Raw genomic sequence first — 113,027 nt, forward strand, 5'->3', positions numbered from 1 at the left:
GCTCCTGACCAACACGATCTTCACAGGACCTTAGGCCCTTTGGCAGCCCTGCTCCCTGGTTTCATCCTGATTCTAAACAGTGGGGAGGAACATGGGCAGCATCGTGCGCCGGACAGCCCTGGTGGTGCTTGCACTCGCCGCCCTGCTGGTTGCCACAGCGGTGCCCGGCACCGCGGTGGCACCTGTGGCTGTCATCGTGGAGGACACCGCAGGGGTGCTTGACCAAAACACGCTGGTGCCCGCCGTCGAACGCATCCAGTTCTACGAGCCCACCCGCGTTGCCGTCTTCACCTACAACGGCACGGCGGCGGACAACCTCAATGAGCAAGTCCTGAAATTCGCGCGGTCCACGCATCCGGAGTGGATCAGCCCGGACGGCCAAAAATGGGCCGACGGACTGTTCATCTTCGCCATTGACCCCGTGGGCCGGCATGTGGGGACGTACATGGGCGAGGACCGGAAAGTGTCGCTCGAGCAGCGCAGCGACATCCAGGACGCGTCCAAGGAACTGTTTCGCGACGCCCAGTGGACTGACGGCACCGTCGCCGGCATCCGCCGCGGGGCAGAGCTCATCAACCAGCCCTGGTACCGCTCGGCAGCGTTCCTGGTCACCGCCTGGGTCCTCGCCGGAACGGTCGTCCTGGGGGCAGCGGCATGGCTGATTGTGCGTGCCGTGACCAGGAACCAGTGCCGCAAGCAGATCGAACGCGGGGACCGCAGCTACTCCAACGTCAGCATGGACCTGGAGGTTACGGAACTGAATGCCGCCACCATCCCGGAATCATCCCGCTACGGCAGCCAGGTCCTGGAGAAACACAGGACGTTCCTTAGCAAATATGCGGCTGCAACAGAGCTCTCCAACCAGGTGCACGCATTGGGTAAGCGGGCTTTGAGCAGCAGGAAAAACCTTAAACTGGCCCGCCGGTTCGCTGACAGTGCCGCGGAGCTGGATGCCCTGGATGACGTCATCTCGGACAGCAATGCCCTGCTGAACCGTGCCGATACCTGGCCTACGGCCTGGGACCGGCAGTTGGCTCCCTTCCGCAAAGACCTTGCGGGGCTGGAGCAGCTCCTGTCCAAACGCCACGGCCAGGGGGACTCGGCCACCGCCACGGCGCTCCGTTCCTTCCGTGACGAAAGCCTCCGGGACATCGAGGGCTGGACGGCCGGCCTGGCTGAGCGGCGGATCAGTCCGGAGGAGGCCCTGGACCGGCTGTACAGCGCGCGATCCCGTCTCTCGGAGCTGCTGGAGAACCACGCCGAAACCGTGATCCAGGGCTTCGCCCGGACAGACCGCGAGGCACAGCTGATGCGTGAACAGATGGAAACTGCCCACGGCGGCACGGACCACCGCAGGCAGCGGACTTACGAACCGAGCATCCTGGGCACGGTGTACCCGTCCTATACCTTCTTCTCCGTTGCCACCTTCAACTCCGGCTTCAACACCGGGGTCAGCAGCGTCAATTCGGCCAGGGGCGGTGGCGGAACCACCGGATACGGCAGCAGCGGCGGCAGCTTCTCCGGATCCGGCAGTTCCTCAAGCTTCTGACGGCGGACTCGGGCATTTGGGGTCGAGCCGCGCCGTAGGACCTACGCCTCCCAGCCTCAGGCGGCACCGAGGTTGTTGAGCCTCCGGGGTGCACGGTGGACGGCATACCGCGGGTGCTGCGGGGACGTGCGGACGACACCGGAACGTGGAGCTACCACGTCCTTGATGAGGCCCGTACCCGCGCACTCGCGGACCTCCTCGATGGCGGCGGCCGCCGCCTGCTTGTCCGTGAATTGTCCGGAAACCGCCAGCACGTGTCCGTCGGGCATCACAAGCCGGAACCGAATCTGCGCATCATCATCGACAAACAGTTCGAACGTACCTGCCATAAGCCTTGTTCTCCTCAAACTCATGCCCCCTGTGGAGTGGGGCTGCACGCCATACCCGGTTCCGGCACGGCCACCAAACGGTGCACAACCTCAGCGTCGCGCACCTTTTCGACCTAACCACCCTCTCAAAGGGCCAGTCCCTGCTTTAGGGACCAAGGTCCTTGACCGGGATGCCGGAGCTCAGGTGCGCCGGAGATGCAGGGCGGCAGGGCGCGACAGGCGGATCAACGCAATGCCCGTGGCGACGAACCACACCCACAGCAATATTCCGTAGCCCCAGTAGAAGCTGGGGGCCGCGTAGCGAAGAACCTCGCTGGCCACCCCCAGGGCCCCGGTGGCGATGCCGGTCCACGCCAGGTAGCGGGGGAAAACTGCCTGTCCGGACCTGAGCATGGCCAGGCCCATCAGCAGGATCCCGAGGGCGGAGAGCACACCGGCGATTGCCGGGGTGTTGTTCTCGGCGATGATGGCTTCAGCGGCGGTCGCGTAGGTCCGCCGTTCGTCTTCCGACCCGGCAGCCATGAAGCGGTCGCTGAGGTAGACCAGGTTCAGGGAGCCCCGGCTGCTGACCGGTACCGCAAGCAGGAGTGCCCAGGGCAGCGCACCGAAGATCAGTGCTATCAGGGGCAGGCTTCTTCGCACCGCCACCAAGGCCACGAAGAGGGCTGTGAACACCAGCACAGGTAAGACATTCGGCAGGATCCACAGGATCTGCTCCGCAATATAGCCGGCCTTGTTCGATGCGATGAACCCAAGCGTGGCGGCCCCGCCGTGCACGGGCGGAGGTGCCAGGAAGTCGAGCACCAGTGCAGCAATCAACAGGAACACTAAAAGGATCGACGACGCCCCTGCCACGAGGTAGAGGAACGCCCAGTCGTGCCGGTCCCCGGCGCCGGCAACGGCAGTCCCACGCCGAAGGCCCGGACGGTTACTGGCCATGGTGCCCTCCTGGGGACAGGCTTGCCCGAGCTTCAGGCGATCGGCCAAACCACCCTGGTCTGCCAGGTGGCCGGATCCGGCTGCTGTTCGGGATCGGTCAGATAGTACTCCCACATGGAGTCCGCCGGGGTGGCTCCGTCCGCTTCCATGCTCTGCCGGATGGCGTCGTACGTGGTTCCCAAGGTGTCGTAGGGGCCCATATGGATGGCTTCAAAGGCATCTGCATCGGGAAGCACACCGCTGGCCACCTCGCCGGTGCCGTGGAAGTCCCCGGCGACAGGGAAACCGGCTTCGACGTCCACCGATTCCCCCGGCATTCCGTGGTACCTCGCGAACGGCGGACCCGCCGGGCTGGCACCCTGCACCTGGACCGCGGCCATCACGGCACCGAAGGCCCGGCCAAAGAAACTGGTAAGCGCGTCCATGGGCACCCGTTCGCGGACCACTGCCACGTGCTGTTCGTCGATGTGGACCTTTTGCGGCTGCGGGCCATTTTCAGTCATGGCACCAGCCTCGCTGTCCTGGCCCTGGCATGACAGGGCCTTAGGACTCTAAAGGCCGTTGGTGGTCCCGGGCGCCAAAGATAGGCGTAGCCGCGGCGACGCCGGAAGGAGACCTGGCTCCTGCCGACCCGGACCTCGTGCGGGCCCAGTTGGGCTGCCATCCGCTCCGCTGCCTGGTACAGCCGCAGGGCGTCCGGAGCGCCGGCGAAGAACCCTTCCACCGTCCCAGGTACTGATTCCATGGCCAACTCCGGGTGCGTACGGCATCGTTGCCCTTCATCCTTTCCTGCGGATTGGCACTGTTGCAGGGCGGAAAGTCATGCACGGCTGCCGGGGCCAAATGCCCTAGCCCGGCCGTCGGCAGCAGGGTAGGTTCGGTTCCATGCGTGATGAGCGTAACCAGCAGCTGCAGAAGAGTGCTGGATGAGGAAGCCGGCTGCCACGCCTGCGACCACCGGCGGGAGCCCCGGCAACGTCGACCCCGACGGATCCGCCGCGTCGCCCGTCGAAAGGGCCTGGGGCTTCATGGGGCGGTATCCCGTCGTCGCGCTGACCTGTGTGATGCTCGCAGCAGTGCTGGTGCTGCTCCAATTCGGCCTGGAACTGCAGGTCCGCGTCCTCGCCTCAGCCTATGCTGCCGTCATCGTGGTGGCTCGTTCTGCCGGCATGGTCCGGTCGTTGCGGGAGGGACGCTGGGGAATCGACCTGCTGGCACTGATGGCGATTGCCAGCACGGTGGTGGTGGGCGAATACCTCGCTGCACTGGTGGTCATCCTGATGCTGACCGGCGGCGAGGCGCTGGAAGATTTTGCCCAAGGACGTGCCGCGCGCGAACTGCGGTCCCTGCTGGACCGGGCGCCGCGTTTTGCCCACCGCGAAGGAGCCGGTGCGGTCCTCGAGGACACCCCAATCGGTGACGTGGCCCAGGGGGACGTCCTGGTGGTCCGTCCCTCCGAACTGGTACCCGTGGACGGCGAACTCCTGTCCGACTCTGCCAGCCTTGACGAATCATCACTGACCGGGGAAAGCCTCCCGGTGGAGCGCACGCGGGGGGAAACCCTGCTCAGCGGTTCCGTCAACGGGGTGGCGGCCATCCGCATGCGCGCGTCAGCCACCGCCGCGGACTCCCAATACAGCCGGATCATCGCCTTGGTGGAAGAGGCGTCCAACAGCCGCGCACCGGTGGTGCGCCTTGCCGACCGCTACGCCGTTCCCTTCACCATCCTGGCCCTGGCCATGGCCGGCACAGCATGGTTCCTGTCCGGCGATCCCCTCCGCTTCGCCCAGGTCCTGGTTGTTGCCACGCCCTGTCCGCTCCTCATCGCCGCGCCGGTGGCTTTCCTTGCCGGCACCAGCCAGGCCGCCCACAAGGGCATCATCATCAAGAACACCCGGACCCTCGAGCAGCTGGCGAAAGCGCAGACGGCGGTCTTCGATAAGACCGGAACCCTCACGTCAGGCCGCCCCGTCCTGGACGGCATCCAGGTGGCCCCGGGCCAGGGCGAGGCATTGGGCAGCGAAAAGATCCTGCAACTGGCTGCCTCCGCCGAGCAGTACTCCTCGCACGTCCTGGCAGGCTCCGTCATTGATGCCGCCGCGGCCGCCGGACTGGCACTCCTTCCCGTGCAGCAGGCCACCGAGAACGCCACCCACGGCGTGGAAGCCGTCTGCGACGGCCGGACGGTGGTGGTGGGCAAGGCCGGCCTGGTGCGGAGTTCCTCCACCGGATTCCGCGAGGCCACCGTCCACAGCGGGCAACTCGCGGTCCATGTGGCCGTGGACGGCGGGTACGCCGGTGCACTGATCATGAAGGATCCGCTGCGCCGCAACGCGGTGGATACGCTGGCCCGGCTGAACGGCCTGGGCGTGCGGAACACCATGCTTTTGACCGGTGATGCCCACGCAACCGCCGCGCATATTGCCGAGGAAGCGGGGATCGGCCGCGTCCAGGCGGACTGCCTCCCGGAGGACAAGGTCAACACGGTGGCGGGAATCCTGGAACGGCCTGTCCTGATGGTGGGCGACGGCGTCAACGATGCCCCTGTCCTTGCCGTGGCCGATGTGGGCATCGCCATGGGCGCCAAGGGCGCCACGGCAGCGAGTGAGTCCGCTGACGTGGTGGTCATGCTCGACGACGTCTCGAAAGTTGCGCAGGCCGTGGCCATTGGAAAGCGGACGGTGTCCGTGGCGTTGGTCAGTATCTGGACAGGAATAGCACTCAGCCTGGTATTGATGGCCATAGCCATGACGGGATACATTCCCGCGGTCGCCGGTGCCCTCCTGCAGGAGTTCGTGGACCTTGCCACCATCCTGAACGGCCTGCGTGCGCTGCACGGTGCAGACCGGAAGCTGGCTGCGCCGCGGGCGTGACCTTTGGCCCTTCCCACGGCATTCGCCGGCCGGGATCGTGGTTCCCATGAATGCAGACACAGGGGCCAAGCCCGTCATCGTGGGCGTGGACGGTTCTGAATACTCCTCCGCCGCGCTCCGCTACGCGGGCACGCTGGCAGCCCGATTGGGCACCCGCCTCGAAGTCATCTCCTGCGTCGGGATGCCCGACTACCTGGTGATGTCACGCCTGGAAGGGGCGGACCGGCAGTTCACCGCCAGGCTGGAGGATGCGGCAGGGCGCCTGGTCGAGGACGCCCTGGGCCGGGCCTTCTCCGGGGACCGGCCCGAAAACATCGACGTCACCATCAAGTTCGGGCCACCGGCAAAGGTGCTGGTGGAGGAGAGCGGGCGGGCGCAGATGCTGGTGGTGGGGCGGCACGGCGAGGGCGGCCTGCTGAAGGCAGCCATGGGCTCGGTCAGCAAGGCCTGCGCAGCCCATTCCGTTTGTCCGGTCCTGCTGGTAGGGCAGGAGGCGGACGCCGTGTGAGGGCCGCGGAGGGCCTGAGCTCCGCGGAGGCGGCGCAACTCCTGAAGCAGGCGGGCCCCAACCAGCTCCCTACGGAGAAACCCGTATCCCAGTGGCGGAAGCTCTGGGGGGAAATGACGCACTTCTTCGCCCTCATGCTGTGGTGCGCCGCCGCACTGGCCTTCATCGCGGACATGCCGCAACTGGCAGTGGCGATCATCGTGGTGGTCATAGTCAACGGGGTGTTCGCGCACATCCAGCAGGAACGCGCCCAGCACGCCGCCGCGAAGCTACGCGGACTGCTGCCGGCGGACGTGTTGGTCAGGCGGGACGGGAAGATCCGGAAGGTCCACGCCGGAGAACTGGTGGTGGGGGACGTGGTGCTGCTGGCGGCCGGCGACCGGGTCCCGGCAGACATGGCGCTCCTCGCTGCCTCCGCCTGCGCGGTGGACGAATCGATGCTGACCGGCGAAAGCGACCCGGTGCCCAAAGCCGCAGGGGACCAGGCCTGGGGCGGCACCTTCCTGGTCAACGGTTATGGGGAGGCGACCGTCACCGCAACTGGCGCCAAGACCAGGCTGGCGGGGATAGCGGCCCTCACCAGCGCCGCGGTTCCGCCACCAACGCCACTGTCCATGGAGCTGCGGCGGATAGTCCGGGTCACTGCGGGCATGGCACTGGGCATTGCGGCCGTCTTCTTCCTGGCCTCGCTGCTGGTGGGTTTCCAGTGGCGGGATTCCTTCCTGTTTTCCATCGGCGTTGCCGTGGCGCTGGTCCCCGAAGGGCTCCTGCCCACCGTCACACTGTCCCTGGCCATGGGCGCCCAGCGCATGGCCGCCCGCCAAGGACTGGTCCGCAACCTTGAAGCAGTGGAAACCCTGGGCTCCACCACCTTTATCTGCACGGACAAAACCGGGACCCTGACGCAGAACCGGATGAACGCCGTCGAAGTCTTCACGCCCGAGGGCGCCATCCACGTGGCTGGGGACGGGTATGCCCCCGAGGCGCAGATTGAGGGCCGTGGCGTCGAGAAAGCTGCCCAGGCCGCGCTCGCCGCCCGCGCCGCTTCCCAGGGCCGTGCCGAGCTCCACGACGGACAATGGCGTGCCCAGGGTGATCCAATGGAGGCGGCCATGGACGTCCTGGCACGCAGGCTGACGGGCCCGGGGTCCGGGCCCGCTCCGCTCCGGCGGTTCCCCTTCGATCCTGTCCGGCGCAGGGAGTCAGCGATCGTGGGGCAGGACCTTTTCTGTAAAGGTGCCCCCGAAACCGTCCTTCCCGTCTGTGAGTCCGTGCCCGACCCGGTCAGGGATCACGTGGACGTCATGGCGAACCGGGGCCTGCGCGTCATCGCGGTGGCCCGCCGGCGGCTCGGAGGCGCCCCCGGCACCTGGCAGTCCGCTTCACCAGCGGAGCTCGAAACAGGAATGGAACTCCTGGGCCTGATCGGGCTGCAGGATCCGCCGCGACCGGACGTTGGGGACGTGATCCGCACAGCCCGGCAGGCAGGTCTGAGGGTGGCCATGATCACCGGCGACCACCCCGCCACCGCCGCCGCGATCGCCCGGCAGATTGGCTTGACGGGAACGCCCGAACACGTCCTGGAAGGCGCAGCACTTCCGGACGACGACCAGGTGCTCGGAGCGCTCCTGGACCGGGACGGAGTGGTGGTCAGCAGGGTCTCACCCGAGCAAAAGCTTCGCGTCGCAAAGGCCCTGCAGTCCCGCGGGCACGTGGTGGCCATGACCGGGGACGGCGTCAATGACGGCCCGGCGCTGCGCGAAGCCGACATCGGGGTGGCCATGGGCCTGAGCGGAACCGACGTGGCGCGCGAAGCCGCGGACCTGGTCCTCCTTGATGACCATTTCGGCACCATTGTGGCCGCCATTGAACAGGGCCGGGCAACTTACGCCAACATCCACCGTTTCCTCACCTACCACCTCACCGACAACGTGGCCGAACTGACCCCCTTCGTCATCTGGGCGCTCTCCGGCGGCCATTTCCCGCTGGCCCTGGGTGTCCTCCAGATCCTTGCCCTGGACATCGGCACCGACCTGCTGCCGGCACTTGCCCTGGGTGCCGAGCCGCCGGGGAAGCGCGTGCTGTCCCGTCCGCCCGAACGCCGGCACCTCATGGACCGTCGCCTGATCATCAGGGTGTTCTGCATCCTGGGCCCGGTTGAAGCAGCCGTCGAAATGGCCGTGTTCTCCGCCGTCCTGGCAGACGGTGGCTGGACCCGTGGACAGGCTCCGCAGGTGCCCCTGCTGATGGCCGCCTCCGGTGCGGCCTTCACCGCCGTCGTCCTGGGACAACTCGCCAACGCGTTTGCCTGCCGGAGCGCAACGGTGCCCCCGTGGAAGCTGGGCTGGGGAACCAACCGGCTCCTGGTGTGGGCCGTGCTCGCAGAAGCGGCCATCCTGGGGGCGTGCCTGTACCTGCCGTCCCTCGCCGCGCTGCTGGGCCAGTCCCCGCCATCCCCCGAAGGGCTACTCCTCGCACTCCTGGCAGCCCCCGCCGTCCTGCTGGCGGACTGGATCCACAAATCCGTCCGGGTGCGCCTGCGCCGCACCTGAGCATTGGGCGCCGGGACCAAAGACTCTGACTGCCCCTGCGGCCCGGGGCAAGAATCGAGCCATGAGTGCCACCGCAGAATCCTCCGTTACTGCCACGAACGTCGTCTGGATCGAGGACACCGGGATCGCGGACATCCCATCCGTGGGAGGAAAGAACGCGTCCCTCGGGGAGCTCAGCAGGGCACTGCAATCAGCAGGGGTCCGCGTTCCTGAGGGATTCGCCACCACGGCCTCCGCCTACCGCGCTTTCCTGGCCGCGAACAACCTGGAACCCCGGATCCGTCAACACATCGAGGACCAGCGCGCCGGGCAATCGACCCTTCGCCAGGCCGGGGCGGCAATCCGCGAGTTGTTCCTGCAGTCCACGTTCCCGGCGGATATTGCGGCCGGCATCCAGGAACACTACCGGGCCCTGTGCCAGCGTGCCGGGCAGGCCCAGGCGGCCGTAGCGGTCCGCAGCAGTGCCACCGCCGAGGACCTGCCGGACGCCAGCTTCGCGGGCCAGCAGGAAACTTTCCTGAACGTGGCAGGGGAGCGCGGCGTCCTTGAGGCCTGCCGGCGCTGCTACGCGTCCCTGTTCACGGACCGGGCCATCAGTTACCGCGAGATGAAGGGCTACGACCACCTGGATGTCGCCCTGTCCGTCGGGGTGCAACGGATGGTCCGTTCGGACCTTGGCGCCTCCGGTGTGATGTTCTCCATCGACACCGAATCGGGCTTCCCGGGGGTCGTGGTCATCAGCGCTGCGTGGGGCCTTGGCGAAACCGTCGTCCAGGGCACCATCAACCCGGACAAGTACCAGGTCTTCAAGCCGCTCCTGGCGGACCAGCGCTTCACCCCGGTCATCGAGCGCGAATGTGGTGCCAAGGAGCGGAAGATGGTTTACAGCCAGGGAGGGGACGCACGGACCCGGACCGTGGAAACCACTGAACGGGAGCAGCGCTCGTTGGTGCTTGCCGACCCGGAGGTTGTCCTGCTGGCCCGCTGGGCGGTGGCGGTTGAGGACCACTACGGGCGGCCTATGGACATGGAATGGGCCAAGGACGGGATCACCGGCGAGCTCTTCATGGTCCAAGCCCGGCCGGAGACGGTCCAGGCACGCCGCAGCACCTCCATCCTCCGCACCTACCACCTGGCCCAGCCGGGCAAGGTCCTCGCCACCGGCGCGGCGATCGGCGATTCGATTGCCCAGGGGATGACGTGCGTGGTGCGCGACGCGAAGGACATCGAGTCCTTTGTCGACGGCGCCGTGCTGGTCACCCGGATGACTGACCCGGACTGGGTGCCCGTGATGAAGCGGGCCGCGGGCATCATCACCGACCACGGCGGCCCCACCAGCCACGCAGCGATCGTCAGCCGGGAGCTGGGAGTGCCCGCCGTCGTGGGAACGCGCAACGCAACGGAGGTACTGCCCGACGGCGTCCCGGTCACCTTGTCCTGCGCGGAAGGGGAAGAGGGCCGCGTCTACGAGGGGCTGCTGGATTACGCCGTGGAGGAAGCGGACATGCAGGCCCTCCCGGCCACCCGCACCGACGTGATGATCAACATCGCCAGCCCCGCCGCCGCCTTCGCATGGTGGCGGCTTCCGGCGGCCGGCGTAGGCCTGGCCCGGATGGAGTTCATCATCAACAACCTGGTCCGCATCCACCCGATGGCCCTGGTCCACCCCGGGAAGGTGGCGGACCCGGAGGAGTCAGCGCTGATCCGCCAGCTCACCAGCGGCTACCAGGACCCGCAGGAGTACTTCATCGACGTACTGGCCACGGGAATCGCCAAGATCGCCGCGCCCTTCCACCCCAAGCCCGTGATCGTCCGGCTCAGCGACTTCAAGAGCAACGAGTACGGCCACCTGATCGGAGGCAGCGCCTTCGAGCGGCCGGAGGAGAACCCCATGCTGGGGTTCCGCGGCGCGTCCCGCTACTACAGCAGCCACTACCGGGAGGGTTTCGCCCTGGAGTGCAGGGCACTGAAACGGGTCCGGGAACAAGCGGGGTTCGCCAACGTCATTGTCATGGTTCCCTTCTGCCGCACGGTGCGCGAAGCTGACCAGGTCATCCAGGCGATGGCGGAGCAGGGGCTGGTGCGAGGCGAGGATGGCCTGCAGCTCTACATGATGTGCGAGATCCCCTCCAACGTGGTCCTGGCGGAGGAATTCGCCAAGCGCTTCGACGGCTTCTCCATCGGGTCCAACGACCTCACCCAGCTGGTATTGGGCGTGGACCGCGACTCGGAAGAGCTTTCGGGACTGTTCGATGAACGGGACCCGGCAGTGATGTCAATGATTGCCGAGGCCATCAGCAAGGCCCACGCCGCCGGCATCAAGATCGGGATCTGCGGGCAGGGACCCAGCAACCATCCGGACCTGGCAGAGTTCCTGGTCAGCCAGGGAATCGACTCCGTGTCGCTGAACCCGGACACCTACGTCAGGACCGTACCCGTTATTGCTGCGGCAGAGGCTGCGGCTGCCCGGGACCGCCGCTGACCGCCCGTGCACCGAAAGTGCCTGGCTCCCAAGGGGGACGGAACCCGTGGGAGCCAGGCACCGGCGTCGTACCCTGACTGTGCTCAGCCCCTGCTGACGGGGATCTTCGACGCCCCGGCTCCCCGTTCCTGCTCCGGCATGGGAGCGCGGACTTCCAGGACGCCGTCCTTGTAGGACGCGGTGACGTCGCCCTGCTGGACGCCGCTGGGGAGGGGAATGCGGCGGACGAAAGATCCGTACCTGAACTCGGACCGGTAGCTGTCCTTGTCCTTGTGCTCCTTCTTCTCCTGCCGCTCCGCCTTGATGGACAGCACGCCGTCGGAAACCGTGACGTCGACGTCATTCTCCGGATCGATGCCCGGAAGTTCGGCGCGAACCACCAGTGTGTTGCCGTCCACCATTTCCTCCACCCGGATGGCGGAGGAACCAACGTCGCCTTCGAAGAGCCTCTCGATGACGTCCATGGGGGAGCGGCGGTTATCGAACCATTTCATCAGGTCAGTCATTCTTGCCTCCTGCTCATGTGCGTGCCGGACCATCGCGGTGCCCGGCATTTCCACCATCCGCTTCACGTGGCACCGGTTCCAGAGGCAAAGGTCCCAGCACCGGCCTGCCGGCAGCCGTGGACGGGCGGCGGGTTAGCCGGCCGATGAATTCAATGGCCAGGCATCCCGCGGCGGCCACTGCTGCCGCGGGCACCAGCAGGCCGGCAGGCGGCACGTCCACGCGGAAGAAGTCCTGCGTCAACGGCACCGTGAACAGCAGGACCAGCCCGGCGTACATTCCGGCAAGGATCAGGGCCTTGGTCCAGTTCAGCGGCCGGGAGGCCAGCACCAGGATCCACGCCGCCACCAGGCCCAGGGTCACCGTTGCCGCCGACTGGGCATCTTCCTGGCTGTAGCCTTCCCAAGACTGGGCGTAGACACTGACGGCCAGGACGCAGAGGGCCGCGCAGGCGCCGGCCGGCAGGGCGAAGGCCAGCGAGCGCCGCAGGAATCCAGGGGCGTAGCGCTGCCCGCCGGGCTGCAGGGCCAGGAAGAATGACGGCAGGCCAATGGTCAGGCCGTCCAGCGCCGACAATTGCCGGGGCAGGAACGGAAAAGCGAGCAGCATAATGCCGGTTACCACGGAGATGACCGTGGCGTAGACGGTCTTGCTGAGGAAGACCAGGGAGACGCGCTCGATATTGCTGATGGCCCGGCGCCCCTCGTCCACCACCGCCGGCAGCCGCTCGAAGCGCCCGTCCAGGAGCACCAGCCGCGCCACGGCCTTTGTCGCCGGTGACGCCGAGTCCATGGCGATGCCCAGGTCCGCCTCCTTGAGGGCCAGGACGTCATTCACTCCGTCCCCGGTCATCGCCACGGTGTGCCCGCGCCGTTTCAGCGCCTGGATCAGGTCCCGCTTCTGCGACGGCGTCACGCTGCCAAAGAGGTCGCAGCCCTCTACTGTCTCCTCAAGCCGGAGGGAGTCCTCGGGGAGGCCGCGCGCATCAAAGGCAACGCCGGTTCCAAATCCGACGGCCCGCGCCAGCGCAGCAACGGTCCGGGGGTCGTCACCGGAGATGATCTTGACCGAAACCCCTTGGCGCCGGAAATAGTCGAGGGTGGCGGCGGCATCACGGCGGATGCTCTCACGGAACGTCAGCAGCAGCACGGGCACCAGGTCCAGCGGAAGGCCATCCTCCGCGGCCCCCTGCGGCAGCGGTCCAGGCAGATGCGCCAGGGCCAAGGTCCTGAGGCCGGTGGCGGCAAGGGCGGCGGCCTGGGCGTGCGCCGCAGCGCTGCCGGGAGAGCCAAGCACCGCGTCGGGTGCTCCCAGGATCCAGGTGCCCGCGGCCGCTGACTCCGGCCCGAAGGTGACCGAGCTCCACTTCCGTGCTGAAGAGAACGGCACCGAATCCTGCTCGGGAAGCGGCTGCAGGGCGGGGAAAGCTGTCCCGATAGCGGCAGCGGTGCTGCTGGCTTCGGCGTTGCCGCCGAACCATTCCAGGGCCGCCTGCCAACCGGGGGCCCGGGGCCTCCCGGCGTCATGGAGGGCGTCGAATTCGATGGACCCGGAGGACAAGGTCCCGGTCTTGTCGAGGCACAGGACGTCCACCCGGGCCAGGACCTCCACCGCGGCAAGTTCCTGGATCAAGACCTTTTGGCGGGCAAGCCGGAGCCCGCCCACGGCAAACGCCACGCTGGTCATCAGGAGCAGGCCCAGGGGAATCATGGCCATGATGCCCGCTATGGCGCCGACGGCGGCCGGGACCCACCGTCCCGATCCCATGGCCCCGGCCCAGCCGCCCTGCTCCAGCATTTGGGCATTCGTCAGCAGCAGGGCGGTGGGGAGAAGCAGCCACGTGATGACGGCGAAAACCTTTTCCAGCCCCCTCCGGATCTCCGACGTGACCAGGGAGAACCTGCGTGCTTCGGCCGCCAGCCGGTAGGCGAACGTCTCCGGCCCCACGCGGAGCACGGTTGCCCTGCCGCTGCCTGCCAGGATCAGCGAACCCGACAGCAGCACCGCGCCGCCGGCCTTGGGCACGGGTTCGGATTCGCCGGTCAGGAGGGATTCATCCAGCTCGAGCGGGGCTCCGGCCAGGAGCAACAGATCAGCGGTGACCTGGTCCCCGGCGTTGAGGACCACGAGGTCGTCGGGGACAAGTTCTTCCGAGGAGATGGTTTGCCGGGCGCCATTGCGGACCACCGTGTTCCGGGCAGCCTGCAGGATGGCCAGTTGGTCGAGGGACCGCTTGGCCCGGTACTCCTGGATGATGCCGATCAGCGAGTTGCTGATTGCCGACAGTCCGAAGAGCGCATCCCGCCACTGGCCCAGGACCAGCAGCAGGATGAAACACCCTCCCACCACCGCGTTGAAGAGGGTGAACACATTCGCCTGGACGATCTCGCGGACACTCCTGCTGGTTGCCGTCGGCACGCTGTTGACGCGCCCTGCAGTGGTCCGTTCGAGTACTTCGGCGGTGGAGAGCCCGTCCCGGGAATGGCGGATGTCCACTCCCGGGCCCGGTACGCCGTGGTCCCCAGTTATCGGCATCTCGCGGCCAGGGGGCAGGCCCGGTCAGCCGTCGTGCTGCTTGTGCATCCGGGTGATCACGGTCGGGCACGGTGGCTGGCTCAGCACGGCGTGCGCCGTGGACCCCAGGACGAACCTCCCGAAGCCACCTTTTCCGCGGCTTCCCAGGACCAGCAGCCGGGCGCCGGCGGCAGCGCGCAGCAGGGCGTCGGCCGGTTCCAGCACCGTTTCCATCACGGTGTGCACCACCAGGTCCGGGTAGTCCTGCCGGAGGCCGGCCTCTGTTTCGGACAACACGATCCGTTCCTCCTCGACCACGTGGGTGGCAAAGCTGCTCTGCGGAAGTCCTGCAGCGATCCAACGGTTGGGGCCGGTGAAGGCGTAAAGAATGGTCAGTTCCTCGCCGAGCCCATCAGCTTCGGCGGCCGCGAACGCCACCGCCTGGGTCGCCTCCCGCGACCCGTCCACGCCGACCAGGACGCCACGGCCCTCCGCCTGGCCGTCGCCGATGACGGCCACGGGGCACTCCGCGGTCGCTGCTGCCTGGAGTGCCCGGTCCGTCAGGGCACCGCGGTTGTGCCCGCTGGTCCCGAGGACAAGCATGGAGGCATTCTTGGAATAATCACCCAGTGCCGCCCCAACGCCGCCTTCGAGGAGCTGCAGCGAGACCTCCAGGCCTGGTTCTGCGGCGGTGGCCTTTTCGCCGGCCTCCTTCAGCAGCCCCAGGCCGGATTCACGCAGCACTTCCAGGTAGGGCAGGACTTCTGCTGCCATCCACCGGTCGTCAACAACGTTCACGACGGCGAGCGGGCAGTGGAGCCTGTTGGCCCGGGCAGCAGCCCACATCAGGGCCGCAGTGGCCGCGGAAGTATCTGAGATGCCGACGGCGATTGGCTTGGCAGGTGCCATGGGGACCATCCTTTGCTGGTTCTTCGTGAGTGGTGTCGGGTGCGGCTGCACGGCCTAGTCTGCGGTGGGCTCCCGGGGCGGCCACCAATGGGTTGGGGCGGCAATGACGAACCTGCGGCCGCTGATGTCCTCCGGCGTGATCCGGAGCAGGACGTTTTTCTGGCCCGGCTGCCACGGGGACAGGCCCGCCTCCATGGCATCCCTGATCTCCTCGTCGTCGGACACCACCATGGCATGGCCCTTCAGGACGACGCTCCAGGCTATGGTGCCGTACTGGTTCATTCCGTCGGCTTCGACGGCCACCGCCTTCCGGTCCGGAAGGGAGGCCAGCTTGGTTCCTTCGCCGGTACGGATGAGCAGCGTGCCATTGGTGGGGACAAAGTTCACCGGGTAGTTTTCCACCCCGGGCCCGTCGGTGAAGGCGATCCTGCAAAGGGATGTCGATCGGAGGTACCGCCAGCAGTCGTGGACGCCGAGTTCCTTGATTTCCGGTTCTGTCGCTGCGCTGTTCATGGCCGTAGCCTAGGGGCGGGAGGGCCGCCGCGGCTAGGGAAGAAGGTCCCGCCCACCGGCCCGGGCCCGATAGCAAGACTACTGAGGGTATTTTTCACCGTGCTCTCCTAACATTGGAGGAGAAGCGTCTTCATGCTCATGTGAAGGCGGAATTGGGGGCGGAGGCCGGCACTTCCGTTTCGGGCACTTAGACCGCGCCAGGGATCCGCAGCGCCGCAGGTTCCTTCCGCAGGAGGTGGGACGTGAGCACTGAGCAGCCGTGGCGGTCCCCGACGAGGGAAACGGTGGAGGACCTGCTCCGGGACTTCGCTGTCCGGGGAGACGAACCGCCGGACAATCAGGAACGGATCAACGGCCTGTTGGCGGCCGTCGTTGCCCTGGCCCAGGACCTCAGCCTGGAAGCCGTCCTGGACCGCCTGGTCCGGTCGGCCTGCGCCCTGGTGGGGGCGAGGTACGGCGCGCTGGGGGTCATTGGTGAAGACCGGAGGCTGAGCCACTTCATAACCGTGGGAATCGATGAGCAGGGCATCCGCGCCATTGGCGAGCTGCCTACCGGCCATGGGGTCCTGGGCCTGCTGATCCGCGAGCCGAAGCCCCTGCGCCTCCACGACCTGGGCCGGCACCCCATTACCTCCGGGTTCCCGCCGAACCACCCGCCCATGAAGACCTTCCTTGGCGTTCCTGTCCGCGTCCGCGACGAAGTCTTCGGAAACCTCTACCTGACCGAGAAACAGGGCGGCCAGGACTTTACCGCGGAGGACGAAGATCTCGCCGTTGCCTTGGCGGCCGCGGCCGGAGTGGCAATCCAGAATGCCCGCCTCTTTGAAAACAGCAGCCGCCGGCAGCGATGGCTGGAGGCGGGGATGGAACTGAGCAGCCGCCTGATCATGGCCTCCCAACCGGGGGATCCGGACAACCTTGACCTTGTTGCCGGCACCGCTTTGAAGGTCTCCGACTCGGTGCTCGCGGTTATTGCCGTTCCTGCCGGTGACGGGGCGCTGCGGTGCCGGTCATGCCTTGGGGTCCAGGGACTTCAATCCGGCGAGGAGCTGATGGCCTCCAGTGCGGTGTCCAGCGTTATCCAGGACGGCGGCTCATTCGTGGCACGGGACCCCCGGCAGGTGTTCGACGACGGAATGGCAGGAAAACTGGGGTCCGTCCTGGTGTGCTCCCTGGGGCACAGCTCCATCGACAACGGGGTGCTCCTGCTGGCCCGCGCCCATGGGTCCCCCGTGTTCACCCAGGCGGAGGCGGAGTCCAGTGCCATGTTTGGGAGCCGCGTAGGCCTGGCGCTGGACCTGGCCCGCGTCAACGCACTGCGCGAACAGAACCTCCTTTTCACCGACCGGGAACGGATTGCCCGGGACCTGCACGACCTGGTGATCCAGCGCCTGTTTGCCGCCGGGCTCAGCATCCAGAGCCTGCGCCGCTACACCCTTGACCCGGTAGCGCACGAACGGATTGCCGCCGTGACCACCGAACTGGATGACACCATCCGCAAGCTGAGGGACACGATCTACTCGCTCAGGACCGCCGACGAGGAACGCGAACCCCTGACCGGCCGGATCCTGCGCGTAATCAGGGAAAGTTCCCGCAGCTACGCGGTGACGCCCAAGGTGTCCCTGGATGGTCCGGTGGATTCGGTAGGGGAAGACGTCGCCGTCCACCTGCTGTCCGTGGCGTCGGAGGGACTCAGCAATGCCCTGCGGCACTCAGGGGCGGAGGACATCCAGGTCTCGGTGGCCGTGGGCCCGGACCAGGTGCAGCTCCTCATCAGCGACAACGGCCGGGGCTTCACCGAACCGGACCACGAAAGCGGCCTGGCGAACATGCGCCAACGTGCAGCCCAACTGAAGGGCAGTTGCAGCATCGACAGCTCCTCCGGCAGGGGCACCACTGTGAAGTGGTCGGTCCCGCTGGCGTAGCCCGCGGCTTGTTGCCGCGTCAGGCAGGGTCTGTGGAACTCTTGGTGACGAAGACGGCTGCCTGCGTCCGGCGCTCGAAGCCCAGCTTGGCCAGGATGGACGAAACGTAGTTCTTGACGGTTTTTTCGGCCAGGAACAGGTCATCGCCGATCTGCCGGTTGGTCAGCCCCTGGCCGATCAAGGCCAGTACCTTCTTCTCCTGCGCGCTCAAGCCGTCCAGCCGCGGGTCGGTAGGCGCCGTGGACAGGCCCGCAATAATCTGCTGCTCAACTCCGGGATCAAAGAGGGACTCGCCGGCAGCAGCCCGCCGGATTCCGGCCAGGAGGTCATCACTCCTGATCTGCTTCAGGATGTACCCCGACGCGCCGGCCAGGACCGCGCCCCGGAGGGCCTGTTCGTCGTCGTAGCTGGTGAGGATCAGGCAGCGCAGTCGCGGATCAAGCGAGCGCACATCCCGGCAGACCTCGATCCCGGTGCCGTCCGGAAGCCGGCCGTCGAGGATGGCGATGTCAGGGCGCAGGGCCGGGATGCGCCGGGTGGCTTCGGCCGCGGAGCCGGTCTCGCCCACCACCAGGAACCCTTCGCCCTCCAACAGGTCCTTCAGGCCCTGCCGGACAAGTTCGTGGTCATCAAGGATGAACACGCGGACCTGCCCGGGAGATCCCGCCGCTTCATCAGCCCCAGTCTCATGCATCTGCACCGAACGCTCCCAAAATCTCCACGATTCAACCCGCCTGCGCGGGCGGCCCCCGGGAAGGGCCTGGTCCCATTGTTACCTGTGCAGCGGTGCGCGGGAAGGGACCAAAGTCCGGCCGGCCCGGCATGTCGCCACCGCGACTGCTGCCGGCACCGCCGCGCTGTTCCCGCCGTAATGACCTTTGGCCCTGTTCGCCGCGTCGCTTCCGGTCCAGGCTGGGGGAGAAAACAGGAGGCAACGTGGCAGAACAAGGGAACGGGGCGGCGGTGCCCGGCTCCGGCCAGCGTCCCAGGATTATTGTGGGAGTGGACGGCTCCGAGGCATCCATCTCAGCGCTCCGGGTGGCCCGGGCCCTGGCTGAGCCGCTCTCGGCGCCGGTGGAAGCCTGGGCATGCTGGGACGTTCCGGCCGGCTACGGGGTCTACCTCGCCGTGGGGATCGAAGGCTTCAAATATGCCGCCGACCAGGTACTCCAACAAACGCTTGCGGATGCTTTCGGTGAGGTCCCGGCCTTCGTACACCCCCGCCTGGTGCGCGGCAGGCCCGGCCCCGCGCTGATTGATGCGAGCCGCAACGCCTCACTGCTGATAGTCGGGAGGCGGGGGCATGGAAACTTCGTGCCGGGGTCGGTCAGTTCCGCCTGCGTGAGCCATGCCTACTGCCCGGTGCTGGTGGTGCACGCCCCGGAAGCCGGAGCCAAGGCTGAGGCCGGCGCAACCCACTCCGCTGCTGCGCCGTGACGGGCCGCGCCCTGGCGCGCCCTTGTGCTGCACCCTGGCGGCGCCGTCGTCGTCGTACGGGCTACTGAAGGTCCTGGTGCCTGGGCTGGTCCTGGCCGTGGTGGTGGGCCGCCTCTTCGCCCACCAGTTCGTGGAGCCCTTCGATGGCGCGGGCGAGTGACAGGCCGGGGGCGTCGACGATGAAGGGCATCAGGAGCCGGTTCTCCTTGTCCAGGTGCAGGGCAAAGATCCGCTGGATGGCGCCGGCTGCCACGGCGGCCGCAACGCCCCCGGCCGTCCTGAGCTCGTCCACCAGTCCCACGATGACCTGGTGCTCGGCCAGCATGCCGTCCACCAGCAGCTTGCCCTCAGGCGTGCCGTGGGGGCCGCTGTAAAGGGGACCCTCCTCCGCCAGCGCATGCGGCACCAGTTCTTTGTCGCACCAATCCAGCAGGGCAGCCTGCGCCCCCTCAGCAGCGCCGGAACCGTCCGCCTCCACCGCTTCGGTGAGCAGGCCCACCAGCCCGTTCAGGTGCCGCAGCATGTCTGCATGGTGCGCCTCCACCTGCTGCAGTGCACGCGCCTCGGCGGAGGTGTCTTTTGGGGTTCCGGGTCCGGCATTCATTCGCTGTTGCCTTCCAGTTGGGTGGCATGGCGGTGGGTGGTGCGCAGGGACCAGCGGAGGTCCTTGATGGCCCAGTAGGCCGCCGCGTTCATGACCGCGAAACCTGCGATGCCCAGCAGCGGGACCCGGACCACCAGCCCGAGGACCAGGACGGCGGCGCCCGCGGCGACCAGTGCGAGTCCCCGGCGGAAGCGGGTACGCAGCGAAACGGCAAAGGCGTCCTTGTTGAGCAGGGCTGCCAGCCTTGGGTCTTCCGACTCAAGGGCAGAGCTGATCAGGTCGAGTTCGCGTTTCTCGAATTCAGAGAGTGGCATGGCTGCTGCCCACTGTCCTTTGCCTCCGGGAGCCACGGTCTCAGGTGCCCCGGTGGCCGCGCAGGACGGCCAGCCTGTCCTGGTATTCGGCTGCGTCGATCTCGCCACGGGCGAAGCGCTCGGCCAGTACGTCCTCGGCCACCCGTGGTGGCTGCGGGTGGGTGCCGTACGGGGAGGGTGCCCGCAGGGAACGGGCCAGCAGCACAATGCCGGTAATGATGGCGCCCCAGACCACCACCATGCTGATGCTCATCAGGACATAGCCCCACAGGCCCATGCCATCGTTCCAGCCGTACACTTCCCCGACCCCCGGTCCCATGGAGACGGACGCCAGCCGTCCGCTTTCCGTTCCAGTATTGGTCCCCGCAGCGTGCCGGGGGAGAGCCATTGGTCCCGTTTCGGCCCTGGACCGGCCCGCCTGACCCGGCGGGAGAGGCTGCTAGAAACCGCGGCGGCGCAGCCTCTTGTCCACGGCGACGGCCAGGGACGCGAGCAACGCCAAGCCCAGGATCCGCAGCCACGCGTCTGCTCCAATGGGTGCGGTGTGGAAAAGCCCGTTCATCAGTGGGGTGTAGGTGAGGGCCAGCTGGCCGCCGGCCTGCAGCACTACGCCGAGGAGGAGCCACCGGTTGCCAAACGGTCCGATGCGCCACACCGGACGGGTCAGGGAGCGGCAGCTGAAGAGGTAGAAGACCTCCACTGCCACGAACAGGTTCACGGCGGACGTCCGGGCCTGGACCGTGGCGCGTTCCACGGCGTCCGGAAACTGGCCGGGCGGGATGGTGTCCAGGTCCGCGCCGGTCAGGGCTGTGCCGGCGCCGCTGTCGGCTTCCAGCCCGCAGCCCGCGGCGGGTCATGCATGGCCTGGAGGCCGGTGAGGGTCATCCTGCCGCGCAACCCGGTGGCGGAGAGGGTGCGGGATCCCGCGGGAAGGGGCAGCATGGCCGTGGCAAGGACCCGGAGTCCGTTGTCCGCCAGTGTGTGGGCCGCAGCAAGCACGGCGCGACGGCGGACCGGCCGGCCGGTGCCGTAGCGGTCCATTTCGTGGGAGCAAAGCTCCAGGACGCGTTCCACCGCGCCCTTCACGAATACCGTGCCGGGGCCTTCCGGGAGCGCGGAGGCATGCAGCGTGGCCATGAACTGGCGCTCCGAGGTGAACGGCAGCTCGGCTTGCCGCGGGTTGGCCGCCATGAAGTCCTGCACCTTGATGCCGCCTTTCCCGGCTGCCACCAGCATCGCTGCCTCGGTCGGATCGCCGCGGACCTGCCAGCCGGCCCCCTCCCTGCGGAGGCCGGCGTCGTTGCAGGCTGCTCCGCCCAGCAGGGACCACCGCAGCGCAGCGTCCGCGGGCAGTGACCCCGAAGGCAGGCCGTGCGGTTGCCGTGGGCCGGAGGGGGTGATCCGTCCTTCCGGACCGTAGCCGGAACCCGTCACGTCATAGGTGGCGGCCGGGGTCCAGACCGCGCGGACCGGTCATCTGGTTCTCGGTGAAGGTGCCTGTCTTGTCTGAACAGATCACCGTGGTGCTGCCGAGCGTTTCCACTACCGGCAGTCGGCGTACCACGGCGCGTCGACGGGCCATGCGCCGGACACCGATGGCAAGGGTGACCGTTACGGCGGCGGGAAGACCCTCCGGGATGGCCCCAACGGCCAGGGCGACGGCGGCGGTGAACATTTGCCCGGGCTGATCGCCGTGAGCCAGGCCGGCAAGGAACGCCACGGCGGCGAGGCCAAGGATGGCGACGGTGAGCGTTGTGCTGAATTGTGCCAGTTTTCGGGTCAGCGGGGTGGACACGGGCCGGACGGCACCCATGAGCCGGTGGATTTCCCCGAGTTCGGTTTCGCCGCCGGTGGCCACGACGATTCCCGCGCCGGTGCCGCCGGTCACCAGGGTGCCGCTGTACAACATGTTCCTCCGGTCCACCACGGGTGTGAGCCGGGGCAACACCACCTCGTCCTTGGCCACCGGGTCGGATTCACCGGTCAGTGCGGATTCGTCCACCCGGAGGCCGGACAGGCGTACCAGGCGGAGGTCCGCCGGAACTTTGTCGCCGGCTTCCAGCAGGACGAGGTCGCCGGGGACCAGGTCCTCGGACGGGATGTGCTGCCGTTCGCCGCCGCGCATCACGGCGGCATGCGTACGGACCAGTGAATGGAGGGCATCCAGGGCCGCTTCTGCCCGTACCTCCTGGATGAAACCGATCAGCGTGTTGACCAGAACCACTGCGAGGATCACGGCGGAGTCAAGGAATTCTCCCAGGAAGACGGTGACTGCGGCGGCGGCCAACAGGACATAGACCAGCGGGTTGTTGAACTGGCGTCCGAGCTTGCGGAGGATGCTCCCGCGCCGTGCCCGGGGCAGCTCGTTGGCGCCGAACTGGGCCCGTCGGCGGGCCACCTCCTTTTGGGCCAGGCCCTTCACTGCATCCGTCTCAAGCAACAGCACCACCTGGTGGACGGGCAGTCCGTGGTGGGCCGGATCCCCGGTGTATCCGGGGCCGTTGCCACTGCCGGTCGGGTCCGGCTGCCTCGCATTCGCGTGGCCGTTCCGGGAGGGCCTGGCCGTCGCCATGGTGCCGGGCCTCAAAGCCCCAGCAGGGCGTCGAGGGTGGCGAAACCGTACCCTGCGGCCGTGACGCGGTCGATGACCTGGGGGAGGGCGTCGGCGTCGAGCGTGGTCCCGTCGTCGGGGTTGGACCCGATATGCATGAGGACGATTTCGCCGGGCTGCAGGCCCGCCTGGACGCGGTCTGCCACCGTTTGGACGCCCACGCCGCCGCTGGTCCCCTTCCAGCCCAGGGTGTCCACGGTCCACCTCACTGCCACGTACCCCAGCGTGTTGACCGCCGCGATGGTGCGGGCGTCGCGTTCGCCGTAGGGGAAGCGGAACAGCGGCCTGGGGTCGGCGCCGGCGGCCAGGATGGCCTGCTCTGCGCCGCGCACCTGCTGGGCGATCTGGTCATCGCCCAGGCCGGTGAACTCCGGATGGGTCATGGAATGGTTGGCCACCCGGTGCCCGGCGGCCGTGATCTGCGCCACGGCCTGCGGGTTGTTCGCTGCCCAATTACCGGTCAGGAAGAAGGTCCCGGGAACGCCGCGGGCGGCAAGGGCGGACAGGATTTTCGGCAGTCCGGCCGCGTTGGCTCCTGCGTCGAAGGTGAGGGCCACTACGCGGCCCGCGCCGGGAATTACGGTCAGGTCCTGCCCTCGGAGGGACTCCGGGAACGGCGCCGGCGGCGCGGGGGTCGCTGGTGCCGCCGGTGGCGGTGGCGGCACGGTGACGGGGGGTTCCACGGGACTCTGGCCGGCCTCGGGTGTGTCGGATTCCTGCGGCGCCTGCGGAGACGGGGAAGCTCCCGGGTTGGGCAAGCCCGGCGTTGTGGGCGGAACCGTCGCTGACGGGGACGGACCGGCCGACGGCGGACCGGCCGTGGGTGCCGGAAGCAACAGGGCCAGGACGATGGCGAGGCCCGCAAGACCGGCGACGAGCGCTATGGCCGGCGCCCGCCGTCGTGCTTCACTGGCCTGCACCGCCCCCACCTGACCGGGAAGTGGATTTTCCCTGCGCCGTTTTTCCCGTCAGGAATCCCCGGACCCGCCGGGTTCGCTCTCCGGAGTGTGCACTACCAGTACTGGGCAATGCGCGTGCGCCACGATGGCGGAACTGACCGAGCCCAGGAGCAGCCCGCCGAACCCGCCGTGCCCCCGCCGGCCCACCACCACCATGTCGGCCTCGCGGCTGGCGTCGATCAGCGCTTCGCGGGGATGGCTGCGGACGAGGGTTGACGTGACGTTGTCCGGCGTCTGGCCGCCGAAGGCCTGGGCCACTGCGTTGTCCAGGACTTTCCTGGCCCCCTCCTCGAAGCCCTCGACGCCCATCATCACGTAGCCGCTGTACATTTGCGGGTATTCCCAGCAGGCGATGGCCTGGACCTTGGCGCCGAGGGGGGTGGCCATCCGTTGGGCCTGCCGAAGCGCCTCCACGGACGCTTCCGACCCGTCGACGCCCACTACGATCCTGGCTATTGGTGCCCCGGCAATGCTCATGTTTGCTCCCTCATCGGACCCGCGTTGTCACGCCCATCATGCCTGCGGACGCGTGGTCGGGCTAGGGCCGAAGGTCATGGCGCACCGGCAGGCGGCGGCGCGGCCGGGGGAAGGGGCGCCGGGGGCCACCCGGGTTCGGCGGCGCCCTGGTCCAGCCGGAAGGGCGGATATTCGTCCCGCATGAGCGCGGTGTACACCAGGACGCGGTAGATCCAACGGTTGATGCCGAGGATGAAATCGAAGAGCGGGCGCTGGTACCGGCCGGTGAACAGCAGGATCACGGCCGCGACGAGGACCAGCAGGCCCAGCAGGGACAGGCCGGATCCCCGTTCGTAGGTGCTGCCGATGACGTTGTCCTCGCCCTGCCACCGCCAGACAGCTCCCGTGGTCCCCGCGAAGGCGCCCACCAGGAGCAGATGCGGGATGGCGAGGAGCCACCACTTCACCAGGACCAGTCCGCGCGAGAGCCGCTGCGGGTAGTCCACCTCGAAGTCGGCGGGGTAATCGGCCCGCTTGAGCGTGAACGGCGGGTATAGGTCGGTGCCCACGGCGGCGTAGGCGTAGAAGGCCACTCGCCAGTTCCACCGCAGGACCCCCACGTTGAAATCGAAGAGTGCCCGCGGGTAGCGGCCGGTGAACAGGATGGCGAACCCCGCCACGATGGTGGTGATGACGAATGCGAACCAGAGGAAGAAGAGCAGGATGAAGTGCGGTATCGCCAGGAACCACTTCACCAGCCACATCCACCGGGTGAGGGCCGGGTCAATTTCGCCGAAGAGCCGTGCGGGGTAGCCGGGGCGCCCTCCCGCCGTGACTGTATCCACGGTGGATGGGGGTGGGGGAACTGCGCGGCGGCCCAGTCCGGCGGCCCCGATAATAAGGAGCGGAACGCCGATCAGCAGGGCGATGATGCCGCCCACCAGCAGTCCCATGGCGGCCGGCCGGATCAGGTCGGAGCGGAAGCCGGCCTGCGCCTGCACATCGATCCCGGCGGAGGCGTCAGCGTTCATTACCACCACTTCCCAGGTGCCGGGCGTGATGTTCCAGGTGAGCTCCTGCGCTCCTGTTCCCGACGCCGAAGCGGTCCAGATGCGCTGGTCCGCGGGCGATGAAGCCGGGCCGCCGCCCGGTACGTCGCGGTATTCGGCGCGGAACGGCCGCTGGCGGATGTTGAGCAGTTCCGAGTGGTGAACCCCGGAGAGGTATTGTTCGGCGTCGGCCTGCGGAGCGATGCCGATGAAGACCGGTTTGTCCGCGGCCACCGGTTCAACGCGAAGCCGCAGGGTGCCGACGTCGAACGGCAGCCTGCCCGGAACGTCGTCTCCGATGGCGTCCGCGCGCGGAGAGGTCAGGGCGTAGCTGCTGACCGAGAAACGCGACGTGCCGGAGTTGAGGAAGCCATCTCCCTGGATGGTACCCACAGCTGACGCCACGGCCCCGCCTGCCAACGCGGCCAGGCCCGGGAGTGTCAACAGGATCCCGAGGATCAGCATGATGATGGCCGCGGGTTTCTTCATGGCATTGGACCTTCCGCGTGGCAGGGCGGCCGGGGCTGCGGCCTAGATGGGGTTCTTGGCGGTCTGCGTCCGGGTGATGATGGTGGGGCAAGGCAGGTGCTTCAGCACACCGTGGGCGGTGGAACCGAGCAGGAGCCGCTTGAAGGCGCCGCGGCCCCGGCTGCCGACCACCAGGAGCCGGGCTCCGGCCGCCGCGTCGACAAGTGCGTCCACCGGGCCCCGGTCGGTTTCCAGCCGCTGGTGCACGGTCAGGTCGGGGTAGTCCTCCTTCAGCCCGGCGACGGTTTCGGAGAGAACCACCCTGTCCTCATCCACAATGAGGTCGGCAAGGGCGGCCGGCGTCAGGCCGGCATCGACAATGGGGTTGGGCACGCTGACCGCATAAACTACCGTGAGCTCGTCTCCTTCCCGGTCCGCCTCGGCGGCGGCGAAGGCAACGGCCTGTGTGGCCTCGGGGGATCCGTCGACGCCCACCACTACCCCTGACCTGCCCTCGAGGTCCTGGGTTCCGACGACCGCGACCGGGACCTTGGCGGCGGTGGCGACCTGGAGCGCGCGGTCGGCGAGGGATCCGCCGAGGTGCGCGCTGCCGGAACCGACCACCATCATCGAGGTCTTCTTGGAGTACTTGGCCAGGGACCCGCCCACGCTTCCGGTGAGTAGTTCAGTTGCCGGGGTGAGGGCGACGGCTCCTTGGAGGCGTCCCGCGGCGGTCTTGAGGAGTTCCTCACCCGCCTGCTGGAGCGTCCCGAACCATGGATAGGGCTCGGCTACCCAGCGGTCGTCCACCACGTGGAGGACCACCAACGGCAGGCCGGCGCGGTGGGCGCGGCGGGCTGCCCACAGGACGGCGGCCTGGCTTTGGGCTGAGTCGTTGGTGCCCACAGCGATGGGTTTCTGGGATGTCATGGCCGCACTTCCTGCTCGTCGTGAACTGGGTTCCTGCCTTTCAAGACTGTCCCCGGTGTGCGCCGGGCTGTAGGGCCAAAGGTCACCGAAGCGCTGGTCAGGACCCTTGAGGGCCGGGGCCGCCAGGGGTCCCGGGTTCGCCGGGGGTAACGGCCTCCGGGCCGGGCGCATCGCTTTCCGCCAGGGTCTTATAGATCGTCCAGCCGACGGCGGTGAGCGGCACCGCCAGCAGTGCACCGATGACACCTGCCAGGGTGGCTCCTGCCGCCAGGGCCAGGATGATCACCAGTCCGTGGATCCGCAGGACCCGGCCCATGAATAGGGGCTGCAGGATGTGGTGTTCAAACTGGTTTGCGGCCACCAGGAGAATCAGGACGATCAGCGCGGGAACGGGCCCATTCTCGACCAGCGCCACCAGCACGGCGAGGCTGCCTGCGGTGGTTGCGCCAATAATGGGAATGAAGCCGCCCAGGAAGACCACCGCCGCCAGGGGCACTGCCAGCGGAACCCTTAGCACCAGGAGCCCGACCAGCACGATGACGGCGTCAAGGGCGGCTATGACGAGGGTTCCCCGCACATATCCACCGAGCACCACAATGCTGCGGTCGGCAGCGAGATGGGCCTTTCCCTGGCGTCTTCCGGGCAGGAACCCAATCAGGAAGGCCCGGATCTTCTCGCCGTCCTTGAGGAAGAAGAACAGGATGACTGCCGTCAGGACCGTGCCCGCTGCAATCTCGCCGGCTGTCCTCAACCCGGTCAGTGCGTCAGCGCCCAGGGTGCCGCCGGCCAGGAATTTCTGGAACTCGGCGCGGGCTGCGTCGATCTGGTCCTTTGTCAGGGCGATGGGGCCGGTGGTGATGAACTGCTGCAACTGGCCGATTCCTGCTTCTGCCCGGGCCGCCAGCACGGAGGCTTCCTGGCGGACGAGGGCAATGATTCCTCCCACCACTCCAGCGGCAATGGCCAGGATCAGCAGGAAGGACGACAGGACCGCCAGTGCGCGGGGCCAACCGCGCGCCGCGAGCCAACGAACCGCCGGAGCCATCGCCGATGCCAGGATCAGCGCCACCAGGACCGGGATGGTGACCAGCGGAACCCGGACAGCCGCCGTCACCGCCGTCCAGGCGAGCGCGAGAACGGCGAGCACCTGGACGGCCCGTATGCTTGCCCGTCCCAGGGCATCGGTCCACAGCACCGACATCCTGCCGGGGGCGGACTGCGGACGGGACGGGTTTGCCGCGTCCCCGTTGGGGGGAACAATCCGTTCCATGGGCTTTCTCCTTGCCTGCCGTATGCACCCGAGGTTCCATCAGCATTTGTTGGTCAGTATGCTTACTATTGTCTGCTCAACAGTCAACCAGAAAGGCATCATCATGGCTGAACAGAACGTCCCCGACGATGGACTGGAAGTTGTGGAGGAAGAGGACGTCCTTCTGGATGCGAGCCCGGGCGCGGCGTCGTCCCTTGAGCTGGACCCAGTAGCGGGGGAGCCGGACAACTATCCCGGCGCTGCCGAAAACAACCCTGACCGCTGGCAGGAGGACCCGCTTCTCCAGGACGAGGCCCGCACGGGTGAGGAGGAGGACTTCCTGAGTGAGCAGGCGCTGCGGGATGAAAGCGCCCAGGCGCGGTACCGCTCCGGCGATGAGCAGGTGCCGCCGGACGCACCCACCCTCGGTGAGGCAGCCGCCGATGTCGATTTTGGCGAAGTCCCGACTGGCCTTGAGGCTGATGCCAGCGACGACGAGGAGAATTTCGGAGGCTCGCCCCTCAGCGAGTTCGAGCCCGACGACCTGGAACGCTAGCAACCCGGCGGGCCGGGTATCAGGCCCGGCCAGGAAGGGAAGGAGAACCATGCAATCCAAGGAAGTGCTCCAGGAAGCCTTTGGCCGGCTCCCTGGCCTGGTCCGGCAGGCCCTCGACGGCCTTGAGGCGGCGGAGTTGCAGCACCGTCCGGGCGGCCACGGGAACTCCATTGCCTGGCTGATCTGGCACACGGCCCGGGTTGAGGATGCGCAGGTAGCCTCCGCCGCGGGCCTGGAGCAGGTCTGGAAGGCGGAGGGATTCGTGGGCCGCTTTGGCCTTCCGCTCGGGGACCGTGACACAGGCTATGGGCACTCCAGTGAGCAGGTGGGTACCGTCAAGGCGCCCCGGGAACTGCTCCAGGAATATTACGATGCGGTGCACCGGCAGACCGCCCGTGTGCTCGACGGCATCGTTGATTCCGACTTGGACCGAGTGGTTGACCGGCACTGGGATCCGCCGGTGACCCTCGGGGTGCGGCTCGTCAGCATCCTGGGGGACTGCCTCCAGCACGTTGGCCAGGCAGCATATGCCCGGGGCTTGCACCCGGGGACGGCGGACGCCCGCGGTGCGTGAACTGGTCGTCTTGGGCACCGCCTCCCAGGTCCCCACCCGGACCCGGAACCACAACGGCTACTTCCTGCGCTGGGACGGCGAAGGGCTGCTTTTCGACCCCGGTGAGGGGACCCAGCGCCAGATGATCCATGCCGGCGTCGCGGCCGGCCACATCACCAGGATCTGCCTCACGCACGTGCACGGGGACCACTGCTACGGGTTGCCGGGGGTCCTGTCGCGGATGGCCCTCGACGGCGTGCCGCACCCTGTCCACCTGCACTACCCGGCGTCCGGGGACCCGGTGGTCCGGGCACTGGTGTCGATCAGTACAACCGGCATCGACCTCCGGCTCCACCCGCACCCGGGCCCCGGACCCGTAGCGGAAGGTTTGGAGGCCAGACCCCTGAAGCACCGCATCGAGACGTACGGCTACCTCCTCCAGGAGGCTGACGGACGAACCCTGTTGCCCGGGCGGCTGCGGGCGGCAGGGATCACCGGCCCCGACGTGGGCCTGCTCCAGCGCGATGGCCACTTCGGGGCGGTCAGGCTGGAACAGATGAGTATTCCCAGGCCGGGCCAGCGGTTCGCCTTCATCATGGATACGGCGCCGTGCCCCGGCGCCGAAGAGTTGGCAGACGGGGCAGACCTGTTGGTCGCCGAGTCGACATTCAGTGACGACGACGGCCCCCTGGCGGGTCGGTACCTCCACCTCACCGCCGGGCAGGCCGGGCAGCTGGCAGTGTCCGCGGGGGCCCGCACCCTGGTGCTCACCCACTTCTCGGCTCGGTACGGTGACGATGTTTCCGTGCTTGCAGGACAGGCGGGTGCACGGGCCCCCGGGGTTGACGTGATCGCCGCCAGGGACCTTGACCGCATCCCCGTTCCGCGACGGCGGCAGCCGGCGGTAGAGGCTGCCGGCCCACCAACGGCGATAGGGTTAAACCATGACGGCAGCAGCTGAATCCACGGTCACGTTCGATGGCCGTTTCGCCCGGGAACTGGCGGAACTTGCCGTGCCCTGGCAGGCCGAGGAAGCGCCCAGCCCGGAGCTCCTGGTCCTGAACGAGAAACTGGCAACGGATCTGGGCCTTGACCCGCAGTACCTGCGCAGCCCCGAGGGTGTGCGGCTTCTGGTGGGAAACCACGTTCCAGCGGGGGCCACGCCCGTGGCACAGGCATACGCCGGACATCAATTTGGCGGGTACTCGCCGCTGCTCGGTGACGGACGGGCCCTGCTGCTGGGCGAGGTCATGGACCGGAAGGGCCGCCTCCTGGACGTCCACCTCAAGGGCTCGGGGCGTACGCCCTTCGCCCGTGCAGGGGACGGCCGTGCCGCCGTCGGGCCAATGCTGCGGGAATACGTCGTCAGTGAGGCCATGCACGCACTGCACATTCCCACCACCCGTTCGCTCGCCGTTGTGGCCACCGGGCGGCAGGTCCGGCGCGATGGCATGCTGCCCGGCGCCGTCCTGGCCCGGGTTGCGGGCAGTCACCTGCGCGTAGGCAGCTTCCAGTACGCGCGTGCCACCGAAAACATGGACCTCCTGAAGCGGCTGGCAGACCATGCCATCAGCAGGCACTACCCGCAGGCGGCCGATGCCGCGAACCCTTACCTTGCGCTGTTCGCTGCGGTCGTCACCGCCCAGGCAGAGCTCGTCGCCCGGTGGATGCTCGTCGGCTTCGTGCACGGGGTCATGAACACGGACAACATGACCATTTCGGGGGAGACCATCGATTACGGGCCCTGCGCGTTCATGGACGCCTTCAACCCGGCCGCCGTCTACAGTTCCATCGACGTCGGCGGACGCTATGCCTACGCCAACCAGCCGGTCCTGGCCGAATGGAACCTGGCCCGGCTCGCCGAGGCCATGCTGCCGCTGATTGACCAGGACCAGGAAAAAGCCGTGGCCCCGGCAGTGGAGGTCCTGGGTGGTTTCCGCGGCCGGTACAGCACTGCGTGGACCCGCGGGATGACGGCCAAGCTGGGCCTGGACAGCGCCAATGAAAGCCGCGCCGGGACGCTGGTGGATGATGTCCTGGACATCCTGAAGGACGGACCCGTGGACTACACCCTGTTCTTCCGCAACCTGGGTAAAGCCGCGCGGGGGGACCACCGCGCCGTGCGCGGCATGGTCCTTGACCTTGCCGCCCTCGATGCCTGGCTGGTGCGGTGGCAGGAACTTGAACCGGACGCCGGCCTGATGGACAGCGTCAACCCGGCCTACATTCCCAGGAACCACCTGGTGGAGGAGGCGTTGGCCGCCGCCACGGGCGGAAACCTGGCACCCTTGCAGCTGCTGCTCGAGGCAGTCAGCGACCCCTTCACCGAACGGCCCGGCCTGGAACGCTACGCGGAAGGCGCCCCTGAAGACTTCGGCGCGTACATGACCTTCTGCGGGACCTGACGGCCGCGGATGCGGAGGGCGGATGCGCCAGGAGGGCGGCAGCCGGTGTACCGGCTGCCGCCCTCCTGATTTAAAGCCTGCGCGGTTGCGCGCCTGCGGTTGCGCGAAGACTAGGCCACGCGCACAGCGGAGTAACCGCCGAGCCAGCTGATGGAGTGCACCTGGGTGTCGTAGCCGTTGACGCCGCCGCTGACCACCTGGCCGTTGCCTGCGTAAACACCCACGTGGCCGGAGGTGATGATCAGGTCACCGGGGGCGGGAGAGCCTACCACCGTGCCGTACTGGAAGAACTGGGTGGGGGCCAGGTCGCCCACGGACTTGCCAACGGAGCGCAGTGCCTTTTCAACCATGGCAGTGCAGTCCTGCTGGACGCCCAGCTGGCTGTAGGCCGAGGCGAGGATCGCTGCGCCGGTGCCGCTGCCGGTAGTGGACGCCACGGGCGTGGCGGAGGCGTAGGACATGTTCATGCCGGTGTTGGCCGGTGCGGTGGCGGCTGCCGCCTGCACGGGTGCTGCAACCGGGGCCGGTGCCGGTGCCGCGGTGTAGCCGGCGCCGGGAATCTGGATCTGGTCGCCCGGGTAAATGACCGAGGACAGGCCCAGACCGTTGGCGGACAGGACGTCATTGAGGCTGACGCCGTACGCTGCGGCGATGGCGCCGAGGGTATCGCCGGACACCACGGTGTGGACGTTCCCTGCTGCCGCGGCAGGGGCTGCTGCCGGGGCGGCCGGTGCTGAAGCGGTGGCCTGCACGCTGGTCTGCTCAGTGGTGTCCGGGGCGGTTACGCCAGCATGGGCCGGGGCGCCGACGCCGAACGCAATGCCGGACGCTGCTGCCACGGCCAGCGCCGGGCGGCCCAGTGAGCGGGCCTGCGACCTGGCTGTTACAGCGAGGCCCTCGAGCACAATGGAGCGGGCCGGAGTCGCGCGGTGACGGGCTGAAATGGAATTTTTTGACACGGTTGATCGCCTCTCCCATGCCTGCGGGGTGAGCTGTCGGGTTCGGGCTGGAGATACCCGGCCGGAAGCGGACCCGCAATGGAGGGCGGCGCTGGCGACTTAACCCCTAGGCCACATGTGGCCGTGGAAACTTGGTTCCCCCGTCCCTGCCAACTGGAGCGGTTGGATCCCATGGTCAGCGGCAGGGCTCGGCATACTGACGGGAATGTCCCGTCTGGGAGGGACACCTGACGACCCTAACCCACGCGCACGCCAATTGTCACATTTAGGTAACATACGAGGCTGCCCTCTCGAATTGCGCAAACGTGTGGACAATAAGCTTGCTTCCGGGGTGACCTCGGCTGATGCCCGGGCTCCCTGCTGACGGTAACAATCTGGAAACGGGTTCCTGTATGACCTTCGAATCCGGCGGTAAGCTTCGGGACTATGCCCCTGTTCGTAACCAGCCCCAGGTTTCCTTTGCTCGGGGGCCTGGCGGCTGTTGCCCTGGCCGCCACCGCTGTCCTGGCGGCCGCCGCCGACGACCCGCCTCCGCCCGGCGGGTACCCCTCCTGGGCAGACGTGCAGGCAGCCCAGTCCTCGGAAGCGTCGAAGGCGGCGGAGATCGCCACCATCAACGGGCTGCTGTCTGGCCTCCAGGCGGAGTCGGAGGCGGCTGGGGACGCGGCTGTCCGCTCGGCCGCGGAGTACGCTGCCGCCGACGCCGGGCTGCAGGCTGCTGCTGCCCGCCTGGAAACCCTTTCCGGCCGGACCGCCCACGCCAACGCGGAGTTGGCACAGTACCGGAAAGCCCTTGGCGCCCTGGCGGTCGAGTCCTACAAGACCGGGGGAACCAACGCAGGGTTCTTCGTGGCCCTGGATGCCCTTGGAACCAACAGCGTCCAGGGACTGAACCTGGTAAAGCTCGTGGGGGACAAGACTGCGGCCCTGGTTGCCAAGGCATCGGCTGCGGAAAAGGCAGCCGCAGCCCTTGCCGACCAGGAGAAGGTTGCCAGGAGCGAGCGGGAGCGGCTTTCCGAGGAGGCGAAGGCCACGTTGGACTCGGCCCGCGCGGCCCAGGATGCGCTGGCCCGGCAGGTTGCGGAGGAACAGCGCCACGGCGGCGAGCTGACCGCCCAGCTCGCGGCCCTGAAAGGCACGACGGCGGCCCTTGAGAATGAGTACCGCCAGGGCCAGGCAGCCCAGGCTGCCTACGAGGCGGCCCAGGCGGCCAAGCGCGCCGCCGCGGAGGAGCAGGCCCGGCGGCAGGCGGAGGCCGCGGCCCAGGCAGCTGCCGCGGTGGCGCAGCAGCCGAAGGCACCGGCGCCCGCGGCGAACCCGGTCCCGGCAGGTCCTGTCCAGCCCGGCAGTGTCCAGCCCGGCGGTGTCCAACCCGTTCCCGCTCCGCCTCCCGTCGCCGATCCCGGGCCGGCCGCCACGGAGGCGCCGGCCCCGCCGGGTCCGCCTGCCGTCGTCGTTCCTTCCGTTCCCGGCGGTGCGGTGAACGATCCCGGCGGAGCCAAAAGCTACGCATCCGGTCGCTTGGGCGCCTTCGGGTGGGGCCAGGACCAGTTCCTGTGCCTGGCCCAGCTGTGGACCAAGGAGTCCAGCTGGCTGACCACAGCCACCAACGCCTACTCCGGTGCCTATGGAATAGCCCAGGCGCTGCCGCCGGGCAAATACGCCAGTGCCGGCAGCGACTGGCTCACCAGCTACCGCACTCAGGTCGACTGGGGCCTCGGCTACATCAGGGACCGCTACGGGTCCCCGTGCGCGGCGTGGAACCACTCTGTAGCCCTGAACTGGTACTGATTGACGCGCTAGGCTGTCCCCATGCCTGATTTCGAACGGTTCCGCGCGCTGCTCGAGGAGGAGCGGGCCCGGCGCGTGGCCCTGTTGCCGGCGCTGCGGGCGGATATCGAGGCCGCAAATTCGGCGCGCCAGGGCTCAAATGTGGATGACGAGCACGATCCCGAGGGTGCCACCATCGCCTTTGAACTCTCGCAGGCTTCAGCGCTCCTGAAACAAAGCTCAGCCGGCCTTGAGCACATCGAAGCGGCGCTGGCCCGGCTGGCCGCGGGAACCTACGGAACCTGCGCGGTGTGCGGGGAACCCATTGCCGAGGGGCGCCTGGAGGCCAGGCCATGGACTCCGTTCTGCATCCTGCACGCCTCGGCCGGCCGCGGGCGATGACGGAGGCCGCGGAGGTTGTGTCGGCGGCGGCCGATTTCGTCGACCGGACGCTGCAGAATGAGGGCTCCTGGTATCGCGCCGACGACGTCGGGAACCGGCTGGGCGGGCAGCTGGCCTCCTACGGGTCGTCGGTGGGGGCCGTCCGCGGGACTGTCCGTGACGCGCTGCGGAAATTCAAGGACCTGGACCACGACGGCACGGTGCTGCTGGCCTCGGCCCTGTGGGGGCAGCCGCGGCCCGGTTCGCGGCCGGTGTTCGAGCGACGCCTGGCCGCCGTCGTGTTGCTGCAGTCCCGGGTGCGGCTGCTCCGGCATTCCGACCTGACCCGGCTGGAGGGGTTCCTCCGTTCCGCCCAGGCAGAAGACCTGGCTGCGCCCCTGCTCTCCGATGTCCTGGTCCCCTTGCTGGCTGGGCTCGCCGGGCGTGAACGGCAACGGGCCGGCGTCGTCCTGGCTCGTTGGCGGGAAGATCCGGACCCCGGGCTGCGGGCGGCAGCCGAGGCCCTTGAAGAAGACTTGTCCACGTAGAACGCACCGAGGAGATCCACATGAATGAACCGTTTGACCTTGAGCGTTTTGTTGCCGCCCAAAACACCGGCGGGACCTATGAGCAGGCGCTGGGCGAGCTGCAGGTCGGCAGGAAGTCCGGGCACTGGATGTGGTTTGTCTTCCCGCAGATTGCCGGGCTGGGACAGAGCGACATGTCCCGCAAGTACGCCATTTCCTCCCTGGCTGAGGCGCGCGCGTACCTGGACCACGAGGTGCTGGGTCCGCGGCTCCTGGAGTGCGCGCTGGTCCTGGCAAACCACGCCGACCAGTCGGCCGAAGACATTTTCGGCGGAATCGACGCCAGGAAACTCCGCTCCAGCATGACACTGTTCCTCCGGGCGGCACCCGGAGAAACAGTGTTCAAGACCGTCCTGGCCCAGTTCTTCGACGGCGAACCGGACCCGGCCACCGACGAACTCCTCGCCGGCCTGGACGCGGCGGACTGATTCCGGCGGCGGTGCGGCGGGACCTTTGGGCGCCGCACCGCCCGGCGGCATGGCGCTATGGCGTCGGGCTGCCGCCGTTGACGTTGAGTGTTTCGCCCACCACGTAGCTCGATTCGGGCGAGGCCAGGAACACATAGGCAGGGGCGAGTTCAGCGGGCTGGCCCGCCCGGCCCAGGGGAGTGGACTGCCCGAATTCAGGCAGTGCCTCCTTGGGCTGGCCGCTGCTGACCTGCAGCGGGGTCCAGATCGGGCCCGGCGCCACAGCGTTCACCCGGATGCCCTTGGGTGCCAGCTGCTGGGCCAGGCCCTTGGTGAAGTTGTTGATGCTGGCCTTGGTGGTGGCGTAGTCCACGAGGGTCGGGGACGGGTTGTAGGCCTGGATGGACGTGGTGTTGATGATCGTCGAACCGGCCGGCATGTGCGGCACCGCGGCCTTGGTCACCCAGAACATGGCGTAGACGTTGGTCTTCAGGGTGTGGTCGAACTGCTCGTCGCTGATGTCTTCCAGGTCCTCCTGGGCAACCTGCTTTCCGGCGTTGTTGACCAGGATGTCAACTCCGCCCAGCACGGCCACCGCCGTGTCTACGAGTTCCCGGCAAGCGGCGGAGTCCTTGAGGTCACCGGGCACCTTGACGGCCTTGCGGCCGGCGGCCTCAATGATCCCGGCAATACGTGCGGCATCCTCCTCTTCCTGGGGCAAATAGGAAAGCACGACGTCGGCGCCCTCCCTGGCGAAGGCAATCGCCGTTGCTGCCCCGATGCCTGAATCCGCCCCGGTCACGATGGCCCGGCGGCCCTCGAGGCGCCCGGTGCCGCGGTAGGTTTCCTCGCCGAGGTCGGCCTTGGGCGCCAGTTCCGCATCAAGTCCCGGCTCCGGCTGGTGCTGCTTGGGCGGGGAGATCTTTTCGTAGGCAGTCACGGGATTACGGAAGGTGTACTGGTCGGTCATGGTGGTACTCCTGTTCGTGCGGGACGCGGGCTGGTTCGTCGCCCGGGATGGTGAAGCAGCAAGGCCGCACAAGGCAGCCGTAAAAAACTAAGCATGCTTACGGTTCCCAGCCTAGGCAAAAGCTCCCGCCCTGCCAAGCGGCCCCGCGGTCAGTCCCGCTGGACTTCCACCAGCCTGACCTCCGCCAGGCGGCCGCCTTCCACCACGGCCTCCATATAGGTGCAGGCCGGCTGGCGGCGCCGGTCGGTGGGCGAACCGGGATTCAGCAGCCGCAGCCCGCCAGGCGACACCGTGTCCCAGGGAATGTGGCTGTGCCCGAACACCAGGACGTCCGCGTCCGGATACAGGGCCTCGCACCGCTGTTCGCGGCCCTTTGCCGGGCCGGTCTCGTGGACCATCGCAAAACGCACCCCGCCCAGGAGCGCGGCGGCGGTAGCAGGCAACCGCCGGCGAAGGTCGGGTCCGTCATTGTTGCCGTAAACGCCCAGCAGGCGCCGGCTCCGGTGCTCGAACTCGTCGAGCACCGCCGCCTCCACCCAGTCGCCTGCGTGGAACACCACGTCGGCCTGCTCCACGGCGTGCCACACCTGCGCGGGCAGGCTCCTGGCCCGCTTCGGCACATGCGTATCTGCTATCAGGACCAGGTTCAAGGGCATATCCGAATCCTGCCATGACGCCCTGTTGCCGTGCTGCCCGGCGTCGTAATCTGGGGGCTGGGAGGTGATTGCCATGGAGGCAGCCCAAGGCGACCGCATCGTGGTGCACGGGAGGACCGTAGGGTCCACGGACCGGCACGGAGTGATCCTTGAGGTGCGGGGAGAGGGTGGGCACCCGCCCTACCTTGTCCGCTTTGATGACGGGCACGAAACCGTCATGTATCCCGGCGGTGATTTCGCCGTCGACCACGGACACGGCACCTGACGGTCCTGCGGGACTGCAGGCCCCCGCTACACCTGTCAGACTGGACCAATGGATCATTTCCCGTCCGCCGGCATGTCCGCCACCCCACCGCAGCGCACCGGTCCGCGTGATCCGGGCGACGCCTGGGTAGAAGGGGACCGCGGCCGATACTGGGGCCGGTTCGGCGCGGCCGGCGTCCTCGCCTGGGACCCCGCCAAGGGTGTGCTCCTCCAGCACCGTGCCGTCTGGAGCCACAACGGCGGTACCTGGGGCCTGCCCGGCGGAGCTTTGCACCAGGGTGAAGAACCCGTTGACGGCGCCCTTCGCGAAGCCCATGAGGAAGCTGCCGTCCCGTCGGAGAGCGTGGAGGTGCTGTTCACCTCCGTGCTGGACCACGGTTACTGGTCCTACACCACGGTGGTGGTGCGGGTGCGGGAATCCTTTGAACCGGTGATCAACGACCCCGAAAGCATCGCCCTGCTCTGGATTCCGGTGGCGGAGGTGGACGGCCTGGACCTGCACCCCGGTTTCGCCGCGGCGTGGCCGGACCTTCTGGCGCGGCTGGACGCCGACTAACCCTGGGCCGACTAACCCTTGGCCGGTGGATGCCGCGCAATGAACGCTGATAGGCCTGCGCCGGGATCCGGCGCTAGTACCCTTCGCCGTACTCCGCCGTGACCAGGATGGGCAGGTGGTCGGAATTTCCGCGCGGCAGTGTTTCCACGCTGGCAATGTCCAGGCCCAGCGACGTGGCAAAGTCAAAATGGCCCTTGAACACTTTGTACCGGGTGTAGGTCCGCCGGTTGCTTAGGGACAGGGCGTACCCGGAGTTCTTCATATGCATGTCCAGGTTCTTGGTGAAGAACGGGTAGTTGAAGTCGCCCACCATCAGGGTCATCAGGCCCCTTCCCATGCTCAGCAGTTCCGCATGGGCGGCGTGGATCTGCTTCCGCCGCAGCGAGTTCGACGCCGTCAATGGGGCCGCGTGGAAGGAGCCGATCACCAGCTCATGCTGCGTTTCGGTGTCCATCACCCGGGTGCCGATCAGCCGCTCATGGGCCGGCGCGAGCACCCTGTCATGCATGGATTTCTTCAGCGCGAAGGACTGCGTGTCCAGGGCGGTGAAACGGCTGGTGCGGTAGTAGATGGCCAGCCCCAGCCTGTTGCCCTTCGTGGCATCCGCGAGGTGCAGGGGTCCAAGGGTCTCCGGGAGGTCGCTGGCGTCCACTTCCTGGAGGCACAGCGCATCGATGTCATGGTTCCGGGCCAGGGCGAGGAGCTCGCCGCTGGCCTTGTGCTTGCGGAGGTTGTAGCTGATGACGCGCATGAAACACCTCTTTTGAGGGTTGCTGACAGGACCAGTTCCTTACTCTAGTCCGATTGCCACGCCCACCCTCCAACATTTCGCTGCCTGCGCCGCCGTGCCGTGCCATGCCCGGGGAGATAGAGTTAGTGGCAATTCACTGACTTTCCGTAAGGGGCCAGCCTTGACCGCAGACCTGCCTGAACTCGCCGACGGCAATTTCTACTACCAGGACCTGGGCGGGGCCCGGTTCCGGTCCACCATCCATGCCCAGGGCGCCTGGAACGCCCATGAACAGCACATGGCGCCGGCATCGGGCCTCATGGCGGACGTCCTTGAACGGCACCAGCCGCGGGACGGCATGCGGATGGCCCGCATCAGCTACGAGATCCTGGGGCTCATCCCCGGCGGGGAGTTCCGGATCGACACCTCCACGCTGCGGCCCGGCAGGACCATCGAACTGGTGCAGGCGGAACTGGTGGCCGGCGGGCGCACCGCCATCCGCGCCACCGGGTGGCGGATGATCACCAGCGACACCACCGGCGTTGCAGCCGTCGAGGACGCCGCCATCCCCGGCCCGGACGAATGCAAACCGTACGACGGCGCAGCCATCTGGCCAGGAGGCTACATCCGCTCCCTCGAAATGAGGGTGGCCGAGGGCCATCGCCCCGGCGCCGGCAAAGTGTGGCTCCGCACCGACCACCCGCTGACCAGCGCCGCCGACAGCGGCGACCTGGCCCGGCTCATGGGCCTGGTTGATACAGCCAACGGCATCGCCGCCAGGGTTCCGCCGGGAGAGGGCAGCTACGCGTTCCCCAACCTGGATTTGCAGATCCACATGTACCGCCGCCCCCGGGGGGAATGGCTGGGACTGGACAACGCCGTCTCCTTCGGCAGCGACGGGATCGGGCTGACATCCACCGTGCTCCACGACCTGCAGGGCCCGTTCGGCCGTGCCGAACAGATCCTCACACTGCGCAAATCCTGACCCTTGCCAGCTATGGTGCACGCATGTATCGCTGAGTATCGTTGTATATCGTTCGATCGGCTAAGGAGTTCATTATGCGTGCTTCACACCCTGCAGGCGGATTCGGCGGGAACAACTTCGATGGCATGTGGCAGGCCGTCGAGGAGCTGCGTGCCCGGTTTGATAAGCGGGCCGGAACCCGGGCCGGGAAAGGCGAAGTGCGGGCCGCTGTCCTGGCACTGCTCGCCGAGCAGCCCATGCACGGGTACCAGATCATCCGGGAGATCGAGGAGCGCAGCGGCGGCAGCTGGAAGCCGAGCGCAGGTTCGGTCTACCCGACGCTGCAGCTTCTGGCGGACGAAGGATCGATCAGCGCCGAGGAAGCGATCGGCCGCAAAATCTATTCGCTGACTGAAGCCGGCCGGGAGGAAGCGGCGGCAAACCATGGGTCGGCGCCCTGGGATCCGGCCGGCCAAATGTCCGGCGGCGTTGCTTCCCTCCCCAAGGCCGGGATCGAACTGGCCCAGGCCGCTGCGCAGGTGGGACGTACCGGGTCCCAGGACCAGGTGCACCAAGCTGTGGCGGTACTGGATGAGGCCCGCCGCCGCCTGTACGCGATCCTCGCCCAGGACTGAACCGGGTGGCGTCCACGGTCCAGGGCCGGGCCAACCCTTCGCCACCCCTGCGGGAGCACCGCGGGCGCTACCGGCGGATCCTGCGCTTCGCGGCATGGAACCTTGCCTCCACCTGGTGGTTCGAACTGTTCCTGCCGCGGGTGGGACTCGGCCGGATGGCTGCGCGGAGCCGGTCACGGCGGATGCGGCGCTTCGCCCAGCGGTTCCACGACCTCGCCGTGGAACTTGGGGGGCTCATGATCAAGGTGGGCCAGTTCCTGTCCTCCCGGCTTGATGTCCTGCCGCCGGAAATCACCAAAGAGCTGGAGGGGCTGCAGGACGAGGTGCCCCCGGTGGAATTCCCCGCCATCTCCGCCCTCGCAGCGCAGGAACTGGGGACGCCGCTGGAGCGCGTCTTTGCGTCCGTCGATCCAGCCCCCATCGCGGCCGCCTCCCTGGGCCAGGCGCACCGGGCGCGCCTGGATTCCCTCGATGCCGGGGACACCGGACTCGATGCCGTGGTCCTGAAGGTGCAGCGGCCGGGCATCGGCGCGATTGTCGACGTCGACCTCGCCGCCCTGCGCAGGGTTGCCGGCTGGCTCAGCCACATCCGGCTCGTTTCCCGACGGGCGGACATGCCCGCCCTGGTGGAGGAATTCGCCCAGACGAGCCTGCTGGAAATCGATTACCTGCACGAAGCCGTCAATGCCGAGCGCTTTGCAGCGGACTTCGCCGGTGATGGCCGGGTGGAGGTTCCGGGCGTGGTGTGGGAGCGGACCACCCGCAGGGTACTCACCCTGGAAGACGTCACGGCCATCAAGATCACGGACGTCCAGGCCCTCCGTTCCGCCGGCATCGATCCGGCAACCGTGGCGCCGGTGTTCGCGTCCATCATGTTCGACCAGTTGTTCACCAACGGCTTCTTCCATGCCGACCCGCATCCGGGGAACATTTTCGTCACCCCGGTTCGGCCGGGGGAAGGTGAACTGCCCTGGAAACTGACGTTCATCGACTTCGGCATGATGGGCGAGGTGACGGCCTCCACGCGCAGCGGCCTGCGGAAGCTGCTGATCGCGGCCGCCGCCCGGGACGGGAAAGGCCTGGTGGCGGCCATCAACGACGTGGGCGTCCTGATGCCGTCCGCGGACAGCGTTGGCCTGGAGCGCGCCATGACCCAGCTCTTTGCCCGTTTCGGCGGCATGGGCTTCGCTGAACTCCGTGAAGTGGACCCGCGCGAGTTCCGTGACTTTGCGGTGGAGTTCGGTGACGTGGTCCGTTCACTGCCGTTCCAGCTGCCGGAGAACTTCCTGCTGATCATTCGGGCCATGTCCCTTACCTCCGGAGTGTGCAGTGCCCTGGACGAACGTTTCAACCTCTGGGATTCGGTGGAGCCGTACGCCGCCCGGCTGCTGCGCAATGAGCGCGGCAACGTAGTGCAGGACGCGGCCCGGCAGGCCATCGACGCCGCCGCTGTTGCCTTCCGCCTCCCTGGCCGGCTGGACGCCCTGGCAGGCCTGCTGGAGGAAGGATTGCTGCAGGTTGCCGTCCCACGCCTGGAACGCCAGGCTGCCGGGCTGGACCGGGCTGTGCGTCGCTCGGCGTCTGCCCTGGTCTTCGGGGCACTGCTGCTGGCCGGGGCAGTGGTCCGGCCTGACGACCTTGTCCTGGGCAATGTGCTGATGACCGCATCGGCCGTTCCGCTGCTGCACGCCCTGTGGGTGGGGCGGCGGGGGCGTTAAGGCCGCCGCCGCCGTCGGGCGTAACCTAGGGATGGCCTGCCCATCCGCAGGCCTCGAACCCGTCGCCGCCGAAGCTGTCGACGCTGAATGCCTGGGAGCCCCGCACTATGCACCACACCGGTACCGGATCCAGCACGCTTACCGTGGTGCGGCAGGATGTGTCGCTCGGCGCGGGCCGTGACCTTGAATTCGGGCTGGAGCTGCTGGCGAGGGCACGAAGCGGCGGAATCGGTCCCACTTTGCGGCTGTACCGGCCCGCGCCCACGGTGGCGTTCGGGCAGCGGGACACCCGGCTGCCCGGGTTCGAGGCAGCTGCCCAGGCCTGCCGCGACAACGGTTTCGAACCCCTGGTCCGGAGGGCCGGCGGACGCGCGGCCGCCTACCACCGGGGCTCCCTGGTGGTGGACCACATCGAACCGGACGCGGATGCCGTTGCCGGCTCCAAGGCCCGGTTCGGGTACTTCGGCGGGCTGTTCGCGGAGGCACTGCGGAACGTCGGCGTCAAGGCGGCGGTGGGGGAGATCCCCGGCGAGTACTGTCCCGGCGAATTCAGCGTCCACGGAACCGATGCCATGGACAGCTCCCACAGGGTGAAACTGGTGGGCACCGCCCAAAGGGTGGTCTCCGGGGCATGGCTTTTCAGCTCGGTGATCGTGGTGGAGGACTCGGCCCCGATCCGGAAGGTGCTGACCGACAGTTACGCGGCACTGGGCCTGGACTGGGATCCTGCTACCGCCGGCGCCGCCAACGACCTTGTGCCGGGACTGGACGTGGCCGCCGTTGAGCAGGCCCTCCTGGAAACGTATGCGGGCCATGCCGCCCTGGAAACTGCTTCGTTCAGCAGCCTGGGGGCATGACCCGCATCACTTGGTGCGTAGCGGCCGGTCAGGCAGCCAGGCGGCTCTTGACCTCGGCGGCGGACGGGTTGGTGGCCGCGCTGCCGTCCGGGAAGAGGACCGTGGGGACGGTGCGGTTGCCGCCGTTCAGCTGCTCCACGAGTTCGGCAGTGCCGTCAACCTCTTCGATGTTGATTTCGGTGTAGCCGATCCCCTGGGCGTCCAGTTGCTTCTTGAGCCGGTTGCAGTAGCCGCACCACGTGGTGGAAAACATGGTGATGGTGCCGGATTCGGGAGTGAAGTCCACAGGGATCTCCTAAACGTCGCTTGAAAGGTTTCCTTACTGTCAACCGTAGCGCGGCGGCCGGTATTCCCTGGTGCCGAACGGCTGCCCCGGCCTCCGGATGACAGTTTGTGGCGGGCGGTGGCAAGCTGGTGCCATGTGTGGACGCTACGTAATGGCACGGGCCGTGGGGGACCTCCTGGCCGAGTTCGACGCCGAACTCGAAGAGGAGGTGAGCATCCCGCCGTCGTGGAATGTTGCACCCACCGATGCCGTCCCGATCGTGCTGGAGCGCGTGAAGGAGGACAGCGCCGGACCACGGCAGGTACGCCAGCTGCACGTGGCGCGCTGGGGCCTGGTCCCGTCCTGGGCCAAGGACCCGAAAATTGGTTCGGGCATGATCAACGCCCGCAGCGAAACAGTCCTGGAAAAACCGGCGTTCCGCAAGGCTGTTCAGTCCCGCCGGTGTGCCGTCCCGGCCGACGGCTACTACGAGTGGAAGCAGGGCCCCGGGAAGTCCAAGCAGCCGTACTACGTACATCCGGGGCAGGACCATGGACTGGTTTTCGCCGGCCTGTATGAGTGGTGGAAGGACCCCTCCGTGCCGGAAGGAGAGCCTGGGCGCTGGCTGTTGTCCACCTCCATCCTCACAGCGGACACGCCTCCGCCCGGGACGGAATCCACCATTTTCGGGAAACTGACCGAACTCCACGACAGGGTGCCGCTGCCCATGGATAAGTCCACCATGGAGGCCTGGCTGGACCCGCAGGCGGATGATGCCGCCGCGCTGGTGGACCTGGTGCGGTCAGGGGTCAAGGACGCCGCTGCGGACTGGCACGTGGAATCCGTCGGCAAGGAAGTGGGCAACGTCCGGAACAACGGCCCGGAACTCATCCGCCCGGTGGAAGCTCTGTTCTAGCAGCCCGGCGCGGGGTGTACTGCCCTCAAACGGTGACCGTACCGGCGTCGTCCACTGCCCAGGTGGGGTTGTACGCCACTTCCCAGCGGAAACCGTCGGGATCGGCAAAGTACCCGGTATAGCCGCCCCAGGCCTTGGTGACGGGCTCCGCAATGATGGCGGCCCCGGCGGCAGCGGCCTGTTCCATGACGCTGTCCACCTCTTCAGGGCTTCCAAGGTTGTGGCTCAAGGTAATGCAGGGGATCCCGTCCGGGCGGCCGGTCATAGCTTCGGCCTGCATCTGGCGGGCATCCCAGAGCGAGAGCACCAGGCCGTGGTTCACCTGGATGAACAGCACTTCCCCGGCGACTTCGCGGTGGACCGGCCACCCGAGGCCGTCAACATAGAAGGCGCGGGACTCCTGGACGCTGCGCACACCGAGGGAAATAAAGTCGACTCTGGGCTCCATGCTTCGATAGTGTCAGATGATGGCGACAATTCAAGGAAACGACCGGGATGCCCGCGCCGACAAGGAACAGCTCGCTGCTGTCCGGGTTGCCGTTGACGAGGTCGATGACCAGATCGTCACCCTCATCGCCCGCCGCGAGCGGCTGATCAGGATCGCCGGTACGCTGAAGGGCGACGACGCGGAAGTACGTGCCCCGGGCCGCGTGGAGCGGATCATCGAACATGTGCGTTCCGCGGCGGAGAAAAAAGACATCGACCCGGACATCGTTGAAGCAACCTACCGGGCCATGATCTCCGCGTTCATTGAACTTGAACTGCGGATCCACAAAGAAAACAGCTGAGGAAGCCTAAGGGGCTTCCTCCACCGGCACGCCGTGCTGGAATTCCCGGCCGTCCGCCTCGCTGAAGGCTGACAGGACATGTCCCTTTCCGAGCCCGTTCAAGGCCGTCATGGGAAAGCTGCCGGTGATGCTGTTCTCCGAATGGGACACTCCGGACAGGTCGAAATCCTCCTCGATGCCCTGGTCCCTGTTGAACGAGTAGCAGGCGATTGCCTCCCCGTTCATGAACTCGATGCACAGCCGGCGCTGCGCTGAATAATCGGGCGAGGCTCCCATCAGCCCCACCACGTAGGCACCCGATACCGGAATGGTGCCGTCGATATCGAACGTCGCAACCAGGGCGGAGTCCTGGGTCTTGATGCTGGCCTGCTTCAGGAGTGCGTCATCGGTACTCATGCCAACATCCTGCTCCCTGCCGCACGCCCCGTCCACCCCCGCCTATGTTTTGGTGCGAACCGGGCGTAGACTGGTGATATTCGAATACATGTTCGAATAATAGTCGTGATGGGGTCAGGTCCGGGAGGTGTGCATGGGCATGTTCAGCGAATCCGTTGACGTGGTGTGTGCCGTCACCGGAGCGCCGGAATCACTGATGTGGGCAGGTGTGTCCTACACCGTCTGCGCCGAACCTGTCCGCTGGTACGAACGCCGGCAGTGGTGGGCTGAGGACAGCAGGGCTCCGCTGGGCAGCGGGCAAGGAGTAGTGGATCACGAAATCTGGCGCGTCCAGGTGCTGCCCGCCCGGGGCGACTCCCGTCCCGCCGCAGCACAGGAACAGTCAGGGGCAGAAACCCTGACCCTCGACCTCTCCCGCCATCTCCGCAGCAACCGGTGGCGGCTGGTGCGTGTCCATGACGCCCTTCGCCCCAGAACTGCCTGATCCGGAACAACATGAGCTTCACCCATCTTCACGTTTCCACGGCATTCAGCGCCCATTACGGAGTTTCCTGGCCTGAGGAGCTGGCCATGGCTGCCGCCGCCGATGGTGCCACGGCCCTTGCCTGCACCGACCGGGATGGCCTGTACGGCACCATCAAGCACCTCAAAGCCTGCATGGCGGCAGGCATCGACCCCATTGTGGGGGTGGACCTTGCAGTATTTGACGACGACGGCGACCAACGCACCCAGGTAGCCGGCAGGGTGGTGGTGCTGGCCAGGGGGCAGAACAACGGCGCCGGCTACCGCGCCCTGTGCCGGCTGGTTTCCGATGCCCACGCGAGGACCACAGGGAAAGCCGGGGGAGTGGTACCGGCAGCAGTAACCCGCGCCGAGCTTGCCTCCCGAACCCTTGACCCCCACACCCTCAAACCCGTGCTGACGGTCCTGCTCGGCCCGGACTCGGACGTCGGCCGGGCCATGGGGGGCCGGCGCTACCTGCGTCCCAGGACACTGTTCAAGCAATGGCTCGACGCAATGCCCGCTGGAACGGTGGTGGCGGAAATCGTCTCCCAACTCAGCGCGCCGGGAAGCCCCCTCAGCACGGCGCACGCTGTGCGCATGCTACGGCTCGCCGAAGAACACCATGTTCCAGCGGTCCTCACCAACGCCGTCCGGTATTGCGCAGCGGACGGCGCACCAACCGCAGATGTCCTGGACTCGGCACGGACTTTGAAGTCCCTCCCGGAACTGGCAGGGGAACCACTCCTGCAACCCACGGGACAGGGCTGGTTGAAATCAGCGGATCAGATGCTTGGCCTGGGCAAGGAAGTCATCTCCGCCGCCGGTTATGGTGCCGCGGACCTCAACCAGTTGATGGCGCAGACTGAGGCGCTCGCCGACCTCTGCAGGATCGACCCCGCCACGGACATGGGATGGAAACAGCCTGTGGTGCCGGAAGCTGCCGTCATCGGCATCAGCCAGGATCCCCACACCGAACTCCTCCAGCGCTGCCACGCTGGTATCGGCAGGCGGTTCCCCGGCATCGGAGGTACAGCGGAACGGGACATGCTGGCGCGTTTGAACCATGAACTGGGCATCATCAACAACCTGGGCTTTTCCTCCTACTTCCTCACAGTTGCCGAGGTTTCCCGGATGATCCAGGACATGGGCGTCAGGGCCGCCGCCAGGGGATCGGGAGCATCCAGCCTGGTCAACTACCTGATCGACGTCAGCCACGTGAACCCGCTCCAGCATGACCTGATCTTTGAACGCTTCCTTTCCAACGACCGCGCCACCCTCCCGGACATCGACATCGACGTCGAAAGTGCCGAGCGCCACAACGTCTACCACAGGATCTTCGAGCGCTTCGGCTCCGAGCGGGTGACCCTGATGAGCATGCAGAACGGATACCGGGCCCGTGGGGCAGTCCGCGACGCCGGGCTGGCGCTGGGCATGGATGATGGCGAGGTGGGGGAGATCGCCAAGCAGTTGTGGCGGTTCTCCGCGCGGAAATTCCGTGAAGCCCTCCAGGAAAAACCCGAACTGCGGGAATTTGCCGGAAGGGTGGAGCAACCCGATGCCCAGGGAAACCAGCAACTCGACCTGCTGGTTGACCTGACCGAACGCCTCGACCGGCTGCCCCGCCACATATCCATGCACCCCTGCGGGGTGATCCTGGGCGATGCGACGCTCCTGGACCGCACGCCGGTCCAGCCAAGCGGGCTTGGCCTGCCCATGAGCCAGTTCGACAAACATGACATGGACCCCATGGGCATGCTCAAACTCGATGTCCTGGGTGTCCGCATGCAAAGCGCCATGGCTTTCGCCGTACGGGAAATCATCAGGATCCACCCCTCCAAGGAAGAAGTGGTGGAGGCCGGGAACCACCCGAAGGGACCTGTCGGATCGGGGCCGGATTACATTGCCGCTAACGGCCGGATCGACCTGAATGCCGTCCCCCTCGATGACGAAGCCACCTATGAGCTGATCAGGAGCACGCACACCCTTGGCTGCTTCCAGATCGAATCCCCCGGACAGCGCGAACTGATCGGCAAGATGGCGCCACGGGAGTTCAACGACCTCATCATCGATATTTCCCTGTTCCGCCCGGGTCCCATGAAATCGGACATGGTGCGGCCTTTCCTGGAACACCGGCACGGGTTTGCCCCCGAGGTCTACCCGCACCCTGACCTCAAGCCAGTGCTGCAGGAAACCCACGGGGTCACGGTATTCCACGAACAGATCCTGAAGACCCTGGATGTCATGACCGGCTGCGGGCTGGCCAAAGCCGATGAATTCCGCAGGGCGTTGAGCAATGAAGCTGGTGAAGCCAGGGTGGAGGAGTACTTCCGGCGCCATGCCAAAGCGAAGGGATATGCCCCTGAAGTGGTGGACAAGGTGTGGGGGACCTTGAAGTCCTTTGCCAGCTTCGGTTTTTGCAAGGCCCACGGTGCTGCCTTCGCCGTACCCACCTACCAGTCCGCCTGGCTGAAAACACACCACCCCGAAGCTTTCCTGGCAGGCTTGTGGGAACACGACCCCGGCATGTATCCCAAACGGCTGCTGGTGGCCGAAGCCCGCCGGCTGGGTATCCCCATCCTTCCCCTGGACATCAACCGGAGCAAAGCCGAATACCGGGTGGAGCGGATTGGGTCAGGCGCGGATGCCGGCCGGCTCGGAATCCGGCTCAGCCTGAACGGGATCTATGGGCTGTCTGCTGCAGAACTGAAGCGCATCGTTGCCGGCCAGCCCTACGACTCGCTGGCGGATCTTCGGGCGCGCTCGCGGCTGAGCAAGCCCAGCATTAGGCGCCTTGCGCAGTTGGGGGCTTTTGATTCCCTGCACCGGGAAGCAGGAGGCCCTGCCAACCGCGCGGACCTGGTGCTCCACCTGCAGCAGCTCCAAACAGCAAAGACTGGAAAGAAGGGCGTTGAAGTATTGGAAGGGCAGTTGTCCCTTCCCCTGGGCGACATCGAACTGCGCAATATCAAACCCGGGCTTCCGGCCCCCACCGTGGTGGAAAACGTCCGGGCGGAACTTGACCTCATGGCCGTGGATGTCAGCACCCACCTGATGGACAGCCACCGGCCCCTGCTGGAGAGGCTGGGTGTCACCACGGCAGACCAGCTCCTCAGCCTGCGCAACGGCACCGAAGTGCTGGTGGCGGGGGTGCGGGTGGCCACTCAGACGCCGCCGATGCGCGGCGGAAGGCGGGTGGTGTTCATCAGTATCGACGACGGCACCGGCTGCGTGGATTCGGTGTTCTTCCACGAGGCGCAGGAAAGCGCCGGTCCGCTTCTGTTTGGTACCCGCCTGCTGCTGATCCGTGGAACCACCCGAAGGACAGGGCCCAGGGGCATCAGCATCAGCGCGAGCATGGCCTGGGACCTGAGCCGAACGGAGAGCCTGCCCTTCCCGGAATCCGTCACGGAGCCCACACCTTCGTCCAACCATGGTTTCGCCGCAGACGGGCCGCATCCGCTGGACGGCATCTCCCGGACCTTGGCGATCACCGGGTTCAACGGGTGAGAGCTGCGTCGCAGCCCCCGTGTGCCGCGTTGGTCGGCCCTTACCGGAACCGATAGCATTGACGGTGGCTGGCTGTGGTCCCCGTATGCCACAAGCTATGAAGCCTTAACTTTGAATAGGAGACACCCGTGTCAGATGCCCAGCAGATCACCCTTCTCGTCGATGGCGAAGAGACCAAGGTGACTACCGGGACAACCGGTGCGGAACTCTTCTTTGAGCGCCGTGACGTTGTGGTTGCCCGCGTCAACGGCGAGCTTAAGGACCTTGACCAGGAACTTCCCGAAGGCGCCGAGGTGGAGGGTGTCACCATTGATTCGCCCGACGGGCTGAACGTCCTGCGCCACTCCACCGCCCACGTCATGGCCCAGGCCGTGCAGCAGCTGCGCCCCGACGCCAAGCTCGGTATCGGCCCGTACATCACCGACGGCTTCTACTTCGATTTCGATGTTGCCGAGCCGTTCACTCCTGAGGACCTCAAGACCCTCGAAAAGATGATGCTGAAAATCATCAACCAGAACCAGAAGTTCGTCCGCCGCGTGGTCAGCGAGGATGAAGCCCGCGAAGCCATGAAGAATGAGCCATACAAGCTTGAACTCCTGGGCAAGAAAAACGAGGCCGCCGAAGCCGGGGAAGGCGTGAACGTCGAAGTCGGCGCCGGTGACATCACCATCTACGACAACGTCGAGCGCAAGGAAGGCACCACCGTCTGGTGCGACCTCTGCCGCGGTCCGCACCTGCCCAACACCAAGCTCATCTCCAACGCCTTCGCCCTGACCCGTTCGTCGTCGGCCTACTGGCTGGGCAACCAAAAGAACCAGCAGCTCCAGCGCATCTACGGCACCGCCTGGCCCACCAAGGAGGCCCTGAAGGCCTACCAGGAGCGCATCGCCGAGGCCGAGCGCCGCGACCACCGCAAGCTCGGCTCCGAACTGGACCTGTTCTCCTTCCCTGACGAACTGGGCTCCGGCCTTCCCGTCTTCCACCCCAAGGGCGGCATCATCCGCAAGGAGATGGAGGATTACTCACGGCAGCGCCACGTCGAGGCCGGCTATGAGTTCGTCTACACCCCGCACATCACCAAGGGGCACCTGTACGAGGTGTCGGGCCACCTGGACTGGTACCGGGACGGCATGTTCCCCCCGATGCACGTGGACGCCGAACTCAACGAGGACGGCACCGTCCGCAAGCCCGGCCAGGACTACTACCTGAAGCCGATGAACTGCCCCATGCACAACCTCATTTTCCGCTCCCGCGGGCGGTCCTACCGCGAACTGCCGCTGCGGCTGTTCGAGTTCGGTTCGGTGTACCGGTACGAGAAGTCCGGCGTGGTGCACGGCCTCACCCGTGTCCGGGGCATGACACAGGACGACGCCCACATCTACTGCACCCGCGGGCAGATGAAGGATGAACTCACCAAGACCCTGACTTTCGTCCTGGACCTGCTCAAGGACTACGGGCTGAATGACTTCTACCTCGAGCTGTCTACAAAGGACCCCGAGAAGTACGTCGGCGACGACGCTGCCTGGGAGGAAGCCACCGCCACCCTCGCCGAGGTGGCACAGGAGTCCGGGCTGGAGCTGGTGCCCGATCCGGGTGGAGCCGCCTTCTACGGTCCCAAGATTTCCGTGCAGGCCAAGGATGCCCTGGGCCGCACCTGGCAGATGTCCACCATCCAGCTGGACTTCAACCTGCCCGAGCGCTTCGAACTCGAGTACCAGGCTGCCGATGGCAGCCGCCAGCGCCCGGTGATGATCCACCGTGCCCTCTTCGGATCGGTGGAGCGTTTCATGGGCGTCCTCACCGAGCACTACGCCGGGGCCTTCCCCGCGTGGCTGGCCCCGGTCCAGGTCGTGGGCATCCCCGTGGCGGAGGCATTCAACGACTACATGTTCGACGTCGTTGGCCAGCTTAAGGCGGCGGGTATCCGTGCCGAGGTGGACACGACCTCGGACCGCTTCCCCAAGAAGATCCGTACCGCCAGCAAGGACAAGATCCCGTTCGTGCTGATCGCGGGCGGGGACGACGCCGAGGCGGGTGCCGTGTCGTTCCGCTTCCGCGACGGAAGCCAGGACAACGGCGTGCCTGTTGCGGAGGCAGTCAAGCGCATCACTGAAGCCGTCCGCAACCGGACCAGCTAGCCGAACGGAAGCAGCACAGTGCAGGAGAACACAGGCGCAGGATATCCAGGCGATGCCGGCGTTACCGACGACTTTGCCCTCGCCGGTGTCCCGGACGCCTTCCAGCGCCTGTGGACTCCGCACCGCATGGCCTACATCAAGGGCGGCCAGCACCAGTTCAAGAATGAGGACGACTGCCCGTTCTGCGTCGGCCCCGCCCGCACGGACGAGGAAGCGCTCATCGTCTACCGCGGCCGGACCTGCTATGTGGTGCTGAACCTGTTTCCCTATAACCCGGGCCACCTGCTGGTTTGCCCCTACCGGCATATCCCTGACTACACGGACCTCACGGTTGAGGAGACAGCGGAGTTCGCCGAACTCACCCAGACCGCCATGCGGGTGCTCCGGAAGGTGTCCAATCCCGGCGGCTTCAACCTGGGCATGAACCAGGGCGTGGTTGGTGGTGCGGGGATCTCCGCGCACCTGCACCAGCACATCGTGCCGCGCTGGGGCGGAGACGGGAACTTCTTCCCCATCATCGCCCAGACCAAAGCCATCACCCAGACCCTCGACGAGGTCCGGCAGCAAGTGGCTGACGCCTGGCCCGGGGAGTCGGATGCTGAATAGGCATGCCCGCGGGTTCTTCACCGCGCTCTTCACCCCGCTGGCCCGCTGGCTCCTGAAGATCGGTGTGTCCCCGGACGCGGTAACCATTCTCGGAACCGCAGGGGTGGCGGCCGGTGCCCTGGTCTTCTACCCGCTGGGCCAGCTGTTCTGGGGAACAGTCTTCATCACCGCCTTCATCTTTTCCGATGTCCTGGACGGCATCATGGCCAGGATGCAGGACGTTAAGAGCCGCTGGGGAAACTTCCTAGACTCCACCCTTGACCGCATCGCCGACGGCGCACTCTTTGCCGGGGTGTCCGTCTGGTTCTTCACCGGCGGCAACAATGCGGCCATCGCCGTTTGCGCCCTGCTGTGCCTGGTGCTGGGCATGGTTGTCTCGTACGCCCGTGCCAAGGCAGAATCGCTGGGGTTTACCGCCAACGTCGGCATCGCTGAGCGGGCCGAACGCCTGGTCTCGGTGCTGGTGGTTACGGGCCTGACCGGACTGGGGCTGCCCACGGTGGTGCTCCTGGCTACCCTCGTCCTCCTGGCCGCGGCGAGCCTCGTCACCGTGGTGCAGCGCGTTCTTTCGGTCCGCCGGCAGGCCTTGGCGGAGCCTACGCCCGCTGATTAAGCATGATTAAGCCTGCTGTGCGGCGGGGGTCTAGTATATAAGTGCCCGGTCAAGCGACCCGGCAATCCGTGCGTGCACTTCCGGCAGCTGCCGCCGCATGCCCGGCGAAGATCATCTGTCTACCCATAGGGGTTTTTGTGTCTACACCTGATGTAAGCAACGAGGCCGGTTCGTCCGCGAACAGCGTCACGGGCAGCAGCCGCGTGAAGCGTGGCATGGCCGAGATGCTCAAGGGCGGCGTCATCATGGACGTCGTCAACGTCGAACAGGCCCGCATCGCCGAAGACGCCGGTGCCGTGGCAGTCATGGCGCTGGAGCGTGTTCCGGCCGATATCCGCGCCCAGGGTGGCGTGTCCCGCATGTCCGACCCCGACATGATCGACCAGATCATTGACGCCGTGTCCATCCCGGTCATGGCCAAGGCCCGGATTGGCCACTTCGTCGAAGCCCAGGTCCTGCAGTCCCTCGGTGTCGACTACATCGACGAGTCCGAGGTCCTGACCCCGGCCGACTACGTCAACCACATCGACAAGTGGAACTTCAAGGTCCCCTTCGTCTGCGGTGCCACCAACCTCGGTGAGGCCCTGCGCCGCATCAACGAGGGCGCGGCCATGATCCGGTCCAAGGGCGAAGCCGGCACCGGCGACGTCTCCAACGCCACCGGGCACATGCGCAAGATCCGCGCCGAGATCGCCAAGCTCTCCTCGCTGCCCGAGGACGAGCTGTACGTGGCCGCCAAGGAACTTCAGGCCCCGTACGAACTGGTCAAGGAAGTCGCCGCGGCCGGCAAGCTCCCCGTGGTCCTGTTCACCGCAGGCGGCATCGCCACCCCCGCTGACGCTGCCATGATGATGCAGCTCGGCGCCGACGGCGTCTTCGTCGGCTCCGGCATCTTCAAGTCCGGCAACCCCGCCCAGCGCGCCGCCGCCGTCGTCAAGGCCACCACCTTCTACGACGACCCCGACGTCATCGCCAAGGCCTCCCGCGGCCTGGGCGAAGCCATGGTGGGCATCAACGTCGACGAGATCCCCCAGCCGCACCGCCTCGCCGAGCGCGGCTGGTAATTTCCGCCGTTCTGTGGTCGGCGCCTGGCGGCGCCGATCCTCTGCGTGCTATTCCCCGCCTCCCCGCTGCCGCCATATTGGCGGTGGTTGGGGGCGGGGCCCCTTTTACGCACGCTGCCGGACCGCACCGCCCGGCGCAGTAGCCTCCCTTGGTGTTTAGCACGACGCCGGTTCCTCACCTTTTTCTGGTGGGGGACCGGCGTCGTTGTTGGTTGAGCTTGTCGAAACCCCGTCTGTTGCTCCGTAGCTGCCCTTTTGGATGCTCAAAACGGCGTTTACGTGGGGCCACGCCGGCAGGGTTCCCTGGCCGAGCTTGCGAGGTTAGGGCGCCGGTGGGGCAATCGATGGGGTTACTCAAGGCCGCGACGCTTCAGCAGGGGGTCGAGCCGGGCTTCCCGTCCTCGAAGGGTCCGGAACGATTCCAGGGGGTCCCGGCTGTTGCCTCGGCTCAGGAGCTCCCGCCGGAAACGTTCGCCGTTGGCTCTCGCCAGGCCGCCGTTCTCCCTGAACCAGTCGACCGTTTCGGCGTCCAGCACCTCGCTCCAGATGTAGGAGTAATAGCCCGCCGCGTAGCCGGCGCCGGAGAAGATGTGCTGGAAGTAGCCCGTCCGGTAGCGCGGCGGGATCAGCGGGTGCGCAACCCCCGCCGCAGCCAGCGCCTTCGCCTCAAACTCCAAAGCATCATCCGGAACGTCGCCCGGCTCCAGCGTGTGCCAGGCCAGGTCCAGGAGGGCCGCGCCCAGGTACTCGGTGGTGGCAAACCCTTCGCCCCAGAGCCGGGATTCCTCCAGCCGGTCCACGACGTCCTGCGGAAGCGGTTCGCCGGTGACGTGGTGGCGTGCGTAGTTGGACAACACCTCCGGCCACATGATCCACATTTCGTTGACCTGCGAGGGGTACTCCACGAAGTCCCGCGGCACGGATGTGCCGGAGAAGCGGGGATAGGTGACGTTGGAGAACAGGCCGTGGAGCGCGTGGCCGAACTCGTGGAAAAGTGTCCGCAGCTCGTCCAGGGTGAGAAGCGTGGGTTCCCCTGCCGGCGGCTTGGAAATGTTGAGCGTATTGGTCACCACGGGCCTGGTGCCCAGCAGTCCCGACTGGTCCACGAGCGAGTTCATCCACGCTCCGCCGCGCTTGGATTCACGCGCATAGTAGTCACCCAGGAAAAGCCCCAGCCCGGTGCCGTCCGCATCCCGGACCTCCCAGATCCGGACGTCCGGGTGGTAAGCCTTCAGGTCAGGCCGCGGGTGGAAGGTGATCCCGTACAGCTCCGTGGCGGCAAAAAACACCCCTTCCGTGATGACCTGGTCCAGCTCGAAGTAGGGACGGAGGGCCTGTTCATCGACGTCGTACTTTCCTCGCCGCACTTTTGCTGAGTAGTAGGCCCAGTCCCAGGCTTCGAGGGGATGCCCGGCGACGTCCGCCAGGGCCGCTGCCTCGGCGTCGGCGTTGCGGACAGCCGCCGGTGCCATCCGGGCCAGCATCGTCTGGACCGCCCCAAAATCCGGTGCCGTCTGGCGGTCGGCCACCAGTTCGGCGTAGTTCGCGAAACCCAGCAGTTGGGCCTTTTCGGCCCGCAACCTGGCCATGTCCCTGGCGAGGTCCAGGACATCCAGGTTTCCGCCGCCGCTGCCCCTCGCTACGGATGCCTCGAACAGGCGACGGCGGACGTCCCGGTTCTCGAGTGAGGCAAGGGCAGGCTGGTTGCCGGGCTGGATCAGGGTGAGCAGGTACTTGCCGTCGTGCCCGGCATCGCGGGCTGCTTCAGCCGCGCTTGCGACGTCGTCAGCCGGCAGGCCCGCGAGCTCACCGGCGTCCTCCAGCAGCAGCGCCGCGGACTTCATCCCCTCCTTGACACGCTGGCCGTATTCCGTGCCCAGCCGGGCCAGTTCAGCGTTGATGGCCCGCAGAGTCTCCTGGCCCTCCGGATCCAGTTGGATGCCGGACTGGCGGAACTCCTTGAGGTACTCCTCCACCAGCCGGGCCGACTCAGCGTCCAGGCTGCCCGGATCGATGGCGGCGAAGCGCCCGTACAGCGCTTTATTGAGGTACACCTCGTCCTGGTGGGCTGAGAAGCGCGGCGAAAGTATGGTCTCAAGTTCCCGGATTTCCGTGGAGGCGTCCGCTGACACCACCGTAAAGAACGCTGCGGCTGCCCTGCCAAGGAGCTGCCCGGAGCGTTCCATGGCCAGGGCCGTGTTCTCGAAGGTTGCCGGCTGGGTGTTGCCGGGAATGGCCCGGATTTCGGCCAGGTGTGCCGACAGTCCTTCTTCAATGGCGGCGCCGTACTGGTCTGCGGTGAGACCTTCGAACGGGGGCAGGCCGTAGGGCAGGGGACTGGAGGCAAGGAGCGGGTTGGTCATGGCCCACACCCTTTCACAGCGGGGCGCGCTTCTCAATCACATGCCAATGGGCGTGGTGCTCCCAGCCGGCGTACCTACAATGGCCGCTAAGGGGTCCGTTCCGGACCGCATTCTGCGCGTCCTGCAGGGCAGGCGCACGGGATTGGCAGTGAGGAAGGGACCCTGCTCGATGAGCAACCGTGGAACGACGCCGGCAGCTGCCTTCCTGGGCATCCCGCTCCGCTGGATCGGCCCGGGCGCAATAACAGTGGTCGTGGCCGCCTACGGCATCTTCTGGTACCTGGCGCGGCCGGCGGGCGAGCCGTTGCCCAGGCATGTGGGCCAGCTCTTCGGCGGTGAATCCGTACTGCTGTATTCCGTCGCCTTGGTCCTGGTCAGTACCCTCCCGCACGTGGAGCCGGTGTTCGGCGGGATTGACCACGCGGCAATCTGGCACCGCCGGGCGGCCATAACGGCCACTGTCCTGTTGCTGCCGCACATTGAGCTCGCCGCAAACCCGGACGCAACAAGCGTGGGAAAAACGCTGGCCGTAGCGGCCATATCCGGCCTGGCCGCGCTGGTGGTCTGGGCGGTGCTTCCACGGTGGCGGACCATGCTGCCCGCCCCGGCCAGGCGCCTGGTCATGGCGGCGCTGCAGGCAAAAGGAGTCCGCCTGGTGGTCCGGCTGCTGGGCGGTTATGAACGCTGGCGCGGCTTCCACCGCCTCACGGGGCTGTTCGTCGCCGCGGGATTCCTGCACGGACTGTTCGATGCCAGCGCGTTTGAGGCGGCGCCGGGCCTGCGCTGGAGCTACGTGGCGATCGGCGGGACCGGGATGGCGTTCTACATCTACCGGGAGCTGCTGGCGCGGCGTTTCCTGCCCCATCACGACTACCAGGTTGCCGGTGTCCGCCCAGTTGCTGCGGACCTGGTGGAAGTGGCTCTCCGCCCGTTGGGCCGTCCGCTGGAGTTCAAACCCGGACAGTTCGCCATGGTCTACCTTGAAACGGCGGACGGTTGGCAGCGGCACCCCTTTTCCATTTCGGGTCCCGCTCCGGAAGGTGGAATCAGCATCACGGTCAAGGCGTTGGGAGACCACACCACACGGCTGCCCGACGTGGTCCAGCCGGGAATGCCTGCTGTTGTGGGCGGCCCCTACGGCCGCTTTGACCGGCACAGGGGCACTGCCCGCCAGGTGTGGATCGCCGGCGGCGTGGGGATCACGCCCTTCCTCAGCTGGGTGCGGTCGCTGGAAACAGCGGGAGGGGACCTGCCCGAGGAGGTGCACTTCTTCGTCACCTCGGCCGGGCCCTCACCGTTTGCCGACGAAATCCTGGCCATCGCCAGGAACCATCCGAGGCTTCACGTCCATGTGGTTGACACCGATACGGACGGGCGGCTGACTCCGGACGCGGTCCTTGCGGCGGTGGACACGGAGCCACGGCAGCTGTCCGTCTTCATGGGCGGCCCCGACGCCATGCTGCGGCAATTCCGCAAGGCTTTCCGGTCAGCGGGTGTCCGGCGGGCCAACATCCACCGGGAGTACTTCCAGTGGCGGTGACAGGGGCGGTTGCAGCCTAGCGGGGCCGGCGGCCGGCATGCTCCCGGGCCAGGACCGCATAGGTATCGTCAGGGCTGCCGGGGGAGAAGCTGCCGAACTTGCGCTCCGCGGCGGTGCGGATGAGGAAGTCGGCGATGGCAGGGTTCTTGGGAAGCAGTGAACCGTGCAGGTAGCTGGCTACGATGTTCCGGTACCGTGCCCCTTCCTCGCCGTCGTTGCTGTTGTTTCCCGTCCCCTTGGCAACGGTTCCCAGCGGGCGCACGCCGCTGCCCAGGGTGGTCTGGCCGCTGTGGTTTTCGTAGCCCAGCACCTCGCCGAACTCGGTGGTCGAGACCTTGACGTTGCCGATCAGGCGCTCATCCGTGCCGTGCGTTTCCACATCCAGGATGCCGATGCCCGGAATGACGGCGCCGGTGCGGGTTTTGAAGAACCTGCCAAACAGCTGGTACAGGCCGCAGATCACCAGCATGGGAGCGCCGTCCTCCGCCAGTTCCTTCAGGTGGCCGGCCCGCGCCTGCAGGTCGTCCTGGATGACCAGTTGCCCGCTGTCCTGTCCGCCGCCGCCGACGATGATGTCCACGTCCTCGGGGAAGGGGTCGCCCACGTTGTACTCAAGGAGTTCGGGTGTGTATCCGTGCCAGGCGATGCGGCGCTGGAGGACCAGGGCATTGCCCCAGTCGCCGTAGATGTTCATGTCCCGCGGGTACAACTGGACCACCCGGAGGGAGCCCTTGGACTGGTTGCCAGCTTCCGCTGCTTCTGCCGGACTCACGAGACAACCTCCACGGTGGTGATTTTGGACAGCTCGCGCCGGATGGCGAGCATGGCGGTGTAGGTGCAGAAGATCCGCTTGGGTTTGCCCTGTCCCTGCCGGATAAAGGCGGCGAGGGCGTCGGGGATGTCGGTGTCCACACCCCCCACTGGAACTTCGTCGTACTGCAGCCGCAGTGCCATGTCGTAGGCGCGCGACCCGGTCAGCACGTCCACCCCGCCCTCGCGGAGCGAATCGAATTCCACATCCCACAGCCAGGACATGTCCCGGCCGTCGGCGTAGTTGTCGTTGATGGCGATCATGGTGGCGTAGCCGCCTGCGGGGAAGGACTTCAGCCCCAGCCGGAAGCCGCTGGGGTTCTTGACCAGCACCAGGTCCAAGGGTTGGCCGTCAACAGTGAGGCTTTCACCGCGGCCGAAGGCGGGTGCCACCTGGGACAGAGCCTGCAGCAGGGTTTCGTGGTTCGCTGTGGCGGCCCCGCCGCCGCAAATGCTGCGGGCGAGAGCCAAGGCCGCGGCCGCATTGAAGATGTTGTAGACGCCGCGCAACTTCATCGCCGTGGTGACAGTACCGCCGTCGTACTCAAATTCGGCGCTGTCCGCGCCCACTTTGCGGAGGACGACGTCGGCCTGGGGCTTTGCGGGCAGGCCCGCCGGGGCGGGGCTGCCGGGAGCTGCGCGCATGTCATCGTCGTTGGGGAAGGTGCCCAGCAGGGAATCGTCAAGGCCGAAGTACTTGACCTCCTGGCCGGTCAGTGTTTCAGCGATCCTGGCTACCCGCGGATCCTCACGGTTCAGGACCACCGTCCCGGTGGTTTTGGCGGCGACGTGCTGGAGCAGCTGCGCGGTCTTGTCGATTTCGCCAAAACGGTCCAGCTGGTCGCGAAGCACATTGAGCAGCAGGCAGTAGCGGGGCGGGACGCTGTTGACGAAATGGACGGCGTGGGCTTCGTCAAGTTCGAGGACGGCAATGTCCGCGTCCAGCCTGCCGCGCCAGTCCACTTCGCCGAGGAGGGCTGCCGCCACGCCCCTGGTGAAGTTGCTGCCCGTGCGGTTGGTGAAGACCTTCAGGCCCTGGCTTTCCAGCAGTTCAACCACCATTTTGGTGGTGGTGGTCTTGCCGTTGGTACCGCTGACCACAGCCACACCGTGGGGCAGGGTGGTGAGTGTCCGCCGCATGAAACCGGGGTCGATCTTCTCCACCACCAGGCCTGGAAGTGCGGAGCCGCCGCCGCGCAGACGGGAGACCCTGCGGACCAGCTTGCCGAGCGGAACACTGAAGAAGACCATGTTCCGAATATATCCCAGCAGCGGCATGCAACCTCTGCCCGCGGGCCCCTTGGCGGCAGCGGCCGGAGGGCCGGGACCGTATGCTGGAAGGATGACAAACCCCCCTTCTGCTGATCCTGCGCGCGTGGGCTCGGGCCTGCGGATTGGTGTCCTGGCCCTCCAGGGAGACTTCCGCGAGCACCTGCGTGCCGCGGAGGCCACCGGCGCACAGGGCACCGCTGTCCGTCGTCCGGCTGAGCTGGATGGCCTGGACGGCCTCATCATTCCCGGCGGCGAATCCACCACCATCGACAAACTGGCGCGCGCCTTCGACCTTGCCGACCCCCTGCGCAAGTACATTGCCGAGGGCCTGCCCGTCTATGGCTCCTGCGCGGGAATGATCCTGCTCGCCGCAGACATCGCCGATCCTGCCACCGACCTTTCCGGGGCCCCGCAGCAGACCTTTGGCGGCCTGGACATCACCGTCCGCCGCAACGCCTTCGGCCGGCAGCGGGAGTCCTTCGAAACGGACCTGGATTTCAAGGGACTGGACTTCAGCGCCACCGCGGCGGGGGTGGAACCGGTGCACGCCGTCTTCATCCGTGGCCCCTGGGTGGAACGGGTGGGGCCGGACGTGGAGGTCCTTGCCCAGGTGGAGCCGGCAGAACCCGAGCAGGCATCGCACGCCGCAGCGCTCCCCGGGGCGGCTAGAATTGTCGCAGTGCGTTCCGGCCAGCTCCTGGCCACCTCCTTCCATCCGGAAGTGACCGGCGAAAAACGCGTACATGAACTTTTTATCCGAATGATCAGAGGAGAAGCGTAAAGCCATGTCAGGCCACTCCAAATGGGCAACGACCAAGCACAAAAAGGCGATCATTGACAGCCGCCGCGCCAAGTCGTTCGCCAAGCTGATCAAGAACATCGAAGTTGCCGCCCGTATGGGCGGACCGGACCTCGCCGGCAACCCGGGCCTGGAACTTGCCGTGACCAAGGCCAAGAAGACCTCGGTCCCCAACGACAACATTGACCGCGCCATCAAGCGCGGCGCCGGCCTCACCGGCGAAGTGGTGGACTACACCGAAATCATGTACGAGGCCCGCGGTCCCCAGGGCTCCGCCCTGCTGATCGAGTGCCTCACCGACAACAAGAACCGGGCCGCCTCCGAGGTCCGCCTGGCCATCTCCCGCAACGGCGGAACCATCGCCGACCCCGGTTCGGTGAGCTACCTCTTCACCCGCAAGGGCGTGGTGAACCTGCCCAAGAACGGCCTGACCGAGGACGACGTCCTGATGGCCGTCCTGGATGCGGGCGCGGAGGAGGTTAAGGACAACGGCGAAACCTTCGAGATCCACTCGGAACCGGGTGACCTCCAGGCCATCCGTGAAGCGCTTGCGGAAGCCGGCATTGAATACGACACGGATGAAGTTGAGTTCGTTCCCTCCATGCAGGTGGAACTTGATGTCGACGGCGCCCGGAAGTTCCTGAAGCTGGCAGACGCCCTTGAGGAGCTTGACGACGTGCAGAACGTCTACAGCAACGCCGACCTCAGCGACGAAGTCCAGGCCGCCCTGGAATCAGAGTGACGTCCGGCTTTGCCAGCTAGACCGCGACGCATGGGCCGTCACCTCCGGCCCGATGCGGCGGGCCGGAGGTGACGCTCCGCGTCCTTGGCGTCGACCCCGGCCTCACCCGGTGCGGCATTGGCGTGGTAGATGTTGAACGCAACCGCCGGGCCAGCATGGTGGCGGTAGGGGTTGTGGGCACGTCCCCGGACGAGACCCTTGACCGGCGCCTGCTGGTGGTTGCCACGGCCATCGACGAGTGGTTGGACCGCTACGAACCGGAAGTCCTCGCCGTCGAACGCGTCTTCTCGCAGCTCAACGTCAGCACGGTAATGGGCGTGGCCCAGGCGTCAGGCGTGGTGATCGCAGCGGCGGCCCGCCGGGGCATCCCGGTGGCACTGCATACGCCGTCGGAAGTCAAGGCTGCAGTGACCGGCAGTGGGACCTCCAACAAGGAAGCGGTGACCAAGCTGGTCACCAAGATCCTCCGCCTTGACGCTCCGCCCCGGCCGGCCGACGCAGCCGATGCGCTGGCGCTGGCCATCACCCACGCGTGGCGTGCCGGCAGCGGCGCTGCCGTGGCCACCACCGGCCCCGGCAGTTCATCCCTGACGCCGGCCCAGCGGGCCTGGGCGGAGGCGGAGGCGAAAGCGCGCCGTGCACGCTGATTGCCCCTGCCTCTTGCTAGGGTATTCGTAAATATGTTCGGATAGCCGGGTTATCTCTTACGAGGCCGGCAGTACAACGGGAGCCCGGCTTTGATCAGTTTCCTCCGCGGAACCGTAGCGCACGTAGGCCTTTCAACGGCCGTGATAGACCTCAACGGTGCCGGGATGAGCGTCAACGCCACTCCGCAGACGCTCAGCCGGCTGCGCGTGGGCGAAGAGGGGCAGCTGTTCACGTCCCTGATCGTCCGGGAGGACTCGCTGACGCTCTTCGGCTTTTCTTCCGACGACGAACGCGAAGTTTTTGACGTCCTGCTCAGTGTCAGCGGGGTCGGCCCCCGGTTGGCCCTCGCCGTGCTGGCCGTCCACGATCCTGAAGCGGTCCGGGTGGCGGCGCACACCGGGGACAGCAAGACCTTCACCAAGGTTCCCGGAATCGGGCCCAAGGTGGCGGGGCGGATCGTGCTGGAGCTGGCCGGAAAGCTCGTCCCGCACGGAACCCCCACAGCCGCCGGCGCTGCTACCCCTGCCGAGGCTTCCTGGAAACCCCAGGTGGTGGCCGCCATGACCAGCCTGGGCTGGTCCGAAAAAGACGCCTCAGCCAGCATCGACAAGGCCCTCGCCGATGACCCGGAAGTATCGTTCCGCGGCAACGTGCCCGAAATCCTGCGAACCACACTCCGGTGGCTGGGACAGGACGGGGCCCGGGCCGGCAACCGCGTAGGCACCCGTGGCTGAACCGTCGCTGGTCGCAGCGGGGGAGGAACCGGAGGAGCGCGCCATCGAGGCGGCCCTGCGGCCCAAGAACCTTGATGACTTCGTGGGGCAGCACCGGGTACGGAAACAACTCTCGCTGGTGCTGCAGGCTTCCCGGATGCGTGGACGCACCGCGGACCATGTGCTGTTCTCCGGTCCGCCGGGCCTGGGCAAGACCACCCTCGCCATGATCGTTGCCGCGGAGATGAACGCTCCGCTGCGCCTCAGCAGCGGCCCTGCCATCCAGCATGCCGGAGACCTCGCAGCCATCTTGTCCTCGCTGTCAGAAGGCGAGGTCCTGTTCCTCGACGAGATCCACCGCATGTCGCGGCCCGCCGAGGAAATGCTGTACATGGCCATGGAGGACTTCCGCGTCGACATCGTGGTGGGCAAGGGCGCCGGTGCCACCGCCATTCCGCTGGAACTGCCGCCGTTCACCCTGGTGGGCGCCACCACACGTGCCGGCCTGCTCCCTGGGCCGCTGCGGGACCGGTTCGGCTTCACCGGGCATCTGGAGTTCTACTCCGTTGAAGAACTGGAGCTGGTCCTGCGCCGTTCAGCCGGACTGCTGGACCTGAAGGTCAACTCCGCAGGGTTTGCCGAAATTGCCGGCCGCTCCCGGGGCACGCCCCGCATCGCCAACCGCCTGCTGCGGCGTGTCCGGGACTGGGCGCTGGTGCACGGGGTCGAGCAAATCGACGCCCGGGCCGCGTCCGCCGCCCTCGACATGTACGAAGTGGACAAGAAAGGGCTGGACCGCCTGGACCGCGCAGTCCTCGACGCCCTGATCACCAAGTTCGGCGGCGGCCCCGTAGGCCTGTCCACGCTTGCCATCGCGGTGGGTGAGGAGACCGAAACGGTGGAAACCGTGGCGGAGCCTTTCCTGGTCCGCGAAGGCCTGCTGGGACGTACGCCCCGGGGCAGGATCGCCATGGCGCCGGCATGGACGCACCTGGGGTACGCCATCCCGTCCGGCGTCTTCGCGCAGGAGCAGCTGGACCTATTCGAGCCCGGCGGGGACGCCGAAGCGGCAGGGAACTGGGGCCCGGAGAGCCAATAGCAGGCTCCGTCCAGCTTTTCCCTTTAGACTGGTATGACGCCCGGCACGCTCGGGTCTTTGTTTCGCGGGTGGCCCTGACGCCCCCGTAGCTTGGGGAAGGACTTGTCAGGCGTTCTGCCTGCGCAGCCAACCACCCCGGCCGAAGCGAGGCCGACGTCGCTGGAAAACCAGCAGCACCACGCAAAAGAACGGAATTCCCCTTGGATCCAATGTCAATTCTCCTGTTCGTCATGCTCGGCGTGTTCATCTTCATGATGTTCCGCCGCAACAAGAAGACGCAGCAGCAGCAGGCAGAGCTCCAGTCGAAGTTTGGCCCGGGCGTGGAGGTCATGACCAGCTTTGGCCTTTTCGGCCGGATCGTGGACATCGACGACGCCGACAACAAGGTCACCCTTGAACTTTCCCCCGGCAACTTGGCCACCGTCCACCGCCAGGCCGTCACCAAGATCGTCGAGCCTGCAGCGGCGGCCACTGTCGAACCTGCCGAGGCTGCGCCGGTAGTGCCGGATGACGCATCGTCGCTGACCGCCCCGGAAGCCGGGAGCGCCGCCACGGGTACCGAGACCCCGGAAGAAACCCTGAAGCGCCTCAACGATGAGGGCAAGAAGGACAGCTAGGCCCGCCGGCCGCTTCCTCCCTCTACCGCTGCGGACCACCGCCGGCGCAGGTCACCGCCCGCGCCGGCGGTTCTTCCGCGAATAAGAGAAAGATCGACAATGGCACGAACTGGCCGCAAGAAACCAGGGCTCCGAGTCCTGGTCTGGCTTGGCGTACTTCTGGCAGCGCTGACCGCCGTCCTGGCGGGCGGCACCGTCGCAGGGCAGGCCAGCTGGGCACCCAAACTGGCCCTGGACCTCGAGGGCGGCACCCAGATGATCCTGGCGCCCAAGGTGGAGGGCGGTTCGGACATCAACGAACAGCAGCTCAACCAGGCCGTGGCGATCATCCGCCAGCGAGTTGACGGTTCCGGCGTGTCCGAAGCCGAAATCAGCACCCAGTCGGGGCGCAATGTGGTGGTCAGCCTTCCCGGCACGCCGTCGGCGGAAACCCGGAACCTGATCCAGGCCTCCGCGGACATGAATTTCCGTCCTGTCCTCCTCAACGGCGACGCGGCAGCAGTGCCGCCGGAGTCGCAGACCCCGGAGGACCAGCTGCCCAAGCCCACGGCGGAACCGGCAAACAGCAGTGACACCAACTGGATCACTCCGGAGATCTACAAGCAGTTCGAAGCACTGGACTGCAACAACACTCCAGAGAAGTCCCAGCGCTCCGACCCCACCAAGCCCCTGGTGACCTGCGAGCCGGCCACTGACAAGTCCCCGGCCATCAAGTACATCCTTGGCCCGGTAGAGGTGAAGGGGACGAACATTGTTACCTCGTCCTTCCAGCTGCAGCAGGGTGCGCAGGGCGCCGTTACGAACGACTGGGCCGTCAACATCCAGTTCGACGCTGAAGGCACGGCCAAGTTCAAGGACGTCACCCAGCGCCTGAACCAGTTCTACGTGGCGGCTGGCGGCGAGTCCGGCACCGATCCCAAATCCCAGTTCGCCATTGTGCTGGACGACCAGGTCATTTCCGCCCCGCGGTCCCTGGCAGTCATCACCGACGGGCGCCCGCAAATCACCGGCGGCTTCACCGAGCAGACGGCCAAGGCGCTGTCCGACCAGCTGAAGTTCGGTGCCCTTCCCATCAGCTTCGACATCCAGAGCGAACAGCAGATCTCCGCCACGCTCGGTGGTGAACAGCTGCGCATGGGCCTGCTGGCCGGCCTCATCGGGCTCCTGCTCGTGGTGGTCTACTCGCTGTTCCAGTACCGTGCCCTGGGCTTCGTCACCATTGCCTCGCTGGTGGTGGCCGGTGCCCTGACGTACCTGGCCATCGCGATCCTGGGCTGGACGGAGAACTACCGGCTTTCCCTGGCCGGCGTTGCAGGCATCATCGTGGCCATCGGCCAGACGGCCGACTCCTTCATCGTCTACTTCGAGCGAATCCGCGACGAACTGCGCGAGGGGCGCGGCCTGGTGTCCGCCGTCGAAAACGGCTGGAAGCGCGCCAAGCGCACCGTTCTTGCCTCCAAGGCCGTCAACCTCCTGGCCGCCCTGGTCCTGTACTTCGTGGCCGTGGGCAACGTCCGTGGCTTTGCGTTCACGCTGGGCCTGACGGCCATCGCCGACCTCATCGTGGTCTTCATGTTCACCCACCCCACGCTGCAACTGCTGGCCCGTACCCGGTTCTTCGGTGAAGGCCACAAGTTCTCCGGCCTGGACCCCGAACGGCTCGGCGCCGTGCCGCTCTACCGCGGCGCAGGGCGTGTCCGCACTCCCGAAGACAAGCCCGTGGTGGTCCGTACCAAGAACACCGGTGCAGCGGCTGAAGCCGAACGCCGCATGACCATCGCCGAACGGCGCCTGGCAGAGAAGCAGGAACAGCTTGCCGGCTCCGCCAAGACGTCCGCGAAGGAGGACAAGTAATGTCAGGCTTCGCCACATTCGGCAACGAGCTCTACACCGGAAAGCGTTCCTACGATTTTGTGGGGGCCAAGAAGATCTGGTTCATCATCGCCTTGGTGGGAGTGGCTCTGTCCATCGTCATCCCGGTGGCCAAGGGCGGCTTCAACCTCGGCATCGAGTTCCGCGGCGGCTCCGAATTCACCGTCTCGAACGTGAAGACCACGGATGCAACCATCGGCGAGAAGGCCGTCACGGACGTGGTGTCCGGCAGTGTCCCGCGCGTGGCCAACGTGGCCGGCAACACCATGCGCATCCAGACGGACAAGCTGACAGACGATGAAACCCTCAAGATCAAGCAGGGCCTCACCGGCGCCTACGGCGTCACCGACAACGAGGTGACCTCCACGTTCGTCGGTCCCACCTGGGGTGCCGACGTGACCAAGCAGGCGCTCATCGGCCTGGTGGTGTTCGTCCTCCTTGCCGCCGTGCTGATGGCCCTGTACTTCCGCACCTGGAAGATGTCCCTCTCGGCGCTTGCCGGCATGGCCGCGACCATGTTCATCACGGCAGGCGTTTATGCGCTCAGTGACTTCGAGGTCACGCCGTCAGCCATCATCGGGTTCCTGACCGTCCTCAGCTACTCGCTGTACGACACGGTGGTGGTCTTCGACAAGATCCGGGAGAACACCACCGGAATCGACGCATCCACGCGCCGGACCTTCGGCGAGGAGGTCAACCTGGCCGTCAACCAGACCCTGGTGCGCTCCATCAACACCATGATGGTGGCAATCCTCCCCGTGGGCGCCATCCTGTTCATCGGGGCCGGGCTCCTGGGCGCCGGAACCCTCCGCGACCTGTCCCTGGCCCTGTTCGTCGGTATCCTGATCGGCACGGCTGCGACGATTTTCGTCGCCGCCCCGCTGTACGCGTGGCTCCGCCAGGGCGAACCGGACCTGGTCAAGCAGGCGCGGCGTGTCCAGCAGCGGCGTGCCGAACGCGCGGTTCCGGCCTCGCCGGCCAAGGCCTGACCCGCAGCCAAAGACAGGCGTCCTTCCTCCAGAGGCCGGGCAACGCGCACTCCGCGTTGCCCGGCCTTGCGCGTCAGCGCCCGGTTATAAAAGTGGCTGCCCGGAGGAATAGACTGAAGTAATTAAAACGGTGGTGAGGGGTGCTTCATTGGAAGAACGTTCGGCGTCGGCGCCAACGGCACAGGAAGAAAAAAGTGCTGCCGGTGTACAGGCCGGTGCACCATCTGCCGCGCGCCCGGGTTCCCTGGTTCCTGTCGACAATTCGGGTGCACGCGCCACGTTTCCCGGCCGCAGGGAGCGCACCCGGTCCCGGCTGGCCCGCCTGACCGGCCGCGGAACGGCCACCTATTCGCCCATCCTTGAGCCGCTGCTGCGCACGGTCCGTGCCAACAATCCCAAAGAGGACTTCGACCTCATCCAGCGCGCCTTCGATGTTGCCGAGCGCAGCCACCGCGGGCAGAAGCGCAAGAGCGGCGATCCGTACATCACGCACCCGGTGGCCGTGGCCACCATCCTTGCCGAGCTCGGCCTCAGCGGCACCACCCTGGCCGCTGCACTGCTGCACGACACTGTCGAGGACACCCCTTATACCCTCGCCGACCTGAAGCGGGACTTTGGCCCGGAAGTGGCCATGCTGGTGGACGGCGTGACCAAGCTGGACAAGGTCAGCTTCGGCGAGGCGGCGCAGTCGGAGACTGTCCGCAAGATGGTCGTGGCCATGGCCAAGGACATCCGCGTCCTGATGATCAAGCTTGCTGACCGGTTGCACAATGCCCGCACCTGGCGCTTCGTGTCCGCAGAGTCGTCTGCCCGCAAGGCCCGCGAAACCCTGGAGATCTTCGCTCCGCTGGCGCACCGCCTGGGCATGAATACCATCAAGTGGGAGCTGGAGGACCTGTCCTTCGCCGCGCTCTATCCTAAGGTGTACGAAGAGATCGTCAGGATGGTGGGGGACCGGACCCCCGAGCGGGAAAAGAGCCTGGGCGTCATCCGTGACCAGATCACCGAGGACCTGCGCGCCGCGAAGATCAAAGCCACCATCACGGGCCGGCCCAAGCACTACTACTCCATTTACCAAAAGATGATTGTCCGCGACAAGGACTTTGACGACATCAACGACCTTATGGGCGTCCGTGTCCTGGTCGATTCCGTCCGGGACTGTTATGCCGCCCTGGGCACCATGCATTCGCGCTGGAATCCCCTGCCCGGCAGGTTCAAGGACTACATCGCGATGCCCAAGTTCAATATGTACCAGTCCCTGCACACCACCGTGATCGGCCCGGGCGGCAAGCCCGTGGAGATCCAGATCCGCACCCACGAAATGCACCGCCGGGCGGAGTACGGCGTGGCCGCCCACTGGAAGTACAAGGACCAGCCCAACCGCACCGCGGTAGGTCCCGGAAGCCCGCGCGACGGCGACATGGGGTGGCTGCGCTCCCTGGTGGACTGGCAGCAGGAAACGTCCGATCCGGGGGAGTTCCTGGACTCGCTGCGCTTTGAGATCAACGCCCGTGAAGTGTTCGTCTTCACGCCCAAGGGCGAGGTCATGGCGCTTCCCGCGGGCTCAACGCCGGTGGACTTCGCCTACGCCGTGCACACCGAGGTGGGCCACCGCACCATCGGAGCACGGGTCAACGGCAAGCTGGTTCCGCTGAACAGCGAACTGAACCACGGCGACTGGGTGGAAATCTTCACCTCCAAGGCCGAAGGGGCCGGACCCAGCCAGGACTGGCAGCACTTCGTCAAGAGCGCCCGGGCCCGCAACAAGATCCGCCAGTGGTTCAGCAAGGAACGGCGCGAAGAAGCGATCGACCGCGGCAAGGAACTGTTGACCCGCGCCATGCGGAAACAGAACCTGCCGCTGCAGCGGTTGATGACGCACGAGGCCTTGGCCGTCGTTGCCGAGGAATTCAAATACGCGGACATCTCCGGCCTGTACGCCGGTGTTGGCGACGGGCACACTTCCGCCCAGTCCGTCATGGAAAAGCTGATCGAAAGCCTGGGCGGCAACGAGAGTGCCGATGATGACGTCGAAGAGGTCAGCATCCCCACCCAGGTCAGCAAAGCCCGCTTCTCCGATTCCGGCGTGGTGGTCCGCGGCGTAGGTGACGTGTGGGTCAAGCTGGCCCGCTGCTGCACGCCCGTTCCACCCGACCCGATCCTCGGCTTCGTGACCAGGGGTTCAGGCGTCTCCGTCCACCGCACCGACTGCACCAACATCTCGGACCTGAAGGACCAGCCGGACAGGATCGTGGACGTGGACTGGGCGCCCACCCAATCAAGCGTTTTCCTGGTGGAAATCCAGGTGGAGGCCCTGGACCGCAAGTCATTGCTCTCGGATGTGACCCGGGTCCTGTCGGACAACCACGTCAATATCCTGGCTGCCAGCGTCCACACCTCCACGGACAGGGTTGCCATCTCAAAGTTCGCTTTCGAGATGGGGGACCCCAAGTACCTCAGCCACGTCCTCAGTGCCGTCCGCAGGATCGACGGGGTGTTCGACGTCTACCGCACCACCGGAAACAAGCGCCGGAGCTAGCTGGGCGAGCTTCTCCAAGGCAGCCCGCTTGTGCGGGACCCGCGGTGTTGCCTCGATGGCGAGCACCAGGAGCCGCAGCCGCACATCCTGCTGGGGCCTGGCCAGCAGGCCGGTGAGGGCAGGCACGGCACGCTCCGGTTCCACATGCAGGGCGATGTCGAGGGCGGTCCGCAGGGGGCTGGAGACCATCAGTCCGCCCAGGCTGACCACATCGAACGGTCCGAGCTTAACCTCGTGCAATGTACAGCCGCGGGTATTGCGCAGGCTGGAGACGCGCCGCTTGGCGTCCACCAGCAGCGCCAGCCTGTCCGGTTCCGCCGCACAGCCATAGATCCAGGCGGCCGTCATCCGGCCTGCCACCACCCGTTGCCGGATTGCCGCCGGGATGGCTCCGGCGGCCGCCCGCGCCCTTAGCTGTGGGGAGGCGTTGAGCCCGGGCAGGGTATAGCCGTTGTGGTGGAACCGCGCCAGCAGGCCGTCGGCCGCCAGCGATTGGAGTTCCGGGGCGGCGAAGGGCTTCCCTGGTGCATACAGTTCGGGAAACCGCGGCGGGGCAGCAGTTTCCGTCCCGCCGGCCGGGCATCCCGGCCGCGGCGCCGCAGCGGACAGTTCCCGGCCCTGGCCGGCGGTGGATGAACCTGGAGGTGTACCCATGGCCCCATCCTGCCCGGACCACGGTTAACCGGGACAGGCCCGGTCCGGGTTATGTGGATAACCGGGACCGGGCCTGGGCCGTCAGCTCAGGGCTGGAAGGTCAGGACAGCTCGCTTGCCGACCGCTGGATCTGGTCAAGCCAGGCCTGGCGGGCTTCGAGAGCCTCCTGGGCAGCCTTGATCTTGCGCTGGTCGCCGGTCTTCTCGGCATTGGCGAGGTCTTCCTGGAGTCCGGCAATGGCCGATTCCAGCTGCGACAGCGCGCTGTTGGTGCGTGCCTTCCGCTCCGGGTTGGACCGCTGCCACTGCTCTTCCTCGGCTTGGCGGACGGCGTCCTCCACCTTGCGGAGTCCGGCCTCGATCCGGCCCATGTCGGCGCGGGGCACCTTGCCGGCCTCTTCCCAGCGGTCGCGGACCGACTGGAGGGCCTTCTTGGCAGCCGCCAGGTCCTTGACCGGCAGGATGCCGTTGGCCTCGGCCAGCAGGGCCTCCTTCACCGTGAGGTTTGCCGCGTACTCCTGGTCGATTTCGTCGTTGGCAGCCTGGCGGGAGGTGAAGAAGACATCCTGGGCGGCGCGGAACCGTGCCCACAGGGCGTCGTCATCCTTGCGGCTGGCACGCGGCGATGCCTTCCACTGGTCCATCAGCCGGCGGTACTCGCCCGCCGCGAAGCCCCAGTCCGTTGACGTGGAGAGGGCCTCAGCCTCGGCGATCAGCTTCTCCTTAGCAGCCTTGGCAGCGGAATTGTTGCTGTCGAGCTGGGAGAAGTAGGCCCGGCGGTGCCGGTCGAAGACGGTGCGGGCGGCCCGGAAGCGCTTCCAGAGTGCGTCCTCGTTGCTGCGGCCAAGCCGCACGCCGCTCTTCTGGGCAGCCTTCCAGTTCTCAAAGAGCTCGTTCATCCGGGCGCTCGAGGTCTTCCACTGGGTCTGTGCGGGATCCTGTCCGGAAATCTGCTCTGCCTCGGAAACAATGGCTTCGCGGGCTGCAAGCTCGGAGGCGCGGACGGCGTCGTGCTCGGCCTTCTCTGCCTTCTCCAACTCGGTGATCTGCCCGGCCAACTGGTCCAGGCGCGCCTCGGCGGCCCGCAGGTCGCCCACCATGTTGCGTTCGGCGAGCTGCTCGCGCAGGTGCGTTACCGTCTTCTGCATGTCGGTGCTGGGAGCCTTGGAGCTGACACGCTGTTCCAGCAGCACAATCTGGGCCACGACGTCGTCGTATTTCCGGGCGAAGTAGATCAGCGCCTCGTCGCCGCTCACGCCGGGGTACTGGCCCACCGCGTGTTCGCCGCCGTCGATGGTCAGGTAGACGTGGCCATCACCTTCCACGCGGCCCCACTTGGAGGCCTCGGCGACGGACGTGCTGGGCGCGGCGGGAGCCGGTGCGGCGGCAGGGGCGGCGGCAGCGGGCTTGGGGCGCGACGCAAAGGCGGCCGGTGACGGTGCGGACGGCCGGGGCCCGGGAGCCGGCGCAGCGGCAGCGGCGGTGCCAGCTTGTTCTTCGGGCTGCGCGGGGGCCTCAGCACCGGCTTCCGCTTCCGCGGTGCTTTCCTCAGAAGCCGTGGCTTCAGGTGTTACGGGCGCCTGTTCGGCATCTGCTGCAGGAAGGGTAGCGTCGTCGGCGGCCGGTGCCGTGGTGTCGCTTGTGCCTGTTGCTGTTTCGTCGGATTTCTGACTGTCTGTCACCGCTAAAAGTCTTTCGCTTGGAGGGAAATACTCAGGTACTGCACCGTAGCCATGCGGGCCCGGCCTACTTCAGAGAAAACGAGTCTATCGTGACTGGTTGTTTTGGCGCTCCGTCCGTGTCGCTGGCACCAGGCGTGATGCCGGCGGCAGCGATGCCGGCCACCACATCCAGGCCCGACGTCACCTTGCCCACCACCGTGTAGCCGCCCGCGGCATCTGCCGGAATGGCGGTGTCCTTATAGACGATGAAGAACTGTGTCCCGTTGCCGTAGGCGTTGTTGCCGGTACGGGCAACGGCAATGGTCCCAGCGGGGTACATGTTGTCCGCCGGGGTGTTTTCCAGTGGGCCCCACGTGTAGTTGGGGTCGCCCTGGCCGTCGCCATTGGGCGAACCGCACTGCAGCACGCCGAACTGGTCCGCGGTGGTGAGCCGGTGGCACGTCTTGCCGTTGAAATAGCCTTCGTCGCTGAGGGACTTGAAGACGGCGGCGGCCTGCGGAGCCTTGGTGCCGTCAACCTCCACGCCCAGGGGACTGCCGTTCAGCGACAACTGCCCGGTGAAAGTCTTGCCGGCCCCCGTGTCCGCCGACGGAATGTTCGGCCCATTGGTTGCCGGAGCCGACGGAGTGGCTGACGCGCTGGCGGAGGCGGACGGCTCTGTCAGCCCTGCCTTCGCCGCGGCATATTCGTCCTCGGTGGGGTTCCCGGCAAACGCGGTGAATTGAAGGACGACGGCGAGCACCACGGCGGCGGTTCCGGCGCCGGCGGCCACGAGGTTGTCGCGCCTCCGCCTCTTCTCCTGGTCGCGACGAAGGTCCCGCTTGGCTTCCATTTGCTGGATTCGCCGTTTCGTTTCGCGGGCACTGCGTGAACTGGCCGCCAAGGGTCCTCCTTATCGTCGGGGTCCTGGATCCCGCGGTCAGCCGCGGGGCAGGAATTACAAGGCCAGGCTGTGCGCCGCCCGCTGCATTAGAGATGCACGCGGATGACGCATAAACTGGCTGCCGCACATAGTTTATGCATGGCTGGCTGTGCTGCAGCCGTACGCCGCCTGGGCGGTGTGGCCGCGGGTGCCGCCGCGCCTTCCATCCCTAAGGAGAACCTTCCCCATGGCACGCACCGCCTCCCTGTCCGGATTCCCCGAGTGGCTTCCCGAGGAGCGGTTGGTGGAGCTGCATGTGCTCGATACCCTGCGCAGGGTCTTTGAACTCCACGGTTTCGCCTCTATCGAGACCCGCGCCGTCGAGACCGTGGGCCAGTTGCTCCGCAAGGGGGAGATCGACAAGGAAGTCTATGGACTGAGCCGGCTCCAGGAAGACGAAGGCGACAACCCCGTCAAGGCCGGCAAAGCCGACCCCAACGCGCTTGCCCTGCACTTCGACCTCACGGTGCCCTTTGCCCGCTACGTCGTCGAAAACGCCGGCTACCTGGCCTTCCCGTTCCGCCGGTACCAGATCCAGAAGGTGTGGCGCGGCGAGCGGCCCCAGGAAGGCCGGGCCCGCGAGTTCACGCAGGCGGACATCGACGTGGTGGGCGACGGCGAGCTTCCCTTCCGTTACGACGTCGAAATCGCGCTGGTCATCGCCGAGGCATTGAGCGCGTTGCCCATCCCCGACTTCCGCCTCCGCATCAACAACCGCAAGCTCGCCGAAGGCTTCTACCGCGGCATCGGCCTCGATGACACGGCAGGCGTGCTGCGCAGCATTGACAAGCTCGAAAAGATCGGTCCCGCCAAGGTGGCGGAACTGCTGAAGGCCGAACTGGGCGCTTCCGACGACCAGGCCGCCAAGGCCCTCCAGCTCGCCGCCATCCGTACCGAAGACACGTCCTTCGTGGCGCAGGTCCGGGCCCTTGGGGTCAGCAATGAACTTCTGGATGAAGGCCTTGACGAACTGGAGCAGGTCATCGATGCCGCCGTGCAGCGGGCTCCCGGCAAGGTCCTGGCGGACCTCAGCATTGCCCGCGGCCTGGACTACTACACCGGCACCGTGGTGGAGACCGTCCTGGTGGGCCACGAGCAGCTGGGTTCCATCTGCTCCGGCGGCCGGTACGACGCCCTGGCGTCCAAGGGCAACCGCAAGTTCCCGGGCGTGGGGTTGTCCATCGGCGTGACCCGCCTGGTCTCGCGCATCCTGAGCCAGGACCTGGCCAAAGCCTCCCGTTCGGTTCCCACCGCCGTGCTGGTGGCCCTGAACCACGACGACAGCTGGGGCGCCGCCCAGGATGTCGCCGCACTGCTGCGCAGCCGCGGAATTCCCACCGAAGTGGCGGCCAAGGCCGAAAAGTTCGGCAAGCAGATCAAGTTCGCGGACCGCCGTGGGATCCCCTTCGTCTGGTTCACCGACGAGGACGGCACCCACCAGGTCAAGGACATCCGTACCGGCGAGCAGGTGCTGGCTGCTCCCGAAACCTGGATGCCGCCCGTCGAGGACCTCACGGTGCAGGTTGAGACAACCGCGCCGGCAGCTGCCTCCGTTTAGTCCGGAAGCTTCCGCCCGGGACCTTGGCGTTTGTGCTGGTGCTGCCGGAAGCGGAGCACCAGCCAGCGCCCGGCGACGCCTGCGGCCAGGACCGCGGCCATGGTAAGGACCGCAGCCGGTGGCAGGGTGAAGGCGAGGACGACGCAGCCGAGGAAGCCGAGGACGTTCAGCCAGCGCGGGGCGTACCCGGGGTGCGTCGCCAGCGTGAAGGCGGAGGCGTTGGCCACGGCGTAATAGACCAGCACGCCGAAGCTTGAAAAGCCCACCACCGTCATCACGTTGGTGGTCACCAGTAGCAGGATTACGACGGCGGCCACGGCGAGTTCGGCCACGTACGGAACGGTGTGGGTGCCGCCCACCTTTGCCAGCCGGCCTGGAAGATCGCGCTCCCGTGCCATAGCCAGGGTAGTCCGCCCCACGCCGGTAATGAGTGCCAGGAGGGCGCCCAGGCACGCCGCGGCTGCGCCGGCCTGCACCAGCGGCGCGGCAGGGGCAACGCGGGAATCGAGTACCGCGTCCAGCAGCGGCGTCCCGGATGTCCCGAGCCGCTCCCCGAGGTGGGCCAGCAGCAGCAATGCCAGCAGCAGGTAGATGGCGAATGCGGCTGCCAGGGCTGCCAGGATGGCCCGGGGGATGGCGCGGGCGGGGTCCTTGACCTCTTCGCCCAGCGTGGCGATCCGGGCGTAGCCGGCAAAAGCGAAAAACATCATGCCCGCCGCCGGCAGCACCCCCGCCGGGTGGTCCGACGGCGGCCCGGCCAGTCCGGCCCCGGCGTGCGGGCCCAGCCACGCAGCCACGGCGACGAACACCAGCGTGGCGAGGACCATGCACAGCAGGATGCGTGTCAGCAGGGCGGTCCGGGTGATGCCGAGCAGGTTGACGCCGGTGAGTGCCACGACAGCGGCCACCGCCACCGGGACCGCATAATCCCGCGCCACGTAGCTGCCGAACGTCAGTGCCATGGCCGCGCAGGAGGCCGCCTTGCCGGTGACGAAGCCCCAGCCGGCCAGGAAACCCGGCCATTCGCCAAGCTGGCTCCGGCCGTACACGTACGTTCCGCCGCTGGTGGGGTACCTGGCGGCAAGGGCGGCAGACGCGACGGCGTTGCAGTACGCCACCACCCCCGCGACGAGCACGGAGAGGACCAGCAGGTTCCCGGCCAGCGCTGCGGCCGGAGCAAAGACCACGAAGACTCCGGCGCCCAGCATGGATCCGAGCCCGATCGCGGTGGCGTCAAAGGTCCCGAGCCTGCGCTGCAGCTGCTGCGGTGAGCTCATGCGGTGGCATTGCCTTTCCAGCGGGTAAACTCGGACGGGATCGTTCCAGCAACGATCATATTGAACTTCCCACTGTTTTCCCGCAGAAAGGCGTGCTGTGCTGCGCACACATGACCTCGGATCCCTTCGTTCCGAGCACATTGGACAAACCGTAACCCTGGCCGGCTGGGTGGGCCGCCGTCGTGATCACGGTGGTGTGGCATTCGTTGACCTGCGCGACGCTTCCGGCGTGGCCCAGGTGGTGGTCCGCGAGGAGGAAGTGTTCCACGGACTGCGCAACGAGTACGTCCTGCAGGTCAAGGGCACCGTGTCCAAGCGCCCCGAGGGCAACGAGAACCCCGCGCTGGCCACCGGCGAGATCGAGGTCATCGCCGAGGCCGTCACCATCCTCAACACCTCCGACCCCCTGCCGTTCCAAATCGACGAACACGTGGAGGTCGGTGAGGAAGCCCGCCTCAAGCACCGTTACCTCGACCTGCGCCGCCCGGGCCCCAGCCGCAACCTGCGCCTCCGCTCGGAGGCCAACCGCGTCGCCCGCGACCTGCTCCACCAGGAAGGCTTCGTGGAGATCGAGACGCCCACGCTGACGCGTTCGACGCCGGAGGGCGCCCGTGACTTCCTGGTTCCGGCACGCCTGGCCCCGGGTTCCTGGTACGCCCTTCCGCAGTCCCCGCAGCTTTTCAAGCAGCTGCTGCAGGTGGGCGGGTTCGAAAAGTACTACCAGATTGCGCGCTGCTACCGCGACGAGGATTTCCGCGCGGACCGGCAGCCGGAATTCACCCAGCTGGACATCGAGGCCAGCTTCGTTGACCAGGACGACATCATCAGGATCGGCGAAAACATCGTCAAGGCGGTGTGGCAGCTCATCGGAGTGGAGATTCCCACGCCCATCCAGCGCATCACCTACGCGGACGCCATGGCACGGTATGGCTCCGACAAGCCGGACCTCCGCTTTGGGCTGGAGCTGACCGAGCTCACCGAATTCTTCAAGGACACCAACTTTGGCGTGTTCAAGGCACCCTACGTGGGCGCCGTCGTCATGCCCGGCGGCGCATCGCAGGCGCGCCGCGCCCTGGACGCGTGGCAGGAATGGGCCAAGCAGCGCGGTGCCAAGGGCCTCGCCTACGTCCTCTACAAGGAAGACGGCGAACTCGCCGGCCCCGTGGCAAAGAACCTCACCGAGATCGAACGCGCGGGACTCGCCGACGCCGTCGGCGCCAAGCCCGGCGACTGCATCTTCTTCGCCGCCGGCGAGAAGACCCCGTCGCGTGCCCTGCTGGGTGCCGCCCGCGTGGAAATCGGCCACCGCACCGGCCTGATCGATCCCACCGACTGGGCTTTCTGCTGGGTGGTGGACGCGCCCATGTTCGAACCGGCCGCTGCTGCCGTGGCCTCCGGTGACGTTGCCGTCGGCGGAGGCCAGTGGACTGCTGTGCACCACGCCTTCACCTCGCCCAAGCCGGAATTCCTCGACACGTTCGACAAGGATCCCGAGTCGGCGCTCTCCTACGCCTACGACATCGTCTGCAACGGCAACGAAATCGGCGGCGGCTCCATCCGTATCCATCAGCGCGACGTGCAGGAGCGCGTCTTCGAACTGATGGGCCTGGACAAGGAGGACGCCCAGACCAAGTTCGGGTTCCTGCTGGAGGGCTTCAAGTACGGCGCGCCTCCGCACGGCGGCATCGCCTTCGGCTGGGACCGCGTCGTGTCGCTGCTGGCAGGCGTCGACTCCATCCGCGACGTCATCGCCTTCCCGAAGTCCGGTGGCGGGCACGACCCCCTCACGGAGGCCCCGGCCCCCATCACGCCGCAGCAGCGCAAGGAAGCCGGCGTGGACTATAAGCCCGAGGCCAAAAAACCGGAAGTGAAGAAGCCCGAAGACCAGCAGTAGTCAACGGCAGCACGCATTGGAGGTTCCCCGGTCCGCCCGGGGAACCTCCTGCCGTTAAGGAAGGAACAGCCCCGTGACCACACCGAGCCCGGCCGAACCCGCACCCTGGGGCCTTGAAGCCGCCATGGACGCAGCATGGCCGGCTCCGGACCGCCATGATGCCGGCAGCTGGACCCTTCGGGCGGCTGCGGGCGTCACCCAGCGGGCCAACTCCATCTGGCCGCGCCCGGCACCGGACGGCGGTGAAGCGGGCAGCGACGACCTTCCGGACCTGCTCAGGGAGGCCAGGGCCTGGTACCGCAGCCGCCGCCTGCCGGTCATCTTCCAGGTCTTCGACACCCCCGCAGCGTCCGCGCTTCACCAACTGCTGGATGCAAAAGGCTTTACGCGCCAGTCCGAGACCCTGGTCATGACCCGCAACGCCCGTCATGTCCGGCCACAGTCAGGGGAAGCGCCGGAGGTGGAACTTTCCACGGAGCCGTCAGGGGAGTGGCTGCGGGTCTGGTGGGAGGTGGACGGCCGCGGCGGGGAAGACTCCCTGGCCGTCGCCGAAACAATCCTTAAGGGCTGTCCCTCCGTGTACGCCCTGGTGCGGGACCGTGATGGCAGGGCCTCCGCCGTCGGGCGCCTTGCCCTCCCGGACGGCAGTGGCCAGGGCGGCCTGTATTGCATGGCGACACTTCCGGACTCGCGCCGCCAGGGCCTCGCGGCTGCCATCCTGCAGGCCCTGCTCCACGCCGGCAAGGAGCGCGGCGTTCACGGCTTCTGGCTGTTGGTCACGGCAGCGAACCGCGGCGCGCAGGGGCTCTATGCGAAAGCCGGCTTCCGCGAAGCCGGCCGCTACCTGTACCGGCAGGAGCGTCCCCTGCGCGCGCGTACCGGCTGCTGACAACCAACGACGGCAGGCTAATCCGCCGGATCCGTTACGGTGACCCGCACCGAACAGGCATCAGCCGCGGCCTTCCTCAACACGGTCGCCTTGGGCTCCACGACGTCGAGGTAGGCGAGGCGCGGCAGCCGCGCGTAATCACGCAGGGCGGGGTCCTGGAGTACCAGCTCCGCCAGGGCCCGGTCGCCGCCGGGCACCACATACTCGAAGGCGGCTGAACGGAACACCTCCGCCGCCTGCTGCGCGACCGCCCCCACCAGGGCATCCGCCTGGTTGGAACGGCGGCGGGCGAACCGCTGCTGGGACTGGCCGCCCGCCGCCGTGCGGGACTGGACGCACCGGGTCCCGGCCTTGGACGCGAGCAGCATGCCTTCGCTTGCCACCCCGATGCCGTAGCCGCCCCGCCGCACCAGCAGCAGCCCGAGCCGGCGCGGCTGCGAGGCCAGTGCAGCCAGGCGCTCCAGCGGGCCGGCGCCGCGTCCGGGACGCCCGTCAACCGGCCACGGCGCCTGCAGGAGCGCCTCCGCGCCGTCGGCCGCCACGAGGAGCAGGCCATCGTCGCCGTCCTGAAGCCGGTAGCCACCGTGGGAGGCACCGAAGCGTTCCGCCCAGCCGGCCAGCCGTGGGCCGGAGACGAATGCTGTCCGGACGGAAGACCGGGCGCCGGAGTGGCCTGGGGAGGACATGGCGGTTCCTTGGGTTTGGGGAGGGGAAAAGTAGGTGCTGGACTGGAAGTAGCCTATCTATGTGGATGATCTCTTCGGGAACGGGCCAGAAAACGACGACGACGACCGTCCCGCCGCGAGGGAAAGCGCCGGTTCCCGCGGCAAGGGTTCGCCGCGCAGCCCGCTGGCCGTGCGCATGCGGCCCCGCACCCTGGACGAGGTGGTGGGCCAGCAGCACCTGCTTGGCCAGGGGTCGCCGCTGCGCCAGCTGGCGGCGGGGGCCGGTGCGGACGCTGCCGGCCCCGCTGGACCAAGTTCCCTGATCCTGTGGGGCCCGCCGGGTACCGGCAAGACCACCCTGGCGCACGTCATCGCCCGCGGTCCCGGCCGCAAATTCGTGGAACTTTCCGCCATCACCGCAGGCGTCAAGGATGTCCGCCGCGTCATGGACGACGCCCTGACGGCCCGGGACCTGTACAAGACCACAACAGTGCTGTTCCTGGACGAGATCCACCGCTTCAACAAGGCACAGCAGGACGCCCTGCTGCCCGGCGTCGAAAACCGGTGGGTGGTCCTGGTGGCTGCCACCACGGAAAACCCGTCCTTCTCCGTGGTCTCGCCGCTGCTCTCCCGCTCCCTGCTCCTGACGCTCAAGCCCCTGACGGACGCGGACATCGAGGGCCTGCTGGTCCGGGCCGTGGAGGACCCGCGCGGGCTGGGCGGCAAGGTCCGACTCAGTGACGAAGCTCTGGAACACCTGGTCCGGCTTTCCGGCGGCGACGCACGCCGGGCGCTTACCGCCTTGGAAGCCGCGGCGGGCGTCGCGTTCGGTGACGCGGACGACGTCGAACGTTCCGCGGGGGAGGAAGGCGCACCTTCCGCGGCTGACGCTGAAGAGCCGGTCACCGTGGAGCTGCGCCACACCGAGCGCGCCCTGGACGCGGCCGCCGTCCGCTACGACCGCGCCGGCGACCAGCACTACGACGTAGCCAGCGCCTTCATCAAGTCCATCAGGGGATCCGACGTGGACGCGGCCCTGCACTACCTCGCCCGGATGCTCGAGGCGGGGGAGGACCCCCGGTTCGTGGCCCGGCGGATCGTCATCTCCGCGGCCGAGGACGTGGGTATGGCAGACCCGACGGCGCTGCAGACCGCCGTCGCAGCAGCACAGGCGGTGCAGCTCATTGGCATGCCCGAGGGGCGGATCATCCTGGCCGAAGCTGTGGTCCACCTCGCCACCGCACCCAAGTCGAACGCCGCCTACATGGGCATCAACAAAGCCATCGCAGATGTGCGGGCCGGCCTCGGCGTCGGAATTCCCGCCCACCTGCGCGATGCCCACTACCCGGGCTCCAAGCAGCTGGGCCACGGTGTCGGCTACAAGTACGCCCACGACGCACCGCACGCAGTGGCCACCCAGCAGTACCCGCCGAACGACCTCGTGGGCCGCGACTACTACCAGCCCACCGGCAACGGTGCCGAACGGGACATCGCCCAGCGGCTGGAGCGCCTGCGGAGGATTGTCCGGGGCACGTGAGGGCGTGGTAAGCTGAATCTTTGTCTGGCAAGGCGCGGACGCACAATCTCCCCAATTAAGGTTGGCAAGGTTATGCCCTGTGCCCAGTAGCAAAAGGCAGCGGTTGGCCGATGCTCTCCATCGTGGAGGCCAGTAACACTGACACACCGCAGATATTGGAAGGACACAAGTGGCTAACAACACTCGTGCTCGCCGTCAGGCCCGCCTCTCGCGGTCCCTCGGCATTGCTCTGACCCCCAAGGCCGCCAAGTACATGGAGCGCCGCCCGTACGGCCCCGGTGAGCATGGCCGTGCCCGCAAGAAGCAGGACTCCGACTACGCCGTACGTCTGCGCGAAAAGCAGCGCCTGCGCGCCCAGTACGGCATCCGCGAAGCACAGATGACCCGTGCCTTCGAAGAAGCCCGCCGCACCAAGGGCCTGACCGGTGAGAACCTCATCGAACTGCTCGAAATGCGCCTCGACGCCCTGGTCCTGCGTGCCGGCTTCGCCCGCACCATCGCCCAGGCCCGCCAGCTGGTTGTGCACCGCCACATCATGGTTGACGGCGTCCGCGTCGACCGTCCGTCGTTCCGCGTCGGCGAGGGCCAGCTGGTCCACGTCCACAGCCGCAGCGAAACCATGGTTCCGCTCCAGGTTGCCGCAGCCGGCGCCCACCGCGACGTCCTGCCTGCCGTTCCGGCCTACCTGGACGTCAAGCTGGAAGCCCTGCAGGCCCGCCTGGTCCGCCGCCCCAAGCGCTCCGAAATCCCGGTGACCTGCGAAGAGCAGCTCGTCGTCGAATTCTACGCACGCTAAATCCCAGCAGCGTACCCAAAGAAGCCCGTGGCAAGCGCCGCGGGCTTCTTTGTATGTAAGGTACTTGGGGGACATCTGCGCGGCGCTCCTTGCGGGCGCAGGCAGGATGGAACCCAACCACGGAATTTCGAGGAGATGAACGTCTATGTCTGGTGGCGATATTGCCGGCCTGATCGCTGCCGGGGTGTTCGCGCTCCTGGTCCTGCTGCTTGCGGTCCCCATCCTGAAGCTCGGAAAAGTCTTCGATGAGGTGCGGACCACCATCAAGTCCCTGAGCGACGGCGCCACGCCCCTGATGGACGAGGTCACGGCCACCGTCTCCACCACCAACCAGCAGCTGAAGAAGGTGGATGGCATCTCGTCGAACGTCTCGGATGCCTCGGCGAACATCTCCGCGCTGTCCTCGCTGGTTGCCGCAACGGTCGGCTCCCCGCTGATCAAGGTTGCCGCCTTCAGCTACGGCGTCCGCAGCGCCTTCGCCAACCGACGGAAGCCCGCCGCCGGGCGCCGCAGCCGCTAGAGCCGAAAAGAAGAGTCATGAAAAGAATTGTCTGGATGGGAATCGGCGTGGCCATCGGCGTCATTGCCTTCCGAAAAGTGAGCCAGGCGCAGGCCAGCCTGGGGCCGGAAGGCCTCAACCGCTCGGTGGGGCGGCTGGCCGACGGAGTCTACGACTTCGCCGACGCCGTCCGCGCAGGTATGCGGGAACGGGAAACCGACCTGAGGTCCGCCCTGGGCATCGAGTCCGCTGAAGTGGCCCGCCGCTAGGCCCGGCAGGGCATATCACTGTCAGCCAGCCAACAACCGGCAGGATCCCGTACCCGGGGTCAGGCCACCTGAACGAAATACCCGTGCCACCCCCCGGCACGGACCAAGAAGGGTAAGAAAACAGCTCATGAAGTCGCAGGAGATCACAAAGCGCTGGGTGGACTTTTTTGTCAGCAAGGGCCACACCGCGGTTCCCTCCGCATCGCTGGTCTCCAGCGACCCCTCGCTGCTGTTCACGGTGGCCGGCATGGTCCCGTTCATTCCCTACCTCACCGCCCGCGAGGAAGCACCTTACTCCCGCGCCACCAGCGTCCAGAAATGCATCCGCACCGGCGACATCGAGGAAGTGGGCAAGACCGCCCGGCACGGCACCTTCTTCCAGATGTGCGGCAACTTCTCGTTTGGCGACTACTTCAAGGAAGACGCCATCAAGTTCGCCTGGGAGCTGCTCACCACAAGCGTTGACGACGGCGGCTACGGCCTTCCGCCCGAGAAGCTGTGGGTAACGGTCTACGAGGAGGACGACGAAGCCGAGGAACTGTGGCTGAAGAACACCGGCGTCCCCGCCGAACGCATCCAGCGCATGGGCAAGTCGGACAACTACTGGTCAACGGGCCAGCCCGGCCCGGCGGGACCCTGCTCCGAGATCTACTACGACCGCGGACCGGCCTACGGCATCGAAGGCGGACCGCTGGCTGACGAAACCCGCTACATCGAGATCTGGAACCTCGTGTTCATGCAATACCAGATTGAAAACGTCCGCTCCAAGGTCGACTTCGACATCGTCGGTGAGCTGCCGAAGAAGAACATCGACACCGGCCTGGGCATGGAACGCCTCGCAATGATCCTGCAGGGCGTCGAGAACATGTACGAGACCGACCAGGTCCGTCCCGTGATCGACAAGGCCGCGGAACTTTCCGGCAAGGAGTACACCTCCGCGGAAACCGAGGACGATCCGCACCACACCGACGACGTCCGCATGCGCGTGGTGGCAGACCACGTCCGCTCGGCCCTCATGCTGATCTCCGACGGCGTCACGCCGTCCAACGAAGGACGTGGCTACGTCCTGCGCCGCCTCATCCGCCGCGCCGTGCGTTCCATGCGGCTCCTCGGCGTCGAACAGGCCTGCCTGCCCGAGCTGCTGCCCGCTTCACGCGACGCCATGAAGGGCGTCTACCCCGTGGTGGAGACCGATTTCGACCGGATCAGCCGCATCGCCTACGCCGAAGAGAAGGCCTTCCTGCGCACCATCGCCTCCGGTACCGCCCGGCTCGAGGACGCGGTCAAGGAGTCGAAGGCGGCCAACAAGCCGCTTTCCGGCGAGGATGCCTTCACCCTGCACGACACCTACGGTTTCCCGATCGACCTCACCCTTGAGATGGCCGAAGAGGCCGGCCTGAAGGTCGATGAGGCCGCGTTCCGCAGCCTCATGCAGGAACAGCGCCAGCGCGCCCAGGCCGACGCCAAGGGCAAGAAGGGCGGCCACGCCGACGTCAGCGTCTTCCAGGAAATACTGGGCCAGGGCGAGACCGTGTTCACGGGCTACACCGAACTCGAAGGCGAATCCCGCGTCCGCGGGCTGCTCAGCGCAGGCCGGCAGGTCCAGCAGGCGTCCACCGGTGACGAAATCGAACTCGTGCTTGCCGAGACGCCGTTCTACGCCGAGGCCGGCGGCCAGGCCGCCGACACGGGCCTGATCACCGGTGACGGCTTCGTCGTCGAGGTCCTCGACGTCCAGCGCCCCGTGAAGGGCCTGAGCGTGCACAAGGCGATTGTCCGCGAAGGTGAAATCGGCGCCGACTCCCTGGTCCGCGCCGCCGTCGACCGTGAACGCCGCCATGCCGCCGAGCAGGCGCACACCGGCACGCACATCGTGCACGCCGCCCTGCACCAGATCCTTGGCCCGGAAGCCACCCAGCGCGGCTCCTTCAACAAGGCCGGCTACCTGCGCTTCGACTTTGCCTGGGGCGAGGGGCTGAGCACGGCCACCCGCTCCGAAATCGAAGAGGTGTCCAACCTCGCCATCCGCAACAACTACGCGGTGGAAACGAAGATCATGGGGCTGGCCGAGGCCAAGGCCATGGGCGCCATGGCGCTCTTCGGCGAAAACTACGGCAGCGAAGTGCGCGTGGTGGAGATCGACGGCGCGTGGTCGCGCGAGCTGTGCGGTGGCACCCACGTCGCCAACACCTCGCTGATCGGCAGCCTGTCCCTGCTCGGTGAACAGTCTGTAGGGTCAGGCAACCGCCGGGTGGAGGCCTTCGTGGGTATGGAAGCCTTCCGCCACCTGGCCGCCGAACGCGCCCTGGTGACCGAGCTGACCGACCTGCTCAAGGTCCCATCCGGCCAGCTCGCCGACAGGATTTCCGCAACCTTGGCCAAGCTCAAGGCCACGGAGAAGGAATTGGACCGGCTCCGCAAGGAACAGCTTGCTGCCTCCGCCGCGCAACTGGTCAACACCGCCAAGGACGCCGGGGGAGTCCAGGTTCTGGCACACGATGCAGGCCCGGTCAGCGGCGCGGACGACATCCGCGGCCTGGCCCTGGACCTCCGCAACCGCCTGGGGTCCGGTGCGGCAGCTGTGGCCGTCGCCGGCGTCGCCAATGACCGTCCCCTGATCCTGGTGGCCACCAACGAGGCAGCCAGGGAGGCCGGCGTGAAGGCCGGTGCCCTGGTCCGGGTCGCCGCGGGTGTCCTCGGCGGTGGCGGCGGTGGCAAGGATGACGTTGCCCAGGGCGGCGGAACCGATGCCGGAAAGGTCGGCGCTGCCCTGGCAGCCGTCGTCGACGCCATTTCCAGGCGATAACCCAACCATGACCAGTGCTGTTGCTGCCGGCGGCTACCCCCAGGGCGTGAAGCTGGGGGTCGACGTCGGCACCGTCCGCGTAGGGGTGGCCATCTGCGACCGCGATTCGATCCTGGCCACGCCCTACAAGACCCTTGACCGGAACGCCAGGAAGAATTCGGACGTCCGCGTCATCGCCAAGCTCGCGGAGGAACTTGGAGCCGTACAGGTCATCGTCGGTCTGCCCAGGACCATGAAGGGCGAGGAACACGCCTCCGCGAGGATGGCGGCCGACTATGCACTGCTGTTGGCAACCGAGCTTGCCGGCCGCGGCCTGGCGGTCCCGGTCAACCTCGTGGACGAGCGCCTCAGCAGTGTCTCGGCCCACCGGAACCTGCACGAAGCTGGCATGAGCAGCAGGGACCACCGTAAAGTAGTGGATCAGGTCGCGGCGGCGGGTATCCTCCAGCACGCCATCGACATGCAGAAAGCCAGGGGAGCGGATGTCGGCTCACGCGTGACAGCGCCATCCCCGTCCGTGGACCTGGGGGCCGGTGGGGCGGACCAGTCCGTCCGCGCCAACCCCGCGGACACGAACCAATCTTCAGATAATGGAAGGCAACAGTGAGCCCTGCCAACATTGACGACACCTCCGGTCCGCTGGACCCCGGGGCCGGGAGGCCACTGACCCGCAAGGAACTGCGGGCCCGGGAGAAGAGCCTCAACACCGGAGGCCACGACGCTGTGCCCGAGCAGGCCTACGAAACCGGTGACGTCCCGCCGCCACCGGCAGCACCTCCTGCCGCCGCTGCAGCCGCACCCACCTTTGCCCCGCATCCCGGTACCGGGGATGTCCCGGCAGCACCACAAACACCACCGTCCATCCAGGACGGCCAGAACGTGGACGGCACTTCGGACGATGCGGCCGCCGCTGACGCTGCCCACCAGGAGGAAGAGGGGCACGACGACGCGCCGGTCCACGCGCCGGAAGCGGCGCACCACGACGACGTCCCGCACCACCTGGACGAGGTCCACTTTGGCGAGGCACACCACGACGACGTTCCGCACCACGTGGACGAGGTCCACTATGGCGAGGCACACCACGACGACGTCCTGCACCAGGACGTCCACCTCCACCACGGGGAGGACGTGCACGGCCATGACGGGTATGAGGCGACGGATTACCACCACGAGCCGGCACACACCGACCCCGTGGCCGGGATCCTCCCGGCGACGTCCGCCGATGTGGTGAAGCGGCCGTCCAAGAAGGTCCGGCGCCGCCGCAGGCTGCTGGCGCTGTTCCTGACCCTTGCTGTCTTCGTGACGGCGGTAGCCGTGGGCGCCCAGTTCCTCAAACCCCTGCTGGGGGACGGCAAGCCATCTGACTTTCCCGGTCCCGGAACGGGAGAGGTCCACGTGACCGTTGCCAGCGGCGAAGGGACGCGCTCTGTGGCCACCGAACTGGAAAACCAGCGCGTCGTGGCCAACGCGGACACTTTCATGCAGGCGTTCCATGCCTCAGGGGCAACGTTGTCGCCGGGCGACTACGTCTTCAAGAACGAAATGAAGAACGCGGACGCCGTCAATGTCCTGGTAGGCAAGGACAAGACCAAGGTCATCTACTTTGCCCTGAGCGCCGGCCTGCGGATCAGCGAGTCCCTGCAAGCGATCTCCGAGGGCTCCGGTGTGTCCATGCAGCAACTGCAGGCGCTCAGCAACGCGCCGGCCCAGTTCGGCCTGCCCGCCAACGCCAAGAACCTTGAAGGCTACCTGGCTCCCGGCGAGTACCGCTTCCCCCTGGGCACCCCTGCCAAGGACATCCTGCAGGCCCTGGTGAAGGCCACCACTGACGAGCTGGTATCGCAGGGAATCACCGATCCGGCGAAGCAGTACGAGGCCGTCATCGTGGCAAGCATCGTCCAGGCCGAAGGCGGCCAGGCCGACTACGGCGACGTGGCCGGTGCCATCTACAACCGGCTTAAGCCCAACGACCAGACCGGCGGGTTCCTGCAGGTTGACTCGGCCGTCACGTACGGCCTGGGCACCCGGAGCTTCAACTTCACCGATGAGCAGCGGAAGGACAAGTCCAACCCGTACAACACCTATGCCAACCCGGGCCTGCCGCCCGGGCCCATCGGCTCACCGGGCAAGACCGCCATCGACGCTGCCGCCCGGCCCAAGGCCAACGACTACCTGTACTGGGTGACCGTGAACCTGGACACCAAGGAGACCAAGTTCGCCAAGACGCTGGCCGAACACAACACCTACGTTGAGCAGTACAACGCGTGGTGCCAGGCCAACGCGGGCCGCTGCACATGAGCCTGCGGGCTGCCGTCCTTGGCCACCCGATCAGCCACTCGAAGTCCCCGGCGCTGCACCTCTCTGCCTACGCGCAGCTCGGGGCGGGCATCAGTTACACGGCCATCGACGTCACGGAGGCGCTGCTGCCGTCCTTCATGCGCCAGATCCGGGACCAGCCGGGCTGGCGGGGCCTCTCGGTGACCATGCCGTTGAAGACGGCCATGCTGCGTGAGGTGGACGAGGTACGGGGGGTGGCAGGGACCCTCGGCGTGGTGAACACGGTCACGTTCGAGGAATCGGCGGGCAGCGTGAAGACCGTGGGCTCGAATACGGATGTCACAGGCATCGTCAACGCCCTGCGCCACGCCGGCACCAAGGCGGCGCCGTCGGCCGTGATCCTTGGCGGCGGCGGAACAGCGGCATCCGCCATCGCTGCCCTGAAGGAACTGGGCACCGGGACCGTGAAGGTCTTCGTCCGCGATGCGTCGCGGACGGCAGATGTCCGCTCCGCCGCCGACAGCCTGGGCGTGGACCTCGCAATCCTTCCCCTGTCCGCGGCCGCCCGCCCGACTGCGGACGCCGACGTCGTCATTTCCACCCTGCCGCCCCGCGCGGCAGACGGACTCGCCGCGGAAATTGCGGCGTTGAAGACTCCGACGCCCGGCGTCCTGCTGGACGTTGCCTACGATCCGTGGCCCAGCCTGGTTGCCTCCGTGTGGCAGTCCGGCGGGGGTGCCGTAGTGCCCGGCCTGGAGATGCTGCTGTACCAGGCCGTGGAACAGGTGCGGCTCTTCTCCCGGCGCGGGGAAGACGTTAATGCAGCTGTCATAGATGTGATGTGTGACGCAGTCGGCCTTGCCCGGCGGGCGTTGTGACCGCCCTACGTGGCAGGATGGAAATTATGCGTTGGTTGACTGCCGGTGAATCCCATGGCCCGGCTCTGATGGGAATTATTGAAGGCGTCCCCGCCGGTGTCGAAATCACCGGTGGCCACATCGCAGACTCCCTGGCCCGCCGCCGGCTTGGCTACGGGCGCGGGGCACGGATGAAGTTCGAGCAGGATGTGGTGACCATCCTCGGCGGTGTGCGGCACGGCCTGACCCAGGGCGGTCCCGTCGCCATCCAGGTGGCGAACACCGAGTGGCCGAAGTGGGAGCAGATCATGTCCGCCGACCCGGTGGAACCCGAACTTCTCGCCGACCAGGCGCGCAATGCGCCCCTGACCCGGCCGCGCCCGGGGCATGCCGACTTCACCGGCATGCAGAAATACGGCTTCGACGAGGCCCGCCCAGTGCTGGAGCGCGCCAGCGCGAGGGAAACTGCCACCCGCGTGGCGTTGGGGACCGTGGCGGCCCAGTTCCTCAAGCACCTCGGCATTGAGCTTGTCAGCCACACGGTGTCCATCGCCAGCGTGACGGTGCCCGAAGGCCGTCCGCTCCCGGTGCCCGGTGACGTCATCGCCCTGGACACAGACCCCCTGCGCTGCTTCGACCGCGAAACGTCGGACGCCATGGTGGCCGAAGTGGATGCCGCGCACAAGGAAGGCGAAACCCTGGGCGGCGTGGTGGAGGTTCTGGCCTACGGGCTCCCGCCCGGACTGGGCAGCTACGTGCACTGGGACCGCCGGCTCGACGCCAGGCTGGCCGCTGCACTCATGGGCATCCAGGCCATCAAGGGGGTTGAGGTCGGCGACGGCTTCCTCACGGCTGCACGCCGTGGCTCCGCCGCCCACGACGAAATCGTCCGGGACAGCGACGGCCGGATTGTCCGCGCCAGCAACCGCGCCGGCGGCATCGAAGGCGGCATGAGCATCGGCGATGTCCTCCGGGTCCGCGCGGCCATGAAGCCCATCGCCACCGTTCCGCGCGCCCTGCGGACCATCGACGTCAGCACCGGCGAGCCGGCCAAGGCACACCACCAGCGCTCGGATGTCTGCGCAGTTCCGGCTGCCGGCGTGGTGGCCGAGGCCATGGTGGCCCTGGTCCTCGCCGAAGCAGTCATCGAAAAGTTCGGCGGTGACTCCGTGGCGGAAACCGCACGCAACATCAAGGGCTACCTGGACAGCATCCCGGCATCCCTGGACTCGATCGGCCAGTAGTGCTCCACCGCAGCAGTCCCGCACCTCTCGGCGACCGGCCGGTAGTGCTCATCGGCCCGATGGCGGTGGGCAAATCGGCCATCGGACAGCAGCTCGCCCAGCAGGTGGGCGCGCGGTTCATCGACACGGACGCCGTGATCGTTGCCGGCCACGGGTCCATCGCCGACATCTTCGCCGGACGCGGCGAGCACGCCTTCCGGGAGATTGAGGCCAGGACCGTTGCCGACGCCGTGGAGGAAGCCGAAGCCACGCCCACGATCATCTCACTGGGCGGTGGGGCGGTACTCGATTCTGGGACGCAGCAACTGATCAGCCGCTGCACCGTGGTGTACCTGGAATGCGACGCCGACACCGTGGCGGACCGGATTGCCCGGAACTCCGGCAGACCCCTCCTTGCCGGTGACGCCATGGGCCGCTGGACGGCAATGTTCGCCACCCGCAGGCCGGTCTACGAGAGGCTGGCCGACATCACCCTGGACGTCCGCCACGGCTCAATACCTGAGCTCGGCGGCCGGCTGGAAGCAGCACTGCGGAACCACGCAGCTGCCAAACAGGAAGTTGAAAAGTGAACACGCAATCAACAGTCATCAACGTCACCGGCGAAGGTGCCGGCAACAACTACGGCGTCGTCGTCGGGCGCGGCCTGCTTGGTGACCTTCCCGGGCTGCTCGGGGAGCGCGTCCGGCGGGTCCTGGTGATCCACCCCCGTGCCCTTCGCCTCACCGGAGACACCGTCCGGGACGAACTCGCCGCCGCTGGTTTCACCTCCCTCACCGCCGAAATCCCGGACGCGGAAGAAGGCAAGCACATCCAGGTGGCCGCTTTCTGCTGGCAGGTCCTTGGCCAGAATGATTTCACCCGCTCCGATGCCATTGTTGCCGTGGGCGGGGGAGCGGTGACCGATCTTGCCGGCTTCGTCGCCGCCACCTGGCTGCGCGGGGTCAAGGTCATCCACATGCCCACCAGCCTTCTCGGCATGGTGGACGCGTCCGTGGGCGGCAAGACCGGCATCAACACCGCCGAGGGCAAGAACCTGGTGGGCGCCTTCCACCCGCCCGCAGCCGTCCTTGCAGACCTGGACACCCTGGACACGCTGCCGAAGAACGAAATCATTTCCGGCCTGGCTGAGGTCATCAAATGCGGGTTCATTGCTGATCCTGCCATCCTCGACCTGGTCGAAAAGGACCCCGCCGCGGTGGTGGACCCCCGCTCCGAAGCACTCCGCGAACTCATCGAACGGGCCATCGCAGTCAAGGCGAAAGTGGTCTCCGAGGACCTCAAGGAATCCGGCCTGCGGGAAATCCTGAACTACGGCCACACCCTCGGCCACGCCATCGAACTGGTGGAACGCTACTCCTGGCGGCACGGCGCTGCCGTGTCCGTCGGCATGATGTTCGCCGCGGAACTCGCCCGCAGCGTCGGCCGGCTCAGCGATGCCGACGCCGACCGGCACCGGAGCATTCTCGACGGGCTGGGGCTTCCGGTCACCTACCGGCGGGACCGGTGGCAGGGCCTGCTCGACGGCATGCGCCGCGACAAGAAATCCCGGGGGGACCTGCTGCGCTTCGTCGTCCTGGACGGCATCGCCAAGCCCGGAATCCTCGACGTCCCGGACACGTCGCTGCTGTTTGCCGCCTACCAGGAAATTGCCTCCTGATGCAGGGCGACATGAGCGGTACCGCTGATTGGCCCGAGGCCGGGTTCCCCGGGATCAGGATCAACCCGGACACCCTGCGCCCGCAGATCATCAACGAGGACGCAGTCAGGGAAGCCCTGGCCGCTTCCACCGACCCTGCCGACCCGATCTTCGTGCTGCTGGTGGAGGGCCACGCCTCGGACGCCGCCGAACTGCTGGCGGAAGCCCGGTTCAAGGACCCGGAATCATTCCGGCTGCGCCTTTTCGAAGCCGAAGTGCTGAGCGTCTCGCACCGGATGGACCGCGCCATCGAACTGTTCCGCCAACTCGTGGCAGAGGTTCACGGGACACCCCGCGAAGCGCCCGCACTGCAATACCTGGGACGCACGCAGTACGCGGCGGGACAGACCTCCGCCGCCGTTGAGTCCTTCTCCAAGGCCCTGGACCTCCGAGTGGCGCAGTCGGCGGATGCGGCCCAGATCTACTCCTCCACCGTGGCCCTGCAGCGGGCCCGGGACGTCCTTGACCTGGCCTGCTGAGCCCTCTCCTGGAGCCCCGGAAAGGCTGCCCGGTATTTACCGGTAGAATGGTTGTGGAATTTTTGCATCCACGCGATTTTTGACAAACACGTGCAGGCGGGCCGTTGTGGCGTGCCCGCCCGGTATACAGCATCTGACCACGCGGCCAGACAAAGAAACCAGAGGAAACCAGTGGCAACCACTAACGACATTAAGAACGGAACTGTCCTGAAGCTTGAGGGCCAGCTCTGGAACGTCATCGAATTCCAGCACGTCAAGCCCGGCAAGGGTGGCGCCTTTGTGCGGACCAAGATGCGCAACGTGATGTCCGGCAAGGTTGTTGACAAGACGTTCAACGCCGGCCTGAAGATCGAAACGGCCACCGTGGACCGCCGTGACTACCAGTACCTGTACCAGGACGGTGCGGACTTCGTGTTCATGGACACCTCCGACTATGACCAGATCACCGTCTCCGGCGCCACCGTTGGCGACGCCACCAACTTCATGCTCGAAAACCAGATGGTCAACATTGCCATCCACGACGGCAACCCCCTCTACATCGAACTGCCGCCGAGCGTCGTCCTCGAAATCACCTACACGGAGCCGGGCCTGCAGGGCGACCGCTCCTCCGCAGGCACTAAGCCCGCCACCCTGGAGACCGGCTACGAAATCCAGGTCCCGCTCTTCATCGAGAACAACACCAAGGTCAAGGTGGACACCCGCGATGGCAGCTACCTGGGCCGGGTTTCTGAGTAGTGAGCGCCCGCGGTAAAGCCCGCAGCAGGGCACTGGATGTTCTTTTCGAAGCGGAGCAGCGCTCTGTTTCGGCGTTCGACGTGCTCCGCGCACGCCGGGAAAAGACCGACCAGGTGGTCAACCCCTACACCCTGGAAATCGTGGAAGGCGTCGTCTCCCAGCAGGCGGCGATCGACGAGTTCCTGGAGACGTACTCGCAGGGCTGGACCCTGGAGCGGATGCCTTCGGTGGACCGCATCATCCTGCGCATCGGCACCTGGGAGCTCCTTTACAACGACGACGTCCCTGACGGAGTCGCGGTCAGCGAAGCAGTTGCGCTGGCCAAGACGCTGTCCACCGACGAGTCTCCGCAGTTCATCAACGGCCTGCTGGGCCGGCTGCAGCAGCTGAAGCCTTCGCTGCTCGCCTGACCCGCGCAGGACAACACGCCGTCAACGCAGAAGGCCCCGCCACCGGCGGGGCCTTCTGCGTTTCCTGCCGGCCGTCAGGCGGCAACCGCCGCGCGCAGGGACAGGATGTGCTGGAGTTGCTGCCTTTCCTCAGCCTGGTGCAGCGGTACGTCGCGGCCGCTGAGGATACGCTGCCGGGTGTTGGCCAGCTGGGTGGCAGCCTTCAGGAATTGCTTCATCTGCCGCTTCCGCCCCGACCTTGCCGCCCATGCCACGGCTGTCCGCCGGCCACCCACCGTAGCCAGCAACTCGACTTCGGCCGGGGTAAACCAGCCTGCGGCCGAGTACTCCAGCAGGCGCTGGCGGGTCAGCCGTTTCTCGGCCACCCGCAGGAAGATGATGCCGCCCACCGCGAGCAGGAAGATGGGTACCTGGACCACAATGTAGTCCAGCAGGAAGCCCTGCCCCATGCTGTTCCACCTGTTGTGCAGGAACATGGCGGGCAGCAGTCCCACGAAGAATGCACCGATTGACGCCCCGGTATGCCAGCGCCGGGCGGCGAAACCCATCACAAGGCCCGTGGTGCCGGTGAAGATCGCATGGGCGAACGGGGACATGACGCCGCGGAGGAAGAAGACCTGGGCGAGGCCGCCCGCGGGGGACGGGGACTCTGCAATGGCACGGCCGAAGTAGAGGATGTTTTCGGTGAACGCGAATCCGCCGGCGATGGTGAAGGCAAACACCACGCCGTCCACGGGGCCGTCGAATTGCCGGCGCGCCGCCAGGAGGAGGATCAACAACCCCAGGGATTTGGCGAATTCCTCCACGATGGGCGCCTGTACCGTTGCCATATAGGTCCGCAGGTCCGGTTCGTCGGTGAATTGGAACGCGAAGACGAAGAACGGCTGGATCAACAGCGTCACGGCAACGGACACCGCCGCGCCCCAGGTGAAAGCGAAAAACAGCAGCCGCTTGGGCTCCGGCTCCCACCTGTCGATGATGTGGACGGCGGCCAGGACCACGGCCAGGGGGACCAGCGACGCCAGGAAACCGATCAGGAAGCCTGCGGCGCCGGTGTTGGACAGCAGGAACGGCACCACCAGGAACAGGCTAAGGAAAGCCAGTATGCCGCCGGCAACCGAGAGGCCCACCAGCCCGCCGCGGGTCCGCGGCGCCTGCAGCGCCGTTGCCCGCGCAGGCGCCATCACGGCCAGCGGCTGGCCCTGGTGGCCCGGGGCCAGCCGGTAGTGCTCGGGTTGCACGTGGCCCATCCAGCTGGGATTGGCCTGCTGGGGCAGGGGGCCGGGGGTACCGCGGTAGGGATCGTCGGGAAGCCCGGAAGGGGGTTGCTGCGGGTACATCGCCATATCCGACAGCCTAGGCGCGGACCTCCGTGCCACAAAGGGCCCCCGCCCCGGGCCCGGGAATGTGATCAGCGCCGCGTCCCACGGCACCGGTCCGGGAAAGTCCGTGTGGTAATTTTGAACAGCAAACATTCCTTTTTTAATTCCGTCCTGTGAGGCGGGGAAAGGGGAGACGAGCGTTGACATCTGTCACCAGCGCACCGGTTCCAGCCAGGGTTGTCCTCAGCCAGGCGGACATTGACCGGGCCCTCACTCGTATCGCCCATGAGATCCTCGAAGCCAACAAGGGATCCCGGGACCTGGTCCTGTTGGGCATTCCCCGCCGCGGTTACCCGCTGGCCGTCCGGCTGGCCGAAAAAATCGCCGCAGCAGACGACAGCGTTGATGCCGCCGCCATCGTGGGCCAGCTCGACGTCACCATGTTCCGCGACGACCTCTCCCACCAGGGCACCCGGCCGCCGTATCCCACCAGGCTGCCGCGGACCGGCATCGACAACAAAGTCGTGGTGCTGATCGACGACGTCCTCTATTCGGGCCGCACCATCCGTGCCGCCCTGGACGCCCTCGTTGACCTTGGCCGGCCCCGTATCGTCCGCCTCGCTGTCCTGATCGACCGGGGCCACCGCGAACTCCCCATCCGCGCAGACCATGTAGGCAAGAACCTGCCCACCTCCTCCGCGGAGAAGGTCCGGGTCCGGCTGGAGGAAACGGACACGTCCGACGCCGGAGCGCCGGTCAACGAAGTCGTGATCGAGGGCGGCGCATGAAACATCTCCTGTCCACCGGGGACCTGAGTCTCTCGAACGCCATCCGCATCCTTGACACTGCCGAGGAAATGTCGGCTGTGGGGGAGCGGGAGGTGAAGAAACTTCCGGCGCTGCGCGGCCGCACCGTGGTCAACCTCTTCTTCGAGGACTCCACGCGCACCCGCATTTCCTTCGAAGCCGCGGCCAAGCGGCTCTCTGCCGACGTCATCAACTTCGCCGCCAAGGGATCCTCCGTCTCCAAGGGCGAGTCGCTCAAGGACACGGCCCAGACCCTGTCCGCCATGGGGGCTGACGCCGTCGTCATCCGTCACTGGGCGTCCGGGGCACCCCACCGCCTGGCCGCTACGGACTGGATCGATGCCGCCGTCATCAACGCCGGCGACGGCACCCATGAGCACCCCACCCAGGCCCTCTTGGACGCGTTCACCATGCGCCGGCACTGGGCCCGCCTGGCCGGCACGGGCTCCGAAGGAACGGACCTCAAGGGCATGCGGGTGGCCGTCGCAGGTGACGTCCTGCACTCCCGCGTCGCCCGGTCCAATGTGTGGCTGCTCCGGACCCTGGGCGCGGAAGTCACACTGGTGGCGCCGCCCACCCTGCTGCCGGTCGGCGTCGACAAATGGCCCTGCAGCGTCAGCTACGACCTGGACCAGACCCTCGCAAACGGCGTGGACGCCGTCATGATGCTCCGTGTCCAGGGCGAACGCATGAACGCGTCGTTCTTCCCGAGCACCCGTGAATACTCCCGCCGCTGGGGCTTCGACGACAACCGGCTCCGGGCACTCGATGACCTGGGCATGACGGACACCATCATTATGCACCCGGGCCCGATGAACAGGGGCCTGGAGATCAGCGCCGCTGCCGCTGATTCGCCCCGCTCCACCGTCCTGGCCCAGGTCCGCAACGGCGTGTCCGTGCGGATGGCCGCACTGTACCTGCTGCTCTCCGGGGACACCCGGGAACCAGCCACAAACCGGGCCCCGGCCTACGCCGCAGCCCCGTCCACCAAGGAGAGCAACTGATGGCAGGCAACACCGGAACGTACCTCATCCAGGGTGCCGCCATCCTGGGCGGCGACCCGACCGACCTGCTGGTCCGCGACAGCATCATCGCCGAGATCGGCCATGGCCTGTCCGCTGACGGCGCCACCGTCATCGACGCAGCCGGACTGGTGGCCTTGCCCGGCATGGTGGACGTCCACACCCACCTCCGCGAACCCGGCCGCGAAGACGCCGAGACTGTCGAGACCGGAACACGTGCAGCGGCATTGGGCGGTTACACCGCCGTGCACGCGATGGCCAACAGCACACCGGTGGCCGACACCGCGGGTGTGGTGGAACAGGTCTACACCCTCGGCCAGGCAGCAGGGTGGGTGGACGTCCGCCCGGTAGGCGCCGTCACCGTCGGCCTCGCGGGGGAGCAGCTTGCCGAGCTGGGCGCCATGGCAGATTCCCGCGCCCGGGTGCGGATGTTCTCCGACGACGGGATCTGCGTCCACGACCCCGTGCTGATGCGCCGCGCCCTGGAATACGTCAAGGCGTTTGACGGCGTGGTGGCCCAGCACGCCCAGGAACCGCGCCTTACCGCCGGTGCCCAGATGAACGAGGGCGACGTCTCCGCCGTCCTGGGACTCACCGGCTGGCCCGCGGTGGCCGAGGAAAGCATCATTGCCCGCGACGTCCTCCTGGCCCAGCACGTCGGCTCGCGCCTGCACGTCTGCCACGTCTCCACGGCCGGTTCGGTGGAGATCATCCGCTGGGCCAAGGAACGCGGCATCGACGTCACGGCAGAGGTCACACCGCACCACCTGCTGCTGACCGACGACCTGGTGCGCAGCTACGACCCTGTGTTCAAGGTCAACCCGCCGCTGCGCACCGACGCGGACGTCCAGGCATTGCGCGCCGGCCTGGCAGACGGCACGATCGACGTTGTGGGTACCGACCACGCGCCGCACCCCAGCGAGCACAAGGAATGCGAGTGGGCGCAGGCTGCCATGGGCATGACCGGACTGGAAACGGCGCTGTCCGTAGTCCAGCACGCCATGATCGAGACCGGCCTGATGACGTGGGCGGACTTCGCCCGGGTCACGTCCGCCGCGGCAGCCAAAATCGGCCGGCTGGCCGACCAGGGCAGGCCCATCGAAGCCGGGGAACCCGCCAACCTCATCCTGGTGGATCCGGCCGCGCGCTGGACGGTGGACCCCTCCACGATGGCCACCATGGGCCGCAACTCGCCCTTCAAGGGAAGGGAACTGCCGGGCAAGGTGGTGGCCACCTTCTTCAGGGGCCACCCCACGGTCCTCGACGGTGCCCTCAACACGCCCCACCCGGACGCCGCCGCAACCCCGGCAGGCGCTGCCTGATGGACAAGATCCTTCCCGGCCTTGCCATGCTGGCGGTGGTCGCCGTCGTGTTTGTCCTCCTCGCAGTGGGCTGGCGCAACCGCCTGAAGCGCCAGTCCGGCGTCGAACAACTGCCCCCGGTACCCGACGCGCCGGGCGAGCCCACCGCCGCCGCCGACGGGCAGTATGTGGCCACCACCACGGCCGGTGACTGGCTTGACCGGATCGCCGTGCACGGCCTGGGCATCCGCACCAACTCCACCCTCGAGGTGTACCCGCACGGCGTCCTCTTCGGGCGGTCCGGCGCACCGGCGCTGTACATCCCCGCGGCCTCCCTCACTGAAGTCCGGCAGGACAGCGGCATGGCAGGTAAGTTCGTGGAAAAGGACGGCCTCCTGGTGCTCGGATGGACGCACGGCACGCATGAACTGGATACCGGCTTCCGAACCCGCCGCGCTGCGGACAAGGACGTGCTGTACCAGGCCCTTCAGGAATTGATTTCGTCAGCCCCAGCGGCTGGTGCCACCAGTGGAAAGTAAGACAGTGAAAGCGAATACATTGACAGCAACCACCTCCGCTCCGGCAGCCCTGGTCCTCGAAGACGGACGCATTTTCCGCGGCACCAGCTACGGTGCCACCGGCACCGCGCTGGGCGAGGCCGTCTTCGCCACCGGCATGACCGGCTACCAGGAAACCATCACCGATCCCTCGTACGCCCGCCAGCTAGTGGTGCAGACGGCACCGCACATCGGCAACACCGGCGTGAATGATGACGACGCCGAGTCCCGGCGGATCTGGGTGGCCGGCTACATTGTCCGCGATGCCGCGCGCCGCCCCTCCAACTGGCGTTCCGAGCGGTCGCTCGACGAGGAACTGGTGGCCCAGGGCATCGTCGGCATCCAGGGCGTGGACACCCGAGCCATCACCCGGCACCTGCGCGAGCACAAGACCATGCGCGCCGGTATCTTCTCCGGCGAGGCGGCGCAGGGCACCGACAAGGAACTGCTTGACGCCGTCCTGGCCAGTGCCCCCATGGAGGGTTCGCGCCTGGCCGAGGAAGTCAGCGTCGATGAAGCGTACGTGGTGGAACCCAAGGACCATGGCTGGGAGGGCGAACCCCGCTTCAGCATCGCGGCGATCGACCTTGGCATCAAGGCCATGACCCCGGTCCGGTTTGCCGAGCGCGGCGTCCGCGTCCACGTGCTCCCGGCCACCGCCAACCTCGAGGACGTCAAGGCCGTCAACCCGGACGGCTTCTTCATGTCCAACGGCCCGGGCGACCCCGCCACCGCCGATGCCCAGGTCAAGCTCCTGCGCTCCGTCCTGGATGAGAAGCTGCCCTACTTCGGCATCTGCTTCGGAAACCAGATCCTGGGCCGTGCACTGGGCTTTGGCACCTACAAACTCCGCTACGGCCACCGCGGCATCAACCAGCCCGTGATGGACCGCCGCACCGGCAAGGTGGAAATCACCTCCCAGAACCACGGCTTTGCCGTGGACGCACCGCTCGACGGCGCCACCCAGGCACCGGAAGGACGCTACGGCCGGGTGGAGGTCAGCCACATCAGCCTGAACGACGACGTCGTGGAAGGCCTCGCCTGCCTGGACATCCCGGCGTTCTCCGTCCAGTACCACCCCGAGGCTGCCGCCGGTCCGCACGACGCCGCCTACCTTTTCGACCGCTTCATCGAGCTGATGGCGGATACCAAACAGACCTCCACCGACTCCAAGACTGAGGACAAGAAGTAATGCCGAAACGTACAGATCTCAAAAGCGTCCTCGTCATTGGTTCCGGCCCGATCGTCATCGGCCAGGCTGCCGAGTTCGACTATTCAGGCACCCAGGCACTGCGTGTCCTCAAGGAGGAAGGCCTCCGCGTCATCCTCGTGAACTCCAACCCGGCCACCATCATGACCGACCCCGAGTTCGCCGACGCCACCTACGTCGAGCCCATCACCCCCGAGGTGGTGGAGAAGATCATCGCCAAGGAACGCCCGGACGCCGTGCTGCCCACCCTGGGCGGCCAGACAGCGCTGAACACCGCCATCGCCCTGGACAAGAACGGTGTGCTGGAGAAGTACAACGTGGAACTGATTGGCGCCAACATCGCGGCGATCGAGCTCGGCGAGGACCGCGAGAAGTTCAAGGGCGTCGTGGAACGCTGCGGCGCCGAGTCTGCCCGCAGCCACATCATCCACAGCATGGACGAGGCCCTCACGGCTGCCGTGGATCTGGGCTACCCCATGGTGGTCCGGCCGTCCTTCACCATGGGCGGCCTGGGCTCCGGCCTCGCCTACAACGAGGATGACCTGCGCCGCATCGTCGGCCAGGGCCTGCAGTACAGCCCTACCAGCGAGGTGCTGCTCGAGGAGAGCATCCTGGGCTGGAAGGAATACGAGCTCGAAATGATGCGGGACAAGAACGACAACGTGGTTGTCGTCTGCTCCATCGAAAACTTCGACCCCGTAGGCGTTCACACCGGCGACTCCATCACCGTGGCCCCGGCGCTGACCCTCACGGACCGCGAGTACCAGAAGCTGCGCGACGTAGCCATCGCCGTCATCCGCGAGGTGGGCGTGGACACGGGCGGCTGCAACATCCAGTTCGCCATCGACCCCGCCACCGGCCGTGTGGTGGTCATCGAAATGAACCCGCGGGTTTCCCGCTCGTCGGCGCTGGCCTCAAAGGCCACCGGCTTCGCCATCGCCAAGATTGCCACCAAGCTCTCGCTCGGCTACACCCTGGACGAGATCCCCAACGACATCACGCAGAAGACCCCCGCGTCCTTCGAACCCACCCTCGACTACGTGGTGGTCAAGGTTCCGCGGTTCGCCTTCGAGAAGTTCCCGGCCGCGGACAACACCCTGACCACCACCATGAAGTCCGTGGGCGAGGCCATGGCCATGGGCCGCAACTTCACCGAAGCCCTGCAGAAGGCCCTGCGCTCCCTGGAGCAGAAGGGCTCGCAGCTGGACTTCAGCTCCGTCCCCGAATACGAAGTCGCGGAGCTCATCGAAAAGGCCAAGCGCCCCACCACCGAACGCCTGCACCAGGTTCAGCGCGCCCTCCTCGGCGGCGCCACCGTGGAACAGCTCTTCGAAGCCACCAAGATTGACCCGTGGTTCCTGGACCAGCTCCAGCTGCTCAACGAGATCTCCCACGAAATCCGCCAGGCCGGCGCCCTGACCAAGGACATGCTCCAGCGCGCCAAGCGCCACGGGTTCTCGGATGAGCAGATTGGTGCCCTGACCCACAACTCCGAGGCCGTCGTCCGCGGGGTCCGCCAGGCGCTGGGCATCCGTCCCGTCTACAAGACCGTTGACACCTGCGCTGCCGAGTTCGCCGCGTACACGCCGTACCACTACTCGGCCTACGACGAGGAGGACGAGGTTGCGCTGCACTCCAAGCCGTCCATCCTGATCCTCGGTTCCGGCCCCAACCGCATCGGCCAGGGCATCGAGTTCGACTACTCCTGCGTCCACGCCTCCATGGCGCTGCGCAAGGCCGGCTACGAGACGGTCATGGTCAACTGCAACCCGGAAACCGTCTCCACCGACTACGACGTCTCCACCCGCCTGTACTTCGAGCCGCTCACGCTCGAGGACGTGCTGGAGGTCATCGCGGCCGAGGAACGCACCGGCGGCGTCATGGGCGTGTTCGTCCAGCTCGGCGGCCAGACCCCACTGAAGCTGGCGCAGCAGCTGGCCGACGCCGGCGTGCCGATCCTGGGCACCTCCCCGGAGGCCATCGACCTGGCGGAGCACCGCGGCGCCTTCTCCCGCGTGCTGGACAAGGCCGGCCTGGTATCGCCCAAGAACGGCACCGCCGTCTCCTTCGAGGACGCGAAGACCATCGCTGACGAGATCGGCTACCCCGTCCTGGTCCGCCCGTCCTACGTCCTGGGCGGCCGCGGCATGGAAATCGTCTACGACGAGCCCAACCTGTCCCGCTACATCGCCAACGCCACGGAAATCACCCCGGACCACCCGGTGCTGATCGACCGGTTCCTGGAGGACGCCGTCGAGATCGACGTCGACGCCCTCTTCGACGGCACCGACATGTACCTGGGCGGCATCATGGAGCACATCGAGGAAGCCGGTATCCACTCCGGCGACTCCGCCTGTGTCCTGCCTCCGATCACCCTGGGGGGCAACGTCATCGAGCGCGTCCGCGTGGCAACCCGCGCCATCGCCGAAGGCGTGGGCGTCCGGGGCCTGATCAACATCCAGTTCGCGCTGGCCTCGGATGTGCTGTACGTCCTGGAAGCCAACCCCCGCGCCTCGCGTACCGTGCCGTTCGTTTCCAAAGCCACGGGCGTCCAGATGGCCAAGGCCGCGGCCCTGATCGGCACCGGCGTGACCATCAACCAGCTCCGCAGCGCCTACAAGATGCTGCCCGAGTCCGGCGACGGTTCAACCCTGCCCCTGGACGCCCCCGTGGCCGTCAAGGAAGCGGTGCTCCCGTTCAGCCGGTTCCGCACCCTCGAGGGCAAGGTGGTGGACTCCCTGCTCGGACCCGAGATGCGCTCCACCGGCGAGGTCATGGGCATCGACAAGCACTTCGACACCGCCTTCGCCAAGAGCCAGGCTGGCGCAAACAACGCCCTGCCCACCGAGGGCAAGGTCTTTGTCTCCGTGGCCAACCGGGACAAGCGCTCGGTGATCATGGCGGTCAAGCGGCTCTCGGACCTTGGCTTCGAGATCGTCTCCACCGGCGGCACCGCCGACGTGCTCCGCCGCAACGGCATCCAGGCCACCCCCGTCCGCAAGGTGGCTGAGGGCAGCAGCGCCGAAGGTGAAGGCACCATCGCCGACCTGATCGTGGCGGGGGAGATCGACATGGTCTTCAACACGCCCTCCGGTGGCGAGGCGCGCAGCGACGGCTACGAGATCCGTGCCGCGGCAACGTCCATCGGCATCCCGTGCATCACCACCGTGGCCGAATTCAACGCCGCGGTCCAGGCCATCGAAGCAATGCGCACCTACCAGTGGTCAGTTACCAGCCTGCAGGAGCACGCGGCGGCCCTCGCGGAATCGCAGAAGGCGGCCCTGCAGCATGCCTGAGGTATCCGGCACCAGCACGGTGCCAAGGGCCGGCCGGGAGTCGTTTGGCTCCCGGCTCGGCGCCGCCATGGCCGCCCGCGGCCCGCTCTGCGTCGGCATCGACCCGCACCCCGCCCTGCTGAAGGCATGGGGGCTTGACGACGACGCCGAAGGGCTTCGGCGTTTTTCGCTGACGGCCTTGGAGGCTGTGGCGTCGCTCGCTGCCGCGGTCAAGCCGCAGGTGGCTCTATACGAACGTCATGGATCCGCCGGCCTGGCCGTCCTGGAAGAGGTCCTGGCTGAAGCCCGCAACCAGTCGGTACTTACCGTTGCCGACGCCAAGCGCGGCGACATCGGCTCCACCATGGCCGCCTACGCCGACGCCTGGCTCCGGGACGGCTCTCCGCTCGCGGCTGATTCCGTGACCCTCAGCCCGTACCTTGGCTTCGAGTCGCTGCGCCCCGCGCTGGACCTCGCTGCGGAAACCGGGCGCGGCGTCTTCGTGCTGGCACTGACGTCCAACCCCGAGGGCGCCTCGGTCCAGCACGTCGGCGGGAAGGATTCCGTGGCCCGCCGGATCACGGAGTCCGCGGCGGCGGAGAACTCACGGTACGCCGGAGGCCTCGGCTCCGTCGGACTGGTGGTTGGTGCCACCGTGGGGAGCGCCCTGGCGGACCTGGAACTGGACCTCGCCGCTGTCCGGGGGCCCATCCTGGCGCCCGGGCTCGGTGCCCAGGGAGCAACCCCGGCCGGGCTGCGGGCCACGTTCGGCGATGCCTACCCGCTCGTCCTGGGAACATCCAGCCGCGATATCCTCGCGGCGGGACCGGAAACCCGCGGACTGCGTGAGGCCGCCCTGCGGACGCTGGAAGGACTGCGGGGCGAATAGGCCCCAATTGTCCGGATGCATTGATTCAGGCTGCACCAGAGGGTAGTTTCAGGACAGGTCCAAGGGCGGCCGCCCTTGGATGAAATCCGCCGACTCCGGGGGTGTCCGTGATGGTCCTGCGACCTTTATCCGCGTCTGAACGGGCCGAGGCCCTGGGCAAGGCGGCTGCGGCCAGGGCTACCCGTGCTGCTGCCAAGGAGAGCCTCCGGAACGGTGACAGGTCGGCCGCGGATATCATCAGTTCCGCGCTGGAGGACGACGCGCTGGCCCGCATGCGGGTTTCGGAGCTGCTCGAGGCCCTCCCGGGCATCGGGAAGGTCAGGGCCGCCGCCATCATGCAGCAACTGGGCATCGCGGCGTCCCGCAGGGTCCGTGGGCTGGGCGTCCACCAGCGCCGGGCGCTGGTAGATTTTATAGACGAGCACTGAGGCACAGGCGGCGCCTGTCCTTCCCCAACCGTGGCAAAAGGAATACGTGAGCAAGAAACCGGGACTGACAGTCCTCGCAGGTCCGACGGCTGTTGGCAAAGGCACCGTGTCCACCTACATCCGGGACAACTACCCCGAGGTCTGGCTTTCCGTTTCAGCCACCACCCGGGCCCCCCGGCCCGGCGAAGTGGATGGCATCCACTACTTCTTCAAGACCAAGGAAGAGTTCGAGCAGCTCATCGCCGACGGAGAACTCCTGGAGTGGGCGGTGGTCCACGGGCAGAACACCTACGGCACCCTGAAGAGCACCGTGAACGGGGCCATTGCGGAGGGCCGCTCGGTGCTGCTGGAAATCGACCTCCAGGGCGCGCGGCAGGTTAAAGCCGCCGTTCCCGACGCCCAGTTCGTCTTCCTGGCTCCGCCCACCTGGGATGAAATGGTCCGCCGGCTGGTGGGCCGGGGCACCGAAACCCCCGAAGAACAGCAGCGCCGCCTGGAAACCGCTAAACTGGAACTTGCTGCTGAACCGGAGTTCGACCACACCGTCATCAACGACGACGTCCGCCGGGCAGCGGACGAGCTTGTTTCACTCATGGGGCTGACTCCGCATCCACACCTGCCGGAACCGTCAGCCCGCTAGGAATTTGGAGAATCCGTGTCCACGAACCTTGAAGGCATCATCAACCCGCCGATCGACTCGCTGCTCGAAGCAGCCGACTCCAAGTACGGCCTGGTGATCTTCGGTGCCAAGCGCGCTCGTCAGATCAACGCCTACTACGCCCAGCTTCACGAGGGCCTCTTCGAGTACGTCGGGCCCCTGGTTGACACCAAGCTGAACGAAAAGTCGCTGTCGATCGCCCTGCGCGAGATCAACGAAGGCAAGCTGGTCTCCACGCCGATCGAAGCCGCAGAGTAACCTGCCGCCAACTGACATGCTGACGGAGACCACGTGCGCATAGTCCTCGGAGTCGGGGGAGGGATTGCCGCCTACAAGGTGGCATCCCTCCTCCGGCTTTTTACTGAAGCCGGACACGACGTCACGGTGATCCCCACGGAAGCGTCAACCCGCTTCATCGGCACCGCCACCTGGGAGGCGCTGTCCGGGAACCCGGTCAGCAACAGCGTCTTTGACGACGTCCACCTGGTGAACCACGTCCGGCTTGGCCACGAGGCTGACCTGGTGGTTGTTGCACCCGCGACCGCTGACCTCCTGGCCAAAGCCGCCACCGGCCAGGCCGGGGACCTGTTGACCAACACGCTGCTGATGGCTCACGGCCCGGTGCTGTTCGCGCCCGCGATGCACACGGAAATGTGGCAGCACGCCGCCACCCGCGCCAACGTTGAAACGCTCCGCAGCCGGGGCGCCGCTGTCCTCGAACCCGCCTCCGGCAGGCTGACGGGCGCTGACTCCGGACCGGGAAGGCTGCCTGAACCGCAGGCGATCTTCGACGCCGCCATGGCGCTGGTCCAGGGACAGTCCGACTTCCAGTTGCCCCTTGCCGGCAAGACCGTGACCATCAGCGCCGGCGGCACCCGCGAACCGCTGGACCCTGTCCGGTTCCTGGGCAACCGGTCCTCCGGCAAGCAGGGCGTGGCCCTGGCGGTCGCTGCCCGGAACGCCGGTGCCACCGTCCGGCTGCTGGCGGCACACATGGACGTCCAGCCGCCTGCAGGGATGGAGGTGGTGCGCGTGGAGACCGCATTGCAGCTCCGGGCGGCCGCGCTGGAGGCCGCTCCCGGCTCCGACGTCATCATTATGTCGGCCGCGGTGGCCGATTTCCGCCCGGCCGACGTCTCCGACACCAAGATCAAGAAACGCGACGACACCGCAGACCCCGTCATCACCCTGGTCCGCAACCCGGACATCCTGCAGGAACTGGTGGAGCGACGCGACGCCGGCACGTCCGGGGCCGGGCAGCTCATCGTCGGCTTCGCCGCGGAAACCGGCGACAGCGAGGGCGACGTCCTCGCATACGCCGAAGCGAAACTGCAGCGCAAGGGCTGCGACCTGCTGGTGGTCAACCACGTGGGCACGGACAAAGTCTTCGGGCAGGACTCCAACTCGGTGGTCATACTTTCGCGCGCCGGCTCCGAACCACAGGAGGCTTCCGGCACAAAGACGGAGGTTTCGGAAGCCGTCATTGCCCGCATCGGCTTTGAACTGAACCGTGTTTCGACGAATTGACTGCGTTTCGCCCCGGACCTGAGTGTTCCGCACCACGTTTGCTTCTCGGGAGGACATCTCCCGCGGGGCCGGCGCCTTCCAACCAGTAAGGTAGTTGAGTGACTTTACCGCTGCACCTTCCCCAGACCCATGGGGCCACGCCCTCCGCGCTCCGGCTCTTCACGTCCGAGTCGGTCACCGAAGGCCATCCAGACAAGATCTGCGACCAGATCAGCGACGCCATCCTTGATGCGCTGCTGTCCGCGGACCCGGAGTCCCGCGTGGCTGTGGAGACCATGGCGACCACCGGGTTGGTGCACGTGGCGGGCGAAGTCACCACGGACGCATACGTCGAGATCCCGCAGATCGTCCGCGAAACCATTCTTGGCATCGGCTACGACTCTTCAGCGAACGGTTTCGACGGTGCCCGCTGCGGCGTGTCTGTTTCCATTGGCCAGCAGTCCAACGACATCGCCGGTGGCGTGTTCAACTCGCTGGAAGCCCGCGAGGGCCGCCAGGAGGACGACTACGACCTCCAGGGCGCCGGTGACCAGGGCCTCATGTTCGGCTACGCCAGCGACGAGACACCTTCCTACATGCCCACGCCCATCTGGCTGGCCCACCGGCTCTCCGAACGCCTCACCGACGTCCGGAAGACAGGCCAGCTGGCCTACCTTCGCCCGGACGGCAAGACCCAGGTCACGGTGGGCTACGACAAGGACGTTCCCGTATCGATAGAGACCGTGGTGATTTCGAGCCAGCACGCCGAGGGCGCAAGCCTGGAGCAGTTGCGCGCCGACCTCGCCGCCGTCGTGATTGAACCCGTCCTGGCCGCGGCCAACCTGGACATCTCCCGTGCCGCGAACATCCTCAACCCGGCCGGCGAATTCGTCATCGGCGGCCCCGTGGGCGACGCCGGCCTCACCGGCCGCAAGATCATCGTCGATACCTACGGTGGCATGGCACGCCATGGTGGCGGTGCCTTCTCCGGCAAGGATCCGTCCAAGGTGGACCGCTCTGCCGCCTACGCCATGCGCTGGGTCGCCAAGAACGTGGTGGCCGCCGGGCTGGCCAAGCGTGCAGAGATCCAGATCGCCTATGCCATCGGCCAGGCCCGCCCCGTGGGAACCTACGTCGAGACGTTCGGCACCGAAACCGTGGATCCGGCCCGGATCAGCGACGCCATTGCGGAAATCTTCGACCTCCGTCCCCGGGCCATCATCGATGCCCTTGACCTGAAGCGCCCCATCTACGCCAAGACTGCTGCCCATGGGCACTTCGGCCGCGACGAACCCGACTTCACGTGGGAACGCCTGGACCGGGTAGATGACTTGAAGGCCTTCTTCAACGCGTAGGTGAATTCCTGCCCGGACCCGGAAGCGTCGGGCCTGGGCAGGAAGCACACTGTCAGTGGCCTATGCTTGGCTGTTCATGTCCAACCCGGCAGCTGAACGGAGGGAGCCACAGTGGTCGCTGACAGTTCCGTCCAGCCCTCCCTGCTGCAGGGGTTCCCGGCCCGTGCACTGCCTGTCGGCGTAGACCTGGCCAAGCAGCTTCCCGTGGCGCGGATCCTCGTGGAATCGTCGCTGCCGCACCTGGACCGCCCCTTTGACTATGCGGTCCCGGTTGCGCTGGACCAGGACGCCCAGCCGGGTGTCAGGGTCAAGGTCAAGTTCAACGGCCAGGATCTCAGCGGCTTCCTCCTGGAGCGCCTGCCGGAGTCCGACGCCGGACACACCCTGGTGCCGTTGTCGAAAATAGTGTCCCCGGTTCCGGTCCTCACGCCCGCCGCCCGCGACCTTGCCGGGGCCGTCGCGGCACGGTACGCCGGCACGGTCAGCGACGTCCTCCGCCTGGCCGTACCGCCCCGCGTCGCCCGGCTCGAAAAGGACTACCCGGCATCACTGGACCCTGCAGGACCGGGTGGCCCATCCGGTGTGGAACCTAAGGAACCCGAAGACACCCGCGGTGCTCCCTCTGACCGGGCCGTTTCAGCGTGGACCTACTACCGCACCGGAGCTGCCTTCCTTAGGCACCTGGCCGCCGGCGGATCCCCCCGCGCGGTCATCAATCCCCTCCGGGGCTATGGGCCCGCCGGGTGGCCGGCACTGCTCGCCCAGGCGGCCGCCGCCGCTTACGCCTCAGGCAGGGGCGCGCTGCTGGTGGTGCCCGACTACCGGGACCTGGACCGGCTGGAGCAGGCGCTGATGGAGCTGCTGCCGGGGGAGGCCGTGGCCAGGCTCACGGCGGACGACGGCCCCACGCCGCGGTACCGGAACTTCCTGCGCCTCCTTGCCGGCCGGGCCAGGATCGCGATCGGCACCCGGTCCGCCGCCTTCGCCCCGGTGCAGGACCTGGGCCTCGTTGCCTGCTGGGACGACGGCGACGACCTCCACATCGAGCAGCGCGCACCCTACGCCCATGCCCGGGAAGTCCTCCTCCTCAGGGCAGAACAGGAAGGCACAGCCTGCCTCCTGGCGGGGCACGCCCGCAGCACCGAAGTCCAGCGGCTGGTGGAGGCCGGCTGGGCCGTCCCGGTTGAAGCCGAGCGTTCCATGGTCCGCAGGACCGTTCCGCGCGTGGTCAACACCGCCGACAGTTTTGAGCAGGAACGCGATCCCTTGGCCACCATCGCCCGGCTGCCCCACGCCGCCTGGCAGGCAGCCAAGCAGGGGCTGGATCGTGGCCCCGTCCTGGTCCAGGTTGCCAGGGCCGGCTACGCGCCCTCGCTCGTGTGCGAAACCTGCCGGGAACCCGCGCGGTGTAGCCACTGCCAAGGACCCCTGGCCCTGGCCGGAACAGCCGCCTTGCCCCAGTGCCGCTGGTGTTCCACCCCGGCTCCGGACTGGAAATGCTCCCACTGCGGCGGGCGGCGGCTCCGGAAAGGGGCCACGGGAATCCTGCGCACCGCTGAAGAGCTGGGCCGCGCCTTTCCCGGCACCACCGTCGTCACGTCCTCGGGCGACCAAGTGAAGGCCACGGTGGGCGCCGGCAAGGCGCTGGTGGTGGCAACCGTAGGAGCCGAGCCCGTCGCAGAGGGCGGCTATGCCGCCGCCCTGCTTCTGGACGGCGATTCGCTGCTGCGCCGGGAAACCCTCCGCGCAGGCGAAGACACCCTGCGCCGCTGGTTCAACGCAGCTGCCCTGGTCCGCCCCTCGGCAGCGGAAGGCCTGGTGGTGGTCACTGCCACGGACACCGCCGCCACCGGGGCGCTGCTGCGGTGGGACCCGGCCGGCTATGCCCGGCGCGAGCTCTTGCTGCGGACGGAACTCCAGCTTCCGCCGGCGGTGCGCATCGCCTCCGTGACGGGGCCACGCGCCGCCGTCGAACACTACACGGGGGCCGTGGAAGCGGACCTGGCCGTCGGCGGCATCGCCGTGCGAACGGCGGGCCCGGCGCCGCTGCTGCTCACCGCACCGCCCACGGGCAGGCGCTCGGCCGAGGACGTCCGGACCCTGCTGTTCTTCCCGTACAGCCAAGCTGCCGCCGTCGTCCGCGTCCTGCGGGTCACCCGCGCCGCCGTGGCCGCCAAACGGACCATGGACCCTGTGCAGCTGCGGCTGGACGGCGTCGACGTGCTCTAGCTTTGCCGTGCACCGGGCCGTACGTCAGGCCCGTCGCCTCTTCGCCACAACCTCGTGGGCTGCGTCCACCAGCTGGCGCGCCGATTCGTCCCAACTGAACTCGGCCGCGCGGGCCATGGAGCGGCAGGACAGGTCCTGCCAGTGCTCGTCGTCCTGCAGCTGGCCCACCGCGTCAGCGAACTGTCCGGGTGACTCCGGATCCACATAGATGGCGGCGTCCGACCCCACCTCCCGGAAGATCGGAATGTCACTGGCGATCACCGGGGTGCCCACCGCCATGGCCTCCACCAGGGGCAGCCCGTACCCTTCGGCGCGGGACAGGCTTACCAGGGCCGTGGCCCGGCGCAGGAGTCCGTCATACTCGGCATCCGTCACGCCGTTATGGAACACGACGGCGGCGCCCTGGGGGACGATGCGCTCCAGCTCTGCCCGCCGCTGCGGCGTGATCCGGCTGAGCAGGTGGAGGGTATAGCCGGGCAGCCCGGCCATGCCGGCCACCATGGTCTCCACGTTCTTGTACGGCATGAAGGAGCCCATGTAGATGATCGTCTTATCCGCCCCGGCGGCGGGATCCCGCGGTTCCTGGGCCGGCTGCGGGGCGTTGGCGATGATGCGCACGGGCCGGCGCGTCAGCCGGTACTTGGCCATGAGCGCCTCGGTGGTACGGCTGATGGTGGCAACAATATCTGCCCGGTCCAGGAGCAGGCGCTGCGGCCAGAACGCCTTGTGGTACAGCCGCCACAGGAGGCGGACGGGGGCCGGCAGGAAACCCGGGGGAGCGGGGTGCTCGTAGTAGATCAGGTCGTGCAGGGTCAGGATCAGGCCGTACTTCCGGCCCCAGGTGCCCATGGTTTGCATGGGGCAGACCACCACGTCCGCTCCAAGGGCGTTGACCTTCCGGGCGACGAACAGTTCCAGGGGCGAGAGGGGGCTGCTGATGAGGGTGTAGGGCACGTCAGGCAGGAGCGCCAGCTGCCGCTCGTCGGAGACGAGCATGGAGACGTCCGCGATCTTGGCCGTGGCGGCGATCAGGCTTGCGCCATAGCGGCTGATGCCATCGTGGTGGTCGGTACGGGTGAAACGTGCATCGATGACGATTTTCACGCGGGATGGTCCTTAAGGAAGCTGCGGATGTAACGGGCGGCCGGTTCAGGTGTTTCGTAGTGGATCAGGTGCCCGACGCCGGGAATCACCTTCAGTTCACCGTCCGGGAGCAGGTCCGCGAGGCGGTGCTGGCTGGGGAGGGTGGCGATTTCATCCTTCTCGCCGGCGACCAGCAGCACGGGCATGTGCAGCTGGCCGGCTACCTCGGCCACGTGGTGGCTGACGGAGGCGGTAAAGGACTCCAGGAGGCTGTCCCTGTTGGCGAAGGAACTGAAGTAGGCGTGGTGCTGGCCGTGGATGTAGGCCCTCAGCCCGGGATCGCGGGTCTTGGCCATGGTCTCGCTCATCACCCTGACAATCAGGGGATTGCGCAGCAGTGCCAGTCCGGGCCTGCTGGGAAGCCGCGCAGCCAGCTTGTAGTACAGCACGGCCAGCCGGGTCATGACGCCTTTTGGCCCCTCCAGCGCGGGTGCGGCAATGGGGTTGATGAGGATGAGGGGACGTACCGCCTCCGGGTTGTTGGCCACGAAATGGGCCGCCACGATGGACCCGAATGAGTGCCCCAGCAGTACGGTGTCCCGCCCCAGGCCCAGTGCCGCCATGAAGTCGGTGATGAACTGTCCGTAGCGTTCCACTGAATGCGGGCCGTGGGTAAAGGCATCCGAACTGCCGAAGCCTGGAAGGTCCGGCATGATGATCCGCATGTCCGGGAGCTGGTCGGCCACGCGCAGGAGCCCGTGGTGGTCGCCGCGGAATCCGTGGACCACCAGGATGGTGCGGGTATCCGGGGTGGCTTCCAGCGGTTCATAGGTCCAGAAAGCCACGGTGCCACCGTCGAGGGTGACGGTGGCGGGGCGGGTGCGGCCGGAGAGGCCGGCGCTGACGTACGCGGGCGCAGGGGAGGGCGCCGGGTTCACGGTATCCATGTCCTGCCCTAGTTGACGTTGTCCGGGTGGGACCCGGTCCGCTGCCCGCGGTCCAGCGCGTTGATCGCCGCCAGGTCGCGTGCCGAGAGTTCGAAGTTGAACACATCGAGGTTCTCCCGGATGCGCACCTCCGAACTTGCCTTGGGTATGGCGATGTTGCCCAGTTGCATATGCCAGCGGAGGATCACCTGCGCGGGTGTCCGGCCGTGCTCGGCAGCGCAGGCCTGGATGACAGGGTCTGCCAGTACCTGCCCGCGGCCCAGCGGGCTCCAGGCTTCGGTGCGGATGCCCAGGGCTGCGTGCTTGCTCCGCAGTTCCTCCTGTTGCAGCCAGGGATGGAGTTCGATCTGGTTGACTGCGGGGACCACCTCGGCGCCGGCCAGCAGACGGTCCAGGTGGGCCGGTTGGAAGTTACTGACGCCTATGGCACGCACCCTGCCCTCCCGGTACAGCGTTTCCAGGGCGCGGTAGGTCTCGGTGAAGAGCCCGCGGCGGGGGCATGGCCAATGGATGAGGTACATGTCCACATAGTCCAGGCCCAGGTTGACCATGGAATCGTCAAAGGCGCGCAGCGTGGCGTCGTAGCCGTGGTGGTCGTTCCAAACCTTCGTGGTGACGAAGACGTCCTCGCGGGCCAGGGGCGGGAACAGTTCGCCCGAGCCGCCACTGCCTGACCCCGCGTCCAGCTGGGAGCTGATGCCGCGCGCCACACCGGTCTCGTTCCCGTACATGGCGGCGGTATCGAAGTGGCGGTAACCGGCGGCGAGTGCAGTGGCGACCAGGCCTTCGGCGTCGGCTGCCGGCACCTTGTACAGCCCAAAGCCGAGCTGGTCTATCAGCACGCCGTTGTTCAGGCTGAGCCGGGGTGAGGTTCTCATGGCAACGACTCTACCTACTTCAGCTGGTGAGGCCCTCGTAATCGACCAGGCGGCGTGCGGTGGCTTCGTCCAGGATCAGGTCGGTGGCCAGCCTGGCCGCCAGTGCTCCGCGCAGGCCGTTGATCTTGGAGACCCCGGACACCACGCAGATCCTGCGGCGTACCTGCCGGAGCTGGGCCAGTGAGGGACCGGTGGAGCGTTCGTTGAGGACGATGCCGTCCGAGGACCCGTCGTCCCGGAAGAAGACGGTGGCAACGTCTCCGACGACGTCGGAGTTGGCCAGGGCGTTGAGGTCATCCTCGTCGAGGTAGCCGCCGGCGTAGACGTGGCTTGGGTAGTCGGCGTGGACGGAACCGACGCCGAAGATGGCGATGCTCATCTTCGCCTGCAGTTCCAGGACACGCTGCACGCTGCGCTCGTTCCACATCGCTGTCTTCGTGGCGGCGTGGTCGAAGAAGGCCGGCACGGGGAACTGCTCCACCCGCGCTCCGTAGGCGCTGCCGAAACGCCTCATGATGTCACTTGCGTAGGTGATGCCGGTGGTGTGCATGTTTCCGGCGCCGTTGAGCTGGACGATCACGCTGTCGTGGGTGATCTTCCTGGTGAGGTGCCTGCTCACCGCGCTGAGCGTGGATCCCCAGGCCACGCCGATGATCGCGTTCGAGTCCACCAGGGGTCCGATGGTGCGGGCGGCCTGCATGGCCACCCGGTCCAAAGTCTCGGCTTCGTTGAGCGTCCCGAGGATGGGAACCACATGGACGTCCAGGTTGTACCGGCGCCGGATCATGCCCTCCAGTTCGGGGCCGGTATCGAGGGGATTGCGGATCTGGATCTGCACCAGGCCGGACTCGCGCGCCGACGACAATAACCGTGAAACGGTGGACCGGGACGTTCGCAGTTCGCGTGCGATCGCGTCCATGGTGAGGTCCTGCAGGTAGTACATTTGTGCAGCTCGGAGGGCATCCTGGTCGCGG

Annotated in this window: 108 protein-coding genes and 1 riboswitch (1 of these 109 running past the window's edge); of the genes, 69 read left to right on the forward strand and 39 right to left on the reverse strand. The window is 67.1% G+C overall.

All coding sequences use genetic code 11. The features are described from left to right. Window positions 1-91 precede the first annotated feature (91 nt). Window positions 92-1,549, forward strand: a complete 1,458-nt coding sequence (locus ACFVTD_RS16970; protein WP_387565109.1) for a DUF5129 domain-containing protein — start codon at window positions 92-94, stop codon at window positions 1,547-1,549. A gap of 56 nt (window positions 1,550-1,605) precedes the next feature. On the opposite strand, the gene ACFVTD_RS16975 is transcribed toward ACFVTD_RS16970, so the two are convergent. From ACFVTD_RS16975 to ACFVTD_RS16985, 3 genes are all read right to left on the reverse strand, one after another. Further along, window positions 1,606-1,878, reverse strand: a complete 273-nt coding sequence (locus tag ACFVTD_RS16975) for a YegP family protein (RefSeq protein ID WP_387565111.1) — start codon at window positions 1,876-1,878, stop codon at window positions 1,606-1,608. Window positions 1,879-2,058: 180 nt separating this feature from the next. Next, entirely contained in the window at window positions 2,059-2,817 is a 759-nt protein-coding gene (locus ACFVTD_RS16980) for a DUF4386 family protein (RefSeq protein WP_387565113.1), read from the reverse strand. Between the two features lie 32 nt (window positions 2,818-2,849). Continuing rightward, window positions 2,850-3,320 carry a GyrI-like domain-containing protein gene (locus ACFVTD_RS16985; protein ID WP_387565115.1) on the reverse strand — a complete coding sequence of 157 codons (471 nt, stop codon included), beginning with the start codon at window positions 3,318-3,320 and terminating at the stop codon, window positions 2,850-2,852. A gap of 423 nt (window positions 3,321-3,743) precedes the next feature. Between ACFVTD_RS16985 and ACFVTD_RS16990 the strand changes: the two genes are divergently transcribed. From ACFVTD_RS16990 to ppsA, 4 genes are all read left to right on the forward strand, one after another. Further along, the gene (locus ACFVTD_RS16990) at window positions 3,744-5,690 is read left to right on the forward strand and encodes a heavy metal translocating P-type ATPase (protein ID WP_387565117.1); all 1,947 of its coding nucleotides are present in this window, start codon (window positions 3,744-3,746) and stop codon (window positions 5,688-5,690) included. A gap of 46 nt (window positions 5,691-5,736) precedes the next feature. After that, window positions 5,737-6,198, forward strand: coding sequence for a universal stress protein (locus ACFVTD_RS16995; protein ID WP_387565119.1), 462 nt, complete (start codon window positions 5,737-5,739; stop codon window positions 6,196-6,198). Further along, window positions 6,195-8,750: a cation-translocating P-type ATPase gene (locus ACFVTD_RS17000; protein WP_387565121.1), complete on the forward strand. Its 2,556-nt coding sequence runs from the start codon at window positions 6,195-6,197 to the stop codon at window positions 8,748-8,750. Before ACFVTD_RS16995 ends, ACFVTD_RS17000 begins: the two co-directional genes overlap by 4 nt. A gap of 61 nt (window positions 8,751-8,811) precedes the next feature. After that, window positions 8,812-11,232 (forward strand): phosphoenolpyruvate synthase, encoded by a 2,421-nt coding sequence (ppsA, locus tag ACFVTD_RS17005; protein WP_387565123.1) that lies wholly within the window; start codon window positions 8,812-8,814, stop codon window positions 11,230-11,232. An 83-nt stretch (window positions 11,233-11,315) separates the two neighbouring features. Here ppsA and ACFVTD_RS17010 read toward each other — a convergent pair whose 3' ends face one another. The 4 genes from ACFVTD_RS17010 to ACFVTD_RS17025 are packed head-to-tail and all read right to left on the reverse strand — an operon-like array spanning window position 11,316 to window position 15,672. Beyond that, a complete protein-coding gene (locus ACFVTD_RS17010) occupies window positions 11,316-11,738 on the reverse strand; it encodes an Hsp20/alpha crystallin family protein (protein ID WP_387565125.1) in 423 nt (140 codons plus the stop codon). 13 nt (window positions 11,739-11,751) lie between these two features. Further along, window positions 11,752-14,271, reverse strand: coding sequence for an HAD-IC family P-type ATPase (locus ACFVTD_RS17015; RefSeq protein WP_387565127.1), 2,520 nt, complete (start codon window positions 14,269-14,271; stop codon window positions 11,752-11,754). A 24-nt stretch (window positions 14,272-14,295) separates the two neighbouring features. Beyond that, a complete protein-coding gene (locus tag ACFVTD_RS17020) occupies window positions 14,296-15,159 on the reverse strand; it encodes a universal stress protein (protein WP_387565128.1) in 864 nt (287 codons plus the stop codon). A gap of 54 nt (window positions 15,160-15,213) precedes the next feature. Then, a complete protein-coding gene (locus ACFVTD_RS17025; RefSeq protein WP_387565130.1) occupies window positions 15,214-15,672 on the reverse strand; it encodes a pyridoxamine 5'-phosphate oxidase family protein in 459 nt (152 codons plus the stop codon). Between the two features lie 242 nt (window positions 15,673-15,914). On the opposite strand from ACFVTD_RS17025, the gene ACFVTD_RS17030 reads away from it, so the two are divergent. Next, window positions 15,915-17,597 (forward strand): GAF domain-containing protein, encoded by a 1,683-nt coding sequence (locus tag ACFVTD_RS17030; RefSeq protein ID WP_387565132.1) that lies wholly within the window; start codon window positions 15,915-15,917, stop codon window positions 17,595-17,597. Window positions 17,598-17,616: 19 nt separating this feature from the next. Here ACFVTD_RS17030 and ACFVTD_RS17035 read toward each other — a convergent pair whose 3' ends face one another. After that, window positions 17,617-18,291 carry a response regulator gene (locus ACFVTD_RS17035; RefSeq protein ID WP_387565134.1) on the reverse strand — a complete coding sequence of 225 codons (675 nt, stop codon included), beginning with the start codon at window positions 18,289-18,291 and terminating at the stop codon, window positions 17,617-17,619. 242 nt (window positions 18,292-18,533) lie between these two features. Here ACFVTD_RS17035 and ACFVTD_RS17040 point away from each other — a divergent pair, with 242 nt between their 5' ends. Beyond that, the gene (locus ACFVTD_RS17040) at window positions 18,534-19,034 is read left to right on the forward strand and encodes a universal stress protein (RefSeq protein WP_387565136.1); all 501 of its coding nucleotides are present in this window, start codon (window positions 18,534-18,536) and stop codon (window positions 19,032-19,034) included. 61 nt (window positions 19,035-19,095) lie between these two features. Here ACFVTD_RS17040 and ACFVTD_RS17045 read toward each other — a convergent pair whose 3' ends face one another. From ACFVTD_RS17045 to ACFVTD_RS17095, 11 genes are all read right to left on the reverse strand, one after another. Then, the gene (locus ACFVTD_RS17045; protein ID WP_387565138.1) at window positions 19,096-19,638 is read right to left on the reverse strand and encodes a hemerythrin domain-containing protein; all 543 of its coding nucleotides are present in this window, start codon (window positions 19,636-19,638) and stop codon (window positions 19,096-19,098) included. Next, entirely contained in the window at window positions 19,635-19,952 is a 318-nt protein-coding gene (locus ACFVTD_RS17050; RefSeq protein ID WP_387565140.1) for a DUF3040 domain-containing protein, read from the reverse strand. Before ACFVTD_RS17050 ends, ACFVTD_RS17045 begins: the two co-directional genes overlap by 4 nt. 40 nt (window positions 19,953-19,992) lie before the next feature. Next, window positions 19,993-20,340: an SHOCT domain-containing protein gene (locus ACFVTD_RS17055; RefSeq protein WP_387565142.1), complete on the reverse strand. Its 348-nt coding sequence runs from the start codon at window positions 20,338-20,340 to the stop codon at window positions 19,993-19,995. A gap of 51 nt (window positions 20,341-20,391) precedes the next feature. Next, window positions 20,392-20,706 (reverse strand): cation transporting ATPase C-terminal domain-containing protein, encoded by a 315-nt coding sequence (locus tag ACFVTD_RS17060; protein ID WP_387565144.1) that lies wholly within the window; start codon window positions 20,704-20,706, stop codon window positions 20,392-20,394. A gap of 47 nt (window positions 20,707-20,753) precedes the next feature. Further along, window positions 20,754-21,386, reverse strand: coding sequence for a hypothetical protein (locus tag ACFVTD_RS17065; RefSeq protein ID WP_387565146.1), 633 nt, complete (start codon window positions 21,384-21,386; stop codon window positions 20,754-20,756). Window position 21,387: 1 nt separating this feature from the next. Further along, window positions 21,388-22,524, reverse strand: coding sequence for an HAD-IC family P-type ATPase (locus ACFVTD_RS17070; RefSeq protein ID WP_387565148.1), 1,137 nt, complete (start codon window positions 22,522-22,524; stop codon window positions 21,388-21,390). Between the two features lie 11 nt (window positions 22,525-22,535). Beyond that, window positions 22,536-23,483 carry a polysaccharide deacetylase family protein gene (locus ACFVTD_RS17075; protein ID WP_387565149.1) on the reverse strand — a complete coding sequence of 316 codons (948 nt, stop codon included), beginning with the start codon at window positions 23,481-23,483 and terminating at the stop codon, window positions 22,536-22,538. 48 nt (window positions 23,484-23,531) lie between these two features. Next, window positions 23,532-23,999: a universal stress protein gene (locus tag ACFVTD_RS17080; RefSeq protein WP_387565151.1), complete on the reverse strand. Its 468-nt coding sequence runs from the start codon at window positions 23,997-23,999 to the stop codon at window positions 23,532-23,534. A gap of 74 nt (window positions 24,000-24,073) precedes the next feature. Further along, window positions 24,074-25,516: a DUF4389 domain-containing protein gene (locus ACFVTD_RS17085; RefSeq protein WP_387565153.1), complete on the reverse strand. Its 1,443-nt coding sequence runs from the start codon at window positions 25,514-25,516 to the stop codon at window positions 24,074-24,076. Between the two features lie 42 nt (window positions 25,517-25,558). Continuing rightward, entirely contained in the window at window positions 25,559-26,425 is an 867-nt protein-coding gene (locus tag ACFVTD_RS17090; RefSeq protein ID WP_387565155.1) for a universal stress protein, read from the reverse strand. A 97-nt stretch (window positions 26,426-26,522) separates the two neighbouring features. Beyond that, window positions 26,523-27,695 (reverse strand): AI-2E family transporter, encoded by a 1,173-nt coding sequence (locus ACFVTD_RS17095; protein ID WP_387565157.1) that lies wholly within the window; start codon window positions 27,693-27,695, stop codon window positions 26,523-26,525. 103 nt (window positions 27,696-27,798) lie between these two features. Here ACFVTD_RS17095 and ACFVTD_RS17100 point away from each other — a divergent pair, with 103 nt between their 5' ends. Genes ACFVTD_RS17100 through ACFVTD_RS17115 form a run of 4 tightly spaced genes read left to right on the forward strand, consistent with a single transcriptional unit; the run spans window position 27,799 to window position 31,188 of the window. Next, window positions 27,799-28,230 (forward strand): hypothetical protein, encoded by a 432-nt coding sequence (locus ACFVTD_RS17100; protein ID WP_387565159.1) that lies wholly within the window; start codon window positions 27,799-27,801, stop codon window positions 28,228-28,230. 49 nt (window positions 28,231-28,279) lie between these two features. After that, a complete protein-coding gene (locus ACFVTD_RS17105; RefSeq protein WP_387565161.1) occupies window positions 28,280-28,804 on the forward strand; it encodes a DUF664 domain-containing protein in 525 nt (174 codons plus the stop codon). Then, window positions 28,797-29,744 (forward strand): ribonuclease Z, encoded by a 948-nt coding sequence (locus tag ACFVTD_RS17110; protein ID WP_387565163.1) that lies wholly within the window; start codon window positions 28,797-28,799, stop codon window positions 29,742-29,744. Before ACFVTD_RS17105 ends, ACFVTD_RS17110 begins: the two co-directional genes overlap by 8 nt. Continuing rightward, window positions 29,728-31,188: a YdiU family protein gene (locus ACFVTD_RS17115; RefSeq protein WP_387565165.1), complete on the forward strand. Its 1,461-nt coding sequence runs from the start codon at window positions 29,728-29,730 to the stop codon at window positions 31,186-31,188. Before ACFVTD_RS17110 ends, ACFVTD_RS17115 begins: the two co-directional genes overlap by 17 nt. A 110-nt stretch (window positions 31,189-31,298) precedes the next feature. Here ACFVTD_RS17115 and ACFVTD_RS17120 read toward each other — a convergent pair whose 3' ends face one another. Further along, the gene (locus ACFVTD_RS17120) at window positions 31,299-32,147 is read right to left on the reverse strand and encodes a LysM peptidoglycan-binding domain-containing protein (RefSeq protein WP_387565167.1); all 849 of its coding nucleotides are present in this window, start codon (window positions 32,145-32,147) and stop codon (window positions 31,299-31,301) included. Between the two features lie 3 nt (window positions 32,148-32,150). After that, window positions 32,151-32,351, reverse strand: a riboswitch (cyclic di-AMP (ydaO/yuaA leader). 222 nt (window positions 32,352-32,573) lie between these two features. Between ACFVTD_RS17120 and ACFVTD_RS17125 the strand changes: the two genes are divergently transcribed. Genes ACFVTD_RS17125 through ACFVTD_RS17140 form a run of 4 tightly spaced genes read left to right on the forward strand, consistent with a single transcriptional unit; the run spans window position 32,574 to window position 35,313 of the window. Further along, a complete protein-coding gene (locus tag ACFVTD_RS17125) occupies window positions 32,574-33,938 on the forward strand; it encodes a lytic transglycosylase domain-containing protein (protein ID WP_387565169.1) in 1,365 nt (454 codons plus the stop codon). A gap of 21 nt (window positions 33,939-33,959) precedes the next feature. Further along, complete coding sequence (locus tag ACFVTD_RS17130) at window positions 33,960-34,319, forward strand: TraR/DksA family transcriptional regulator (protein WP_387565171.1); 360 nt, start codon at window positions 33,960-33,962, stop codon at window positions 34,317-34,319. Further along, entirely contained in the window at window positions 34,316-34,846 is a 531-nt protein-coding gene (locus tag ACFVTD_RS17135; protein WP_387565422.1) for a DNA alkylation repair protein, read from the forward strand. The genes ACFVTD_RS17130 and ACFVTD_RS17135 overlap by 4 nt, the downstream gene beginning before the upstream one ends. Before the next feature lie 20 nt (window positions 34,847-34,866). Continuing rightward, a complete protein-coding gene (locus ACFVTD_RS17140) occupies window positions 34,867-35,313 on the forward strand; it encodes a DUF1810 domain-containing protein (RefSeq protein ID WP_387565173.1) in 447 nt (148 codons plus the stop codon). Window positions 35,314-35,368: 55 nt separating this feature from the next. On the opposite strand, the gene ACFVTD_RS17145 is transcribed toward ACFVTD_RS17140, so the two are convergent. Further along, entirely contained in the window at window positions 35,369-36,262 is an 894-nt protein-coding gene (locus ACFVTD_RS17145; protein WP_387565175.1) for a glucose 1-dehydrogenase, read from the reverse strand. Between the two features lie 149 nt (window positions 36,263-36,411). Continuing rightward, window positions 36,412-36,918, reverse strand: a complete 507-nt coding sequence (locus tag ACFVTD_RS17150; protein WP_387565424.1) for a metallophosphoesterase family protein — start codon at window positions 36,916-36,918, stop codon at window positions 36,412-36,414. Window positions 36,919-36,991: 73 nt separating this feature from the next. Here ACFVTD_RS17150 and ACFVTD_RS17155 point away from each other — a divergent pair, with 73 nt between their 5' ends. Then, window positions 36,992-37,183, forward strand: a complete 192-nt coding sequence (locus ACFVTD_RS17155) for a DUF1918 domain-containing protein (protein WP_387565177.1) — start codon at window positions 36,992-36,994, stop codon at window positions 37,181-37,183. Window positions 37,184-37,231: 48 nt separating this feature from the next. Continuing rightward, window positions 37,232-37,738 (forward strand): NUDIX domain-containing protein, encoded by a 507-nt coding sequence (locus ACFVTD_RS17160; protein ID WP_387565179.1) that lies wholly within the window; start codon window positions 37,232-37,234, stop codon window positions 37,736-37,738. Between the two features lie 73 nt (window positions 37,739-37,811). Here the strand turns inward: ACFVTD_RS17160 and ACFVTD_RS17165 are convergent, their stop codons facing one another. After that, window positions 37,812-38,489, reverse strand: coding sequence for an endonuclease/exonuclease/phosphatase family protein (locus ACFVTD_RS17165; protein WP_141160303.1), 678 nt, complete (start codon window positions 38,487-38,489; stop codon window positions 37,812-37,814). Window positions 38,490-38,649: 160 nt separating this feature from the next. Here ACFVTD_RS17165 and ACFVTD_RS17170 point away from each other — a divergent pair, with 160 nt between their 5' ends. The 4 genes from ACFVTD_RS17170 (at window position 38,650) to ACFVTD_RS17185 (ending at window position 42,642) form a co-directional block, all read left to right on the forward strand. Beyond that, window positions 38,650-39,453 (forward strand): thioesterase family protein, encoded by an 804-nt coding sequence (locus tag ACFVTD_RS17170; protein WP_387565181.1) that lies wholly within the window; start codon window positions 38,650-38,652, stop codon window positions 39,451-39,453. Between the two features lie 74 nt (window positions 39,454-39,527). After that, window positions 39,528-40,067 carry a PadR family transcriptional regulator gene (locus ACFVTD_RS17175; RefSeq protein WP_387565183.1) on the forward strand — a complete coding sequence of 180 codons (540 nt, stop codon included), beginning with the start codon at window positions 39,528-39,530 and terminating at the stop codon, window positions 40,065-40,067. Between the two features lie 5 nt (window positions 40,068-40,072). After that, the gene (locus ACFVTD_RS17180) at window positions 40,073-41,785 is read left to right on the forward strand and encodes an ABC1 kinase family protein (protein ID WP_387565185.1); all 1,713 of its coding nucleotides are present in this window, start codon (window positions 40,073-40,075) and stop codon (window positions 41,783-41,785) included. Between the two features lie 107 nt (window positions 41,786-41,892). Then, the gene (locus ACFVTD_RS17185; RefSeq protein WP_387565187.1) at window positions 41,893-42,642 is read left to right on the forward strand and encodes a biotin/lipoate A/B protein ligase family protein; all 750 of its coding nucleotides are present in this window, start codon (window positions 41,893-41,895) and stop codon (window positions 42,640-42,642) included. Window positions 42,643-42,670: 28 nt separating this feature from the next. On the opposite strand, the gene ACFVTD_RS17190 is transcribed toward ACFVTD_RS17185, so the two are convergent. Next, window positions 42,671-42,928, reverse strand: coding sequence for a mycoredoxin (locus ACFVTD_RS17190; protein WP_043454512.1), 258 nt, complete (start codon window positions 42,926-42,928; stop codon window positions 42,671-42,673). Window positions 42,929-43,079: 151 nt separating this feature from the next. Here ACFVTD_RS17190 and ACFVTD_RS17195 point away from each other — a divergent pair, with 151 nt between their 5' ends. Beyond that, entirely contained in the window at window positions 43,080-43,823 is a 744-nt protein-coding gene (locus ACFVTD_RS17195; RefSeq protein ID WP_387565189.1) for an SOS response-associated peptidase, read from the forward strand. Between the two features lie 25 nt (window positions 43,824-43,848). Here ACFVTD_RS17195 and ACFVTD_RS17200 read toward each other — a convergent pair whose 3' ends face one another. Further along, window positions 43,849-44,271, reverse strand: a complete 423-nt coding sequence (locus tag ACFVTD_RS17200) for a VOC family protein (RefSeq protein ID WP_387565191.1) — start codon at window positions 44,269-44,271, stop codon at window positions 43,849-43,851. Between the two features lie 19 nt (window positions 44,272-44,290). Here ACFVTD_RS17200 and ACFVTD_RS17205 point away from each other — a divergent pair, with 19 nt between their 5' ends. Further along, on the forward strand, window positions 44,291-44,611 hold the full coding sequence (locus ACFVTD_RS17205) for a chorismate mutase (RefSeq protein WP_387565193.1): 321 nt from the start codon (window positions 44,291-44,293) through the stop codon (window positions 44,609-44,611). Window positions 44,612-44,617: 6 nt separating this feature from the next. Here the strand turns inward: ACFVTD_RS17205 and ACFVTD_RS17210 are convergent, their stop codons facing one another. Beyond that, the gene (locus tag ACFVTD_RS17210) at window positions 44,618-45,007 is read right to left on the reverse strand and encodes a hypothetical protein (protein WP_387565195.1); all 390 of its coding nucleotides are present in this window, start codon (window positions 45,005-45,007) and stop codon (window positions 44,618-44,620) included. A gap of 133 nt (window positions 45,008-45,140) precedes the next feature. On the opposite strand from ACFVTD_RS17210, the gene ACFVTD_RS17215 reads away from it, so the two are divergent. From ACFVTD_RS17215 to pdxS, 6 genes are all read left to right on the forward strand, one after another. Further along, window positions 45,141-45,491 (forward strand): DUF6504 family protein, encoded by a 351-nt coding sequence (locus tag ACFVTD_RS17215; RefSeq protein WP_387565197.1) that lies wholly within the window; start codon window positions 45,141-45,143, stop codon window positions 45,489-45,491. Window positions 45,492-45,502: 11 nt separating this feature from the next. Then, on the forward strand, window positions 45,503-49,018 hold the full coding sequence (locus tag ACFVTD_RS17220; protein WP_387565199.1) for a DNA polymerase III subunit alpha: 3,516 nt from the start codon (window positions 45,503-45,505) through the stop codon (window positions 49,016-49,018). 128 nt (window positions 49,019-49,146) lie between these two features. Next, window positions 49,147-51,156, forward strand: a complete 2,010-nt coding sequence (gene thrS, locus ACFVTD_RS17225; protein ID WP_387565201.1) for a threonine--tRNA ligase — start codon at window positions 49,147-49,149, stop codon at window positions 51,154-51,156. 18 nt (window positions 51,157-51,174) lie between these two features. After that, window positions 51,175-51,762, forward strand: a complete 588-nt coding sequence (locus tag ACFVTD_RS17230; RefSeq protein ID WP_387565203.1) for an HIT family protein — start codon at window positions 51,175-51,177, stop codon at window positions 51,760-51,762. Next, window positions 51,752-52,375, forward strand: coding sequence for a phosphatidylinositol phosphate synthase (gene pgsA / locus ACFVTD_RS17235; RefSeq protein ID WP_387565205.1), 624 nt, complete (start codon window positions 51,752-51,754; stop codon window positions 52,373-52,375). Before ACFVTD_RS17230 ends, pgsA begins: the two co-directional genes overlap by 11 nt. A gap of 137 nt (window positions 52,376-52,512) precedes the next feature. Further along, window positions 52,513-53,439, forward strand: coding sequence for a pyridoxal 5'-phosphate synthase lyase subunit PdxS (pdxS, locus tag ACFVTD_RS17240; protein WP_387565207.1), 927 nt, complete (start codon window positions 52,513-52,515; stop codon window positions 53,437-53,439). A 350-nt stretch (window positions 53,440-53,789) separates the two neighbouring features. Here pdxS and ACFVTD_RS17245 read toward each other — a convergent pair whose 3' ends face one another. After that, on the reverse strand, window positions 53,790-55,802 hold the full coding sequence (locus tag ACFVTD_RS17245; protein ID WP_387565209.1) for a M3 family metallopeptidase: 2,013 nt from the start codon (window positions 55,800-55,802) through the stop codon (window positions 53,790-53,792). A 169-nt stretch (window positions 55,803-55,971) separates the two neighbouring features. Between ACFVTD_RS17245 and ACFVTD_RS17250 the strand changes: the two genes are divergently transcribed. Continuing rightward, window positions 55,972-57,342, forward strand: a complete 1,371-nt coding sequence (locus ACFVTD_RS17250; RefSeq protein WP_387565211.1) for a hypothetical protein — start codon at window positions 55,972-55,974, stop codon at window positions 57,340-57,342. A gap of 16 nt (window positions 57,343-57,358) precedes the next feature. Here ACFVTD_RS17250 and ACFVTD_RS17255 read toward each other — a convergent pair whose 3' ends face one another. Both ACFVTD_RS17255 and ACFVTD_RS17260 read right to left on the reverse strand, forming a co-directional pair. Beyond that, a complete protein-coding gene (locus tag ACFVTD_RS17255; protein WP_387565213.1) occupies window positions 57,359-58,114 on the reverse strand; it encodes a type 1 glutamine amidotransferase in 756 nt (251 codons plus the stop codon). Beyond that, window positions 58,111-59,403: a MurT ligase domain-containing protein gene (locus ACFVTD_RS17260; protein WP_387565215.1), complete on the reverse strand. Its 1,293-nt coding sequence runs from the start codon at window positions 59,401-59,403 to the stop codon at window positions 58,111-58,113. The genes ACFVTD_RS17255 and ACFVTD_RS17260 overlap by 4 nt, the downstream gene beginning before the upstream one ends. Before the next feature lie 91 nt (window positions 59,404-59,494). On the opposite strand from ACFVTD_RS17260, the gene pdxT reads away from it, so the two are divergent. The 9 genes from pdxT (at window position 59,495) to ACFVTD_RS17305 (ending at window position 69,442) form a co-directional block, all read left to right on the forward strand. Next, window positions 59,495-60,205, forward strand: a complete 711-nt coding sequence (gene pdxT, locus ACFVTD_RS17265; RefSeq protein ID WP_387565217.1) for a pyridoxal 5'-phosphate synthase glutaminase subunit PdxT — start codon at window positions 59,495-59,497, stop codon at window positions 60,203-60,205. A 4-nt stretch (window positions 60,206-60,209) separates the two neighbouring features. Beyond that, entirely contained in the window at window positions 60,210-60,965 is a 756-nt protein-coding gene (locus ACFVTD_RS17270) for a YebC/PmpR family DNA-binding transcriptional regulator (protein WP_387565219.1), read from the forward strand. A gap of 68 nt (window positions 60,966-61,033) precedes the next feature. After that, window positions 61,034-61,612 carry a crossover junction endodeoxyribonuclease RuvC gene (ruvC, locus tag ACFVTD_RS17275; RefSeq protein ID WP_387565221.1) on the forward strand — a complete coding sequence of 193 codons (579 nt, stop codon included), beginning with the start codon at window positions 61,034-61,036 and terminating at the stop codon, window positions 61,610-61,612. A gap of 90 nt (window positions 61,613-61,702) precedes the next feature. Continuing rightward, on the forward strand, window positions 61,703-62,347 hold the full coding sequence (gene ruvA / locus ACFVTD_RS17280) for a Holliday junction branch migration protein RuvA (protein WP_387565223.1): 645 nt from the start codon (window positions 61,703-61,705) through the stop codon (window positions 62,345-62,347). Then, window positions 62,340-63,425, forward strand: a complete 1,086-nt coding sequence (ruvB, locus tag ACFVTD_RS17285; RefSeq protein ID WP_387565225.1) for a Holliday junction branch migration DNA helicase RuvB — start codon at window positions 62,340-62,342, stop codon at window positions 63,423-63,425. The genes ruvA and ruvB overlap by 8 nt, the downstream gene beginning before the upstream one ends. Window positions 63,426-63,634: 209 nt before the next feature. Next, on the forward strand, window positions 63,635-64,042 hold the full coding sequence (gene yajC / locus ACFVTD_RS17290; protein WP_387565227.1) for a preprotein translocase subunit YajC: 408 nt from the start codon (window positions 63,635-63,637) through the stop codon (window positions 64,040-64,042). 99 nt (window positions 64,043-64,141) lie between these two features. Next, entirely contained in the window at window positions 64,142-65,896 is a 1,755-nt protein-coding gene (gene secD / locus ACFVTD_RS17295; RefSeq protein ID WP_387565229.1) for a protein translocase subunit SecD, read from the forward strand. Further along, the gene (gene secF / locus ACFVTD_RS17300; RefSeq protein ID WP_387565231.1) at window positions 65,896-66,903 is read left to right on the forward strand and encodes a protein translocase subunit SecF; all 1,008 of its coding nucleotides are present in this window, start codon (window positions 65,896-65,898) and stop codon (window positions 66,901-66,903) included. The genes secD and secF overlap by 1 nt, the downstream gene beginning before the upstream one ends. Before the next feature lie 148 nt (window positions 66,904-67,051). Continuing rightward, window positions 67,052-69,442, forward strand: coding sequence for a RelA/SpoT family protein (locus ACFVTD_RS17305; RefSeq protein ID WP_387565233.1), 2,391 nt, complete (start codon window positions 67,052-67,054; stop codon window positions 69,440-69,442). Here the strand turns inward: ACFVTD_RS17305 and ACFVTD_RS17310 are convergent. The 3 genes from ACFVTD_RS17310 to ACFVTD_RS17320 form a co-directional block, all read right to left on the reverse strand. Next, window positions 69,323-70,096 carry a hypothetical protein gene (locus ACFVTD_RS17310; protein ID WP_387565235.1) on the reverse strand — a complete coding sequence of 258 codons (774 nt, stop codon included), beginning with the start codon at window positions 70,094-70,096 and terminating at the stop codon, window positions 69,323-69,325. The genes ACFVTD_RS17305 and ACFVTD_RS17310 overlap by 120 nt on opposite strands. 100 nt (window positions 70,097-70,196) lie before the next feature. Then, on the reverse strand, window positions 70,197-71,777 hold the full coding sequence (locus ACFVTD_RS17315) for a DUF349 domain-containing protein (protein WP_387565237.1): 1,581 nt from the start codon (window positions 71,775-71,777) through the stop codon (window positions 70,197-70,199). Between the two features lie 64 nt (window positions 71,778-71,841). Beyond that, window positions 71,842-72,660 (reverse strand): peptidylprolyl isomerase, encoded by an 819-nt coding sequence (locus tag ACFVTD_RS17320; protein WP_387565239.1) that lies wholly within the window; start codon window positions 72,658-72,660, stop codon window positions 71,842-71,844. 226 nt (window positions 72,661-72,886) lie between these two features. Between ACFVTD_RS17320 and hisS the strand changes: the two genes are divergently transcribed. Continuing rightward, the gene (gene hisS / locus ACFVTD_RS17325) at window positions 72,887-74,257 is read left to right on the forward strand and encodes a histidine--tRNA ligase (protein ID WP_387565241.1); all 1,371 of its coding nucleotides are present in this window, start codon (window positions 72,887-72,889) and stop codon (window positions 74,255-74,257) included. Here the strand turns inward: hisS and ACFVTD_RS17330 are convergent. Next, complete coding sequence (locus ACFVTD_RS17330) at window positions 74,254-75,534, reverse strand: APC family permease (protein WP_387565243.1); 1,281 nt, start codon at window positions 75,532-75,534, stop codon at window positions 74,254-74,256. The genes hisS and ACFVTD_RS17330 overlap by 4 nt on opposite strands. 97 nt (window positions 75,535-75,631) lie before the next feature. Here ACFVTD_RS17330 and aspS point away from each other — a divergent pair, with 97 nt between their 5' ends. Then, window positions 75,632-77,428, forward strand: coding sequence for an aspartate--tRNA ligase (gene aspS, locus ACFVTD_RS17335; protein ID WP_387565245.1), 1,797 nt, complete (start codon window positions 75,632-75,634; stop codon window positions 77,426-77,428). 124 nt (window positions 77,429-77,552) lie between these two features. Next, window positions 77,553-78,317, forward strand: coding sequence for a GNAT family N-acetyltransferase (locus ACFVTD_RS17340; protein ID WP_387565426.1), 765 nt, complete (start codon window positions 77,553-77,555; stop codon window positions 78,315-78,317). A gap of 17 nt (window positions 78,318-78,334) precedes the next feature. Here ACFVTD_RS17340 and ACFVTD_RS17345 read toward each other — a convergent pair whose 3' ends face one another. Beyond that, window positions 78,335-79,003, reverse strand: coding sequence for an acVLRF1 family peptidyl-tRNA hydrolase (locus tag ACFVTD_RS17345; RefSeq protein WP_387565247.1), 669 nt, complete (start codon window positions 79,001-79,003; stop codon window positions 78,335-78,337). Between the two features lie 61 nt (window positions 79,004-79,064). Here ACFVTD_RS17345 and ACFVTD_RS17350 point away from each other — a divergent pair, with 61 nt between their 5' ends. From ACFVTD_RS17350 to nusB, 14 genes are all read left to right on the forward strand, one after another. Next, the gene (locus ACFVTD_RS17350; protein WP_387565249.1) at window positions 79,065-80,519 is read left to right on the forward strand and encodes a replication-associated recombination protein A; all 1,455 of its coding nucleotides are present in this window, start codon (window positions 79,065-79,067) and stop codon (window positions 80,517-80,519) included. A gap of 169 nt (window positions 80,520-80,688) precedes the next feature. Further along, window positions 80,689-81,315, forward strand: a complete 627-nt coding sequence (gene rpsD, locus ACFVTD_RS17355) for a 30S ribosomal protein S4 (RefSeq protein WP_009357431.1) — start codon at window positions 80,689-80,691, stop codon at window positions 81,313-81,315. Between the two features lie 145 nt (window positions 81,316-81,460). Further along, window positions 81,461-81,835 carry a DUF948 domain-containing protein gene (locus tag ACFVTD_RS17360; RefSeq protein ID WP_387565251.1) on the forward strand — a complete coding sequence of 125 codons (375 nt, stop codon included), beginning with the start codon at window positions 81,461-81,463 and terminating at the stop codon, window positions 81,833-81,835. Between the two features lie 17 nt (window positions 81,836-81,852). After that, a complete protein-coding gene (locus tag ACFVTD_RS17365) occupies window positions 81,853-82,083 on the forward strand; it encodes a DUF6167 family protein (RefSeq protein WP_387565253.1) in 231 nt (76 codons plus the stop codon). Window positions 82,084-82,210: 127 nt separating this feature from the next. Beyond that, window positions 82,211-84,889 carry an alanine--tRNA ligase gene (gene alaS / locus ACFVTD_RS17370; protein WP_387565255.1) on the forward strand — a complete coding sequence of 893 codons (2,679 nt, stop codon included), beginning with the start codon at window positions 82,211-82,213 and terminating at the stop codon, window positions 84,887-84,889. A 7-nt stretch (window positions 84,890-84,896) separates the two neighbouring features. Further along, window positions 84,897-85,496 carry a Holliday junction resolvase RuvX gene (gene ruvX / locus ACFVTD_RS17375; protein ID WP_387565257.1) on the forward strand — a complete coding sequence of 200 codons (600 nt, stop codon included), beginning with the start codon at window positions 84,897-84,899 and terminating at the stop codon, window positions 85,494-85,496. Beyond that, complete coding sequence (gene mltG / locus ACFVTD_RS17380; protein WP_387565259.1) at window positions 85,493-87,187, forward strand: endolytic transglycosylase MltG; 1,695 nt, start codon at window positions 85,493-85,495, stop codon at window positions 87,185-87,187. Before ruvX ends, mltG begins: the two co-directional genes overlap by 4 nt. Continuing rightward, window positions 87,184-88,044, forward strand: coding sequence for a shikimate dehydrogenase (locus ACFVTD_RS17385; protein WP_387565261.1), 861 nt, complete (start codon window positions 87,184-87,186; stop codon window positions 88,042-88,044). Before mltG ends, ACFVTD_RS17385 begins: the two co-directional genes overlap by 4 nt. A 23-nt stretch (window positions 88,045-88,067) precedes the next feature. Continuing rightward, window positions 88,068-89,267 (forward strand): chorismate synthase, encoded by a 1,200-nt coding sequence (gene aroC, locus ACFVTD_RS17390; RefSeq protein WP_387565428.1) that lies wholly within the window; start codon window positions 88,068-88,070, stop codon window positions 89,265-89,267. Then, window positions 89,267-89,836, forward strand: coding sequence for a shikimate kinase (locus ACFVTD_RS17395; RefSeq protein WP_387565263.1), 570 nt, complete (start codon window positions 89,267-89,269; stop codon window positions 89,834-89,836). The genes aroC and ACFVTD_RS17395 overlap by 1 nt, the downstream gene beginning before the upstream one ends. Beyond that, window positions 89,833-90,924, forward strand: a complete 1,092-nt coding sequence (aroB, locus tag ACFVTD_RS17400; RefSeq protein WP_387565265.1) for a 3-dehydroquinate synthase — start codon at window positions 89,833-89,835, stop codon at window positions 90,922-90,924. The genes ACFVTD_RS17395 and aroB overlap by 4 nt, the downstream gene beginning before the upstream one ends. Next, complete coding sequence (locus tag ACFVTD_RS17405) at window positions 90,924-91,442, forward strand: tetratricopeptide repeat protein (RefSeq protein WP_307356425.1); 519 nt, start codon at window positions 90,924-90,926, stop codon at window positions 91,440-91,442. Before aroB ends, ACFVTD_RS17405 begins: the two co-directional genes overlap by 1 nt. Window positions 91,443-91,613: 171 nt before the next feature. Beyond that, window positions 91,614-92,177 (forward strand): elongation factor P, encoded by a 564-nt coding sequence (gene efp / locus ACFVTD_RS17410; protein ID WP_141160347.1) that lies wholly within the window; start codon window positions 91,614-91,616, stop codon window positions 92,175-92,177. Next, window positions 92,177-92,587 carry a transcription antitermination factor NusB gene (nusB, locus tag ACFVTD_RS17415; RefSeq protein ID WP_141160348.1) on the forward strand — a complete coding sequence of 137 codons (411 nt, stop codon included), beginning with the start codon at window positions 92,177-92,179 and terminating at the stop codon, window positions 92,585-92,587. The genes efp and nusB overlap by 1 nt, the downstream gene beginning before the upstream one ends. Window positions 92,588-92,661: 74 nt before the next feature. On the opposite strand, the gene ACFVTD_RS17420 is transcribed toward nusB, so the two are convergent. Next, entirely contained in the window at window positions 92,662-93,933 is a 1,272-nt protein-coding gene (locus ACFVTD_RS17420; protein WP_387565267.1) for a PrsW family intramembrane metalloprotease, read from the reverse strand. Between the two features lie 176 nt (window positions 93,934-94,109). Here ACFVTD_RS17420 and pyrR point away from each other — a divergent pair, with 176 nt between their 5' ends. The 13 genes from pyrR to ACFVTD_RS17485 all read left to right on the forward strand — a co-directional run bounded on the left by pyrR (window position 94,110) and on the right by ACFVTD_RS17485 (window position 109,145). After that, on the forward strand, window positions 94,110-94,697 hold the full coding sequence (pyrR, locus tag ACFVTD_RS17425) for a bifunctional pyr operon transcriptional regulator/uracil phosphoribosyltransferase PyrR (RefSeq protein WP_387565269.1): 588 nt from the start codon (window positions 94,110-94,112) through the stop codon (window positions 94,695-94,697). Then, on the forward strand, window positions 94,694-95,719 hold the full coding sequence (locus tag ACFVTD_RS17430) for an aspartate carbamoyltransferase catalytic subunit (protein WP_387565271.1): 1,026 nt from the start codon (window positions 94,694-94,696) through the stop codon (window positions 95,717-95,719). Before pyrR ends, ACFVTD_RS17430 begins: the two co-directional genes overlap by 4 nt. Beyond that, complete coding sequence (locus tag ACFVTD_RS17435) at window positions 95,719-97,059, forward strand: dihydroorotase (RefSeq protein ID WP_387565273.1); 1,341 nt, start codon at window positions 95,719-95,721, stop codon at window positions 97,057-97,059. The genes ACFVTD_RS17430 and ACFVTD_RS17435 overlap by 1 nt, the downstream gene beginning before the upstream one ends. Next, window positions 97,059-97,577 (forward strand): hypothetical protein, encoded by a 519-nt coding sequence (locus ACFVTD_RS17440; RefSeq protein WP_387565275.1) that lies wholly within the window; start codon window positions 97,059-97,061, stop codon window positions 97,575-97,577. Before ACFVTD_RS17435 ends, ACFVTD_RS17440 begins: the two co-directional genes overlap by 1 nt. Beyond that, the gene (carA, locus tag ACFVTD_RS17445; RefSeq protein ID WP_387565277.1) at window positions 97,558-98,787 is read left to right on the forward strand and encodes a glutamine-hydrolyzing carbamoyl-phosphate synthase small subunit; all 1,230 of its coding nucleotides are present in this window, start codon (window positions 97,558-97,560) and stop codon (window positions 98,785-98,787) included. Before ACFVTD_RS17440 ends, carA begins: the two co-directional genes overlap by 20 nt. Continuing rightward, window positions 98,787-102,101, forward strand: a complete 3,315-nt coding sequence (gene carB / locus ACFVTD_RS17450; RefSeq protein WP_387565279.1) for a carbamoyl-phosphate synthase large subunit — start codon at window positions 98,787-98,789, stop codon at window positions 102,099-102,101. Before carA ends, carB begins: the two co-directional genes overlap by 1 nt. Continuing rightward, window positions 102,094-102,969 carry an orotidine-5'-phosphate decarboxylase gene (gene pyrF / locus ACFVTD_RS17455; RefSeq protein WP_387565281.1) on the forward strand — a complete coding sequence of 292 codons (876 nt, stop codon included), beginning with the start codon at window positions 102,094-102,096 and terminating at the stop codon, window positions 102,967-102,969. The genes carB and pyrF overlap by 8 nt, the downstream gene beginning before the upstream one ends. A gap of 110 nt (window positions 102,970-103,079) precedes the next feature. Continuing rightward, window positions 103,080-103,397 carry an integration host factor, actinobacterial type gene (gene mihF, locus ACFVTD_RS17460; RefSeq protein ID WP_210411227.1) on the forward strand — a complete coding sequence of 106 codons (318 nt, stop codon included), beginning with the start codon at window positions 103,080-103,082 and terminating at the stop codon, window positions 103,395-103,397. A 46-nt stretch (window positions 103,398-103,443) separates the two neighbouring features. Then, the gene (gene gmk, locus ACFVTD_RS17465) at window positions 103,444-104,037 is read left to right on the forward strand and encodes a guanylate kinase (protein ID WP_387565283.1); all 594 of its coding nucleotides are present in this window, start codon (window positions 103,444-103,446) and stop codon (window positions 104,035-104,037) included. A 15-nt stretch (window positions 104,038-104,052) separates the two neighbouring features. Further along, the gene (gene rpoZ / locus ACFVTD_RS17470; RefSeq protein WP_003800778.1) at window positions 104,053-104,313 is read left to right on the forward strand and encodes a DNA-directed RNA polymerase subunit omega; all 261 of its coding nucleotides are present in this window, start codon (window positions 104,053-104,055) and stop codon (window positions 104,311-104,313) included. 33 nt (window positions 104,314-104,346) lie between these two features. Beyond that, a complete protein-coding gene (coaBC, locus tag ACFVTD_RS17475; protein WP_387565285.1) occupies window positions 104,347-105,582 on the forward strand; it encodes a bifunctional phosphopantothenoylcysteine decarboxylase/phosphopantothenate--cysteine ligase CoaBC in 1,236 nt (411 codons plus the stop codon). A gap of 98 nt (window positions 105,583-105,680) precedes the next feature. Further along, entirely contained in the window at window positions 105,681-106,916 is a 1,236-nt protein-coding gene (gene metK / locus ACFVTD_RS17480) for a methionine adenosyltransferase (RefSeq protein ID WP_387565287.1), read from the forward strand. 111 nt (window positions 106,917-107,027) lie between these two features. Further along, a complete protein-coding gene (locus ACFVTD_RS17485; RefSeq protein ID WP_387565289.1) occupies window positions 107,028-109,145 on the forward strand; it encodes a primosomal protein N' in 2,118 nt (705 codons plus the stop codon). 24 nt (window positions 109,146-109,169) lie between these two features. Here the strand turns inward: ACFVTD_RS17485 and ACFVTD_RS17490 are convergent, their stop codons facing one another. The 4 genes in view from ACFVTD_RS17490 to ACFVTD_RS17505 are tightly spaced (at most 19 nt apart) and all read right to left on the reverse strand, a layout consistent with a single transcriptional unit that may run on beyond the window. Further along, window positions 109,170-110,249, reverse strand: a complete 1,080-nt coding sequence (locus ACFVTD_RS17490) for a glycosyltransferase family 4 protein (RefSeq protein ID WP_387565291.1) — start codon at window positions 110,247-110,249, stop codon at window positions 109,170-109,172. Further along, window positions 110,246-111,175 carry an alpha/beta fold hydrolase gene (locus ACFVTD_RS17495; protein WP_387565293.1) on the reverse strand — a complete coding sequence of 310 codons (930 nt, stop codon included), beginning with the start codon at window positions 111,173-111,175 and terminating at the stop codon, window positions 110,246-110,248. Before ACFVTD_RS17495 ends, ACFVTD_RS17490 begins: the two co-directional genes overlap by 4 nt. A gap of 8 nt (window positions 111,176-111,183) precedes the next feature. Next, window positions 111,184-112,053 (reverse strand): aldo/keto reductase, encoded by an 870-nt coding sequence (locus tag ACFVTD_RS17500; RefSeq protein ID WP_387565295.1) that lies wholly within the window; start codon window positions 112,051-112,053, stop codon window positions 111,184-111,186. Between the two features lie 19 nt (window positions 112,054-112,072). Beyond that, window positions 112,073-113,027, reverse strand: partial view of a sugar-binding transcriptional regulator gene (locus tag ACFVTD_RS17505; protein WP_387565297.1) — the 3' portion only. 11 nt of this gene lie beyond the right edge of the window; only the last 955 of its 966 coding nucleotides appear in the window; its start codon lies beyond the right edge, outside the window; the stop codon is at window positions 112,073-112,075.

It is taken from the genome of Pseudarthrobacter sp. NPDC058119 (assembly GCF_042884655.1).
Lineage (GTDB): Bacteria > Actinomycetota > Actinomycetes > Actinomycetales > Micrococcaceae > Arthrobacter.

Bases quoted from the DNA above. Each gene is read 5' to 3' on its own strand.
- ppsA (WP_387565123.1), top strand. From the start codon at position 8,812: ATGAGTGCCACCGCAGAATCCTCCGTTACTGCCACGAACGTCGTCTGG.
- alaS (WP_387565255.1), top strand. From the start codon at position 82,211: ATGAAGTCGCAGGAGATCACAAAGCGCTGGGTGGACTTTTTTGTCAGC.
- ACFVTD_RS17015 (WP_387565127.1), bottom strand. From the start codon at position 14,271: ATGCCGATAACTGGGGACCACGGCGTACCGGGCCCGGGAGTGGACATC.
- ACFVTD_RS17260 (WP_387565215.1), bottom strand. From the start codon at position 59,403: ATGGTCTTCTTCAGTGTTCCGCTCGGCAAGCTGGTCCGCAGGGTCTCC.
- ACFVTD_RS17085 (WP_387565153.1), bottom strand. From the start codon at position 25,516: ATGAAGAAACCCGCGGCCATCATCATGCTGATCCTCGGGATCCTGTTG.
- ACFVTD_RS17095 (WP_387565157.1), bottom strand. From the start codon at position 27,695: ATGGAACGGATTGTTCCCCCCAACGGGGACGCGGCAAACCCGTCCCGT.
- ACFVTD_RS17330 (WP_387565243.1), bottom strand. From the start codon at position 75,534: ATGAGCTCACCGCAGCAGCTGCAGCGCAGGCTCGGGACCTTTGACGCC.
- ACFVTD_RS17035 (WP_387565134.1), bottom strand. From the start codon at position 18,291: ATGCATGAGACTGGGGCTGATGAAGCGGCGGGATCTCCCGGGCAGGTC.
- hisS (WP_387565241.1), top strand. From the start codon at position 72,887: ATGGCACGCACCGCCTCCCTGTCCGGATTCCCCGAGTGGCTTCCCGAG.
- secD (WP_387565229.1), top strand. From the start codon at position 64,142: ATGGCACGAACTGGCCGCAAGAAACCAGGGCTCCGAGTCCTGGTCTGG.
- ACFVTD_RS17220 (WP_387565199.1), top strand. From the start codon at position 45,503: ATGAGCTTCACCCATCTTCACGTTTCCACGGCATTCAGCGCCCATTAC.
- ACFVTD_RS17495 (WP_387565293.1), bottom strand. From the start codon at position 111,175: ATGGATACCGTGAACCCGGCGCCCTCCCCTGCGCCCGCGTACGTCAGC.
- ACFVTD_RS17130 (WP_387565171.1), top strand. From the start codon at position 33,960: ATGCCTGATTTCGAACGGTTCCGCGCGCTGCTCGAGGAGGAGCGGGCC.
- ACFVTD_RS17250 (WP_387565211.1), top strand. From the start codon at position 55,972: ATGAGCAACCGTGGAACGACGCCGGCAGCTGCCTTCCTGGGCATCCCG.
- yajC (WP_387565227.1), top strand. From the start codon at position 63,635: ATGTCAATTCTCCTGTTCGTCATGCTCGGCGTGTTCATCTTCATGATG.
- ACFVTD_RS17500 (WP_387565295.1), bottom strand. From the start codon at position 112,053: ATGAGAACCTCACCCCGGCTCAGCCTGAACAACGGCGTGCTGATAGAC.
- ACFVTD_RS17340 (WP_387565426.1), top strand. From the start codon at position 77,553: ATGGACGCAGCATGGCCGGCTCCGGACCGCCATGATGCCGGCAGCTGG.
- ACFVTD_RS17435 (WP_387565273.1), top strand. From the start codon at position 95,719: ATGGCAGGCAACACCGGAACGTACCTCATCCAGGGTGCCGCCATCCTG.
- ACFVTD_RS17195 (WP_387565189.1), top strand. From the start codon at position 43,080: ATGGCACGGGCCGTGGGGGACCTCCTGGCCGAGTTCGACGCCGAACTC.
- ACFVTD_RS17135 (WP_387565422.1), top strand. From the start codon at position 34,316: ATGACGGAGGCCGCGGAGGTTGTGTCGGCGGCGGCCGATTTCGTCGAC.
- carB (WP_387565279.1), top strand. From the start codon at position 98,787: ATGCCGAAACGTACAGATCTCAAAAGCGTCCTCGTCATTGGTTCCGGC.
- ACFVTD_RS17010 (WP_387565125.1), bottom strand. From the start codon at position 11,738: ATGACTGACCTGATGAAATGGTTCGATAACCGCCGCTCCCCCATGGAC.
- ACFVTD_RS17200 (WP_387565191.1), bottom strand. From the start codon at position 44,271: ATGGAGCCCAGAGTCGACTTTATTTCCCTCGGTGTGCGCAGCGTCCAG.
- ACFVTD_RS17055 (WP_387565142.1), bottom strand. From the start codon at position 20,340: ATGGCTCTCCCCCGGCACGCTGCGGGGACCAATACTGGAACGGAAAGC.
- ACFVTD_RS17165 (WP_141160303.1), bottom strand. From the start codon at position 38,489: ATGCGCGTCATCAGCTACAACCTCCGCAAGCACAAGGCCAGCGGCGAG.
- ACFVTD_RS17125 (WP_387565169.1), top strand. From the start codon at position 32,574: ATGCCCCTGTTCGTAACCAGCCCCAGGTTTCCTTTGCTCGGGGGCCTG.
- ACFVTD_RS17440 (WP_387565275.1), top strand. From the start codon at position 97,059: ATGGACAAGATCCTTCCCGGCCTTGCCATGCTGGCGGTGGTCGCCGTC.
- ACFVTD_RS17145 (WP_387565175.1), bottom strand. From the start codon at position 36,262: ATGACCGACCAGTACACCTTCCGTAATCCCGTGACTGCCTACGAAAAG.
- ACFVTD_RS17045 (WP_387565138.1), bottom strand. From the start codon at position 19,638: ATGAATGCCGGACCCGGAACCCCAAAAGACACCTCCGCCGAGGCGCGT.
- ACFVTD_RS16970 (WP_387565109.1), top strand. From the start codon at position 92: ATGGGCAGCATCGTGCGCCGGACAGCCCTGGTGGTGCTTGCACTCGCC.
- secF (WP_387565231.1), top strand. From the start codon at position 65,896: ATGTCAGGCTTCGCCACATTCGGCAACGAGCTCTACACCGGAAAGCGT.
- ACFVTD_RS17150 (WP_387565424.1), bottom strand. From the start codon at position 36,918: ATGCCCTTGAACCTGGTCCTGATAGCAGATACGCATGTGCCGAAGCGG.
- ACFVTD_RS17160 (WP_387565179.1), top strand. From the start codon at position 37,232: ATGGATCATTTCCCGTCCGCCGGCATGTCCGCCACCCCACCGCAGCGC.
- ACFVTD_RS16995 (WP_387565119.1), top strand. From the start codon at position 5,737: ATGAATGCAGACACAGGGGCCAAGCCCGTCATCGTGGGCGTGGACGGT.
- ACFVTD_RS17270 (WP_387565219.1), top strand. From the start codon at position 60,210: ATGTCAGGCCACTCCAAATGGGCAACGACCAAGCACAAAAAGGCGATC.
- ACFVTD_RS16975 (WP_387565111.1), bottom strand. From the start codon at position 1,878: ATGGCAGGTACGTTCGAACTGTTTGTCGATGATGATGCGCAGATTCGG.
- ACFVTD_RS17420 (WP_387565267.1), bottom strand. From the start codon at position 93,933: ATGGCGATGTACCCGCAGCAACCCCCTTCCGGGCTTCCCGACGATCCC.
- ACFVTD_RS17020 (WP_387565128.1), bottom strand. From the start codon at position 15,159: ATGGCACCTGCCAAGCCAATCGCCGTCGGCATCTCAGATACTTCCGCG.
- ACFVTD_RS16990 (WP_387565117.1), top strand. From the start codon at position 3,744: ATGAGGAAGCCGGCTGCCACGCCTGCGACCACCGGCGGGAGCCCCGGC.
- ACFVTD_RS17050 (WP_387565140.1), bottom strand. From the start codon at position 19,952: ATGCCACTCTCTGAATTCGAGAAACGCGAACTCGACCTGATCAGCTCT.
- ACFVTD_RS17090 (WP_387565155.1), bottom strand. From the start codon at position 26,425: ATGACATCCCAGAAACCCATCGCTGTGGGCACCAACGACTCAGCCCAA.
- ACFVTD_RS17360 (WP_387565251.1), top strand. From the start codon at position 81,461: ATGTCTGGTGGCGATATTGCCGGCCTGATCGCTGCCGGGGTGTTCGCG.
- ACFVTD_RS17155 (WP_387565177.1), top strand. From the start codon at position 36,992: ATGGAGGCAGCCCAAGGCGACCGCATCGTGGTGCACGGGAGGACCGTA.
- ACFVTD_RS17070 (WP_387565148.1), bottom strand. From the start codon at position 22,524: ATGGCGACGGCCAGGCCCTCCCGGAACGGCCACGCGAATGCGAGGCAG.
- ACFVTD_RS17345 (WP_387565247.1), bottom strand. From the start codon at position 79,003: ATGTCCTCCCCAGGCCACTCCGGCGCCCGGTCTTCCGTCCGGACAGCA.
- ACFVTD_RS17365 (WP_387565253.1), top strand. From the start codon at position 81,853: ATGAAAAGAATTGTCTGGATGGGAATCGGCGTGGCCATCGGCGTCATT.
- ACFVTD_RS17215 (WP_387565197.1), top strand. From the start codon at position 45,141: ATGGGCATGTTCAGCGAATCCGTTGACGTGGTGTGTGCCGTCACCGGA.
- pyrF (WP_387565281.1), top strand. From the start codon at position 102,094: ATGCCTGAGGTATCCGGCACCAGCACGGTGCCAAGGGCCGGCCGGGAG.
- ACFVTD_RS17080 (WP_387565151.1), bottom strand. From the start codon at position 23,999: ATGAGCATTGCCGGGGCACCAATAGCCAGGATCGTAGTGGGCGTCGAC.
- ACFVTD_RS17105 (WP_387565161.1), top strand. From the start codon at position 28,280: ATGCAATCCAAGGAAGTGCTCCAGGAAGCCTTTGGCCGGCTCCCTGGC.
- ACFVTD_RS17310 (WP_387565235.1), bottom strand. From the start codon at position 70,096: ATGGGTACACCTCCAGGTTCATCCACCGCCGGCCAGGGCCGGGAACTG.
- ACFVTD_RS17210 (WP_387565195.1), bottom strand. From the start codon at position 45,007: ATGAGTACCGATGACGCACTCCTGAAGCAGGCCAGCATCAAGACCCAG.
- pdxT (WP_387565217.1), top strand. From the start codon at position 59,495: ATGACAAACCCCCCTTCTGCTGATCCTGCGCGCGTGGGCTCGGGCCTG.
- ACFVTD_RS16985 (WP_387565115.1), bottom strand. From the start codon at position 3,320: ATGACTGAAAATGGCCCGCAGCCGCAAAAGGTCCACATCGACGAACAG.
- ACFVTD_RS17025 (WP_387565130.1), bottom strand. From the start codon at position 15,672: ATGAACAGCGCAGCGACAGAACCGGAAATCAAGGAACTCGGCGTCCAC.
- ACFVTD_RS17405 (WP_307356425.1), top strand. From the start codon at position 90,924: ATGCAGGGCGACATGAGCGGTACCGCTGATTGGCCCGAGGCCGGGTTC.
- ACFVTD_RS17205 (WP_387565193.1), top strand. From the start codon at position 44,291: ATGGCGACAATTCAAGGAAACGACCGGGATGCCCGCGCCGACAAGGAA.
- ACFVTD_RS17385 (WP_387565261.1), top strand. From the start codon at position 87,184: ATGAGCCTGCGGGCTGCCGTCCTTGGCCACCCGATCAGCCACTCGAAG.
- ACFVTD_RS17185 (WP_387565187.1), top strand. From the start codon at position 41,893: ATGCACCACACCGGTACCGGATCCAGCACGCTTACCGTGGTGCGGCAG.
- ruvX (WP_387565257.1), top strand. From the start codon at position 84,897: ATGACCAGTGCTGTTGCTGCCGGCGGCTACCCCCAGGGCGTGAAGCTG.
- ACFVTD_RS17100 (WP_387565159.1), top strand. From the start codon at position 27,799: ATGGCTGAACAGAACGTCCCCGACGATGGACTGGAAGTTGTGGAGGAA.
- ACFVTD_RS17175 (WP_387565183.1), top strand. From the start codon at position 39,528: ATGCGTGCTTCACACCCTGCAGGCGGATTCGGCGGGAACAACTTCGAT.
- ACFVTD_RS17140 (WP_387565173.1), top strand. From the start codon at position 34,867: ATGAATGAACCGTTTGACCTTGAGCGTTTTGTTGCCGCCCAAAACACC.
- ACFVTD_RS17245 (WP_387565209.1), bottom strand. From the start codon at position 55,802: ATGACCAACCCGCTCCTTGCCTCCAGTCCCCTGCCCTACGGCCTGCCC.
- ACFVTD_RS17430 (WP_387565271.1), top strand. From the start codon at position 94,694: ATGAAACATCTCCTGTCCACCGGGGACCTGAGTCTCTCGAACGCCATC.
- pgsA (WP_387565205.1), top strand. From the start codon at position 51,752: ATGCTGAATAGGCATGCCCGCGGGTTCTTCACCGCGCTCTTCACCCCG.
- ACFVTD_RS17115 (WP_387565165.1), top strand. From the start codon at position 29,728: ATGACGGCAGCAGCTGAATCCACGGTCACGTTCGATGGCCGTTTCGCC.
- mihF (WP_210411227.1), top strand. From the start codon at position 103,080: ATGGTCCTGCGACCTTTATCCGCGTCTGAACGGGCCGAGGCCCTGGGC.
- ACFVTD_RS16980 (WP_387565113.1), bottom strand. From the start codon at position 2,817: ATGGCCAGTAACCGTCCGGGCCTTCGGCGTGGGACTGCCGTTGCCGGC.